Origin of the sequence: unidentified bacterial endosymbiont (assembly GCF_918797525.1) — a bacterium.
In the GTDB taxonomy this organism is placed as follows: domain Bacteria; phylum Pseudomonadota; class Gammaproteobacteria; order Enterobacterales; family Enterobacteriaceae; genus Enterobacter.
Window position 1 is genome coordinate 1,780,166 of record NZ_OU963893.1, and the last position, 115,343, is coordinate 1,895,508.

Here is a 115,343-nt window from a genome sequence, read left to right on the forward strand (position 1 = left end):
GCAACAGGGCACGCCCCTGCAACTGTTGACCCGACCGGAGAACGACTTTGTGCGTCAATTTTTTGGCCGCAGCGAGCTGGGCGTCAGGCTGCTCTCGTTGCGCACTGTCAGCGACTATATGCGCCGACAGGATGCTCAACTGAGCGGTGAGCCGTTACAGGAGCAGATGAGCCTGCGGGATGCGCTGTCTGCGTTTGTCGCGCGCCAGTGCGAAATACTGCCCGTGGTGGATGCCAGTGGGGCGCAGTGCGGTACATTGCACTTTCGCGATCTGCTGGCCGGGGAGGTCACGCGTGAAAGTCATCCGTGATCCGTTGCTCTGGCTGGCAGGGCTTTTTGTTGCCTTACTGCTACTGATGCCGCACAGCGCGGGGCTGTTTAGCGCGCTCTTTCCTGGGCTGCCGCGCCCGGTTTATCAGCAGGAAAGTTTTATCAATCTCGCTCTGGCGCACCTGTGGCTGGTGGCGCTCTCAAGCGTGGTAGCGATTGTGCTGGGCGTGGGGGCGGGTATTGCCGTCACCCGGCCCTGGGGCCGGGAATTTCGTCCGCTGGTCGAAACCATTGCGGCGATAGGCCAGACTTTCCCGCCGGTGGCCGTGCTGGCGATTGCGGTACCGGCGATCGGTTTTGGTCAACAACCGGCGATTATTGCGCTGATTTTATATGGCGTGTTGCCGATCCTGCAGGGCACCCTGGCCGGAATAGCGGCCGTACCGGCGTCGGTATTGAGCGTTGCGCAAGGGGTGGGAATGAGCAGCGTACAGCGGCTACGCAAGATTGAACTGCCATTAGCCGCGCCGGTAATCATCGCCGGGATCCGCACGTCGGTTATCGTTAACATCGGGACAGCGACCATCGCCTCGACGGTAGGGGCGAGTACCCTGGGCACGCCGATCATTATCGGCTTAAGCGGATTTAACACGGCGTATATTATTCAGGGCGCGGTACTGGTGGCGCTGGCAGCGATCGTGATTGACCGCCTGTTTGAACGTCTGTCCCGCTACCTCAGCCGACACCGCCGCGAACAATAAACGAGTACCCTGCCAGCATCACGCCGCCGATACCGCTTACGGCCATCAGGACAAAAAGGGTAATTACAGCCAGTTTGGTTGCCTTCATCATGTGCTCCTGTTGTTAACGGAACAATTATACGGTGAAGCGCAACTGTTAATGAACCATTAAATGCCGTTACGGCTCATTGGGGCCGGGCGGATAAACGCGATACCTGGCAAAAGATGTGATGGCGGGCACGATTTACAGCTTTTCTGAAGCGCTTCAAAGAAAGTTAACCGCCATCAGTGTATGTTACGCGTTTTTAGAATGTGCGGTTTTGGCGTATGTACGAGTTTAATCTGGTGCTATTGCTGCTTCAGCAAATGTGTGTGTTCCTTGTCATCGCCTGGTTGATGAGTAAAACGCGCCTGTTCATCCCGCTGATGCAAGTAACGGTACGTCTGCCGCACAAGCTGCTTTGCTACGTCACGTTCTCGATTTTCTGTATTCTCGGCACCTATTTTGGTCTTCATATTGAGGACTCTATCGCTAACACGCGCGCCATTGGCGCGGTGATGGGCGGGTTGCTGGGTGGCCCCGTTGTGGGCGGGCTTGTCGGGTTAACCGGTGGCCTGCATCGCTATTCGATGGGCGGTATGACGGCGCTAAGCTGCATGATATCGACGATCGTCGAAGGGTTGCTTGGCGGTCTGGTTCACAGCTACATGATCAAGCGTGGCCGCCCTGACAAAGTCTTTAGTCCACTCACCGCAGGGGCTATTACCTGCGTTGCCGAAATGGCCCAGATGGCGATAATCCTGCTCATTGCCCGTCCGTTCGACGATGCGCTGCACCTGGTCAGCAGCATCGCCGCCCCGATGATGGTCACCAACACCGTGGGCGCCGCGCTGTTCATGCGTATTTTGCTCGACAAGCGCGCCATGCTGGAGAAATACACGTCGGCGTTTTCCGCTACGGCGCTGAAGGTCGCCGCCTCAACCGAGGGGATCCTGCGCCAGGGGTTCAATGAAGAAAACAGCATGAAGGTGGCTCAGGTGCTCTATAAAGAGCTGGACATAGGCGCGGTGGCCATTACCGATCGCGAACGGCTGCTGGCGTTTACCGGCACCGGAGACGATCACCATTTGCCGGGTAAACCGATCTCCTCAACCTATACTCTGCGCGCCATCGAAACGGGGGCAGTGGTCTATGCCGACGGTAACGAGCTGCCTTACCGCTGCTCGCTGCATCCGCAGTGCAAGCTTGGCTCAACGCTGGTCATTCCGCTGCGCGGGGAAAATCAGCGGGTGATGGGCACCATCAAGCTATATGAAGCCAAAAACCGTCTTTTCAGCTCCATTAACCGCACGCTGGGGGAGGGGATCGCGCAGTTACTGTCCGCGCAGATCCTGGCGGGGCAATATGAGCGTCAGAAAGCCCTGCTCACGCAGTCGGAGATCAAACTTTTGCATGCCCAGGTGAACCCGCACTTTCTGTTTAATGCTCTTAATACGCTGAAGGCGGTGATCCGCCGCGACAGTGATCAGGCCGCGCAGCTGGTGCAGTTCCTGTCGACCTTTTTTCGCAAGAACCTCAAACGGCCGTCGGAAATTGTCACCCTGGCCGATGAGATAGAGCACGTAAACGCCTATCTGCAGATTGAGCTGGCGCGTTTTCAGTCACGCCTGCAGGTCTCGTTATCCGTACCTGATGACCTGGCGTGTCAGCATCTTCCGGCCTTTACCCTGCAGCCTATTGTAGAAAACGCCATTAAACACGGCACCTCTCAACTGCTGGGGGCGGGAGAGGTGACGATTTCCGCCAGTCGGTTCAACCATCATCTGGTGCTGAACATTGAAGATAACGCCGGGCTATACGTCCCTTCCACCACCGGGGGGCTGGGGATGAGCCTGGTGGATAAACGTCTGCGCGCCCACTTTGGCGATGACTGCGGGATAACCGTTGCCTGTGAGCCAGACCGCTACACCCGTATCACGCTACGACTGCCGCTGGAGGAAAATGCATGCTGAAAGTGCTGATTGTTGACGATGAGCCGCTGGCCCGGGAAAACCTGCGCGTGCTGTTGCAGGAACAACGTGATATCGAGGTGGCAGGCGAATGTGAAAATGCCGTTGAGGCGATTGGCGCGGTGCACAAGCTCCGCCCGGACGTGCTGTTTCTTGATATCCAGATGCCGCGCATCAGTGGGCTGGAGATGGTCGGGATGCTCGACCCGGAACATCGTCCCTGGATCGTTTTTCTGACGGCGTACGACGAATATGCGGTCAAAGCCTTCGAAGAGAACGCCTTTGATTATCTGCTAAAGCCGATTGAAGAGCCGCGGCTGGAAAAGACGCTCGCCCGTTTACGTCAGGAGCGAACGGTACAGGATGTCTCCCGCTTGCCGGAAAACCAGCAGCCGCTGAAATTTATCCCCTGCACCGGTCACAGCCGAATTTATCTTCTGCAAATGGATGATGTGGCTTTTGTCAGTAGCCGCCTGAGCGGGGTATTTGTCACCAGTGCGCAAGGTAACGAAGGCTTTACCGAGCTGACGCTGCGCACGCTGGAGAGCCGCACGCCGCTTGTCCGCTGCCATCGTCAGTATCTGGTGAACATGGCGCACCTGAAAGAGATCCGCCTGGAAGATAATGGCCAGGCCGAGCTGGTGCTGCGTGCCGGACAGACGGTGCCCGTTAGCCGTCGTTATCTGAAGAGTTTGAAAGAGGCGATTGGCCTGTAAAACTGGTACACTGCGCGCCATTGCTTCACCGACATTTGAAGGCTCTATGCTTAGTAATGATATTCTTCGTAGCCTGCGCTACACCCTGAAGGCCAATAACAACGACATGGTGCGCATACTTGCGCTTGCCGATATGGAAGCCACCGCTGCCGGTTTCGACACCTGGATGACGAAAGAAGATGAAGAGGGGTTTGTTCGCTGCCCGGATATCATTCTGTCTGGCTTTCTGAACGGTCTTATCTACGATAAGCGCGGTAAAGATGAGTCTGCGCCGGAGCTGGCGCTTGAGCGCCGGGTGAATAACAACACGGTGTTGAAAAAGCTGCGTATCGCATTTTCGCTGAAAACCGAGGATATCCTGGCAATTATGATCGGGCAGAATTACCGCGTGTCGGTGCCGGAAATCACCGCCATGATGCGTGCGCCGGATCACAAAAACTACCGCGAGTGCGGCGACCAGTTTTTGCGTAATTTCCTGCGCGGGTTGACGCACCGGGTGCATCACCCGAAAGCTTAAAAAAAGCCGGAGAATGTCTCCGGCTTTTTTGTTATTTCACCTGCTGACCCGGCTTCGCGCCTTCATCAGGGCTTAACAGGAAGATATCTTTCCCGCCAGGGCCTGCGGCCATCACCATCCCTTCTGAGATACCGAAGCGCATTTTACGCGGCGCCAGGTTAGCGACCATCACGGTCTGACGACCAATCAGCACCTGCGGGTCCGGGTAGGCAGCACGGATGCCGGAGAAGACGTTGCGTTTCTCACCGCCGAGATCCAGCGTCAGGCGCAGCAGTTTGTCAGAGCCTTCCACCCATTCCGCGTTTTCGATCAGCGCTACGCGCAGATCCACTTTGGCGAAATCATCAAAGGTGATGGTGTCCTGAATCGGATCGTCAGCCAGCGGGCCAGTAACCGGCGCCGCGGCGGCTTTAACTTCTTCTTTCGACGCTTCCACCAGCGCTTCAACCTGTTTCATCTCAATGCGGTTGTACAGGGCTTTAAAGGTGTTCACCTTGTGGCCGAGCAGCGGCTGCGCGATGGCATCCCAGGTCAGCTCGGTATTCAGGAACGCTTCGGCGCGTACGGTAAGCTGCGGCAGAACCGGTTTAAGATACGTCATCAGCACGCGGAACAGGTTAATACCCATGGAGCAGATGGCCTGCAGGTCCGCGTCGCGACCTTCCTGTTTAGCGACAACCCACGGCGCCTGCTCGTCGACATAGCGGTTAGCCAGGTCTGCCAGGGCCATGATTTCACGTACCGCTTTGCCAAACTCACGCGCTTCCCACGCGTCGCCAATGGCGGCTGCCGCGTCGGTGAAGGTTTTGTACAGCGCAGGATCGGCCAGCTCAGCCGCCATCACGCCGTCAAAACGCTTAGCGATAAAGCCCGCGTTACGGGAGGCCAGGTTCACCACTTTGTTGACGATGTCCGCGTTTACGCGCTGGACAAAATCTTCCAGGTTCAGGTCGATATCGTCGATACGCGAAGAGAGCTTCGCCGTGTAGTAGTAGCGCAGGCTGTCGGCGTCGAAGTGGTTCAGCCAGGTGCTGGCTTTGATGAAGGTGCCGCGAGATTTTGACATCTTCGCGCCATTCACCGTCACATAGCCGTGCACAAACAGATTGGTTGGCTTGCGGAAGTTGCTGCCTTCCAGCATCGCTGGCCAGAACAGGCTGTGGAAGTAAACAATATCTTTACCGATGAAATGATACAGCCCGGCGTCGGAATCTTTCTTCCAGTATTCATCGAAGCTAACGGTGTCGCCACGTTTGTCGCACAGGTTCTTGAAAGAGCCCATATAGCCGATTGGCGCGTCCAGCCAGACGTAGAAATATTTGCCCGGCGCGTCAGGGATTTCAAAGCCGAAATACGGCGCGTCGCGGGAGATATCCCACTGCTGCAGCCCGGATTCGAACCACTCCTGCATTTTGTTGGCCACTTGCTCCTGCAGCGCGCCGCTGCGCGTCCACGTCTGCAGCATTTCGCTAAACGACGGCAGGTCAAAGAAGAAGTGCTCAGAGTCACGCATCTCTGGCGTTGCGCCGGAAACCACGGATTTTGGCTCAATAAGCTCGGTCGGGCTGTAGGTCGCGCCGCACACTTCACAGTTATCGCCGTACTGGTCCGGGGATTTACATTTCGGGCAGGTGCCTTTGACGAAACGGTCCGGCAGGAACATGCCTTTTTCCGGATCGTACAACTGAGAGATGGTACGATTTTTAATAAAACCGTTCTCTTTCAGACGACCATAAATCAGCTCGGACAACTGACGGTTCTCTTCGCTGTGGGTCGAGTGATAGTTGTCGTAGCTGATGTCAAAGCCAGCAAAATCGGTCTGATGCTCCTGACTCATTTCGGCAATCATCTGCTCCGGGGAACTCCCCAGTTGCTGAGCTTTCAGCATAATAGGCGTGCCGTGGGCATCGTCCGCACAGATGAAGTTAACCTCGTGGCCGCGCATTCGCTGGTAACGGACCCAGACATCAGCCTGGATATGCTCCAGCATGTGGCCGAGGTGGATTGAGCCGTTGGCGTACGGCAGTGCGCACGTTACCAGAATTTTTTTCGCGACTTGAGTCATAGTAGGCATTACTTCTTTTAACTGTGAAAAGGGCTTTCGATATTACCAAAAGGGGCATTATTAAGTAAGCACAAACCACGGCCTTTCAGGTAAACTTGTTCATCTAAGGTCTTATTCACAAGAACAAAGGAGTCGGGATGAGTTCTCAATCCCAGGCCAAATCGCCGGAAGCCTTACGAGCAATGGTCGCCGGGACGCTGTCTAATTTTCAGCATCCAACCCTGAAGCACAATCTCACCACGCTGAAAGCGTTACACCATGTGGCGTGGCTCGACGATACGCTGCACATTGAACTGCACATGCCGTTTGTGTGGAGCAGCGCATTTGACGAACTGAAAGAGCAAACCAGTTCAGAGCTTCTGCGCATTATCGGCGCAAAAGCCATCGACTGGAAGCTGAGCCACAGCATCGCCACGCTTAAGCGCGTAAAAAACCAGCCGGGCGTTAACGGTGTGAAAAACATCATTGCCGTAAGCTCGGGTAAGGGCGGCGTGGGTAAATCCTCCACGGCGGTTAACCTGGCGCTGGCGCTGGCTGCCGAAGGGGCGAAGGTCGGTATTCTGGATGCGGATATTTACGGCCCGTCCATTCCGAACATGCTGGGGGCGGTAAACGAGCGTCCAACCTCGCCGGATGGTACCCGTATGGCGCCGATTGTGGCGCACGGTCTGGCGACCAACTCGATTGGTTATCTGGTCACCGATGATAACGCCATGGTATGGCGCGGCCCGATGGCCAGCAAGGCGCTGTTGCAGATGCTGCAGGAGACCCTGTGGCCAGAGCTGGATTATCTGGTGCTGGACATGCCGCCGGGCACCGGTGACATTCAGCTGACGCTGGCGCAGAACATCCCGGTTACGGGCGCTGTTGTGGTCACTACGCCGCAGGATATCGCGCTGATCGACGCTAAAAAAGGCATCGTGATGTTCGAGAAAGTGGACGTGCCGGTGCTTGGCATCGTTGAGAACATGAGCATGCACATCTGTAGCAACTGTGGTCACCATGAGCCTGTCTTCGGTACCGGTGGTGCAGAGAAACTGGCCGTGCAGTATCACACCCAACTGCTGGGTCAGATGCCGCTGCACATCTCCTTGCGCGAGGATCTGGATAGCGGTAAACCCACGGTTGTTAGCCGTCCGGAAAGTGAATTTGCCCGACGGTATCGTCAACTGGCGGGGCGCGTCGCAGCGCAACTCTACTGGCAGGGCGACGTCATCCCGAGCGAAATCGCCTTCCGCGCGGTGTAAGTAAGCACGCCGGGCAGGCTATGCGCACTGCCTGGCGTGAATCTCATCAGCCACCCAACAAGTATGACTTCCTTTCGACCCTCTTCCCTTCTTTCGGCATCTCAAATTAAATAGTAAAAGCTTATTACCTTTGGGGGTATTTTTTAGGAATTTTAAAAAATGAAAAAATCTGAAAAATTTACCCCGTGTGTATTTTTAAATTTAGGGTGTGATATGTTTGCTTTTTAAGTGGCAGGCCTGATGATGCAATGTTAATACAGCTTTGCTGTATTGCATTGTATGGCGCTGTTTTTTTGCTACGAGGGGGAAACTATTTACTTAACGTACGTGCTTTGCACCAGGGCAAGGGCCACGTTTTATAATCTACCCAATCGGGAAATATCCGATAACTGTATTTCAATGGAAAATGAAATTAATAAAAACAGCGTTGCTGATTTCAGTATTTTTTTTAACGAGCTGCCAGCTTGCGCCGGGCCAGCATTTATCGGCATCCGGCAAAAATAAGCCCACTGTCCCTGATAGCCAGTTTGATCTCAATAAGATGGTCGATATCTATCCTCTCACACCTTCTGTTATTGAAAATCTGCGTCCGGCCCCGGTGAAGTCTCAGATAAATCCTGGCCTGGACGAGCAGGCAAAACAGTGGGAATACCGCATTGGCCCGGGAGATGTGTTGATGATTACCGTCTGGGATCATCCCGAGTTAACGACGCCAGCGGGACAATATCGTAGCGCCAGTGATACCGGCAACTGGGTTGGTGCAGACGGCACCGTATTTTATCCGTACGTCGGGAAACTACACGTGGCGGGTAAAACGCTGGCCGAGGTGCGTGAGATTATTACCTCGCGACTGGACAAGGTGATTGAAAGCCCTCAGGTGGATGTGAGCATTGCGGCATTCCGTTCGCAAAAAGTTTACGTAACGGGTGAGGTCGCTAAATCAGGTCAGCAACCCATCACTAATATTCCGCTTACGATAATGGATGCAATAAATGCCGCGGGCGGCCTGTCAGCCGATGCTGACTGGCGTAATGTAGTATTAACCCATGACGGTAAAGACACCCGTATATCATTGTATGCATTGATGCAGCACGGGGATTTAATGCAAAACCGTTTACTGCGGCCAGGCGATATTTTATTTATTCCCCGTAACGATGCCCTGAAAGTGTTTGTTATGGGAGAAGTCGTTCAGCAGAATACGCTGAAGATGGACCGCAGCGGTATGACGCTTGCTGAAGCGCTGGTCAACGCCGGTGGGCTGAATCAGAACATGGCTGATGCCAGTGGCATCTTTGTTATTCGTTCCCAGGCCCGCACCAGCAATAAAGACAAAATTGCCTCCGTTTACCAGCTCAACGCGCGGGACGCCTCGGCAATGGTGCTGAGCACTGAATTCCAGCTTGAGCCTTACGATATCGTATATGTCACCACGGCGCCTCTGAGTCGCTGGAACCGTGTAGTGAGCCAACTGGTGCCGACCATTACGGGTGTTCACGATCTCACTGAGACCGTGCGTTATATCAAGACGTGGCCGCAATGATAATCAAATCGATTCTGGTGGTTTGTACCGGCAATATCTGTCGCTCCCCGGTCGGGGAGCGTTTGCTGCAATCCTATTTGCATGGCGTAAACGTTGTGTCTGCCGGTATTCGCGGCCTGGAAGGGTATCCGGCGGATCCCCATGCCCAGACTATTTGTCTAAAGCACGGTATCTCGCTGGAAGGGCATAGCGGCCGTAAATTGACCTCTTCAATGCTTCGCCAGGCCGATCTGATCCTCACCATGGAAAATAATCAGCTTAACCATATTTCGACTATTGCTGCGGAGGTTCGGGGAAAAAGCATGTTGTTCGGACGGTGGCTTAACGTCAAAGAGATACCGGATCCTTATCGTAAAAGCGAGGAGGCGTTTGAATATGTTTTTGGTCTCCTGGACGGGGCGAGTAAGGAGTGGGCCAGACGGCTCAACAGGTAAAGGATGATGTATGTTGTCGAAAAATGATTACGCCCAGAATGATTCAACCGATCCTCAGCAGATCGATCTCTTCCGTATGCTGCTTGAACTTTTTGAATATCGCATGTGCATTCTGCTGGTCACCGTTTGTTTTACGATAGGTGGAGGGATGTACGCTTTCCTGGCGACGCCTGTGTATACTGCCGATGCCCTCGTGCAGATTGAAGATAAGCAGCAAAACAGCCTGCTCAAATCTCTTTCACAGTTCACGCCCAGCTTTACGCCAGACTCAACGGCGGAAATTCAACTGCTGAAATCGCGAATGATCCTCGGGAAAACGGTCCAGGATCTTAATTTGCAGTATGAGATAGTTCAGTCCCGGCTCCCGGTGGTGGGTAAAATCTGGGCGCGGATCAATAATGAATCTCCCGGGGTTCTGAAGCTCGCGTGGCTGCATTTTCCGTCCACCTATGTGGGGGAGCGCAGCCTGACGATTATTACTGAGGATAACGACCGGTTTCGTGTGGAAGGTAAGGGGATTAGCGCAAAGGGTGTACGCGGCCAGCTGCTCACGGCCGCAGGCGTATCGCTGCGCGTCAGCGAACTGGATGCGCCGCCCGGCACGCGCTTCACCGTGACCTTACTCTCCCTGCCGCATGCCATTAACGCCTTACATGCACGGTTCAGCGTGAAAGATATGGGCAAAGAGAGTGGGATCCTGAGCCTGAGTATGACGGGTTTTGATCCCGTACTTCTTACCCGCATCCTGAACAGCATTGCGGAAAATTATCTGCAGCAAAACATTGCGCGTCAGGCCGCTCAGGACTCTCAAAGTCTGGACTTCCTGCAGAGACAATTGCCAAAGGTTCGTTCGGAACTGGACAACGCTGAACAGCGTCTTAATGATTATCGCCGACAACGAGATTCGGTTGATTTAACCCTTGAGGCGAAGTCCGTACTGGAACAAATCGTCAACGTTGATAATCAACTGAATGAAATCACCTTCCGTGAAGCCGAGATTTCTCAGTATTACAAGAAAGAGCACCCCACCTATCGTGCATTGCGTGAGAAACGTCAGACTCTCGAAGATGAGCGTGCCCGGCTGAACAAACGCGTTTCAGGCATGCCTTCTGTGCAACAGGAGATTTTACGCCTGAGCCGCGACGTGGATTCGGGACGCGCTATCTACCAGCAGTTGCTTACCCGGCAACAGGAGCTGAATATCTCGCGTTCCAGTACGATTGGTAACGTGCGTATTATCGATGCCGCACTGACGCAACCCGACCCGGTGCAACCGCGTAAGGCGCTTATCGTATTACTCTCGACGCTGATTGGGTTCATTCTCTCTGCGACGCTGGTCCTGTTAAAAGTGTCACTGAAAAGGGGCATTGATTCACCGGATCAGCTTGAGTCTCAAGGGTTGAACGTTTATGCCACGCTCCCTCGTTCGGTGTGGCTGAATGAGAGAACCCGGCTCTCGAGGGTTAATTTTTTCAGCTCTGCGGAGAAACACAGAACCACGAACGTGCCTTTCTTGCCCGTAGACCGGCCGCTGGATAACTTTGTGGAGGCGGTACGCGGTCTACGGACCAGCCTGCACTTCGCGATGATGGATGCTGAAAATAATATTCTGATGTTCAGTGGGCCGACGCAAAACTGCGGTAAGACCCTGGTCAGTACCACCCTGGCTGCACTGGTTGCGCAGGTAGGGGAGCGGGTACTGCTCATCGATGCCGATATGCGTAAGGGCTATATCCATAATATTTTTTCGCTCTCTAACGATGCAGGACTCTCCGATGTACTCAGCGGAAAAGTGGCATTTTCTGCGGCGGTACAGACTTACAGCGAAGCCAGTTTCGATGTGGTGACGTGCGGCATGGCGCCGCCTAATCCGTCAGAGTTGCTGATGCACGATCGTTTTCGTCAGTTTATGGAGTGGGCAAGCGAGCGCTACGACATGGTGATTATCGATACCCCGCCGATTCTGGCTGTTACCGACGCCGCCGTGATAGGGCATATCGCGGCGTCAACGCTGTTGGTTGCACGACACAACGTGACCAGCGTCAAGGAGATGCTTGTCAGCGTCCGGCGGCTGCAGAAATCGAAGGTGGAAGTTAAGGGGGTAGTGGTGAACGATTTTGTCAATTCGGCCATCGACTATTACAGCAATGGGTATAAGGTCTATGGTTACGGCTACGAGCCTGACCTTCCCAACGCGAAGAAAGCGAGATGAAATCCACAGGTACGCAGGAAAGCGGGCGCTTTCCTGCTACAAACGCATGTGAACTGCCTCAGCGGTGATAGAAGATATCCCCGTTGTAGGCTTTGTAGATCTTGCCATCCGCGTCGCCAATCAGGACGTAGTTTTCACCCATATAGGTCCAGTGCGTACCTGCATCTGGCGCAGGCAGGTTGCGCAGCTGGTACTGTTTGATGGTGTACTCGGGCGTCTGGTACATCGCTGGCGCCGAGTCGCCAATTTTGAACTTTGTGAAATCGGCAATGAACTCTTGTTCTTCATAGGCCTTAATGCCAGAAGGCGCAGACGCCGTTTGTGGGGCGGCAGAGACCGCACCCGCCAGAGACATCGCTACACCCAGAAGCAGCCATTTATGCTTAGCCATTTTTTCTCCAGTTAACCCGTTTACCGTTACTTTTTGCCGTTGCCAACCCACAATACGGCAACGTGTCTATTTTATGTATCAGACTATGGCTTGTTCCAGGAAAAATGTAACAAAACTGAACACAGCTCATGCTGGCAGCGTTTTACAGGAAAGTAGTGAGGAGGCGGGGGCAGCCATCCGCAAAGAGGAAAGGAAGCAGTTGGTACGCGTTTTTCCGTGAGAAGACTCCCTCTCCCGCGCGGGAGAGGGATAAACATTACTTCGCCAGAACTTCCTGTGCGGTACGCTCAACCAGGGACAGCAGGACTTTAACATCCTCCAGGTTCACGGTTGGGTTCAGCAGCGTCAGCTTCAGGCAGGTGATGCCGTTATGCTCGGTTACGCCGACGTTCGCGCGGCCTGACTCCAGCAGCGCGTCGCCAATTTTCTGGTTCAGCAGAGCGATGCCCGCGTCGTCCATCTGCGTTTCAGGGCGGAAGCGGAACAGCACGCTTGCAAGCTGTGGCTGCATTACCAGTTCCAGAGCAGACTGCGCTTTCACGTAGTGCGCAACCTGCTGCGCCAGCGTTACACCGTGATCGATAATCGCCGCGTACTGCTCCTGACCCAGCGCTTCAAGGCTCATCCACAGCTTCAGCGCGTCGAAACGACGGGTGGTCTGCAGAGACTTAGACACCAGGTTTGGCACCCCCGCTTCTTCGTCAAACTCCGAGTTCAGATAGGCCGCCTGATAGCGCATCAGCTCATAGTGACGCGCCTCTTTCAGCAGGAATGCGCCGCAGCTAATGGTCTGGAAGAACTGCTTGTGGAAGTCCAGGGTAATGGAATCCACAAGGTCGATACCGTCGAGGTAATGGCGATACTGCTCAGACATCAGCAGCGCGCCGCCCCAGGCTGCATCAACGTGCACCCAGATATTCTGCTTTGCCGCCAGCTGTGCGATCGCACGCAGCGGATCGATAGCGCCGGCATCAGTGGTACCTGCCGTCGCGACAATCGCCAGGATCTGTTCGCCGTTGGCGTTGCACTGCTCAATTTTCGCGGCCAGATCGGCCAGATCCATGCGGGAGAATTCGTCCGTTTTCACCTGCAGGACGGACTGGTAGCCCAGGCCCATCAGCGCCATATTCTTCTGCACGGAAAAATGCGCATTTTCGGAGCACAACACGCGAATTTTGCGCAGATCGCCAACCAGACCATTCTGCTGCACAGAGTGGCCCTGACGCGCGAAGAAAGCATCGCGAGCCAGCATCAGACCCATCAGGTTGCTCTGGGTGCCGCCGCTGGTGAAAACACCTGCGTCGCCGGCCTGATAACCCACGCGAGTACGCAGCCACTCAATCAGTTTGATCTCGATAATGGTCGCGGACGGGCTTTGGTCCCAGGAGTCCATGCTCTGATTAGTGGCGTTAATCAACACTTCTGCCGCCTGGCTTACCACCAGGCTTGGACAGTGCAGGTGCGCCACACACTGCGGGTGATGAACGGACAAACTGTCTTTCAGGAAGAACTCGACGGCACGTTCAATCGCCGCGTCGTTACCCAGCCCTTTCGGGTTGAAATCAAGCGTAATACGCTCGCGCAGCTCCGCGACCGTTTTGCCCTGGTACATCTCAGGCTGTTTCAGCCACTGCATCACAGCCTGAGTGCTTTGTTCAATCGCCTGCTGGTAAGCTTCAATGCTCTGCGCCGAGGAGAACAAAATTGGGTTTGAATCTGACATCGTAATCAACAACTCCGGTTACGCCGGGCGAACGCCCGCAGCAAGCAGCGCCTGCTCGAATTTATCCAGGAAGATTTTCAGCTCTTCATCGCTTATCAGCAGAGAAGGCAGCAGACGCAGCACAATGCCGTTACGACCGCCACGCTCCAGAATCAGACCGGCTTCGAAGCACTTCTTCTGAATCAGCGCAGACAGCTCACCGTCGCCCGGGAAGCAGCCCATATGGTCAGCCGCTTCGTGCGGCTTAACGATCTCGATGCCGATCATCATGCCCAGACCGCGAACGTGACCAATAACCGGGTAGCGTTTCGCCATCTCGTTCAACTGGCCTTTCAGCCATTCGCCCTGCGTGGCCACTTTGCCCGCGATATTCTGATCTTTCAGGATTTTCAGCGTCGTCAGACCGGTTGCCATCGCCAGTTGGTTGCCGCGGAAAGTGCCGGTGTGGTGACCCGGCGCCCAGGCGTCGAACTGCTTTTTAATACCGAGCACGGCCAGTGGCAGGCCGCCACCGACAGCTTTAGACATCACGATGATGTCTGGCTCAATGCCAGCGTGTTCGAAGGCGAAGAATTTACCGGTACGGGCAAACCCTGCCTGTACTTCGTCAAGGATCAGCAGAATGCCGTGCTCCTGCGTCACCTTACGGATGCGCTGCAGCCACTCGACCGGAGCCGGATTCACGCCGCCTTCGCCCTGAACCGCTTCCAGGATTACCGCAGCCGGTTTGCGCACGCCGCTTTCAACGTCGTTGATCAGGTTGTCGAAGTAGTAGGTCAGCGCTTTCACGCCTGCGTCACCGCCGATACCCAGCGGGCAGCGGTACTGGTGCGGGTAAGGCATGAACTGCACTTCTGGCATCATACCGTCAACCGCTTCTTTTGGAGACAGGTTGCCGGTCACGGACAGCGCGCCGTGGGTCATGCCGTGGTAACCACCCGAGAAGCTGATGATACCGCTACGGCCGGTCACTTTTTTCGCCAGCTTCAGCGCCGCTTCAACGGCGTCTGCACCGGATGGACCGGTGAATTGCAGGCAGTACTCTTTACCCTGACCGGGCAGCAGAGACAGCAGATATTCTGAGAATGCGTCTTTCAACGGCGTTGTCAGATCCAGTGTATGTAACGGCAAGCCGCTGGTAATGACATTTTGGATGCTTTTGAGCACATCAGGATGATTGTGGCCAAGCGCAAGGGTGCCTGCGCCTGCTAAACAGTCAAGGTATTCTTTATTATCTGCATCGGTTATCCACACGCCGTCTGCTTTAGTGATGGCTAAAGGCAGCTTGCGCGGATAGCTCCTGACGTTAGATTCAAACTCGGCCTGACGAGCCAGATAGGTTTCGTTGCTTTTATGGGCATCTACGGTGTCAATACGGACTTTATCCGTCATCATATCACTCCTACAATCGCCGCTTCGTTACGCGCCACGATTGAATAAAAAGTTAAAAAAACAGATGGGGGTGTCTAAAAAACGCCGCCAATATAGAGCCTTTTGCCACAGGGCTCAATGGTTAATTTGTTTACTGTTTTGTGACATGGCGTGCAAGGGGAGTGAATCCTCCCTTTTTCGTGGCTCAAAAGTGAGATCTCATCAGTAAAAACAGGGGTATTGCGAGACTTTTACCCTCACTGTAAAAGTAGCGCGAAGAGTGTTACAAATCGTGCTTTTTGCAGCAGGAAAAGCAGGCTTAATACCTCCTTGTGCGTGTAATTTCTGTGTTACCTGCATAATGCCGTGGTCACGACCCTGGCTTTTATTCCAGGATGCGGCCGTAATACCGCTTTCATAGCAATGTTTCTCTGGGTCATTATTTTAAATGAGATAGAACATGATTCGGTGCTTCGGTGGAAAGCAAATCAAAAATAACTTTAGCTTTGATACCGTAGCCTACTATTTTCATCGTTAACCTGGGCGGCTCATTGTGTTGACTTTGCGATAGTAATCGTGGGGAAGCCAACGGAAAAATCGCCAGGCACTGGCCCGGAAACAGGCCGAACATCCTGTATTTTATCAGCGTGAAGTCGATATCGACCTGAATCCGAAAATTGGCGCGGACTGGACGTCCAAAGGACAACAACAACGCATCGGGATCGGCGGTTATACACCGTGGACTGTAAAGCGTAGGAGGGTGAGGAAGATCGGGACGTGGGTAGGGCGAATTATTTCTCTCATAGGTGAGGTGATTCTTGTGGCTGACGTCTCGCAGATCATCTACAACTCGATCACTGAATACAACACCATTATCCCGAAGTAAGGTTTTCATGGAACCCGTTCAAAAAGCCTGAACCTGTTGATGTTCCAGATTTCACCATTGATATGTTTATTCAGTCAGCAAAAGCCGGAAGATGGTTATACAAATAGGGGGCATTTTGCCCTCTTTGTTTGATGCTATTACAGGAAGTGCCAACAGTGCTGCCCAGTGGGTAACGGATAAAACAGGCTGGAACCCTCAGAGTGTCGGCCCAGCGATCATGAATTGATTGGGCGCAGGTAATCAGCAAGCAGGAACAGCGGCTCATCAATATAGCCTGTCAGGTGAAAACCTCCTTTCCGGAAACGGGTGAGCATTTCCGGATTCTTACACAACCACTGGATCGGTCAACCTGTCCTTAACTGATCGGCATTACGCCCTGTGGTGTGCATAGGTAGCGCAATATACATACAAACGTCGGCACTGCTGATGTTAATGCTGCGGGGGTCGCGAAGGCGTATGTTCGCTGCCTAAAGTACACAATGCTTTCAGAAAGTAATTATCCGGATATGCTTTCACGCAGTTCGCAAAACAACTTCCTCCCTGCTGTATACATGCAAATGCGGGCGTTGCTATAGCAACTGACACAAACGAGAGTACAGATAACAATATTATTTTCTTCCTCATTATGTAACCTCCTCAATTGCGGTTGGGTAGCTTCTGGTGCACTGGCTCTGTCGCATGGCTTCGTCCTGAATTAACTTCATCATACCTGGTCAGTCTCTCTGGTGTGACAAAACCAGCACATGCGATTAGAACTGTAGTACAACGGCTACAACAGTAAATAATTATCTGGGAGTGGTTGATATAGCGTTGATGGAATCGACAGTAAACGTAATCGGGCTATCTGGAATAGACGGAATTACCTTTGGTTAAAAATGCTCAAAGTGGAATTCCGCCCTGGGAGAAAGGATAACCTTAAGGGTAAGCTTCCATCGCCAGGCTACTTCCCCTAAGCTGGTAATTAATAAAGAAATGTAATCACCATGACTCGGGGTGCCCTTCATCAAAGAAGGCTGAGAAATACCCGTACCACCTGATCTGGATAATGCCAGTGTAGATTTGTAATAAAGTCAATAAAACCAATCATTTACACCCTAGAGAGATAAAAGGTGTTAAATGTCCTGTGATAAAAATGTAACTTCAAACGTAAAGCAGAATTATCTTACACCTATCTAAGAGCGGGTGTTTACTATCTCCAGGGGCTTTGTTGAATAAATCGAACTTTTGCTGAGTTAAAGGATCAGATCACGCATCATCCGGCAACACAGGCCGTCCCATGCCAAAGCAGAAGTTTAAAGTCGCCAACTGGCGCAACTACAACAAAGCCCTTATCAACCGGGGCTCCGTCACTTTCTGGCTTGATGACGAGGCTATTCAGGCCTGGTATGAGCCCGCCACACGCACATCGCGGGGACGGCCTCTGCGCTAATCTGAGCTCGCCATCACCACGGTCCTGGTCGTTAAACGTGTATTCCGCCTGACTCTGCGAGCCGCACAGAGCTTTATTGATTCCATTTTTGCCATGATGGATGTTTCTCTTCGCTGTCCGGATTACACCAGTGTCAGCAAGCGGGCAAAGTCGGTTAACGTCAGTTTTAAAATGCCCACCCGGGGTGAAATTGCGCATCTGGTGATTGATTCCACAGGGCTGAAAGTCTTCGGTGAAGGTGAGTGGAAAGTCAAAAAGCACGGCAAAAGCGCTGTCGTATCTGGCGAAAACTGCATCTGGCTGTTGATGCGAGTACGCATGAGGTCATCTGCGCGGACCTGTCGCTGAATAACGTCACGGACGCTGAAGCTTTCCCGGGGCTTATCCGGCAGACCCACCGAAAAATCAGGTCAGCGGCGGCAGACGGTGCTGACGATACGCGGCGATGTCATGACGAACTGCGTCGCAAGAAAATCAGCGCGCTCATTCCTCCCCGAAAGGGCGCAGGTTACTGGCCCGGAGAATATGCAGACCGCAACCGTGCAGTAGCGAATCAGCGACTGACCGGGAGCAATGCGCGATGGAAATGGTCAACAGATTATAACTGTCGGTCGATAGCGGAAACGGCGATGTACAGGGTAAAGCAGTTGTTGGGTGGTTCGCTGACGTTGCGTGACTACGATGGCCAGGTTGCAGAGGCTTTGGCCATGGTGCGTGCGCTGAACAAAATGACGAAGGCAGGCATGCCAGAAAGCGTGGGTATTATCTGACAACTGTATCCGGCTACGAAGATGCTTACCTCAAATCTGATTTATTCAACAAAGCCGAGTGAGAGGACAATTTCTCTTTTTCTTCAATATTTGATTTAACTTTATTGAGTTCTGCGTTTAATTTTTCAATTTGATTTTGAAGATTATCAAATTGTTCAGTATTATTATCTTTTTTAGCTTGTTTTAGTTGTAAGCCAATTTTTCTGATTTCATTAGGTAAGGTGTTAACTGATTCTTGTAGCTTCTTAAATTCTTCATCGTGATAGCTATTGTAGGATGTAGTAAGCTCATAACCGAAATTATCTACTATCTTTAATGAACGATGTTCCATAGCATTTCTAATATCTGCAAATGCTACGGCATTTGGGTCTAACCATTTTGTTACAGTATCTGAGCTACCAACTTTACGAATGTCTTTCAGAATATAGAATAAAGCATGAATGAAATGATTGTCGCTATCCTTCAATTTTTTATGTGGTTTCCATTCATTCTTATTATTACCAGTGAAATCTTTAAATAAATTATCTATGCTGATTTTTTATCATGTTTCAGGTCATTTAAATTGAAGAAGCGACTAATTAAAAATGCGATTTTATCAAAAAGTGAATACACGGCTATGAAAACTGATTTTAATTGAGCTACCTTCAAGTTATTTATTGAGTGTGACATTTCATCAACATGTTGAAATGTCGAATTGAACAAGTGAGAATTTTCATTGGGTATGTCTTTTGAAGAAAAAATTAAATACCGGGCATAGCAATAATCATTTTTTAGCTCATCGTAATTCCCGTGATAAGCTAATTCTTCGTGCATTGCAAGTGAACTATTTAGAGATTGAATAAATGATGGCAATGAGAAAACATCTTGGTAAGCTATTGGATACTCACAAACATCATTCAAATCATTAAGAAAAAGCTTGTTTCTAGCACACCATTCTAAATACTGCTTATGCTTTTTTGATGTGTATTCTTCATTGTATTCTTTGAAGTAGTCAAAAGCTGAAATTTGAAAAGTGCCTTCAAACCATTTTTTAAAATTGAATAGCTTCCCACCTTCTTCAAGTGGGATGCGTTGATCAGGGTATAGTCCATCAATATTCTCTATCCCTTTATTTACGAGTTCATAAGCAATCAAGAAGTGATATTCTGAGTGACCGTTATCACAAAGTGATTGACCTAGGAATAACTCATTGTTAGCTTTGGACATAATTGCTACAGGATTATTATCTAAAGATATTGCTTTATCATAATGCGGAATACAACATAAAGCCCTACCTTGAGATGAAAGGTGATTAGCTAGATTTGTTTCAACCATAGATCTAAGATTATTATATGCTTGACGATTTATTTCGTGTTCTTTCCAATCAGCTTTAGGAATCGCATGTAAGGCTTTCCTATAATAGATTATTGCATTCATTAAATCAGTTGAGTACCACTCTGTACTACGATATTTATAGAGTTCGGAATAACAGTTACCTAAGCAATATAGATAATGTGCTTTATATAAAGGATGGGAAAATTCAAAATCACGCTTAGTAAACTTCTCAACCAATGCAACTAATAGTGTATGGTCGGTATTGATGATATATTTATCTGCTAATTCACTGAATTCATCTAGTTCGTTTTTTGTCATTAACAACATAACTCCTTAGCTGCCTATTTACAGACAAGAGGGGCATTTAAGCCCCCTGATAATATTTCAACTTATCTAGGCTTGTTTCTTCTCATTCCATGAATCAGAATGCAAGATATTCCCGTCTTTATAGAGGTGAGTAATCTTCTCATAAGCTAAAGAAACATCTTCCATATGCCCCGTACCCGTTGCCGTTCTGGTGTCGTGCATCACAGGGCTAAAGTTAACTACTTTCACATTTTCTAATGTAATGGTGTAGTAGATTTCCTCTTGCCCGCTGTAATTGATACGATAGAAATTAAATTCAGCACTTTTAAGAGTTTGCCCCGTTGCAACAGCTTTAAACAGGTAGGGAGATGAGCTATCAATTTCTTTAGTTAAATTGAATGAGCAATGTTGTCGGCTTCCTGTCACTTTACCTGTTAAGTTGTCTGTAGGGATGATCACGCTATGCTGTAAACTACGTAATTCTATACTTCCATCACGCCCATGAACATCACAAGATCCCATGATTTGGGAACCACCATCACCATCATCTTTTAAAATTAAATGTACTGGTACAGCCATTCTTAATGCTCCTTGCTATTAGTCGTATAACCAGCGTTTTGCTTTTGCTGATTCAATTAACATCCCTATAGTAAAATTTGGAACAGGGATAGATTCTTTTTTCTTAAAAGGGTTTAATGATATTGATGTATCAGGGTAATAGGTTCTAATACAGAATCTTCCACGATCAACATGAAATTGTGCAAAGAATTTTTCTATTAATTCTTCTGCTTCATATTCATCAAAATTTAGATCGGCATCAAAATCTGTTTCCGGTGTTAATTTCTTTTGCTTGCTTTTTAAAATATAAACACCATCATGTTTACGTATTAACTCATAAATTCTTGATTCAAGATTATTTACCATAATTTATCATCACCTCTAGCAACGGTGTTATATTCTCGAATTGTGTTATAAGTAATTTGAGATACATCAGACGCTAAAAAAATCCATCCTACAACCGGGATAGCTCGCCCTGTAAATGTTCCAATGTTAGCTACGGCTCTAATTCTTATAGTCGAAGGTGGATAGCCACCAATCACAGAAGGAAGTTTAATCCCAAATGGAAATTTTGCTTTTTTGAATACTTTACGTGACGCTTTAGAAGCGTAAGAGGTTCCCTTTTCTGCTCCTGTAGGTTTTGCCCTTGTTGATAAAGTATTCCGTCCAGATACAATGGCAACTACAGAAGCAAAATCTGCAACACCTAACCCTAATTGCTCTATTACTTTTTCACAAAAAATCATGAAAAACAGTTCAGACGCAGTAACATTAGATTTCCCCGCATAGAAATATGTTCCATTTAACTCTTCAATTGTATCCATCAGTAACCCTATAATTTATATTGGTATGATCGGTAAGCATACAACGTACAACATAAAATGGTAGTAAAAACATCATGTAAAGCTCTTAAAGTAAAATTCATTGAAGCGAGGCTTAAAAGGGATTTAGCATGACTTACTAATTAAATCCGCAAGTTGAGGTTGGCCGATAAAGGGGAAGAGCGTAAGAGAACGATAAAGGAAGAGTATTTATCTACTTTTAAATCTCTTCTAATGCGTGGTTTGTTGTTTCTTTTCTCTATCGGTTCTTTTGATTTTGATTGTTCTTCTAAAAGACTGTTAGTAATAAGACTGTTAATACGTTGTTCTTTCTGAACACCTGAACCTTGTAATTATGCTCTTTCTGTAACCTCGCCTTTCACTATCGGTGCTCTTAGTCTTTTATGTTCGCTCCTGCCTTGCGTGAAGAAGCGATGACCGAGGGCATAGGATTTGCTTGTCAAATCCGTACTTTCCTACGCTCAACTTACACTAAGCGGAATACAAGCGGGTGAGCACATTTCAGGTGCTTCATTACGTGATTAAGCTATTCCAGGTGTGATAACTGCTGTAATAAATCGAAAAATCTTGCACCCTGCCTACGGCCCCGGTTACACTAAACCCCTACAAATTGTTTGTGTGTAAATGATTGTTTTATAAGTATTTTGACTCGGGGTGCCCTTCTTTGTGAAGGCTGAGAAATACCCGTACCACCTGATCTGGATAATGCCAGCGTAGGGGGCCGAAATTCGGCCTACTTATCATTAGTTTACATTTCTTTTTGTCCGTGCGTAATGCACATGAGGTACAAAAAGGGCTTGTCCATGAGGTTAAAATCACTACCGTATACCTTCAAGAGATACGGCAACTACTACATTCAGATCCGCTTATCTGATGGGCGGTCATACAAAAAATCACTTTCTACAGACAGTTATCGCGAAGCATCTGCTTTGATGATTAGCATCATTCCGCACATTCCTTTTCTTAAATCATTAGCTACGCCGATTCCTGTGTTCGAAGCGTTTTTATCAAATCTGATTACGTTAGAACGCAAGGCTGCAAGAAATCCACTTTTAGCCCAACAACAGCAGATAATTGGTAAGCGTACAGCGCGAACCGTCTGGTCATAATCTGATGTATTCGACAAAGTGGTGTCCACCAAATAAGTAGTGGGAACCAAAGTGTCAGATATGCAGAAAAATGTGACCCCCGGCAGGCGTAAGGGCTGCCCTAATTATTCTCCTGAGTTTAAGCAGCAGCTCGTTGCTGCCTCCTGCAAACCCGGAATATCCATTTCAAAACTGGCGCTTGAAAACGGCATCAACGCCAATTTGTTATTTAAATGGCGCCAGCAGTGGCGCGACGGAAAGCTACTGTTACCTTCCTCAGAGAGTCCTCTGCTACTTCCTGTGACTCTCGATGCCACTGCCGTACAGCCAGAATCGCTCGCAGAAGACCCGGGGCTCAGTATCAGCTGTGAGGTAACGTTCCGGCACGGGACGCTTCGCCTCAACGGCACTGTCAGCGAAACGTTCCTGGCTCTGCTGATACAGGAACTGAAGCGATGATCCCGCTACCTTCAGGTACTAAAATCTGGCTGGTTGCCGGTATCACCGACATGCGTAACGGCTTCAACGGCCTGGCCGCAAAGGTGCAGACCGCGCTGAAAGATGACCCGATGTCCGGCCACGTCTTCATCTTCCGGGGACGCAGCGGCAGTCAGGTCAAACTGCTCTGGTCCACCGGTGACGGGCTGTGCCTGCTGACAAAGCGACTGGAACGTGGTCGCTTCGCCTGGCCCTCAGCCCGCGATGGCAAAGTGTTCCTGACGCCGGCGCAGCTGGCGATGCTGATGGAAGGTATCGACTGGCGACAGCCAAAGCGGTTACTGACGTCCCTGACCATGTTGTAGCGCTCTTTATCCTGGTTGTCGCAGAATAAGCCTGGTAAAATACGGGCTTATGAACGACACCTCTTCTGACGACATCCTTCTGCTGAAACAGCGCCTGGCCGAACAGGAAGCGCTGAACCGCGCCCTGCTGGAAAAGCTGGCCGACCGGGAACGCGAAATAGACCATCTGCAGGCGCAACTGGATAAGCTGCGCCGGATGAACTTCGGCAGTCGTTCCGAAAAGGTATCCCGCCGTATCGCGCAGATGGAAGCTGACCTGAACCGGCTGCAGCAGGAAAGCGATACGCTGACCGGTCGGGTTGATGATCCGGCGGTGCAGCGCCCGCTGCGTCAGACCCGCACCCGCAAACCGTTCCCTGAGTCACTCCCCCGTGATGAAAAGCGGTTGTTACCCACAGAGTCCTGTTGCCCGGAGTGCGGTGGTTCGCTGAGCTACCTGGGTGAGGATGCCGCCGAACAGCTGGAGCTGATGCGCAGCGCCTTCCGGGTTATCCGGACAGTACGTGAAAAGCATGCCTGCCGTCGGTGCGATCGCATCGTTCAGGCCCCGGCGCCTTCGCGCCCCATCGAACGGGGTATCGCCGGACCGGGGCTGCTGGCCCGCGTGCTGACCTCAAAGTATGCAGAGCACACACCGCTGTATCGCCAGTCGGAGATCTATGCCCGCCAGGGTGTGGTGTTGAGTCGTTCTGTACTGTCGGGCTGGGTGGATGCGTGTTGTCGTCTGCTGGCACCGCTGGATGAAGCCCTTCAGGACTATGTCCTGACCGACGGCAAACTCCATGCTGACGATACGCCTGTCCCGGTGCTGTTGCCGGGTAATAAGAAGACGAAGACCGGGCGCTTATGGACGTACGTTCGCGACGACCGCAACGCCGGCTCAGCGCTGGCCCCCGCAGTGTGGTTCGCTTACAGCCCGGACAGAAAAGGTATCCACCCTCAGACCCATCTTGCAGGCTTCAGTGGCGTACTGCAGGCTGATGCCTACGCCGGGTTCAACGAGCTCTACCGCGACGGTCATATAAAGGAAGCCGCGTGCTGGGCCCATGCCCGGCGTAAAATCCATGATGTTCACGTTCGCACTCCCTCAGCGCTCACAGATGAAGCGCTGAAACGGATAGGCGAGTTGTATGCCATCGAAGCGGATATCAGGGGAATGCCAGCAGAACAGCGGCTTGCTGAACGCCAGTTAAAAACGAAAGCGCTTCTTAAATCACTGGAAAACTGGCTGCGTGAAAAAGTGAAAACCCTGTCGCGACACTCAGAGCTGGCAAAAGCGTTCACCTATGTACTGAACCAGTGGCAGGCGTTGACATACTACGCAGACGACGGCTGGGCTGAAGCCGATAACAATATCGCTGAAAATGCGCTGCGGACGGTCAGTCTGGGGCGTAAAAACTGGCTGTTCTTCGGCTCAGACCACGGTGGTGAGCGGGGAGCGCTGCTGTACAGTCTGATCGGGACGTGCAAACTGAATGGAGTAGCTCCAGAACGTTACCTTCACCATATCCTTGACGTCATTGCTGACTGGCCGGTAAACCGGGTTGGTGAACTGCTGCCGTGGCGGATCACACTGCCTGCCGAATAACCCATCCTCGTCACGTCAATACGGTTCGCGCTATACGCTTACGATAATTGTTCCTACTGGAATAATGGATTCTCAAGCGCCAGCCGAACCGGAAAAAGTGCTAACCCTTTCTGAAGCGTGGGCTATGTACAAAGCCGAAAAAGGGCGCAACTGGACGAAATCGATCTCAATGGCAAATGAGCGCTACATGGAAGTGCTGCTAACTGTCTTGGGAGGGGAAACTGATATAACGGTAATCACCAAACAGGACATTAAGCAGGTAATGGAAGTCGTTGAAAATCTGCCTAAGCGTGTTGTTCAGCCTTACCGCTCAATGTCCATTCAGCAATTGATAGAATGTGATGACGTGCCACCGGATGAGCTGGTGGGTGTTGAGGCCATCCATAAGCATCTCAAGATCTACAAATCACTGTTCAAAACTTTTCTTACCGAGGGCAAAGACATTCTGCCTAAATCGCCAACTGATGGCGTAGTGGCTGCGCCATCAAAAGCAAGATTTGGCGCATACAGCACGGCGGAGATGAAAAAGTTTGTTGGATGGGCGCTTAAGCAGCCTGATAACTGGCAAAAATGGATCACGTTATTATTGGCATACACGGGGGCGAGAAGAGGCGAGATAGGCAAACTGGAGAAGTCACAAATTAAATTCGACGAAGATAGCCAGCGCTACTATTTCCTGATTGCCGAAGGAGGCCAAGGGAAGACGGAGAATGCTACAAGACAGGTAGTTATTCATCCCAAGCTGATCGAATGGGGATTCATGGAATACGTTGATCGCCAGTGGAAAGAGCGGATCTTCTCAGAAGTGGCGGGTACAAACATGACTAAGATCGGCAAGGTGTTTGCTGACCTACGAGATCAGCTTGGTATCCCGTATCTGGATGATTACGGACAACGGCGGTTACTGCATTCGATCCGCCACAGCGTCTGTTCATCTGCTATGGCTGGTTGGGTGAAAAACATTCTGCACCTACAGCAAACCGTAGGTCACGAGAAAAGCGGAGGGATCACTAAACGCTATTTGCATACGTTTCCCTTATCCTCAGTTTCTTATGTAATTGATGGTATTGATTGGGAGTGAATAAAATAGCCAAGTTTTTCGCTTGGCTATTTATTTTACTTCCGTTAAATGAACGTTGGTAAATAGAAAACTGATAACATCATAAATAGAAAAATAATACCGACGACAGAAAACCGCACTTTTACACGTAACCAATCGGTGTACTGATTAGGAAGTTCTTTAATGAATCGGATTTGCTCATTATCCATTCCTCGCGTATGGAATGAGTTCTCTTTAAAGTATAATGCTTTAATAAAGAATGCATCACGCATAAACGAGAAAAAGAATCCCCCATCCTGATAAATTAAAACTTCTGCTGGTCTTGCTCCAAATTTATCGACAAATAGCGAGCAAAGAGTCATGAATTTTCTCTTGGCTAATTTGTCATGAATCACGTAAGAAACATAATTAATTATTCCGAGAATCAAAAAGATCCCAGCGATTTCAACTCGATGTATCGTCAGAAAATTAATTGCCGAAAACGTCATACAACTGTTCTCCGCCTAATTCCCCAACAGCACTTCCCACTGTGCTACCAGCGTACCCTAACCCAACACCTGCAATAACGGTACAAACAAGCCCGCCAACACCAGCAGTACCAACGCCTATTGCGACACATAATGGTATAGCCCCGCCACCAGCGAGAACACCGCCACCTGTACCCAAAGCAAAACTACCTATCTCAGTATACTTTTTCTTGGTACATTCAGCTTCGCGACCAACAGAACATGCCTCATGGATTTCGTTAAGAGAATGGAGTCCGCTAAAACCAATGCCTAAGTAACCAGTGTAACGCATTGCTTTTACGTATTTAGCTGCCCGTTCGATGTGGGTAGCATAACCTTCAATGTCACTGATCCCCGTTTCATTCCATTTGTGGGTAATAGAACTACTGGACAGGCCGAGTGCATTTTTTATTTTGGTATACTCTCCGAATTTCATAGCCTTATTCAGGAAGTTGACTTTGAGTATGGATTCAAGCTCTTTAAACAACTGGCTGCGTCGTACATAAAATTGTTCACCAATTAATGCACCACGTGTTAAGTAGGTGTTTTTATATGTTTCCTGGATCTCTTTGAGTAATTTTTCGATACTCTCGAAGTATTTTCCAACAGGATCAGCAGCAAGGCCAATTCCTGTATCAGCGTAGCTGGTGAAATTAGCTATGGTAGCGTAGTGTTTGTGCAGTAAGTTAGCTTCCTCATGCGTCAATGGGGCCAATGCTGCATCGACTCGCGCTTTCGAGGCTTTCATGTGGGCAATCTGTTCGTCGTCCTGCTTATCAGGATCAACCAGAAGCATAATCGAACCAGCTTTGTATCTTTCATCCGGGCCGTTCAGCGTAGCGAATAACTCTTTGGCTCCTGCTGGCGGGGGTGCCTGTGAATAACAGACGTTGCCAGGCTTCTGTGGTGCCGCCGTAGGGGATAATGGCAAAACCTGCGTCGATGCCTGTTTTCTTTTTCGCTGTCTGGGCGTGTTGTTCTGGTTCTGGCTCAATTGGGCCAGGCAGAACAGGAAACTCTACCTTGTGATAATTGTCTGTGGTTGTTGTTGACTGGCTCTCAAGTTCATAATCATCCACTAAGTTTGAAGGAACGAATTTCGATTTGCAGGGGCAGGAGCTATAGCTGTGCAGTGTTCCAGCTATTCTTTTTCCATGTATGTCATCGTTATTAAGACCGCCACAAATACGGTAATACCCTGGATGTTTACCACAGGTAACTTTATGGCCTTCACACGCCATGTCTTTATCGAAAAACTGGTGATCGGTAAAACCTTCGAGGATTCTTCCGCCGCAAACAGTCTTATCACCTCTGAACAGAAAGTAACCTTTAACCCCCATTAGTGCTTACTCCCTGGCATGGTCAGGAATCCTTCCGGGAGTGTGTCACCTTCACGGAATACCAATCTGCTGCGGGATTGTGGCGTTGAGATTATTTCGTCGCCGTTATCGAGCATACTGCCAACGAGTGCAGCGGATGCACCCTGCATGATTCGGGCCTTGCCAGCACCGGAAACAATAGTGGCTTCACTGCCATCAGCGTAAACAACTTTATCTCCAACCCTTGCAACCTGAAATCCCCCGGCAGTGCTCCTACCCGATGCTTTTTGAAGAACGCCACCATTGCGGGTAAGGCTCCCGACCGTTGCAATCCTGAAGATTAGTTTGACAGGGCAGGTGGCTAACCGGGTGTTCAGGTTTAAGATTTCTTGCTGCGTGCTTTCGTCAAATGTGGCGATCTCTCCTGGTGTGAATGGTGGTTGAGCGCAACATTTTACAATCTCGGTGGTTAGCTCGTTGGTGTATTGCTGCATAAGTCCCTCTACTTGTTATGAAAATAATCCCATAGGTCATTTTACAAGCAATAACCGCAGGCGCAACAAGTATTAGATCTAAGTGAAACTACGTTTCGTAACAGAAGGTTAGGGGATAGGACGATGCTTTGCGGCATTGCTTGAACTATTAAGCGCGAACTTTGAGGCACTCCCGGTTGTTACCCCGGCAGTCCCCAAATATCAGGGGCTGGTAGGGCGCTGATGGCCCCGTAACGGATGAGACTACGCCGCCAGCACTTTATTGATGGTAGTTCGCGCTGCACCTGTAAGGCGATGAATCTCGCTTTTGGTTTTACCTGCTTCGTGCCATGCGCGAATCTGTTCGTGCAGTTTCTTGTCTACTGGACGGCCCTTGTAAGCGCCCTCAGCTTTCGCCTTGCTGATTCCCTCAGCCTGACGGCGGCGGCGGTCTGTGTAGTCTTTACGGGCTATTGCTGCCAGCATTTCTAACATCATGCCGTTGATAGCTTTCATCATCGACTGCATAAACTCACCCTGTGCGGCTAACACTACGTGGCTGGTAGGCAGGTCGAGAGCTATCACCCGTAAACCTTTACTATCGATCTGAGCTTTAAGTGTCTCCCAATCCTCAGCGTTGAGACGGCTCAGGCGGTCTACTTGTTCGACTAACAGAATGTCTCCGGGCGCGGCTATGTCTATCAGGCGCATAAGCTCCGGGCGCTGTAAGCTGGCTCCGCTTACGTTCTCAATGAAGTATGTGACGTGACCCAAATCATGAGCGGCGGCGAACTCAGCCAATGCTGCTTTGGCGCGTGTAGCATCCTGCTCTTTAGTGGAGGCGCGAAGATAGGCATAAACTCGGCTGGTGGTCATCAGGGTAGTCTTTATGTAGCTTTTGGATTGTAGTATAATTGCGTGTAGCGTTTAAGTAGTCAAGCGATATTTAAGCTACGCCTTTTAGGCCACTTTCATCACGTAGTCTTAATGTATACTCAAATGCTTCGCTTGTGTGATGGCGTGAGGATTCACGCCATTAAGAGATAGAAGAGTACTACTCTTCAAAAAACTGTTGAACTGCCCAGCCACCGTGACCGCCTGGGGTGATGAAGGAAACAAAACCTTTTTCGTCCACGTTCTGGATCTCCACTGTCATGGATTCTTTTAAAAGTCGACATTTACCGGAAGTAATGAGACCAATCATACCTTGCTGGTCTTTGTCCTGAATGTTACTGATCATCTCGTAAAAATCGGTCAGCTTCTTACAGTTAAATGTTCCTTCTTTTAGAGTGGCTCTATCCCCGTGGCTCAACGCGTAAGCGTTAGTCGCCGTCGCAATCAATACTGCCGCCATAAGAATCTTTTTCATAATGTTCCTGGTTTGTGTTCTGTGGAAGGAGCAAATCATACAACATTAGTTTGAAATGTCACGATTAGAGCGTGGCTGATTAGAGGTCTAAACTTGCATCTTTAGCAGATGCAAAAGAATCTAAGAGCCTTGTTTGGACAAAGAGTTAAACAGCTTCGCATTGCTTCTGGTCTTAGCCAGGAAGCATTTGCTGATCGCTGTGGGTTTGCTCGTAGCTACATGAGCAGGATTGAACGAGGGACGTCCAATGCCTCACTTGATGCTATTGAAACACTGGCTCTTGCGCTTGGGGTTGAAGCATGGCAACTCTTTGCTTCTAATCAAACTGAAAATACAGAGATTGTGATTGTTCCGTATGCGAAGGACGGCTCTTGTTTTAATCCGGGGCTTGCGAGTAATCGGGATCGGTCTTATGTCGTTGGCGAGGCTGAAAACCTAAAGAGGTTTCTAATTTTCGAAGAGGCTTTAGACTACCTGCGTAAGATGGAGACTGCGAAATGGAAGCGACCAAATGCAAACGGCAACTGGGGGATAGTTTCTGCGGTTCGCTGGGACTCTCTCGAAAAGTAAAACGCTAAACGAAGGTGTAAACGATGGCGTGATCTTCCAGCTTCCATGGAAAGCGTGAGTTAACTACAAAGTGATTCCACTGGTACGAGATTAGCTCCGGGTCAACCGTCTGGCGCGGTTCTTGCGCTTCTATCACGCTGCGCCCGTCGCGGTACGCTTCCCACTCAAGGCGATGGATGTAGTATCCCGGCAACCACTCGATGATTGGCGTGTTTGGAATAACACGAGGGAAATGGTCTTCCATGTTTTCCGTGCTGCGTTCCTCCGCTTCAAGCTGACGGTGGTGCTGGTGGTCAGCGTTTATAAGCTGGCGCTCAACTTCTTCTATGCGCTGCGCCTTGCGTCCATTCTGAAAAAAGTCTTCGTATACTGCTTTGCTGCGTCGTGCCATTTAATGGCCTCCTGAATAACGGTGATTTATTTTGATGCCCTGGCGGTGCGCTGGCGCTCGCTGGGCGGGAATGTGTGCGACTATCCTCGCCACCCGGATGGGGCGCGAGTACAGACTCGCTGTATGAGTGATTTAAAGTTTTGCTTTTCAATACTTGTTCAGCAGATCGCTACACCATGACAAACGTCACGGCGAGCGGCTGAAATGGGGCGGTTAATGCCTTGCGGGAAACTCTGGTTGGAGTCTACTCTCCCCGTTATAAAAACGGTGAAGTCGATAAAGATCTAAGAATACTTGATAAATAGCCCTGTTAGCCTTGTAGCCCTGATCAGGGCAGTGGCGGCGCGGGTTTCAAAATGCAGGGCTAAAATGATAGCCCTGTAGCCCTGATCATTGGGTCGGGTAATACTTATCAACAAACCAGGAGAGAACGCTCTCCGGGATCTTGCTGCTGCCGTCCTGCGACGCTCGATACCAAACTGATTTTAACCCTGCTCTGGTGTTCACTCTGGCACTCACATAGCCGCTGTCACGTAGCCATTGACTCGCGTCCTGTGGTCGCGGGAACGATGGGCAAGCATCATGGAATGATTTGAATGCAAACGCCGGATTCTCTCCGGTGAAGATCTCCGCTTCGTTCTGCTCTTCGGTGATGCTGGCCTGTTTCATGCGCTCAAGTGCCACGCTGAACGGTGGGCGATACGGATTGAAGGATTCCAACGGGTAAGCCATTAGCCAGGCGTGTACGGCTTCCAGACCGCCCACGGCGAGCCAATCATCAAGGCGGGTGATAAACTCGGCTGTTTCCTCTCTGCCCGCCCGGTGGCGCACGTATTGAGTGCAGTAATGGCGACGGTCATTGGTTTCTACTTCAATCGGACTCTCACTGTTGGAGAAGGTGAAAAACCGGGTGAATGTTGGCACTTTACGGGGTTGTTCGTACTTCCTGTTAATCTCGATCACTGGTTCTGTCTGAATGCTCTTTAGACGGTCTGCCATGCTGCGAGAGGCGGGCGGCGGGTCATCAAACAGAATGAGGATTGTACGCGCCATCGCGTCATTGTGGACGCTGGTCAGGGTGCTGTAGTTACTGTAAAGCGTGGTCTGCTGCATCAGGAGCGGTGACAGGATTTGATTGAACAAAAAACCTTTACCCGTCCCGGTATCACTGGGAATTACGATGTGCCAGCTTGGGCGCTGTTCCGGGTGCTGGAACATGTGCGCCATGTATGCGCTCACTGTGTCGCGGTCTGCCTGGTCAGGGAAGAGCCTCGCCAAATACTCAAGCCAGAGAGTGAGATCTGCCGCTGGTGGCTTGTCGCTGCGCCACGTCCTGAACATGTTCAGTGCTCCATTCTGATCAATGCCGCATGGCTTCGCTGGATTAAAGTCCTGCACCATGATGAAAGGCACTTCGACCAGCAGATCATCTAAATAATGTTGCTGCCATCTGCCACCAGTAGCAAGTTTGAATAACCTGCGGAGAATGTCCGTTCCATGATTGGTGTTAGTGGGGACGTGGTGGAGGAGTATTTTACCTTGGGCGCTGATAAATGCGTATTTTTCTGCCTTTAAATAGTCAATCAGTGTTCTTATTTGTTGCTTTTCTGTCATCAGTGCCCTCGTTCATAGCATTTCGTAAAGTTTTAATAATGAATGTTGGGCGGCTGTCCTCGCCCTTATTTGCATCAATCCAGCTGAGCACGTCGCGTGCGATAATGAGTTTCAACATTATTTGTTATCCTTAGTTTTGAAGATGTAGCCCTCAGTTAATAGCCATTGGTAAAACTCGCCAATAGTGAGGCGGTCTACTTTCTTGCTGAAAAGTTCTTTTCGGGTTTCGAGGGTGATTTCTGATTTCTGCACTTCTTCCTGTCGCTGGTGGTTCCAATAGCTTTTTAACCATGCCAGCGATTTTTCTGCCTCTGTATTCATCGGTAATACTCCAAATGGTTGATTTCATCGAATGGGATTGCGTAGTAGACGGCAAACTGCTTTAGCATGTGCCAGAACTCAGTTTCTTCTAAATAACCGTTGCGGCGTTCGGTCGCTGCCTCGAATAACTCATCGTACAGATCGACGTGATGACCAAAATACACTTCCCACAAACGCGAGGTGAAATCTTCGCGGTCAGCAATGCCCGACAAGATACGATTAAAATCGCCCTCAATAGAGTTTGTGCTCTTGTTCAGGATGAGGCGGCAATGTCGCTTGTCTGGGTTGTGGTCATGGTCAATCACCGGATCTGTCAGTGGTCGCCCTGTGATAAAGTCGATGCCGTTCTGAGCTGCGGTCATCATTTCCCTGTAGGCGCGGGATTGCTTCTGCGCCAGTTTGAGCGGGTTCCGCTTCTGTGCGTATTCTTCAAACATAAGGCCGCCTACTTTGCTGAATCTGAAAGGGCTACACGGAGACGGCTGGCGAATGTCTGGGCCTCGGCTGCTGCGGCGGCTTGCGCGGCTGCTTCTGCACGTTGGCGGCGTTCCTCTTCGGCTACGGCTTGAGCGTAATATTCTTCTGCCTGGGCTGTCAGGGATGCCATTAGCTGGGCTTCTGCCTCTGCGGTGAGAGTGGCACGGTCTGCCTCAATTTCACCTTGCTTGCGGTTTAATACGATGCGAATCGCAGGTTCCCCGGCGTTATAGAACGGCTGGCGGTCAAAATCCGCGACTGTATAGCCGTCGAGAATGGCGGTTTGTAACTTGGTCAGGATCACCGGGTAGAAGTCTGAGATACTGAACACATCAGATAGATGGGCTTCAATGTGTCCTGAAATGTAACTCTCGCGCTGGGCCTTAAATTCTGCTTTTACTTCACGCATTAATGCGGCTGGTAGCTTAGTCACTTTTTTGTTTTTCCTTGATTTCTAATATTTTTTTGATGTTGATACGGTTGCAACGTGGGCAATAAAATGGACTCTTTCCCCCTACGAGGTAAGACGTGACGTAATGAACGCGTCCTTCGTAGTATTCCATTCCGATAAACCCAGATTGCAGCCACTTGTTGATCTCGCGATGGTCGTTGCCATTGCTCCACTCGTTTACGAAATCATCCCAGGTGAAGCAGTGGTTCATCACTTCTTCTGCCCAGTAGATAAATGCCACACGCTGCGGGGTGGTCGGCATTCCGTACTGTCGGAGCCTGTCGCGGTAAACATGGAATTCGAAGCGGGGGAGCCATTCTGCGATGGTTGTTAATGTTTGACTTTTCAAATGTATGAGTTTTCCTTTAGTTCGGGCATAGGAAAACCTCCATGACGGATTGCCCAACTATGCGGAGGCTACCCTTTGGAAATAGCTTCACGGTCGGCATTAGGGAGGTTTTATTCACTTTGCGGAGAGATGGCGCGAACGCCTGGTAATACAGATAAGCTGGCTACTATGGGAGTAGTGCAGGAGAGTAGATTCTACGAGCAGGGACGGAGAAGATCTCCGGGTATGCCCTCGACATTACTCTCTAATACTTATTATACACGTAAAGGCATTTTTTTGTCAATCAATTTTTATTGACTTTTGTATTTTAATGTGATAAGTGGCTTGTGCGATCTGGATCTGCATAGCTGTGATTGGATAGTGGGAATACAGTGAAGTTGTCAGTGAGAACGGCCCGTAGTACTCATTAGCGCGTGGTCATTCGCTCGGGGTTGGTGGCAGGTTTTCGCTGTCCACAACGTCAGATAGCGCCGCTGGTGGTTTTGGGGATAAGTTGCACCAATCTGAAGGGCGACTGCTTACCGTGGGTTGCGCGATGTGCCAGCTTGGGCGCTGTTCTCTCTTCGTCTGCTGCGTTCTGTGCTGCTTTCTCTCAAGGATGGGGGAACGTCAGGGGGACAGGCTGTAATGCGTTCTGGGGCTGCTGGTGGACGTGGGTAAATGAAGATGGTGAACGTGGTCATCATCGGTGAGTAACAGGAAGGAATGATTCAGGATTGAGTTAAATGTTAGTTGGATCTGAGCATGACCTGAGACTATTCCTGCCTACATCAGATAGTAACAAGAACAGATTATTATCAGAGTAGGTTAATGGTTAGTTCAGATCAGAGATAGAGAGCACACCTGAGTAGTGATTGACACACAGTAACAGACATACTCTCTTCTTTCATGACTAACATGAAAGATCACTGTTGTGCAAAGGTAGCTCTATCCCTTCGGGATAACAAACCTCCCTCGTGAACTTCGTGTGTAGGGTAGCACATTTTTACTCTTCTTGTCAAGAGTTATTACCATAAAAACTTAACGATTCCCACATGTTTTTTTAGCTCTCTCATACTCACGCCCTGGGTACTCACGCCCTGGGGTTCGGGGGGAATACCTCGATATTGGATTTCTGGACGGTGCGCTCTGGAAGCGTGATCTCTGTACTGCTCCACAATGTCACATGGTGCCAAGTGTCAGCGTGAAACCACTTAACAAGCCAGTATCGCCAATCAGTTAACTATTAGTAGTAGCGGTAAAAGCAGCACAGGCGGGTGATACCTCAAAGGGGCTTCAGCTCTTTTTTTGTTTCTGGGGTGGGGGTCAAAAAAGGGGGCAGGCGTATTTTTAAGGTGAAGAAGCGATTACCGAGAGGGCGGGCTTGCGCCAGCAAGCAACTTCCCCTAAGCTGGCAAAAAGTAAGAGAAATGTACCAAATGACTCGGGGTGCCCTTCTTTGTGAAGGCTGAGAAATACCCGTACCACCTGATCTGGATAATGCCAGCGTAGGGAAGTCAGATGCCTTCCCGGTCATCGCTTCTTCACGTAAGGCAGGAGCGAAACCATGCAGTCTGACCTGCTCGATCTACACGTTTTACACTTGTTCCGAACCCGTTCCCCGCTCACGCACTGTATGACTAACGACGTCGTCCAGACCTTTACGGCCAACGTCCTGCTCGCCCTTGGTGCCTCCCCGGCGATGGTGGTTGAAGCCGAAGAGGCTGAACAGTTTGCGGCGCTCGCCGATGCGCTGCTGATTAACGTTGGCACGCTTACCGCGCCCCGCGCCCAGGCGATGCGTCGGGCGATTGAGTGCGCGGTGGCGGCAGGCAAACCCTGGACGCTTGATCCGGTGGCCGTTGGCGGCCTGGCGTTCCGCACCCGTTTTTGTCATCAAATTCTGTCCCTCAAACCCGCCGCTATCCGCGGTAATGCTTCGGAAATCCTGGCGCTTGCTGGCATGAGTGCGGGCGGGCGCGGGGTAGACTCGACCGATACCGCCGCCAGTGCGTTACCTGCCGCACAGGCGCTGGCACGCCAGACCCACGCCATAGTTGCGGTTACGGGGGAGGTGGATTACATCACCGACGGACAGCGGACGCTGTCGATATCGGGCGGTCATCCGCTGATGACTCGCGTGGTGGGAACCGGATGCGCGCTCTCGGCGGTGGTGGCGGCAAGCTGTTCGCTACCGGGCGACAGGCTGGATAACGTCTCCGCCGCCTGCGCCTTAATAAAGCGTGCCGGGAGCGCTGCTGTCGCACAGTCTCATGGCCCAGGGAGTTTCACCAGCGCTTTTCTGGATGCGCTCTACACCCTGGAGGCGCAGGTATGAAACGGATCAACGCCCTCACCATTGCAGGTACCGACCCAAGCGGTGGCGCAGGTATTCAGGCCGATCTGAAAACCTTTTCTGCCCTTGGGGCTTACGGCTGCTCCGTCATTACCGCGCTGGTGGCGCAAAATACCCGTGGCGTGCAGTCGGTTTACCGTATCGAGCCGGATTTTGTCGCCGCGCAACTTGATTCCGTGTTCAGCGATGTGCGTATCGATACCACCAAAATCGGGATGCTGGCAGAGACGGATATTGTCGAAGCGGTGGCAGAGCGACTTAAACGTTACCAGATACAAAACGTGGTGCTGGATACGGTGATGCTGGCAAAAAGCGGCGATCCTTTGTTGTCGCTTTCCGCCGTTGAAACTCTGCGCAAAAAACTGCTGCCGCAGGTGGCGTTAATTACCCCCAATCTGCCCGAAGCCGCCGCGCTGCTGAGTGCACCCCATGCGCAATCGGAAGCGGAAATGAAAGAGCAAGGGCGGGCGCTGCTGGCGATGGGATGCGGCGCGGTGTTGATGAAAGGCGGCCATCTGGATGCTGTGGAAAGCCCGGACTGGCTATTCACACCGGACGGCGAGCAACGCTTTACCGCCCCGCGCGTGGAGACTAAAAATACCCATGGCACGGGCTGTACGCTCTCGGCGGCGCTGGCGGCCCCTGCGTCCCCGGCGCCACAGTTGGGCCGAGACGGTACAGGAAGCCAAATCCTGGCTCTCGGACGCGCTGGCAAAAGCCGATACTCTCGATGTTGGTCACGGTATTGGGCCGGTTCATCATTTTCATGCATGGTGGTAAGCCAGTATACTGGAAGGAAACATCACGTCTGAGAAAACAGAGATGGAACAAGCGCATATCCGGTTAATCGCGCAACTGAATGAGCGGATTGCTGCACCGGACCACACCCCGCTGTATCTGAAGTTTGCCGAAACGGTTAAAAACGCGGTACGCAGCGGCGTGCTGGTGCACGGCAATATTCTGCCGGGCGAGCGCGATCTTAGCCAGTTAACCGGCGTGTCTCGCATTACGGTGCGTAAAGCAATGCAGGCGCTGGAAGAGGAGGGCGTAGTGACGCGCGCCCGCGGCTACGGTACGCAAATCGTCAATATTTTCGAGTATTCGCTGAAAGAGGCGCGCGGCTTTTCTCAACAGGTCGAGCTGCGCGGCAAAAAGCCAAATACGCTGTGGGTCAATAAACGGGTGGTGAAGTGCCCGGACGAGGTGGCGAACCATCTGTCTATCGCACCAGGTAGTGAGGTCTTTATACTCAAGCGTATCCGCTACGTGGATGAGGACGCGGTCTCGATTGAAGAGTCCTGGGTGCCGACGGGGTTAATTCCCAATCCTGATGCGATAGGCATCTCGCTATACGATTACTTTCGCAGCCAGAATATTTTCCCCCAGCGCACCCGTTCCCGCGTCAGTGCCCGCATGCCGGACAGCGAATTTCAGGCGCACATCAATATGGACGACAAAATACCGGTGCTGGTGATAAAGCAAGTCGCGCTTGACCAGCAGCACCGGCCCATTGAATACAGCATCAGCTACTGTCGCAGCGATCTATACGTCTTTGTGTGCGAGGAGTAACGCTTCGCGCGTGGGCGCGCAATCGCCGCCGCGCCGGCTGACCACCCAGGCGGCAACCGCATTGCCCAGCTCAACGGCATCCGCCAGCCGCCAGCCCGCCGCCAGCCCGGCAAGCGTTCCGCCTGCGTGGCTGTCACCAGCACCAATGGTATCTACCACTGTGGCGGCACATGCCGGAATGTAACCTGAGGCGTCTGCGTCATACCAGACGGCGCCGTCTTTGTCCTGGCGAATAATCAACGCAGAGCCGAATCGCTGCTGCCACTGTGCGCCCAGCGTTTCAACGTCTATGCCGAGCAATTCAGCAGCCAGCAGAGCTTCCTGGCGGTTAAGTGACACGATCGGTTTACAGGCCATAATCCGCGTCATCAGCGCGTCGGGGATATCCGCGATGCGCGGACCGAAATCGATAAAGAGCGTCACGTTCGGCAACGCTTCCAGCCAGTCGGTTAGCAACTCGCCGCACGGTGATGCCAGTTGATAGCCAGACACATAAACCAGACTGTGTTGCGGCACGTTAAGCGCAGCAAGCCAGGAGGGTTGCCACTGGTTTTCCACCCCACTGAACGACATAAACGTCCGCTCGCCGTCAGGTTCCACCAGTGCCAGGCACCAGCCGTTATCACCGGTTTCAGCTTCGATGGTGCTGTGCAAATCCTGCTTTTCCATCGCGTTGCGAATAATATCCGCCCATACGCCGTGGCCGATGGGCAGGGCGTTTTGCGCGGCGATCCCCAGCCGCTTCAGGGCAATGGCGATGTTGAGCGCGCAGCCGCCGATATTAACACCCTGCTGCTTTAGTTCGATATCACAGCCGCGCCAGGGCAGGGCGTAGGCATCGGCAATAACGTCAACCACCGCCGCGCCCAGTACCGTCACCGGCCGCGTCGCGTGCAATGTTTCCAGGCGTTGGGTTAATGAACTCACAGGCCCTCCCTTTGCTCCCGGTAGTGCAGCAGTTTTTCGCCGTAATAGCCAAAATCGAGCTGATTAACGGCGTCGAGTTGCTCCTTCAGCGCCGCATCAATCGCCTGCACCCCATGCAGCGCCCCGCAAATGGCCGTTGCCATCGCGCCGATGGTATCAGTGTCGCCGCCCAGGTTAGCGCATAAAATGGCGCAGCGGTTCGGGTCAGTTCCCGCCAGTTCGACCATCGCAATTGCCGCCGGAACGGACTCGATGGTGCTGGTGCCCGCGCCGATGAGTTGATACACCCGATCGCACGCAGACTCTGTGCCGTTGGCTTCACGCACGGTTTTCAGCGCCAGCTCAATGCGTGCCGCCAGCGATGCGCTAAAGGTAGTGGCGTTGGCTTCCTGCGCATAGCGGGCGATCCCCGGAAGGGCATCGACGATGTTTTGCCAGCGTTCACCGTCGATAGCGCGGGAAATCGCCCAGGTAATGACTACCGCTCCGGCAATAGCAAGATCGGATTTATGCGTCGGGCTGGAGGCCTGCGCCACCTGGCCGACAAAGTGCTCCAGGCGAGTGGCTGGCAGCAGACAGCCCAGCGTCGAGGCGCGCATTGCCGCGCCATTGGTCACCCCGTTGTTTTCCAGCGCGCTCACCGGTTTCCCGTCGCGGATAGCATTAAGCGCGATTTTAGAGGTGGGGCCGAGCACGTTTTTATTGAACGCATCGAAATCAAGCGCCCAGCGCAGGATATGTTTGCCGATAACGTCGGCATCAATCTGTCCGTCGCACTCGATAATGGCATCCGCCAGACACAGCGCCATTGAGGTATCATCGGTAAATTCTGCACGGTTGAAATAGCAGGCTGCGGAATTCTCTGCCGGGCCGGGCAGGAAACGGTCGATCCAGCCGAAGTGCGCCTTCACACGCTTTCTCGGCCACAGTTCCGATGGCATGCCCATCGCATCTCCTAACGCCTGCCCGTAAAGAGCGCCGAGAATACGTTCTCGTTTCATTTAACTTCCCCTTGTGTCAGCGCGGTATCGCCCTCAACCACCTCAATTGCGGTGATCTCGTTATCCGATTCGCGGAAAAAACAGCATGAACAGCACGGCGATCACAGCAATCATGATCCCTCCGAATGCCCACATTCCGGCCCAGTTGAAGGTCAGCCCATTCACCGGCTCTTTATATGCGAACATTTTTTCCATCATCACGCCGCCCAGACGGTAACCCAGCAGGCTACCAAAGCCCTGACAGCACAGCGTAATCAAGCCTTGTGCGGCGGTACGCATATGTACCGGCGCTTTTTTGTCCACGTAGATATACGCGGTCACGTAATAGAAGTCATAACTCACGCCGTGCAGCAGAATGCCGAGGAACAGCAGAGCATAAGTGAAGTACTGATCTGCGCCGCCGTAAACAAAGAAGGCATAGCGGATGGCGGCGGTAATCAGGCCCAGCAGTAAAACCTTCTTAATACCAAAGCGTTTGGTAAAGAAGGGCAGCGCGAGCATAAAGAAAATTTCAGAGAACTGGCCGAGGGTCATCCAGCCGGTGGCGTTTTTCATCCCCACTTCCGTGAGGTATCCGGTGGCGAAGATGTAGTAAAACGCCAACGGCATTGCGAACAGGAACGAACAGAAGAAGAAGACCAGGAAGTTTTTATCACGCAGCAGGATCAGCGCATCCAGCCCCAGCATCACCCTGAAATCCAGCTTGCCGGTACTCTTTGGTGGGGTATTCGGCAGGAACAGCGCGAACACGCCAAGCAGAAGCGAGCTGGCCGCAGTCATCAGTAGCGGAATGTTGGTATCTGAAATGTCGTTAAAGCCCATCATCTGCGGCAGGAATCCGCAGGCAAGGCCGGAGGCGATCCAGCCGATGGTGCCCATAACCCGGATGCGTGGGAAATCGGCCTCGACGTCATCCACGTTGGCAAAGGCGATACTGTTGGTCAGCGCGATGGTGGGCATGTAGGTCAGGGAGTAGGCCAGCAGCAGCGGGAAGAAGGTGCTGAACTGCGTTTGCTGTGCGGCGAAGTAGATCAAAATAGCCCCAGCGAACATCAGCACCGCCAGCACTTTCTGCGCGGCGAAGAAGCGATCGGTCAGCGAACCGACAAGGATCGGCGAGAGGATCGCCGCAATGGCGGTACAGGCATAAGACCAGCCAATTTCACCGGCCGTAAAACCGCTTTTGCTCAGCCACAGCCACAGTGGGACAAACCAGGCGCCCCAGATAAACCATTCAACAAACATCATGAATGACAGTTGGACTTTCGTTTTCATTTTCTCATCCTGCATGCCAGAGAGTGTACGGTCTTAACATACCATCCAATAATACCTTTTGAATACCTTTGTAGCGATTGTTTGATCGCTGTAACAAAATTGTTGTACACGAAACGCGCCAGCAGAGCATGCTGAAAAAAAAGCCGAGGCTGGAAAATCTGTTAAGTCGGTACCAGGCTTAGTCCTGCTCGCAAAAAGGCGGGCCTGGATAACACACGCCGACATGACGTCGGCAAGACGGGAGCATCACTATGACTGATATTGCACAGTTGCTTGGCAAAGACGCCGACGACCTTTTACAGCATCGTTGTATGACCATTCCAGCCGATCAGCTCTATCTGCCGGGCCACGACTACGTTGACCGGGTGATGATAGACAATAACCGACCGCCAGCGGTGCTGCGTAACATGCAGACGCTTTATAACACCGGGCGGCTGGGCGGAACCGGGTACCTTTCCATACTGCCGGTGGACCAGGGCGTTGAACACTCTGCGGGGGCTTCGTTCGCCGCCAACCCGCTGTACTTTGATCCCAAAAACATTGTTGAGCTGGCCATTGAGGCAGGCTGCAACTGCGTGGCATCCACCTACGGCGTGCTGGCTAGCGTATCTCGCCGCTACGCCCACCGCATTCCGTTCCTGGTTAAGCTCAACCACAACGAAACCCTGAGCTACCCAACCGAATACGACCAGACGCTGTACGCCAGCGTTGAGCAGGCGTTCAACATGGGCGCGGTGGCGGTGGGGGCGACCATCTATTTTGGTTCTGCGCAGTCACGTCGTCAGATTGAAGAAATTTCCGCGGCTTTTGAGCGCGCGCACGAGCTGGGGATGGTGACGGTCCTTTGGGCGTATCTGCGTAACAATGCCTTCAAAAAAGACGGCGTGGATTACCACGTGTCTGCTGATTTGACCGGCCAGGCCAACCATCTGGCGGCGACCATCGGGGCGGATATTGTGAAGCAGAAAATGGCCGAAAATAACGGCGGTTATAAAGCGGTGGACTTTGGCTATACCGATGACCGCGTCTACAGCAAACTGACCAGCGATAACCCAATCGATCTGGTGCGCTACCAGCTGGCGAACTGCTATATGGGGCGCGCGGGGCTAATCAACTCCGGCGGTGCGGCAGGCGGCGAAACCGACCTCACTGACGCGGTGCGTACGGCGGTAATCAATAAGCGCGCGGGCGGCATGGGGCTGATCCTTGGCCGTAAGGCGTTTAAGAAAACCATGGCCGACGGCGTGAAGCTGATCAATGCGGTTCAGGATGTGTATCTGGATAGCAAAGTGACGATCGCTTAAGGCATTACTGTTTACGCCTGCCCCTCATCCATAGGGGGGACGATCCGGGGACATGAAGAACGTTATTGAGCATGTTTACCCATGGTGATCGATTTTTCTTCAGGTCGATCACTGTCTCCGGGCTGCACAAGGGGTGAGGGCCGGATGAGGCGCAAGGAACCTTAAACTTCATTTCATTTGATGCAAACACCCATCCTGATCCACTTCACAGTTCCCCTACCTTTTGTGAAAACTATCACTCCCTGCCGTGCATATGCCCAAAAATTGGCCGACGCTTAGCGGAATTTGTCTAAGGCAGCGGACGAATTTTGCGCTTAAAGTGAGTTTCGAAACAGCTTTTCAAAATACAAGGCCGCTCTGAGTCTTCGTCGTGCTAAGGACTAATAATGAAAATAGAATCTGTAAATGTTACCGTCTTCCAGTACCCGACGCGTCGGGTCTCCGACAGTGCGGGGCACTCGCACCCGGGCCAGGAAAGCATGGCTAAAATGGCAATGCTGACCATCACCGCAGACGATGGCAGCAACGGGTATTCGTTCGCGCCGCCGGAAGTGGTGCGGCCCTTTGTGGTGAATACCTTCTTTCGCAAGGTGTTACTGGGCCAGGATGCGTTCAATCGGGAGCGTATCTGGCAGGATCTGGCGCACTGGCAGCGCGGCAGCGCCCATCAATTGACCGAGCGCGCGCTCTCCTTCGTTGAGCAGGCCCTGTGGGATCTGGCGGGCCGTAAACTCAATATGCCGGTCTGGAAACTGCTCGGCGGCTACCGTGATAAAGTCCCCGCCTATGGCAGCACGATGTGCGGTGATGACCTGCCGGGCGGGCTTTCTACCCCGGATGAGTATGCCAGCTTCGCGCAAAAGCTGGTGGCGCGCGGCTATAAGGCCATCAAGCTGCATACCTGGATGCCGCCGGTCTCCTTCGCTCCCAACCCCAAAATGGATGTTAAAGCCTGTGCCGCCGTGCGCGAAGCGGTGGGGCCAGACATCGACCTGATGATCGACGGCTACCACTGGTACAGCCGCACAGAAGCGCTCTTTATCGGTAAAGAACTGGAAAAGCTCAATTTCGCCTGGTTCGAAGAGCCGATGGAAGAGGAGAGCATGGCCTCCTACGCCTGGCTGGCAGAGAATCTGTCGATCCCGATTATCGGCCCGGAAAGCCTGGGCGGAAAACACCACAGCCGTGCGGACTGGGTTAAGGCGGGCGCCTGCGACATTTTGCGCGCCGGGGCCAACGGCGTGGGCGGCATTGCACCGACACTAAAAGTTGCGCATCTGGCCGAATCCTTTGGCATGGACTGCGAGATCCACGGTAACGGTGCGGCAAGCCTGGCGGTCATCGGCGCGATCAAAAACTGCCGCTGGTACGAGCGCGGCCTGCTGCACCCGTTCCTCGATTACGACGAACCGGCGGCGTACCTTAATAGCCTGGTCGACCCGATGGACGAAAACGGCATGGTCAGCCTGCCGACCGGACCGGGACTGGGCGAAGACATTAATTTTGCATATATCGAAGCCAATACCGTCAGCCACGACTGACAGATAAAAACGTACCCTACAGGCGATATATACATGAAACGATCTCCCAAAGCCGGCGCGTGCTTACTCGCGCTCTCGCTGATGATGGGGAGCGGAGCGGCGTATGCGAAAACGCCGCCCGACCAGCTCATCATCGGTATGAATATGAATAATCTGCTCACCCTCGACCCGGCGGCAATGACTGGTAACGAAGTGGTTGGCATTGTGGTCAATCTTTACGATTCGCTGGTAGAGCTGGATCCCAACCAACTCACCAACGTCAGACCCGCGCTGGCGAAGTCCTGGGATATTGCCCCGGACGGCAAAAGCCTGACCTTTCATCTGCGCGACGACGTAAAATTCCACTCCGGTAATCCACTGACGGCGGAGGATGTGGTCTGGTCGATGCGCCGTCTGCTGCACCTTAACCTCGCGCAGGCGTCGGTGTGGAAATCTTACGGTTTCAGCAAGAAAAACATCGATAAGCAGATTAGCGCCCCGGATGCTTACAGCGTAAAAATCGACTTACCGAAAGCCAATGACCCGCAACTGGTGATCTACTCCCTCGGCGCGCTCGGTAATTTGGGCGTGCTCGACAGCCAAACGGTGCAAAAACATGCGGTAAATAACGATTGGGGCAACCGCTGGCTTACCACTAACGAAGCCGGTTCAGGCCCGTTTATGCTTGAAACCTGGCAGGCGAAAGACGTGCTGCGTATGCAGCGTAACCCGCGCTACTGGCGAGATGAACCGAAGATGAGCCGCGTGGTGCTGCGTCATTTTCAGGAGTCACAAACCCTGCGCCTGATGATTGAAAAAGGCGACCTCGATATTGCCAATAATATGGCGGTAGCAGACATCAATGCCCTGCGTAACGACCCACAGCTCACCGTCGAAGCCGTGCAGAAAGGCACGGTTTACTATGTGGCGATGAGCATGAAGGAGGGCCATTTCGCCAACCCGAAGGTGCGCGAAGCGGTGCGCTATCTGATTGATTATCAGGGGATCAATAAAGCGCTAATGCCGGGGTACGGCGTGCTGCACCAACGCCCGATCAAGGCGGGTATGCCCTCCACGCTGCCGGACCCAGGCTACAGACTCGATATCGCACGGGCGAAAAAGCTGCTGGCGGAGGCGGGTTATCCTGACGGCTTCGATACCACCCTGCGCGTGCTGGCGGATCAACCCTTTCTGAACATTGCCGTCGCCGTACAGTCGACGCTGATGCAGGCGGGGATCAACGCCAAAATCATTACCGGCACCGGGAACCAGATCTACGGCGCAATGCGCGAGCGCAAGTTTGACATGCTGGTCGGGCGGGGCGGAAGCGGGGTTGAGCCGCATCCCCACTCCAGCCTGCGCGCGCTGGTCTATAACCCGGATAATAGCGACGAGGCGCGGTTGACCAACTTTCAGGGCTGGCGCACCAGCTTCTACGACAAACCGCTCAACGAGATGATCGACAACGCCCTGCTGGAGCGCGATCCGAAGAAACAAATCGTCGACTATCAGCAGATCCAGGTGCGTTACGATGCGCTGATCCCGGCGCTGATCCCCCTCTCGCAGATGGTCGATTCGGTCGTAGTGCGTAATGACGTCAAAAACTTCCAGTCGCATCCGTCGGCCACCACCTTCCTGCGCGAGGTCTATAAAACCGGAGGTGAACAATGAGCGTGGCGATCCTCGCGCCCGGCTCCCGTACCCGGCGCTTCTCGAAACGGCTCACTCAGGTGCTGATCACGCTGTTCGGCCTGTTGCTGTTAACCTTTTTCATTGGCCGCGTGATGCCGGTTGACCCGGTGCTGGCCATTGTCGGCCCGGATGCCGACCAAAGCACCTATCAGCAGGTTTATCACCAGTTGGGGTTTGACCAATCGTTATTGACCCAGTTTGGTATCTACCTCGGCAACCTGCTGCACGGTGATCTGGGCAATGCGCTGTTGACCGGAAAACCGGTTACCGATGATATCCTGCGCGTCTTCCCGGCGACGCTTGAACTCGCCACGATGGCGATTATTGTCGGTGCAGGTCTGGGCGTTCCGCTGGGCGTGCTGGCGGCGGCGCGGCGCAACAGTATTTCTGACTACGTGGTGCGTATCATCAGCCTCGCGGGGTACTCCACGCCGATTTTCTGGGTCGGGATGATGGGGCTGTTGCTGTTCTACGCCTGGCTCGGCTGGGTGGGCGGCGCCGGGCGTCTGGATCTGGGGCTGGATGGCTTGGTGCCGCGGCGCACGGGTTTGATGACCCTCGATGCGCTGCTGGCGGGGAACAGCGCGGTCTTCTGGAACGCCATTAATCACCTGGTGCTCCCCGCCTCGCTGCTGGGTTTTCACTCGCTGGCCTACATTAGCCGTATGACCCGCAGCTTTATGCTGGCGCAGCTTTCGCAAGAGTTCATCATCACCGCCCGCGTCAAGGGCTTAACCGAACGCCAGGTTATCTGGAACCATGCTTTTCGCAACATCCTTGTGCAGTTGCTGACGGTGGTGGCGCTGGCCTACGGCTCTCTGCTGGAAGGGGCGGTGCTGATTGAAACCGTCTTCTCCTGGCCGGGTTTTGGTTCGTATCTTACCGGCAGCCTGCTGCTGGGCGATATGAACGCGGTAATGGGCTGCGTGCTGCTGGTGGGGGTGATCTTTGTGATGCTCAACCTGCTCTCCGACATGTTGTATCAATTCTTTGACCCGAGGACGAAATCATGACCGTTTCTCTGGATACGCCGCTGGGGGCTGGGCAGTCTGAAAACCGCCAGCGTATCAAACGGGCCGCGGGCCGCACTGCGGGTTTTATCGGCAAAATGGCGCGTAACCCGCTGACCGCCATTGGCGGGGGCATAATTCTGCTGCTGCTGATTGTGGCCGCCTTTGCCCCGCTGATCGCGCCGTATAACCCGCTGGTGCAAGATCTCAACAACACGCTGGTGGCGCCGAACGCGCAGCACTGGTTTGGCACCGATGAGTTTGGTCGGGATATCTTCAGCCGCCTGGTGTATGGCTCGCGCATTACGCTCTATATCGTGCTGCTGGTCTCGGTTACCGTCGGCCCGCTCGGGCTGCTGCTGGGCGTGACGGCAGGGTATTTTGGCGGCAAGGTGGATGCCGTGCTGATGCGCGTTACCGATATCTTTATCTCCTTCCCCAGCCTGGTGCTGGCGCTGGCATTTGTCGCCGCGCTGGGGCCGGGGCTGGAGCATGTGGTGATCGCTATAACGCTCACCGCCTGGCCGCCGATAGCCCGCCTGGCGCGCGCCGAAACGCTCTCGTTGCGCCAGGCGGATTTTATCTCTGCCGTACGTCTGCAGGGCGCATCTGCGGCGCGCGTGCTCTGGCGTCACGTTGTACCGCTGTGCCTGCCGTCGGTCATTATTCGCATCACCATGAACATGGCGGGGATCATCCTGACCGCCGCCGGGCTGGGCTTCCTCGGCCTCGGCGCACAGCCGCCGGACCCGGAATGGGGGGCGATGATTTCCAGCGGTCGCACCTACATGATGGAGTGCTGGTGGGTAGTGACTATCCCGGGGCTGGCGATCCTGATTAACAGCCTGGCGTTCAACTTTTTAGGAGATGGCTTACGTGACATCCTCGATCCTCGCAGCGAATAACCCTTTGCTCGACGTGCGCGATCTCCACGTCGATTTTATCAACGGCGGCGCCGTAACCCACGCGGTGCGCGGCGTCTCCTTCCAGCTTGGTCGTGAAAAGCTGGCGATTGTCGGTGAATCCGGTTCCGGGAAATCCACCGTCGGACGGGCGCTGCTGCGCCTGCACCCGGCGAAAGCCCAAATCCGCGCCATGCGGATGCAGTTTGGCGAGGTGGATTTACGTCGCGTCAGCGAGGCGCAGATGCGCGGCATTCGCGGTAAGCGTATTTCGATGATCATGCAGGATCCGAAATACTCGCTCAACCCGGTCGTTTGCGTCGGGAACCAGATTGCCGAGGCCTGGCTGACCCATCACCCGGGGCGCAAGGCAGAGGCGAAAGCCAAAGTGCTGGAGATGCTCGACGTGGTTCGCATTCGCCAGCCGGAGCGGGTTTATCATCTATATCCGCATGAGATCTCTGGCGGACAGGGGCAACGCATCATGATTGCGATGATGCTAATAACCGACCCGGAGTTGGTGATTGCGGATGAACCGACTTCTGCGCTGGATGTGTCGGTGCGTTTGCAGGTGCTCGGCCTGCTGGACGATTTAGTGCAGTCCCGCGGTCTGGGGCTTATTTTCATCAGCCACGATATCAACCTGGTGCGCAGCTTCTGCGACCGGGTGCTGGTGATGTACGCCGGGCGGGTCGTGGAGTCCATCGCGGCGAAAGATCTGCACAATGCGAAGCACCCCTACACCCAGGGGCTTATCAGCGCGCTGCCGGAAATCAACCACCGTCGTCCGACGCTGCCGGTACTGCAGCGCCAGGCCAGCTGGCTTAGTGAATAAGGAGCAGAAATGATTGAGATTAAACACCTCAACCTGGCGTTTGGCGAGGGCGAGAAGCGTAATCAGGTGCTGGATGACGTCAATATCAGCGTGCAAGAGGGGGAAATTTACGGCCTGGTGGGCGAGTCCGGATCCGGCAAAACCACGGTATTAAAGTGCCTGGCCGGGCTATTCACCCACTGGGACGGCGAGCTGGCGATTGGCGGGAAAGCGCTGGAAAAATGCATCAGCCAGGAGCGTTGTCGTCGGGTGCAAATGGTGTTTCAGGATCCCTACGGTTCGCTCCATCCGCGCCACACCATCGGCGATATTCTGGAGGAGCCGCTGCAAATTCACGGTATAAAAGAGCGGGATCGGCGTATTCATACCCTGCTGGATAAAGTGGGGTTGAATCGGGCGTTTCGCGACCGCTATCCCCATCAGCTCTCCGGCGGGCAGAGGCAGCGCGTGGCCATTGCCCGGGCGCTTATCCTTGAGCCGAAGGTACTGTTGCTGGATGAACCGACCTCAGCGCTTGACGTCTCCGTGCAGGCCGAGATCCTCAACCTGCTGGCAGAACTGCAGCGTGAATCCACTCTAACTTATCTGATGGTAACGCACGATTTGGGCGTGATTGCGCATTTGTGCCGGAAGGTGGCGGTGATGCAGTACGGTAAAATTCTCGAAAGCCTGACCGTCGACGAGCTGGTTGCCGGGCAGGCTAAAACCGTTTATACCCGGATGCTAATTAACGCCAGCCAGCACTACAGCCGCGAGATGGCGCGCGAGGTAGCGGTGTATTAGCGAAGCAGTACGCAGTCCGGGGGTAAACGGCACTGCAGCGCGCCCGGTACAACCTCGATGCGGAACGTCTCACCGCTTAATGGTTCCCCGTCGAGGTTAAACGTCATCCCGTGCGGCGCATTGATTTCAAACCACGCGGATTGCCCGTCGATAATATTAGGACTTGCCTGCGGCTGGGTAAGGGTCGTGAACAGCGCAGGCAGCAGCCCGTCGCCGGTGAAAATCCTCAGTTCTAATAAGCCGTCATTGATCAGCGCCTCCGGGCAAAGCTGCTGACCGCCGCCCGCCTGACGGCCGTTGCCGATGCCGATCACCAGCGCATCACCCTGCCAGTGAAAATTTTCGCCGTGAATTTCACACCTGTCAGGCTTGAGGGTATCCATGCGCATCAGCCCGTGGATCAAATAAGAAACGCCGCCCAGGGCAGCTTTCAACCTCTCCGGCGTTTCGCTGGTAATGCGGGTACCGAAACCGCCCGTCGCCATATTGATAAAGCAGGTTTTATCATTCACCTGAGCAATATCTACAGCGGTTGATTTGCCGATAATGGCAAGCTGAAGGGCTTTTTCCAGCTCGTCGGGAATGCCCGCGCTGGTGGCAAAATCGTTCGCCGTACCGAGGGGTAAAATGCCCATAGCCGGGCGTTCGTCGGCATTTCGCTGGACCAGGGCGCTGGCTATCTCATTGATGGTCCCGTCTCCCCCGCCGGAAATGAGGGTCTTGACGCCCAACCGGATACCTTCATCGATATACCGTGCCGCATCGCCTTTCTCCCACGTGACACGCACGTGAATGCGCGCCCCGTCTTCCCGCAGACCGACAATCGCCTGACGCAGGATGTCATTACCGGCGCTCTTGCCGTTAAGAATGAGTAAACTGTCTGGATAGGTTGCCATCCGCGCTGCTCCATTTTTTAGCTTAACAAGAGTGTACAGCAGAGAGAAAAAAAGCGGGTAAGAACAGGATGAAAGGGACAAAAATCCCCAGCGGTTGTTTACCCTTTATGCGTCTGTGCTCTGGCCCGCGTGCTGACCTCAAAGTATGCAGAGCACACACCGCTGTATCGCCAGTCTGAAATATACAGCCACCAGGGCGTGGAACTGAGTCGCTCACTGCTGTCGGGTTGGGTGGATGCATGTTGCTGGCTGCTGTCGTGGCGGGTCACACTGCCAACTGAATAATGCATCCCCGTCAATACGGCTCTCGCTGTACGCTTACGAAAAAGTCAGGCCTCTTCCGGTACGAAGCGCGTATGTTTAAACTTGTTGAAAACAAGCACATTAAAGGCACATATTTTTACAAGTCATACCGTCTTGAGGTTTTAGTCAGGGAAGCTGACTGGACTATCATGCATTTTCAGTACATGCCGTGAAGGGGGAGTAATAATAGATATCACCAGCGGTGACAGGCATCTGAAATTAACGCCTTAGGAAAGAGTGGGTGAGCCAGAGATTTCAGCCTATAGCCGCATTATGGTATGGGTTGAGTTCTCAATTGCTGCTTTAAAAACCGAGTTTCCATCAGGCCTTAAAGAATGGAGTGAAATTTAAGAATATTCATTTAACCTCAGCATTGGAGCAGGTTGGGTTTAATTTTCACCAGGCGCATTTTGCCGGAGATGTTGGCGTCATAATGGAGCTAACACCTGAAAACCACGCTGAAAGTATTACGCTTGCGGGTTCTCTCGATATTGATGAAAGTTATTTTCCCGACCTGCTCTCAGGTCTGGACGACATCATATCATGGCAAAACTGATACATTCATTCAGCCATAAGACCGGCACTCAGAATGTCGGTTTTTTTATGCCATTTATCCGCGATTTTCCCGTTTTTAAGCGGCGCATGCATCAGGTGCATGAATTTGCATTCGTTTTTGATTCCAGTTTTTGCCAACCAGCGCCAGCGCGGTGGCGTGTCGTTGCTCTGAGAATCGATGTGGTCAATGAGTGGGCATTGTTAGAATTAAATTCATTTATTTCATTTGGTTACATCAAAAAAATAAGCCCGCGTAAGGGAGATTACGCGGGCTAAGGAGGTGGTTCCTGGTAAAACTAGCATTTATGAGTTATGTTTTTCAGCGGGGGGATAATACCCGTAATGAACGAAGCGGTATGTGATCCGATTCTAAGAATTATCCCAGCGCAAAAAATTATCCTCGCTACCTATTTACCGTGCGGATTACGGGTGCTTTCACCTGCAAAATTGCGCATCAGCAGCGCAAACTCCAGCTCCACTCCTTCCGGCACCGGCAGCCAGACGACATGCCCGTCGCCGGGGGCAACCTCTATCGCGGCGCCTTTGCCGTTTTCCAGATGCTCCAGACGGAAGTTCATGTTGCCCTGCGGGGTCATTAACTCCAGGCTGTCGCCTTTGGTAAATTTGTTCTTCACGGCCACCGCCGCCAGCGAGCCTTTACGCTCGCCGGTGAAATCGCCAACAAACTGCTGGCGTTCCGAAATGGAGTAGCCATGCTCATAGTTCTGGTAGTCGTCGTGGGTGTGGCGACGCAGAAAGCCTTCGGTATACCCGCGATGCGCCAGCCCTTCCAGGGTTTCCAGCAGGGTGGTGTCGAACGGTTTACCGGCAGCGGCGTCGTCAATGGCTTTGCGGTACACCTGCGCGGTACGGGCGCAGTAGTAGTAGGACTTGGTGCGGCCTTCAATCTTCAGCGAGTGCACGCCCATCTGGGTCAGACGCTCGACGTGGGCAATGGCGCGCAGGTCTTTAGAGTTCATGATGTAAGTGCCATGCTCGTCTTCAAAGGCGGTCATGTACTCGCCCGGACGTTTGGCTTCTTCAATCATAAACACGCTGTCGGTTGGCGCACCGACGCCAGGCGTAGGCTCGACGTTGGTGACCGGGATCGGCTCGTGTTTATGCACAATGTTGCCGATGTCATCCTCTTTGCCTTCCTGAACGTTATATTCCCAGCGGCAGGCGTTGGTGCAGGTGCCCTGGTTCGGGTCACGCTTGTTGATATAACCAGAGAGCAGGCAGCGGCCGGAGTAGGCCATGCACAGCGCGCCGTGAACGAAAATTTCGATTTCCATCTCCGGCACCTGAGTGCGGATCTCTTCGATCTCTTCCAGAGACAGCTCGCGAGACAGAATGACGCGGGTCAGCCCCATCTGCTTCCAGAATTTCACCGTTGCCCAGTTGACGGCGTTGGCCTGCACGGAGAGATGAATGTCCATTTCCGGGAAATGCTCCCGAACCAGCATGATTAAACCCGGATCCGACATGATCAGCGCGTCCGGCCCCATACCCACGACCGGTTTCAGATCACGAATAAACGTTTTCAGCTTGGCATTGTGCGGCGCGATATTCACGACCACGTAGAATTTCTTGCCCAGAGCATGTGCTTCATTGATGCCGAGCTGCAGGTTCTCGTGGTTGAATTCGTTGTTGCGCACCCGCAGCGAGTAGCGCGGCTGGCCCGCGTACACCGCGTCGGCGCCATAAGCGAAAGCGTAACGCATATTTTGCAGCGTTCCCGCCGGGGAAAGGAGTTCCGGTTTAAACATGATTGTTCTCATTCTGATGACAGGTCAGATCCGCATACACCTGGTGCAGCGGTAAGGGGAGATCCCCCACTTTAAGGGCGGGCATTGTAGCGCTGCGGGGCGGGAAGGTAAAGGCTTAGCCCCACCCCCAGAGGGGAGGGCGAGAGGGGGAAAGTAATAAATCAGGTAATCCTGCACGCATCCGCTTCCCACCGATACCCCACGCCGTACACCGCGCGAATAAACGACTGGTCGGCGTCGAGGGCTTCCAGCTTGCGGCGCAGGTTTTTGATGTGGCTGTCGATGGTGCGGTCGGTAACCACGCGGTAATCGTCATACAGATGGTTTAACAACTGTTCACGGGAAAAGACTTTTCCCGGCTCGTGGGAGAGCGTTTTCAGCAGGCGGAACTCGGCAGGCGTGAGGTCCAGAAGCTTACTGCGCCAGCTCGCCTGAAAGCGGCTTTCGTCAACAATTAGCGGGCTTTCGGCGTCCAGTACCTGCAGTTCACGCTGCGGTTTGCAGCGGCGAAGAATGGTCTTTACGCGAGCAACCACTTCGCGCGGGCTGTAGGGCTTGCAAATATAATCGTCCGCGCCGATTTCGAGGCCCAACAGGCGGTCGATCTCTTCGATTTTAGCGGTCACCATCACGATCGGCACGTCGGAAAAACGACGGATCTCACGGCACAGGGTCAGGCCGTCGGTGCCTGGCAGCATTAAATCCAGCAGGATCAGGTCCGGCGGCGTCTGGCGCACGTAGGCGAGTACTCGATCGCCGTGGCTGATAAGCGTGGGGGCATAGCTGGCCGCACGTAAATAGTCGATCAATAACTGCCCAAGCTTAGGCTCATCTTCCACTATCAAAATACGTGGCGTGTTTTCGTCAATCGGTAACTCGGTCATGCTTCTCTCGATAAATCCCGTTCCAGAGGTAACTCTACTGTAATGCTAACCCCGCCAAAAGGCGAATGGGCAGCGCGGATCGTGCCATTGTGCGCCTCGACAATGTTGACGCATATCGCCAGGCCCAGTCCTGAACCGCCGCTGGCGCGGTTGCGTGAACCCTCGGTGCGATAAAAGCGCTCGAACAGTTTTTCCAGTTGTTCATCCTGTACGCCGGGGGCGGAATCGGCAAAGGTGAGAGCAAAGCGCCCGTTAAGCTGTTTGCCAGAGATATGCAGCCCGCCGCCGCTGTCGGTGTAGCGCAGGCTGTTTTCCAGCAGGTTGTTGAAAAGCTGCATCAGGCGGTCTCTGTCGCCAAACACCACGGCGCTGTCCGGCAGCGAAAGCTCAATGCTTAAATGACGGCTGGCGAAGCGTTCACGAAAGGCGCCGCTGATCACTTCCAGAATGTTGATCAGGTCTACCGGCGCTTTCTGGTAAGCCAGCGCCCCTTCGTCGGACATTGACAGCTGATGCAGGTCCTCCACCAGCTTGGTCAGGGTGCCAACTTCCGCCTGCAAAGAGGCCACGGATTCGGGGGTGAACTGGCGTAAGCCGTCCTGAATCGCCTCCAGCTCGCCGCGTAGCACCGCCAGTGGGGTACGTAACTCGTGGGAAATATCGGCCATAAAGTCCCGGCGCATCTGCTGGTTTTTCTCAAGGGTGCTGGCAAGCTGGTTGAAATCCTGCGCCAGCTTGCCCAGCTCATCCTGGCTGCGGGTGTCTACGCGGGTGGTGAAATCCCCTGCCGCCAGTTTATGCGTGCCTTCGACTAACCGTTTCACCGGCGCGAGCAGGCCCCGCGCCAATGGGAAGGTGGCAAGGGCGGCGAGCAGGGTTGAGAGGGCCACAATCAGCCAGCTGGTCTGACGCTGCTGACGGTCAAAATTGATATCGGTGTTGCGCGTCAGGCGTTCTACCGGAGAGGCAATCACCCAGCCGACGGTAGCGTTGTTCACCGTAATGGCGCGCGATGTGCCGTCCGGGGGAAGGGGAGCGCGCGGGCCAACCAGCACGTGCCGTTTCTGGTCAATCACCCAAAATTGGGTGCGCCAGCCGTGCGGCGGCATACCGGGACCCGGACGATCGTCGTCGGTATCGTGTTCAAGTGAGCGCAGGATCTGGAATATAAAGCGGTCGTTATTACGCAGAAAACGCCAGTTGCCGTGCAGGGCATACTGGTCGGCAAGCGCATCGCTCAGGCCTTGCAGCCGCTGCTCGTTGCCGTGCTTGATATAGTCAATAAAGCCGCGTTCAAAGCTGACCCGCACCGCCCAGTGCATGGTGATCAGCAGGACAATACAGGTGGCGAAAATCGCCACGAAGAGTTTGCCGGTAATGCCCGGACGCCAGAATTTCATGATGAACTCCTTTTACCGCGTCGGATAACGACGTTCTTCGTGGTGTCATTCGGGACGCGGGCGAAAATGACGGCGGGGAGGGCGATAACCACCGCCATGCTGATATAAGTGTATAAAAACACCTGATGGGCGACGGGTGTGTCGACGCTGATATGATGCTGCCCGTACATGCCGAGCAGTAACCCGGCGAGGGTCACCCCTATACTCATGGAGAGCTGCATAATCATCGACAGCAGACTGTTGCCGCTGTTCGCCAGCGCGTCCGGGAGATCTTTCAGCGTCAAGGTGTTCATCGACGAGAAGCGCACCGCGTTGATAATGCCCTGGCAAAACAGTACCAGCGGCAGGGCGTAGTACCAGCCCATGAGCGCCACGGCCATAAACAGCAGGCTGAACAGCGCTTTTTCGTTGCCTCTGGCGTGCCACAGATACCAGAAGATGGCGGGGATACCGACGGCCACCAGCATGCCCAGCCCTTTTTGACCGTCGAGCGCCAGCGTGAGCGTCGCCATTCCGACGGCCAGCAGAACAAAACCAAAAAAATCAAAGCGCCGCGTCTGCATTTTGTCGTTCGGCATCAGGGCCAGCGTGGCAATCGCGCCGATGATGCCCACCGGCAGGTTGATTAAGAAAATCCAGTGCCATGAGGCGTACTCAACCAGAACCCAGCCCAGCGTCGGGCCAAGCAGCGGGCTCTCCCCAAGGCTTTTTGCCATTGAGGGGAGGGCGGTATTGACGATGGAGGTATCCAGCGACTGCATAAAGAAGCCAAAGGCGACAATCCATTGCTGCCAGCGAACGTTACCAGGGAGGTCGGACATTTACTCCGTCACCGTGATTCTGTTTTTACGGGAAAAACGCAGCCGCAGGCGGTCGAAGAACAGATAAACTACTGGCGTGGTGTAGAGCGTTAACAGTTGGCTCATCACCAGCCCGCCGACAATGGTGATCCCCAGCGGCTGGCGTAGCTCGGCACCGTCACCCCCGGACACCACCAGCGGCAGGGCGCCAAACAGCGCCGCCAGGGTGGTCATCATTATCGGGCGGAATCGCAGCAGGCAGGCCTGGAAGATCGCCTCTTCCGGCGTCAGGTTGCCGTTGCGCTGGGCATCCAGCGCAAAGTCGACCATCATGATGGCGTTTTTCTTCACGATGCCGATGAGCAGCATGATCCCGATTAACGCAATCAGGCTGAACGGGGCACCAAATAGCTCAAGCGCCAGCAGTGCCCCGACGCCCGCCGACGGCAGGGTCGAAAGAATGGTCAGCGGATGGACGTAGCTTTCATACAGTACCCCAAGCACAATATACACAGTCGCAATCGCCGCCAGAATCAAAATCACCTGCGAGTTCATGGTGTCCTGGAAGACCTGCGCAGTCCCGGCAAAGCTGCCGCGCACGGTGGAGGGCACGCCAAGCTGGATCATCGTGCGGTTGATCGCATCGCTGGCTTCGGAGAGCGACGAACCGGTTGGCAGGTTGAACGAGATGGTCGAGGCCGCCGACAGCCCCTGATGGTTCACCGACAGCGGCGCGTTGGCTGGCTGCCAGCTGGCGAAGTAAGAGAGCGGGATCGCTTTGCCGTCATCGTTAATCACAAACATTTTGTTCAGCGCGCTGATGTCCTGGGTGTAACGCGGATCCACCTCCATCACCACCTTGTACTGGTTCATCGGCTGATAGATGGTGGACACCTCGCGCTGGCCGAAGGCGTTATTCAGCAGGCTGTTGGCGGCCTCAACGTTAATACCGAGACGTGACATGGTTTCACGATCGTAGGTCAGGGCCATCTCTGCGCCGTTGTTCTGGCTGTCGGAGTTGACGTCCGCCAGCTGTGGCAACGCGGCCAGCGCCTTGCGGATCTTCGGCTCCCACTCGCGCAGGGCGGCTAAATCGTCTGAAAGCAGCGTGTACTGGTAGCTGGCATTCGACTGACGTCCACCTACGCGGATATCCTGAACGGCCATCAAAAACAGGTTAGCGCCCGGCTCTCTGGCGAGCTTCACGCGCAGTCGGTCGATGACCTGTTGCGCCGTTTCATTGCGCGCGTCGCGTGATTTAAGGGTGATAAACATCATCCCGCTGTTTACGCGTGAACCGCCGGTAAACCCGGTGACGTTATCGACCACCGGATCTTCACGAATGATCTTCATGAAGTCCTGCAGCTTACCGCGCATCGCCTGGAACGAAATGCTCTGGTCAGCCTGAATGCCGCCCATCAGCACCCCGGTGTCCTGTTCCGGGAAGAAGGTTTTCGGAATGGTGATGTACATCCAGACGTTGAGCACGATGGTGCCGATGAGCACCAGCCCGACAAGGCGGGTGTGGTTCAGCACCCACTTCAGGGATTTGCCGTAACCCTCCTGCATCGCCACCAGCAAACGGCCAAAGCCCTTGCGACGCGGCTGTGAGTGCGGTTTGCTGCGCTTTAACATCCAGCCGCACATCATCGGCGTTAGCGTGAGGGAAATCACCAGCGAAATTCCGATAGCCACCGACAGCGTGACGGCAAACTCTCGCAGTAGCCGCCCCGGTAGCCCACCCATCAGCAGCAGCGGCAGGAACACCGCCACCAGAGAGAGGCTCATGGACAGCACCGTAAAGCCCACTTCACGCGTTCCCTGAAGCGCCGCCTGTAGCGGCTTCATCCCTGCCTCAAGATGGCGGGAAATGTTTTCCAGCACCACGATGGCGTCATCCACCACAAAGCCGGTGGCGATGGTCAGCGCCATCAGCGACAGGTTGTTAAGGCTAAAGCCGCACAGATACATGGCGGCAAAGGTGCCAATCAGCGATACCGGTACTGCGACAGCCGGAATAAGCGTCGCGCGCCCGGCGCGCAGAAATAAGAACACCACCAGGATAACCAGCGCCACGGAGATAATTAACGTCTGCTCCACCTCTTCGAGCGAAGCGCGAATGGTCGGAGAACGGTCCTGGGCAATTTGCAGATCAATCGCCGCCGGAATGGTTTCCTGTAATTCCGGCAGGCGCTCGCGAATGCTGTTCACCGTCTGGATGATGTTGGCTTCCGGCAGCTTGCGGATCATCAGCAGGATGGCTGGTTTGGCGTTGGTCATCCCGGCATTACGCACGTCCTGCACCGAGTCCGTAACGCGAGCGACATCGCGCAGACGGACCGCCGCGCCGTTGTTGTAGTGAATAATCAGCGGCTGATATTCGGCGGCGGTTTTCAGCTCGTCGTTAGTCTGGATCTGCCAGCGGCGGCTGTGGTCCTCGATGGCCCCCTGCGGCCTGCGCACGTTGGCGCTGCTGATAGCGGTACGCACATCGTCCAGCGACACGCCCTGGTTAAACAGCGCCTGGGGGTTTAAGCCCACCCGCACGGCGGGCAGGGAGCTGCCGCCGACGTCAACGTCACCCACGCCGTCGATCTGGGCGAGGGTCTGCGCCAGTTGTGTGGAGGCAAAGTCGTACAGTTGCCCCTGAGAATAGGTGTCCGAGGTCAGGGTCAGGATCATGATGGGCGCATCGGACGGGTTGGCTTTGCGGTAGGTCGGACGGCTCGGCATCCCGCTCGGCAACAGGTTTTGCGCAGCGTTAATGGCCGCCTGCACGTCACGCGCTGCGCCGTTAATATCCCGGTCGAAATTGAATTCCAGAATGATGCGCGTGCTGCCAAGCGAGCTGCTGGAGGTCATTTCATTAACCCCGGCAATGCGCCCGAGCGATCGTTCAAGCGGGGTGGCGACCGATGATGCCATGGTTTCCGGCGACGCACCCGGCAGCGAGGCGCTGATCATGATCACCGGGAAATCCACCTGCGGCAGCGGGGCCACCGGAAGCAGCCGGAAACCCAACACGCCGCAGAGGGTGATGGCGATTGAAAGCAAAATCGTCGCCACCGGGCGGTGAATGAAGAGCGCGAAAAACGTCACTTACGCCTCCTCTTCACGTTTCGGCAAGCGGCTTCTTGTCCAGAGCGCCAGACGGTCAAACAGGAGGTAAATGACCGGCGTCGTAAATAGCGTCAGCACCTGGCTTACCAGCAGCCCCCCCCACCATGCCAATCCCCAGCGGACGGCGGAGTTCTGCCCCGACGCCGGTACTGAGCATCAGCGGCAATGCGCCTAACAGCGCGGCCAGCGTGGTCATCAGGATCGGACGAAAACGCAGCAGGCAGGCCTGGAAAATAGCATCCCGTGGCGACATGCCCTGTTCGCGTTCGGCGGCAAGGGCAAAGTCGATCATCATGATGGCGTTTTTCTTGACGATCCCGATAAGCAAAATGATGCCGATTATCGCAATCACGTCCAGCTCGCTGCCTGCCAGCATCAGTGCCAGCAGCGCCCCCACGCCCGCCGTCGGCAGGGTAGAGAGGATGGTGATTGGATGGATGAAGCTTTCATACAGCACGCCGAGCACGATATACATCGCCACCACGGCCGCTACGACCAGCCAGACGGTATTGCCCAGCGCAGCCTGGAACGCCAGCGTGCTGCCCTGGAACTGGGTCTGAATGTCGGACGGGAAGCTCAGCTCTTTTTCGGCACCCTGAATGGCCTCAACCGCTTCGCCCAGTGAGTATCCGTCCGGCACGTTGAACGAAATGGTGGTGGACGGGAACTGATCCAGATGGTTTATCGACAGCGGGGTAAAGCGCTCCTCCACGCTGGCAATCGCGCTTAATGGCACAATGCCTCCGTCTTTACTGGTCAGGCGTACTGCGTCCAGCGCCGCCAGCCCGGGGGTAGTGTCGGTATCATGTTCCAGAACCACGCGATACTGGTTCGCCTGGGTGTAAATGGTTGAAATCAAACGTTGACCAAAGGCGTTGTACAGCGCGTTATCGACGTCGGACATGGTGATGCCCAGACGGCTGGCGGTATCACGATTGACGTTCACGTATGCCGCCAGCCCTTTGTCCTCCCAGTCACTGCTAACGTCCGAAAGCTGCGGCAGCGTTTTGAGTTTATCCACCAGTTGCGGCACCCAGGTGCTAAGCGCCTCGAGCGTGGTCGCCTGCAGGGTGAACTGGTACTGCGTGCGGCTGAGCTGGGTATCAATAGTGAGATCCTGAACCGGCTGCAGGTAAAGCTCGATGCCCGGCACGCGATTGACGGAATTCTGTAGACGTTCAATGACCGCATGCACCCGATCGTCGCGCGCAGCCAGCGGTTTAAGGTTGATTTGCAGACGGGCGCTGTTCAGCGACGGGTTGGTACCATCGACGCCTACGTAGGAGGTCAGGCTTTCGACCGCCGGATCTTTCATGATGATTTCAGAAACCTGCTGCTGGCGTTGGGCCATGTTGGCGAAAGAGACCGACTGGGGCGCCTGAAGCGTGCCCTGAATAATGCCGTTGTCCTGAATCGGGAAGAAACCTTTCGGTATAATGATCCACAGCATCACGCTCAGCGCCAGGGTCCCAAGCGCCACGCCGAGGGTCGCCCACGGGTGGTTGAGCACTTTTGCCAGCACATGACCATAGGCGGCGATGATGCGTTCGAACATACGCTCAGAGGCGCGGGAGAAACGATTCTGTTTGCGCAGGGATTCATAACTCAGCATGCGGGCGCACATCATTGGCGTCAGCGTCAGCGAAACCACCGCAGAGATCAAAATCGCCACGGCCAGCGTCACGGCAAACTCCCGGAACAGACGTCCGACGATATCCCCCATAAACAGCAGTGGGATCAGCACCGCAATCAGCGAGAAGGTGAGGGAGATAATGGTAAACCCGATCTCGCCGGCGCCTTTCAGCGCGGCGGTCAGCGGTTTTTCCCCTTTCTCGATATAGCGCGAGATGTTCTCAATAACCACGATGGCGTCATCCACCACGAAACCGGTGGCGATGGTGAGCGCCATCAGCGTCAGGTTGTTGATGGAGAAATCGAGGAACACCATCACCGCAAACGTGCCCACCAGCGAGAGCGGAACGGCTACGGCGGGAATAATGGTTGCGGGCACGTTGCGCAGGAACAGGTAGATGATCATCACCACCAGCGCGATTGCCAGCATCAGCTCAAACTGGGTGTCGGTAACCGACGCGCGAATGTTGGTGGTGCGGTCAGAAAGCACTTTCACGCTCACCGACTTCGGCAGGCTCTCAATCAACTGGGGCAGCATGGCGCGGATGCTGTCGGCAGTATCAATGATATTGGCACCCGGCTGGCGCTGGACGTTCATCACGATCGCCTGCTGGGTATTAGCCCAGGCGCCGAGCCAGCTGTTTTCAGCGCCCTGTACCACGGTGGCGACATCGCCCAGCCGTACCGGCGCGCCGTTCTGGTAAGCGATGATCAGCTGACGGTACTCATCGGCGGACTGCATTTGGTCGTTGGCCGACAGCGTGATGGCCCGGGTCGGCCCATCCAGCGAGCCTTTGGCCGAGTTAACGTTGGCAGTGCTGATGGCGGTACGGATGGTTTCACTGGTTAACCCCAGCGCAGCAATCGCCTGCGCATTGAGCTTCACGCGGACAGCCGGACGCTGCCCGCCCGCCAGCGTCACCAGGCCCACGCCGGACACCTGCGAAATCTTCTGCGCCACGCGGGTTTCGACCATATCTTCAACCTGGGTCATCGGCATGGCGGATGACGTCACGGCGAGCGTCATGATTGGCGGATCCGCCGGGTTGACTTTGCTGTACACCGGCGGATTAGGCAGGTCGGACGGCAGCAGGTTGGTGGCGGCGTTAATCGCGGCCTGTACCTCCTGCTCGGCCACATCCAGCGCCAGCGCCAGCTGGAACTGCAGCGTGACCACCGATGCGCCCCCCGAACTCTGGGACGACATCTGTTTCAGGCCAGACATTTGACCAAACTGGCGCTCCAGTGGGGCGGTAATGGCAGAGGTCACCACATCCGGGCTGGCGCCTGGATAAAGGGTAATGACCTGGATCGTCGGGTAATCCACTTCCGGCAGAGCGGAAACGGGCAGGAAGCGATAGCCGATAATCCCGGCCAGCAGGATTGCCACCATCAGCAGCGTGGTGGCGACAGGACGCATAATAAACAGGCGTGACGGCCCACCTGTAGAGCATGGCGGCATGACCTGCATCAGGCTTTTGCTCCCGGTTTCGCCGGTTCGACCACTTCCACTTTAGCCCCTTCGGTCAGGCGGTCTATCCCGTCGGTGACCACGCGCTCGCCCGCGGAAAGGCCTGCGCTAATCACAACCGTCTGGCTGTCCTGGATCCCGGTTTTCACCAGATGTTTGCTGACCTGGTTTTCGCTGTTAAGCACCCAGACGAAATTGCCTTCGTTACCCATCTGCAGCGCTGCCGTCGGGATCACTACCGCGTTTTCTTCGGTGGCAACCAGCATCCGCGCATTCACAAACTGGTTCGGGAACAGGGCGTCATCCGGGTTGTTAAATCTGGCTTTCAGCTTGATGGTGCCGGTCGTGGTGTCGATCTGGTTATCCAGACTGAGCAGCGTCCCTTCGCTGAGTTTTTGCTTATTGGCGCGATCCCAGGCTTCTACAATCAGACCGTTACCTGCCTTTTGTGCCTGAACGACGGTGGCGATATCACTTTCCGGCAGGGTAAACACCAGATCGATAGGGTGGGTTTGGGTAATGACCACGATCCCGGTGGTATCGCCGCTGGAGATTTGGTTACCAATATCCACCTGTTTCAGGCCAACCCGACCGTCAATCGGCGCGGTGATACGGCTCCAGTCGAGCTGCAGTTGCGCGCTGGCGACGGCGGCCTCATCTGCTTTGATCGTGCCTCTGGACTCGCTCACCAGCGACTGCTGAGTATCAAGCTCCTGACGCGAAACCAAATTGGTTTTCACCAGGTGTTGATAACGCGCTAAATCGCGCTGGGCGTTGGCGAGCGTGGCTTTATCTTTCGCCAGCTGCCCCTGAGCCTGAGCGAGGGCCACTTTAAACTGACTGGGGTCAATCTCTGCCAGTAAATCCCCGGCTTTCACCTGCTGGCCTTCCTGGAAGTGGATCGCCAGAAGTTGACCGTCAACGCGGCTACGTACCGTCGCGGTATTCGCCGCGGTGATGGTGCCCAGCCCGGAGAGATATTGTGGCACCGCTTTATTCGCCGCGGTCGCAGCCTGAACTGGCGCCAGCGCCGCGCCGCGCATACCGTGACGCCCTCTGGCCGTTGGGCGCTGCGGCTGGCTGTTGGCCCCTGCCGGTGTTGCCGGGCTGTGCCAGTACCAGGCGGCGGCAACGACCACCACAATGATGCCAACGGCGATTGCCCAGCGGGATTTATGACTGCCTTTCATCGTTATACGTTCTCATCCTGAAACACTGAGGGGAATGATACTAGTTTAGTCAGGCAAGGCGGCAGAAAAATGGAGGAAATATGGAACACCGTCTGGAATTGTCTGAGTGTTGAGCCGGGCGGCGCTTCGCTTACCCGGCTCGCGCCCGTGTTAGCTAAACACCACCTGCGCCCAGCGCGCCAGGCCCGCCGTGACGGAACCAAAATCATCGCCTCCGGCAATTGGAATGCCCGGAAGCTGTTCCGCCAGCGCTTTTTTGATGAGCGGCGAACGGGCGCTTCCCCCGGTCAGGTAAATGACATCCGGCTTCTCTTTAGCGTTTTCCAGCGCCAGGTGAACCTGCTCCAGAATGCGTTGCAACGGCTGGGTCAGTGCCGTTTCCAGCCCTTCCTGAGAAATGGCGGTCGCCAGATCGTCGCGAATAAACGGCAACGTGACCGTGTGCTCAGGGCTGCCGGAGAGGGCAATTTTGCTCTCTTCTGCGCTACGCACCACGCGGTAGCTCAGGCGCTGACGCCACACTTTATGCAGCAGGGCGACGTTGTCCGCGTCCTGGGCATCACGCACCAGGTCGTTCAGGAAACGGCCATTAGCGCTGCTGTAAAAATCGCTCTGCGCGGGAACATCGTTGATGGCGATAGCGTTCCACCATGGTAGGATCGGCAGGGCGATGCCTTTTTCGGTTTGCCCGCCCATGCCAAGCAGGGGCATCAGGCTCTTAAATGCCAGGGCGATGTCCAGATCGTTACCGCCGACGCGGCAGCCACTGTGTCCCAGCAGGCTATTTTCACGATCGCGACGCGCGCGCCATTGCGGCCCCATTAGCAGCAGGGAGCAGTCGGTCGTTCCCCCGCCAATATCCACCACCAGCACGCGCTTCTCTTCGCTCAGCGTGGCTTCAAAATCCAGCCCTGCCGCAACAGGTTCATACTGGAATACCACGTCGCGGAAACCTGCACGGTGAGCCGCGCGTTCAAGGATACCCTGCGCCTGCTGGTTTGCCTCATTGCCACCCAGTCCCTGGAAGTTGATCGGGCGGCCGATGACCGCCTGGGTGATTGTCTCTGCGACCTGGGTCTGGGCCTGATTGCGGATGTGCAGCATCATGGCGCATACCAGATCCTCAAACATCGCCACCTGTTGCGGCTTCAGGCCGCTGGCCCCAAGGAAGGATTTCGGTGATTTAACGAAGTAGACCTCTTCCGGATCGTCAATGTATTGCCCGAGCGAGGAGAGGCCGAACTGCACGCTGCCCGGCGTAACGTCAATGTCTTCTTCGCGGTTAAAACTCACCGCGCGGCGCAGCAGGGACTGGGATTCTGCCGCCGTGGCCGGAACCTGATGATGACGGAACAGCCATTCGCTCACCGCTTCGCGCGTCGGGGCGCAGAGCATTGATGGCAATAGCGTGCTCTCTTTTTCCATTTTCAGGAGCTGTGGTTGCCCGTTTTGCATAATCGCAACCGAGCAGTTTGCCGTACCGTAGTCAAATCCAATAAACACGCGGGGATCCCCATGCCAGTGAAGAAGGGGCGAGACTTTAGCGAAATGTCTGCCTGGCGACAACTGGAATGTGTAAGCAAGGCGCAACAGGATCTTTCGGTTTATGCTGAGGGAAACAAAAAGGAGCAATGATGTATACCCTGACCTGGCTTCCCCCTTATGACTGGCAGTGGATGTTCGGCTTTCTTGGCGCCCGTGCGGTGACGGGCGTCGAAACCGTTACCGATGGATATTATGAGCGCAGTTTTGCCTGTGAGGGGCATCAGGGCGTTATTCGCGTCACGCCGGACCCTGAAAGGCACACGCTGGCGGTGACGATAAGCCCGGGGTTAATCCCGGTTTCTCACCTTTGCCTTGAACGCATTGCGCGCCTGTTCGATCTCGCCTGCGATCCCCAGGTGATTGCGGATGCGCTGGGCGATCTCGGCGCCGCCCGGCCCGGCCTGCGGTTGCCGGGCGCGATGGATGCCTATGAGCAGGGCGTGCGGGCGATTCTGGGGCAACTGGTGAGCGTGGCGATGGCGGCAAAACTGGCATCACGCGTGACGGCGCTGTGCGGTGAACCAGTGAAGGATGCGCCGGCGTATCTCTGTTTTCCGACACCTCAGGCGCTGGCCGCCGCCAATCCGTTAGCGTTAAAAGCGCTCGGCATGCCGGTCAAACGGGCGGAGTCATTGATTCACCTGGCGCAGTCTGTGGTCGACGGGACGTTTCCGCTCTTCCCGCCTGCAGATAGTGAGGCCGGGATGAAGGCGCTACAACAAAGGCCGGGTATAGGGCGCTGGACGGCAAACTATTTCGCCCTGCGCGGATGGCAGGCAAAAGACGTTTTCCTGGTGGATGATTATCTGATTAAACAACGTTTTGCCGGAATGACGCCTGCGCAAATCCGTCGGTACGCCCAGCGCTGGCAGCCGTGGCGGTCTTACGCGCTACTGCACATCTGGTATACCGACGGCTGGTTGCCATCAGTTGATGGCGAAATAACTGGTATTGAGCAGTAGCTCCAGCGGCTGTGGCTCGGCGAGGGTGTCACCGTAGATAAAGTCGATGCCAATTCCCGAGAGCGCGTCCCTCAACACCGGCTGATTGCACGGTCCGGCGATGGTCTGTATCCCCAGACGCTGCGCATGGCCCTGGATAAGGGTTACCGTCATCTCATCCATCAGGTTGCCATGCACGTTAGTGACCATCTCTTCGTCCAGCATCATATAGTCGATCATGCTGGCGCTCAGGTGGCTGAAGATATTCATGTCGCGGCCTACTTTGTTCAATATCACACGGCAGCCGGCACGGCGGAGTTTTTGCAGGCCCTGCTGCACATGCTCATCCGGGTTGAGCGCCACCTCGGCTGCAACGATCAGATGCAGCAGACGGCCGGGTAACACGCCGCGATCCAGATGGTCGAGCAACCCGGCGACCAGGGTAACGCTGGCTAATCCGGCTTCAGAGAGCGGCAGCGCGATCCCCATCCCTTTGCTCGACACCTGGGCGGCGTAAATACGGAAGAATTCGCTAAAGATACGTCTGTCGAGGGCGTGTAACAGCTCAGGCTCCGCCAGACCAGAACGGAAGGCATGCTCCTCCTGCATTTCGCCCTGGCTGGTCCACAGGCGTAACGTTATCAACCAGAAGCTACAGCTTTCCGGAATGCGCGGGGAGGCGACACTGCGGGCAATCATCAGCAGATGATTATCTTTGATCATATGCCACTGCTCATCCAGCGACATCATGCTGCGCGTGCTGTGGATCCGCTTATGTTGCGGCGCGTAAACCGTCACCACGCCACGCCCGTTATTTTTCGAGGCATAACAGGCGATATCTGCCTGCGACATCACTTCCGAGGCCTGATGGTTATTTTCATCGATAAGCGTAATACCGGCGCTGGCGCCAATGCGGTGCAGACGACCTTCCCACATAAAATGATAGTCATTGATGGTATGCAGCAGACGCTCCGTAATATAGCGTGCGCTTTCGATAGTGCAGTCCGGCAGCAGCAGCCCGAATTCGTCGCCGCCAAGTCGCGCCAGGATATCGCTGGCGCGCAGCAGTGTCAGCATTAACGAGGAGAGTTCGCAAAGCAGGGCATCCCCCGCCGCATGGCCTGCCGTGTCGTTGACGGCTTTGAAGCGATCGAGATCGATAAACACCAACGCATGGCGCTGGCGCGTCTCCTGTACGGTGTGCAACAGCCGTTTAAGATGATTTTCAAAGCTGACGCGGTTCGCCAGATGGGTGAGCGCATCGTGCGACGCGCTGTAGCTTAGCTGGCGCAGCATCTTACGCGACTCGGTAACGTCCTGAATAACCAGCACCGAGCCGATATTTTTCCCCTCCAGGGTGCTGAGCGCGGTGATGCTGTAGTGGATATCGAAATTGCCGCCGTTGCGGCAGTAAAGCACCATATCCTGCTCTATATCGGAGCGGGACATATCGCCGCTGTGGATATTCTCCATCAGCGGGCCTTTTTCACCGAACGTAATGTGTAGCACGTTGAGGATCGGCTGCCCGATAGCCTCGGTTTGCAACCAGCCGCTCATCTTCTCGGCGACCGGGTTCATAAAGGTGATGTTCATGTCGATGTCAGTGCACACTACTGCTTCACCGATGGAGTCGAGCGTGATATGCAGGCGCTCTTTTTCCTGGAACAAAGCTTCATTGAGCTGTTTTACTTCGGTCATGTCCATATTGATGCCGAGCAGGCGTTCAACTTCACCCTGCTTATTCAGCACCCGGTTGGCCAGCGATCGAATATGGCGCACGCCTTCTTTGACGCGGATCCGGAACTCAAGCTTGAACGGCAGTCTGGCTATCAGTGAATCCCGCAGGACCTGTTCAGCATGTTCACGATCTTCAGGTAAAATGGATTCATGCCAGAGCTGCCAGGTTGGTCTGATGTGCGCTGGAATTTCGTACAGTTCAAACATCCGCTTATCCCAGCTGATGACGTCCGGCTCCAGATCCCACTCCCAAATCCCGATCCCGCCGGCTTCGTTGGCAAGGGTAATGCGCTCCATCAGGCGCTTATTGACCCATTCGGTCTGCTTGAGATCATTTATGTCCTCAATCTGGGCGATAAAATAGAGCGGAGTGCCGTCGGCATGGCGCACCACCGAAACCGCAAGCAGGGCCCAGACCACTTCGCCATCACGGGTGTAGTAGCGCTTCTCCAGGCTATAGGTATTGATGTCACCGTTTATCAGCTGTTCGAGCTGTTCCAGATCGGCGTGCAAATCCTCCGGCCAGGTAAGCTGCTGAAAGGTGAGCGCCTGCAGCTCCGCCTGGCTGTAGCCCAGAAAGGTACACAGCGCTTTATTCGCCTGTAACCATTGCCCCTCAATGCCGACCAGCGCCATGCCTATCGCGGAATACTCCATGGCGTTACGAAAACGCGCTTCGCTTTCGGTAATGTGCTTACGCTCGGCGCGAAAGGCATACATCACCATGGTCATAACGTTAGCGGGCAACAGCAGCATCAGGAACGGCAGCCAGGGAGCATTCATCAGCGCGTTGCTGTTCTGGGTAGCCAGCGACGAGGGATCCCGGGCAATCATCAGCGAAACGACCATCACGGTGACTAAAAACACCATAAAAGCTTCCATGCGCGGCAACCGCACGGCGCTCCACATCAGCAGCACGATAACGCAGGTAAACGGCCACGGCAGCCAGGTGATCGCCGCCCAGCAGAGGAACAGCGTCACGGCCATGGTCACCAGCGTTTCGACCAGTAATTTAGGATCGCGATGGCGCAGCAGGTAATGCGGCTTGAACAGCAATCCTAACGGCACCAGCGCCAGCGCGCCGATGGATTCTGACAACACCCAGACCATAAAATTATGCAGCGGCTCAGGGCCCGGCAGCAGAAAATGGACCAGTATTCCCCCCAACAACGGCGGGATCAGGGCGCTGCCGATGGCCAGACGGATCCAGTCGTTCAGGTTCTGCAGCGGGTTGTACCAGGGAAGCAATTTGCGCAGCAGCAGCGCGCCAGTACAGGCTTCCACCACGTTGACGAACGTATAGATGAGACTGATAGACTCCCACGAGAAGAGCATCCATGAGGCCAGAATATTCCCCAGCGAGCAGGCCAGCGCGATGCCTGGCCACAGCTTCCCGGCGTGGCGGTAAAACGCCACCATCATGATCGACGTCGGAAACCACAGCGGCGCCAGCAGCGTCCCGAAGCGGGTAAGCTCCAGCGAGAATAGGGTGAATATGAAGGTGACCAGGCCCAGAGAGACAAGGCGCAGTATAGGATGAGGGGTGGTAACCAAAACCCGCTGGTATTGTGTATTCATTACCGCATTATCCAAAGACGCCATGCCGCCAGGAGGAAGGTCCGACGAGTGAAATAAGATTTTGGTTTATGCTAGTACAAACAATTTACAATTCATATGGCGGCTGCTCATAATTTGACATCATAGGGTTATTAAATAGTTACCCGGTAAAAAATGGCGGCTAAGCGCTGAAAAAACGTTCGTATAAATTTTATTAAGGGAACGGTAAGCCACTTTTCAGCCAGTCTCGTATATCCTGCGCATTCGACTGGTATCACGACCACGAAATCCCTATAATTGCCGCGTTTGACGCTCCGGCGTCGTCCTTCCTTATCATCCAGGTTAATCAGGTCGCTAAATTTATGACTGATAAGTCTCATCATTGCGTCATTGTAGGCATCGCCGGCGCATCGGCTTCAGGTAAAAGTCTTATTGCCAGTACGCTTTACCGCGAACTGCGTGAACAAGTTGGTGATGAGCACATCGGCGTCATTCCCGAAGATAGCTACTACAAAGACCAATCCCATATTTCGATGGAAGAGCGCGTAAAAACCAACTACGACCACCCGAATGCCATGGATCACAGCCTGCTGTTTCAGCATTTAGAAGCGCTCAAGAGCGGTCAGGCGATCGAGTTGCCCGTTTACAGTTACGTCGAACACACCCGCACGAAAGAGACGATTCGCATTGAGCCTAAGAAGGTTATTATCCTCGAAGGCATTCTGCTTCTGACCGATGCACGCCTGCGCGAATCTATGAACTTCTCGATTTTCGTCGATACCCCGCTGGATATTTGCCTGATGCGTCGCATCAAGCGTGACGTCAACGAACGTGGCCGTTCCATGGACTCGGTGATGGCGCAGTACCAGAAAACCGTTCGCCCAATGTTCCTGCAATTTATTGAACCGTCCAAACAATACGCTGATATCATCGTGCCGCGCGGGGGCAAAAACCGCATAGCGATTGATATCTTAAAAGCGAAAATCAGCCAGTTTTTTGAATAAGCCGCGCAAATTGTGTACCGTTCAGAGATAACCTGGTTTAGCCCTGCGTATTTACGCGTTCAGGGCAGGATGCACGAAAGGAGAAAGTGCCATGCGTCTTTGTGATCGCGATATAGAAGCCTGGCTGGATGAAGGCCGCCTGTCTATCGTCCCGCGCCCGCCGGTCGAGCGTATCAACGGGGTGACCGTTGATGTGCGCCTGGGGAATAGATTCCGCACCTTTAGCGGCCATACCGCACCTTTTATCGACCTCAGCGGAGCGAAGGACGAAGTTAGCGCGGCGCTGGATCGCGTAATGAGTGATGAAATCGTCCTCGAAGGAGGTGACGCCTTTTATCTGCATCCGGGTGAGCTGGCCCTGGCGGTAACCTTTGAATCCGTCACGCTGCCGGCCGACCTGGTTGGCTGGCTGGATGGACGTTCTTCTCTGGCCCGTCTTGGATTAATGGTGCACGTAACGGCGCACCGTATCGATCCCGGCTGGTCGGGGCATATCGTGCTGGAGTTCTTTAACGCCGGTAAACTGCCTCTGGCTCTGCGCCCGGGAATGATGATTGGGGCGTTGAGCTTCGAACCGCTGACCGGCCCGGCGGACCGTCCTTATAATCGTCGGCAGGACGCGAAATATCGCGATCAGCAGGGTGCGGTTGCCAGCCGTATTGATAAAGACTGAACGTTAATCCATTGAGGATGCCATGAGAAGAGTACTGACTACGCTGATGATTTTGCTGGTGGTGCTGGTCGCTGGCCTTTCGGCGTTGGTTCTGCTGGTTAACCCGAACGATTTCCGTGCGTATATGGTGCGCCAGGTTGAAGTCCGCAGCGGTTATCAACTGCAACTCGACGGGCCGCTGCGCTGGCACGTCTGGCCGCAGCTTAGCATTCTTTCCGGACGCATGTCGTTGACCGCCCCGGGTGCCTCTCAGGCGCTGGTGTCGGCCGATAACATGCGTCTTGACGTGGCGCTGATCCCGCTCTTCTCGCACCAGCTGCAGGTCAATCAGGTGATGCTGAAGGGCGCGGTTATCCAGTTGACTCCGCAAACCGAAGCCGTGCGTAGTGTCGATGCGCCGGTTGCGCCGCGCGAGAACACCTTACCTGATGAACCCTCAGACACCGGCTGGTCGTTTGATATCGGCAAACTAAAAGTTGCCGACAGCGTGCTGGTGTTTCAGCATGAAGATGACGAGCAAATCACCGTGCGTAATATCAACCTGACGATGGCGCAGGATGCGAACCACCTCGCTACCGTGGCGTTCAGCGGGCAGGTTAACCGCGATCAGCGCGATTTGACCCTGTCGTTCAATGCCAACGTCAATGCATCTGAGTACCCTCACCAGCTCACGGCGGATATTCAGCAGCTACAGTGGCAACTGACGGGCGCGGATCTCCCCGCTCAGGGGATTGCCGGGCAGGGGACGTTGCAGGGCGTATGGCGTGAAGAGCAAAAACAGCTGGAGCTGGATAACCTCAACCTGCAGGCGAATGACAGTAGCATGAAAGGACAGGCAAGCGTCTCGCTTGAAGAGAAGCCAAAATGGGTACTGAACATGCAGTTTGACACCCTCAACCTGGAAAACCTGTTAGCTGCCCCGATAGCCGCAGCCTCAGATAACGGCGCCGTACAGTCGGGACAAAGCCAGGTGAAACAGGCCCGTCCGGTTATCTCCTCGAATGTAGATCTGCCCAACTATAACGGCCTGCGTGGCTTCACGGCGGACGTCCTGTTAAAGGCCAATAAGGTGCGCTGGCGCGGTATCGACTTTACTGACGTAAGCAGCAAGATGTTTAACCATAACGGTTTGCTGGTGATTTCCGAACTGAGCGGCAAAATGGGGGCTGGACATCTTTCCCTGCCGGGTACGCTGGACGGGCGTAACGAGAACGCTACCGTCGCGTTCCAGCCGCGTCTCGACAAGGTGGAGATCGGCACCATCCTCAAGGCTTTTAATTACCCTATCTCCCTGACAGGGCATATGTCGCTGGCGGGTGATTTCTCGGGAACCCGGATCGATGCCGACGCCTTTCGCCGCGACTGGAAAGGGCAAGCCCACGTGCGGCTGCAAGATACCCGTATGGAAGGGTTAAACTTTCAGCAACTGGTGCAACAGGCAGTGGTACGCAGCAGTAACGTCAAAGCGCAGGATAACTATGATAGCGCAACGCGCCTCGACAGCTTGACCACCGACCTGTCCCTGAGCAACGGCCAGCTATCTCTAAACAACATGCAGGGCTCCTCGTCGGTGCTGTCGCTGACGGGGGAAGGGGCGTTGGATCTGGTGAAAGAGACGGCTCAGACGCGCTTTAACGTTCGGGTGCTCTCCGGCTGGCAGGGCGAAAGTAAGCTGATTGATTTCCTGAAAGAGACCCCGGTGCCGCTTAGCGTCTACGGTAAATGGCAGGCGCTGAATTACAGCTTGCAGGTCGATCAGATCCTGCGTAAGCATCTGCAGGATGATGCTAAACGTCGGTTGAGCGACTGGGCGGAGCGCAATCAGGATTCGCAGTCAGGCAAGGATGTGAAGAAGCTGCTGGATGAGCTCTGATGCAGGCAATGGCGGGTGGCGATAACGCCACCCGCCATTGTCCCAGATAGCGGGTCGTGTCTACACCTCAAGACCCAGCGCGTGTTCATCCTGTAACGGTATGAGCTGAACTTTCTGTACGCGGTGGCTTTCAACCTGCAAGGTTTTCACCCGGTAATTTCCTACCTGAACTTCTTCTCCCGGCTGCGGAATTCGCTGCAATACTTCCATCAACAGGCCAGCAATAGTGTGGTACTCGCGTTTATCATCCAGCGGGAGAGGAACATACTGCACCAGATCTTCCAGTGGCATATGGCCGTTGGCGGTCCATGAGCCGTCCGCATTCTTCTGGATATCATGGCGTGCATCAATTTCGTCCACCTCATTAGGCAGATTACCGGCGATGGTTTCCATAACGTCGCTGAGCGTCACCAGCCCTTCGACAGAACCAAATTCATCCACCACAAAGGCAAAGTGGGTTCGCGCGTTGCGGAACTGCTCAAGGGCAGTGAGCAGCGGTAGGGTTTCCGGGAACACCAGCGGCTGGCGAACAAGCGCGCGCAGATTGAGCGCGTCACCGTGTAACTGCTGCTGCAGCAGGTCGATAACATGTACGACGCCCAGCAACTCCTCTTCCTCTTCTCCCCCCGTCACCACCACCCGGGTATGCTGATTTTTGTCGAGCAATGCGCGAATTTGCTCTTCCGGGGCCGTCAGGTCGATGTGTTCAATATCATGACGCGAGGTCATGATGCTGCTAACCGAGCGCTGGTTCAGATTAAGCACTCGCTCAATCATCCGCCGCTCCTGCGGGTTAAAAATTTGCCCCTCATGATGATCGGCCAGCAGCGCGGAGGATTGAGCATCCAGCTCGGCATCCTCTTTCTTGCCGCTGAGCAGGCGCATCACGGTATCGGCAGTGCGTTGACGCAGCGTCTGGTTAGCAGACAGAAAACGCCGACGGTTGAAGATGGCGAGCTGGTTCAGGCACTCAATGATTACCGAGAAGCCGATGGCGGCGTACAGGTAACCTTTAGGAATAGAGAATCCAAAACCGTCGGCTACCAGGCTAAAGCCAATCATCAGCAGGAAGCTCAGGCAGAGAATGACGATGGTCGGGTGGCTGTTTACGAAGCGCGTGAGCGCTTTACTGGCCATCACCATCAGTGTAATGGCAATGATCACCGCAGCCATCATCACGGCCAGGTGGTCAACCATTCCGACCGCGGTTATGACCGAGTCCAGCGAGAAGACGGCGTCCAGCACCACAATTTGCGCCACCACGGGCCAGAATTTTGCCCCCCGGCGTTGGGTGGGGCTGTCGCTGTCTTTTCCCTCCAGCCGTTCATTCAGCTCTACCGTCGCTTTGAACAACAGGAATAACCCGCCAAAAAGCATGATCAGGTCACGGGCGCTAAAGCTCAGGCCATAGAGGGTAAAAAGCGGTTTGGTAAGCGTGACCAGCCAGGAGATCGAAGCCAGCAGCAATAGCCGCATCACCATGGCCAGCAGCAGCCCCGTGACGCGAGCGTGGTCGCGCTGTGACGGGGGGAGCTTATCGGCGAGGATGGCGATAAAGACCAGATTATCAATCCCGAGCACGAGTTCGATGACGATAAGCGTTACCAGCCCGGCCCAGATTGAGGGATCGGCAATCCATTCCATAGTGATCACAATACCTTCTGTTATATGACTAATATCACAGTGCGATGATGGATAAAGCCCGAAGAAAATGCAATGCCATGCTGGGATTTCTCTTAATACGCCAGCGATAATGAATCGAGGTTGAAGTGGCTGTAAATAAGTTAAAGGACTGAGTTTAATTATCAGGGATGCTATTTAGGAGTTATCGCAACGAGTGGTTTTAATGGGTGAAATGTCAATATAAAGAAAATCCTAAAACATTAAAACTTTGCTCTTAATATTAATCTTAAAAACAGATATCCGGACGGTTGTCTTCTTGCCTGCTATTAGGTTAACTGCAACAATTCCCTCAGCATCAAATGTTAAATTTCCTTGTTGCTATTTTTGTTTCGGTCTTTAGTGATGGTTATCCATTATCCGCTGGCCCTTTCAGGCAGATGATATATTTTCAAAAAGGCCTTATCCAGGAGTGTCTATCTATAACACATTGTTTACTCAGTGGATTGGTAACTGAAAGCCAAGGGCGGTAGCGTGCCTGAAAGCGTGTAAATCAGCCTCGATTATTCTGTCAATAGCCAATCGATGAATAAGATTTTTTTAGGACTGATGCCAGTTATATTTCTATTTGATTAACTGCATGCTGAAGGCCAAATCGACACGGCTTATTTAATTTGTACAGGATAATTACTCTGCCAAAGTGATAAATAATCAATGATGAAATCCAAAATGAAATTGATGCCATTATTGGTGTCTGTGACCTTGATGAGTGGTTGTACGGTCTTTCCCGGCAGCAATATGTCAACAATGGGCAAGGATGTGATTAAACAACAGGATGCTGATTTTGATCTCGACAAAATGGTGAATGTTTATCCGCTCACCCCCCGTCTGGTCGAACAGTTACGTCCGCGTCCAAATGTTGCCCAGCCGAATATGTCGCTGGACCAGGAAATCGCCTCGTACCAGTATCGCGTAGGGCCGGGTGATGTTATCAACGTCACCGTCTGGGATCACCCGGAACTGACCACCCCTGCGGGCCAGTACCGTAGCTCCAGCGATACCGGCAACTGGGTGCAATCTGACGGCACCATGTTCTATCCCTATATCGGTAAAGTGCATGTGGTGGGCAAAACCCTTGCCGAAATTCGTAGTGATATTACCGGCCGCTTAGCGCAGTACATTGCTGACCCGCAGGTGGACGTTAATATCGCCGCATTCCGCTCGCAAAAGGCCTATATCTCCGGCCAGGTCAACAAATCTGGTCAGCAGGCCATTACCAACGTACCGCTGACTGTTCTGGATGCCATTAACGCCGCCGGTGGCTTAACCGACGGTGCCGACTGGCGCAACGTGGTGCTAACCCACGAAGGCAAGGAGCAGCGTATTTCCCTGCAGGCGTTGATGCAAAACGGCGACCTGACCCAAAACCGCCTGCTCTATCCGGGGGACATTCTCTACGTGCCGCGTAACGACGATCTGAAAGTCTTCGTGATGGGTGAAGTGAAAAAACAGAGCACCCTCAAAATGGACTTCAGCGGCATGACCCTGACCGAAGCGCTGGGCAATGCTGAAGGTATCGATCTGACCTCGTCCAACGCCAGCGGCATTTTCGTTATCCGTCCGCTGAAAGGCGAGGGTAGCGCGAAAGGCAAGATTGCCAACATCTATCAGCTGGATATGTCCGATGCGACCTCGCTGGTGATGGCAACGGAATTCCGCCTCCAGCCATACGATGTGGTGTATGTCACCACCGCGCCAGTTGCCCGCTGGAACCGCCTGATCAACCAGTTGCTGCCAACCATCAGTGGCGTTCGCTACATGACGGATACGGCGAGCGACATTCACAACTGGTAACCGCGATGTTTAACAAAATACTGGTGGTATGCGTGGGGAACATTTGCCGTTCCCCGACGGCGGAACGGCTGCTGAAACAGTATCAGCCCGACCTCACCGTTGATTCCGCGGGGCTGGGTGCGCTGGTCGGTAAAGGTGCCGATGAGCGCGCGAAGAGCGTTGCCAGCGATCATGCACTCTCCCTCGACGGGCATTGCGCCCGTCAGATTTCCGCCCGCATGTGCCGGGAATATGACCTGATCCTGACCATGGAAAAACGCCATATTCACGCGCTGTGCGAGATAGCGCCGGAAATGCGCGGCAAGGTGATGCTGTTTGGTCACTGGGATAATGAACGCGAAATTCCCGATCCGTATCGCAAAAGCCGTGAGGCTTTTGAAGCGGTATACACCTTACTTGACCAGTCTGCCCGTCAGTGGGCGCAGGCACTGAAAGCTCAGCAGGGATAACAATGACAGAAAAAACAAAACCTTCTGCCGCCCCGTCTTCGGGCAGTGATGAAATCGATATTGGTCGCCTGGTCGGCACCGTTGTCGAGGCGAAGTGGTGGGTTATAGGGATTACCGCCGTGTTCGCCGCTGCGGCGGTGGTCTATACGCTGTTCGCGACGCCTATCTACAGCGCCGATGCGCTGGTGCAAATCGAGCAGAATACCGGCAACTCTCTGGTTCAGGATATCGGCTCTGCGCTGGCGAACAAACCGCCCGCCTCCGATGCCGAAATTCAACTGATCCAGTCACGCCTGGTGCTGGGGAAGACGGTTCACGACCTGGGTCTTGATATTTCGGTGACCAAAAACACCTTCCCGCTGTTCGGTGCGGGCTGGGATCGCCTGATGGGCCGTAGCGATGATACGGTAAACGTGACGGATTTCGTGCTGCCTAAAGGCGGCACTGAGCAGACCTTCACCCTCACGGTGCTCGGGCCGAAACAGTATCAACTGACCAGCGATGCCGGCTTTAGCGCCCGCGCAGAAGTGGGGCAGATGCTGACGAAAGACGGCGTCAGCATGCGGGTAAGCGGCATTCATGCTCAGGAAGGCGGTGAATTTACGGTCACCAAATTCTCCACCCTTGGGATGATCAACACTCTGCAAAACAACCTGACCGTAACGGAAAATGGCAAGGATACTGGCGTCCTGAGCATGACCTTCACCGGTGAAGATAAAGAGATGATCCGCGACATTCTCAACAGCATCACCCGCAACTATCTTGAGCAAAACGTTGAGCGTAAGTCGGCGGAAGCGGCCAAAAGTCTGGCCTTCCTGGCCAAACAGCTGCCGGAGGTGCGTGCCCGTCTGGATGGCGCCGAGAACAAACTCAACGCGTACCGTCAGGATAAAGACTCTGTCGACCTTCCGCTGGAAGCGAAATCGGTGCTGGATTCGATGGTTAATATTGATGCCCAGCTCAACGAGTTGACCTTTAAAGAGGCGGAGATTTCTAAGCTTTATACCAAACGCCATCCGGCTTACCGCACGCTGCTGGAAAAACGTCAAACCCTCGAAGACGAGAAAGCGAAGCTGAACAACCGCGTCACCGCGATGCCGAAGACGCAGCAGGAGATTGTGCGTCTGACCCGCGACGTGGAGTCCGGCCAGCAGGTATATATGCAACTGCTCAACAAACAGCAGGAGCTGAAAATCACCGAAGCCAGTACCGTCGGCGATGTGCGTATCGTTGATCCGGCCATTACGCAGCCTGGCGTACTGAAGCCGAAGAAGGCGCTGATCATCCTCGGCAGCATTATTCTTGGCCTGATGCTCTCCATCGTCGGCGTGCTGTTGCGATCTCTGTTCAACCGGGGTATCGAAAGCGCGCAGGTGCTGGAAGAGAACGGTATCAGCGTCTATGCGAGTATCCCACTCTCCGAATGGCAAAAGTCGCGTGACAGCGTTAAAACCGTTAACGGCGTGAAGCGTTACAAACAGAGCCAACTGCTGGCGGTGGGTAACCCTACCGATCTGGCGATTGAAGCGGTGCGCAGCCTGCGAACCAGCCTCCACTTCGCCATGATGCAGGCCAAAAACAACGTCCTGATGATGACCGGCGTAAGCCCGTCGATTGGCAAAACCTTTGTCTGCGCCAACCTGGCGGCAGTGGTGAGCCAGACCAACAAGCGCGTGCTGTTGATCGACTGCGATATGCGTAAGGGCTACACCCACGAACTGTTAGGTACCAACAACGTTAACGGCCTGTCGGAAATTCTGCTCGGCCAGGGCGACATTAGCCAGAGTGCGAAGCCGACCACCATCCCGAAATTTGATCTTATCCCGCGTGGGCAGGTGCCGCCGAACCCTTCCGAACTGTTAATGAGCGAACGTTTCACGCAACTGGTGGAGTGGGCGAGCAAAAACTACGACCTGGTGCTGATCGATACACCGCCAATTCTGGCCGTGACCGATGCTGCCGTGGTTGGCCGCCTTGCGGGAACCAAGCTGATGGTGGCCCGCTATGCGGTGAATACCCTTAAGGAAGTGCAAACCAGCCTGAGCCGCTTCGAGCAAAACGGGATTGAGGTGAAAGGGGTGATCCTGAACTCCATCTTCCGTCGCGCGACCGGGTATCAGGATTACGGTTATTACGAGTACGAATATAAGTCTGACAGTAAATAACAACACACTCCCCCCTCACCCCTGAAGGGAGAGGGAACTGTTTGGTGCCGCCTTTCTCCCTCTTCCCTTTGGGGAGTGGGCCGGGGGGAGTAGGGGATTACTATGACCACACAACGCCCTTTGATATCTATCTATATGCCGACATGGAATCGTCAGCAACTGGCGATCCGCGCCATTAAATCGGTGCTGCGACAGGATTACGACAACTGGGAGCTGATCATTGTGGATGACTGCTCATCTTCGTATGAACAACTGCAAAAATTTGTCGCTGACCTCCATGACTCGCGCGTGGTCTATACCCATAACCCGATCAATTCCGGGGCATGTGCAGTGCGTAATCAGGCGATCAGGCAGGCGAAAGGGCAGTATTTGACCGGCATTGACGATGATGACGAATGGACGCCAAACCGACTGTCTGTCTTTTTGTCGCATAAGCACCAACTGGTTACGCACGCGTTCCTGTATGCCAATGACTACGTTTGCCAGGGAGAGGTTTACTCTCAGCCCGCCAGCCTGCCGTTGTACCCGAAATCACCCTATTCCCGTCGCCTGTTTTACAAGCGCAATATAATTGGTAATCAGGTCTTTACCTGGGCGTGGCGCTTTAAAGCGTGTCTGTTCGATACCGATCTCAAAGCCGCACAGGATTACGACATTTTCCTGCGCATGGTCGTGGAATATGGCGAGCCGTGGAAAGTGGAAGAGGCCACGCAAATCCTGCACATCAACCATGGTGAGATGCAAATTACCTCTTCGCCGAAGAAATTTTCGGGCTATTTCCACTTTTACCGTAAGCACAAGGACAAGTTTGACCGTGCCAGCCGTAAATATCAGCTCTTTACCCTCTATCAGATCCGCAACAAGCGGATGAACTGGCGCACCCTGCTAACGCTGCTTTCCGTGCGTAACGGCAAGCGTCTGGCTGATGGACTTCGGGGGAAATAATGTTTCTGGAAGATTGTCGCGCAAACAGCTGGAGCCTGCGTCCGTGCTGCATGGTTCTGGCGTATCGCATTGCACATTTTTGCTCGGTGTGGCGCAAGAAGAACGTGCTGAACAATATTTGGGCCGCGCCGGTTCTGGTGCTATACCGCATCATCACCGAGTGTCTCTTCGGCTATGAAATACAGGCCGCCGCGACCATCGGCCGCCGCTTTACCATTCACCACGGCTACGCGGTGGTGATCAATAAGTTTGTGGTTGCGGGGGATGATTTCACTATTCGTCACGCGGTCACCCTCGGTAACCGTGGGCCAGCCAGCCTGGCCTGCCCGGTGATTGGTAATAACGTCGAGCTGGGCGCCAACGTAGTGGTGATTGGCGATATCACTGTCGGTAACAACGTGACGATTGGCGCAGGCAGCGTGGTGCTGGACAGCATTCCTGATAATGCGCTGGTGACAGGGGAAAAAGCCCGCGTGAAGGTAATCAAATGAACATTCTGCAATTCAACGTCCGCCTCGCAGAGGGCGGGGCGGCGGGCGTAGCGCTGGATCTGCACCAGCGCGCGTTGCAAAAGGGGCTTCAGTCTCGTTTTGTCTACGGCTATGGCAAAGGCGGCAAGAAAAGCGTCAGCCACGATAACTATCCGCAGGTGATAAAGCAGACGCCGCGTCTGACCTCTATCGCCAATATTGCCCTGTTTCGACTGTTCAACCGCGATCTGTTTGGCAATCTTAATAGCCTTTCTCGCACGGTGACGCGCACCCCCGGGCCTGTGGTGCTGCATTTTCACGTTCTGCACAGCTACTGGCTGAACCTGGCCGGGGTGGTGGCATTTTGTGAAAACGTTCAGGCGCACAAACCAGATACCCGCTTCGTCTGGACGTTGCATGACCACTGGAGCGTAACCGGACGCTGCGCCTTCACCGATGGCTGCGAAGGCTGGAAGAGCCAGTGCCAGAAATGTCCAACGCTCAGCAACTATCCGCCGGTTAAAGTCGATCGCGCGCATCAGCTGGTGTCAGGCAAACGTCAGCTGTTCCGCGACATGCTTTCGCTGGGATGTACTTTTATCTCCCCCAGCCAGCACGTGGCGGATGCATTCAATAGCCTGTATGGGGCAGGGCGCTGCAAGATAATCAACAACGGGATTGACGTGGCGACGGAAGCGATCCTCGCCGAGCTGACACCCGTTGCCCCAACATCCGGCAAACCGAAAATCGCTATCGTTGCCCATGACCTGCGTTATGACGGCAAAACCAATCAGCAACTGGTACGCGAGATGATGGCGCTGAGTGACAACATCGAACTGCACACCTTCGGCAAGTTTTCGCCGTTTGAAGGGCCGAACGTGGTCAATCACGGCTTTGAAACCGATAAACGTAGGCTGATGAGTGCCCTGAACGCCATGGACGCGCTGGTGTTTAGCTCCCGCGTGGATAACTATCCACTGATCCTCTGCGAGGCCCTCTCCATCGGGGTGCCGGTGATTGCCACCCACAGCGACGCCGCGCGCGAAGTGCTGGAAAAATCGGGCGGCAGAACGTTTGCTGAACATGAGGTGCTGCCGCTGGTGCAGTTGCCAAAGGCCGATATTGCGCAGGCTGTTTTTGGCACTGACCTGGAATCATTCCGCAACCGCAGCCGTAAGGCTTACAGTGGTCAACAGATGCTGGAGGAGTATGTCTCGTTCTATCAGGATCTGTAGTTATCTGCTGCTGCCGCTGATCTATTTGCTGGTCAACGTTAAAATCGCCCAGCTCGGCGAAAGCTTCCCGATCACTATCGTTACCTTCCTGCCGGTTCTGCTTCTGTTGTATGTCGATAAAATCAACCTCAGGAAGCTGATGATTGCCTTAGGGCTGGGCGTCGGGCTAACGGCATTTAACTACATTTTTGGTCAGTCGCTGGATGCCAGCAAATATGTCACGTCGACGATGCTGTTTGTGTATATCGTTATTATTATCGGCATGGTCTGGAGTATCCGCTTTAAAACAATTTCACCGCACAATTATCGGAAAATCCTTAGGTTCTTTTATATTGCCGTTGCGCTAATTGTTATGCTTGCTGCACTGGAGATGGCGCAAATTATTTTGACCGGCGGTAGTAGCCTGATGGAGATGATTTCGAAATATCTTATTTACAGTAACAGCTATGTGCTGAACTTCATTAAGTTTGGTGGTAAGCGTACTACGGCGCTCTATTTTGAACCGGCGTTTTTTGCTCTGGCATTAATCTCAATTTGGCTCAGCATCAAACAGTTTGGTATCAAAACCCCCAAAACCGATGCTATGATTCTTGCAGGAATCGTTCTGTCTGGGTCGTTTTCCGGGGTAATGACGTTTATTCTGTTTTACCTGTTGGAGTGGGCGTTCCAGTATCTGAACAAAGATGCGGTAAAGAAAAAATTGCCGCTGGCGATTATCTCTCTGACGGTATTCTTAGTCGGTATAATATTTGCTTTTCCGTACATTTCTACCCGACTGGGAGATTTGGGAACGGAAGGTTCGTCGTCCTATTATCGCATTATCGGACCACTGGTTATGGTGGGTTATTCCTTAACCCATATTGATGGTGTAGTAAGATTTGGCTCACTTTACGAATATGTCGCATCATTCGGAATCTTTAACGGTGCGGATGTCGGTAAAACCATAGACAATGGCCTGTATCTGTTGATTATTTATTTTTCGTGGTTTGCCGTGCTGTTGACGCTCTGGTATCTGTTTAAAGTATTCAAAATGATGATCAACGCGTTTGGCGATAACCAAAACTTTCGTGTGCAGTTGTATCTTTTTACGCCAGTATCGCTGTTTTTTACCGGGTCAATATTTAGCCCGGAATATGCTTTCTTGATTGTCTGTCCGTTTATTTTGCGTAAAGCGCTCAATATTACGAACGTATGACGAAATGAGGTGATTTATGTTTCTTAGCGTGGTGACCGTCGCCTTTCGTAACTACGAAGGGGTGGCAAAAACCTGGCGCTCGCTGCGCAATCTGGCACGCGATCCGAGCCTGACCTTTGAGTGGATTGTCGTGGATGGCGGCTCCAATGACGGTACGGCGGAGTTTCTGGAAAAACTCAACGGAGAGTTCAACTTACGCTACATCAGCGAGAAAGATAAAGGCATCTATGATGCCATGAATAAGGGCATTGAGATGGCGCAGGGTCGCTATGCCATCTTCCTGAATTCCGGCGATGTGTTCCATGAAGATGTCGCACGCTTTGCCCGCCAGCTGGCGCGCCAGAAAGAAGACGCGATGTATATTGGCGATGCGCTGCTCGATTTTGGCGACGGTAATAAAATGTGCCGCAACGCGAAACCAGGCTGGTATATCTATCACAGCTTACCGGCCAGCCATCAGGCTATTTTCTTCCCGGTAAAAGGCCTTAAAAAACAGCCCTACGATTTACAGTATAAAGTGTCATCTGATTATGCCCTGGCGGCCAGCCTGTACAAATCGGGTTATCCGTTCCGTCGTATAAAAGGCCTGGTATCTGAATTTTCAATGGGTGGCGTGTCAACGTCTAATAATCTTGAACTGTGCCAGGATGCAAAAAACGTCCAGCGTAAAATATTACGCGTGCCGGGGCTGTGGGCAGAATTGTCTTATTTTATGCGCCTAAAAACCACGGGTAAAACAAAAGCCTTATATAACAAAGTCTGAAATATAAGGAAACCTAATGCAGGATCTGAAAGGATTTACGGTGCCGAAAGGCTTTCGCGGTGCTGGGGGTATTAAGGTGCAATTATGGTGGGCCGTTCAGGCAACCTTATTTGCCTGGTCACCGCAAATACTCTACCGCTGGCGCGTATTTTTATTACGTCTGTTTGGTGCGAAAATCGGAAAAAACGTAGTGATTAGACCGTCTGTCAAAATTACCTATCCCTGGAAATTAACGTTAGGGGATTACGCCTGGGTAGGCGATGACGCGGTGCTCTATACCCTGGGTGATATCACTATTGGCGCCAATTCAGTAGTTTCACAGAAATGTTATTTGTGTACCGGCAGCCACGATTTTATGCGCCAGCATTTTGATATTACCGCCAGCCCCGTTGTGATTGGCGAGAAATGCTGGCTGGCAACCGATGTATTTGTGGCACCGGGCGTCTCTATTGGCGATGGCACGGTGGTTGGCGCCCGTAGCAGCGTTTTTAAATCGCTTGCGGCAAATAAAATTTGCCGTGGCAACCCCGCAGTGGTGATACGCGAACGCGTTGAAACTGATTAAATTCATAAGTAGAGGAATATAAACATGTCTAAAGTCGCTCTCATCACCGGCGTTACCGGGCAGGATGGTTCTTACCTGGCAGAATTGCTGCTGGAAAAAGGGTATGAAGTTCATGGAATTAAGCGTCGTGCTTCTTCGTTCAACACCGAGCGCGTGGATCATATTTACCAGGATCCGCACTCGGCGAACCCGAAATTCCATCTGCACTATGGCGATCTGACCGATTCCTCCAACCTGACCCGCATCCTGCAGGAAGTGCAGCCGGATGAAGTCTACAACCTGGGGGCGATGAGCCACGTTGCGGTTTCTTTCGAATCGCCGGAATACACCGCCGACGTTGATGCCATGGGTACGCTGCGTCTGCTGGAAGCTATTCGCTTCCTCGGCCTTGAAAAGAAAACCCGTTTCTATCAGGCATCCACCTCTGAGCTGTACGGCCTGGTACAGGAAATTCCCCAGAAAGAGACCACGCCGTTCTACCCGCGTTCGCCGTATGCGGTAGCAAAACTGTATGCCTACTGGATCACCGTGAACTACCGTGAATCCTACGGTATGTACGCCTGTAACGGCATTCTGTTCAACCATGAATCCCCCCGTCGCGGTGAAACGTTCGTCACCCGCAAAATCACCCGTGCGATCGCCAACATCGCTCAGGGACTGGAGTCCTGCCTGCACCTCGGCAACATGGATTCCCTGCGTGACTGGGGTCATGCCAAAGACTACGTGAAAATGCAGTGGATGATGCTGCAGCAGGACAAACCGGAAGACTTCGTGATTGCGACCGGTGTGCAGTACTCCGTGCGCCAGTTCGTGGAAATGGCGGCGGCACAGTTGGGCATCAAACTGCGCTTTGAAGGTACCGGCGTTGAAGAGAAAGGTATCGTCGTTTCGGTGACTGGTCACGACTCACCGGGCGTGAAACCAGGCGACGTAATTGTGCAGGTTGACCCGCGTTACTTCCGTCCTGCTGAAGTTGAAACCCTGCTGGGCGACCCAACCAAAGCGCACGAAACCCTGGGCTGGAAACCAGAAACCACGCTGCAGGAGATGGTCTCTGAGATGGTAGCCAACGATCTTGAAGCAGCGAAAAAAACACTCTCTGCTTAAGTCGCATGGCTACGAGGTTGCGATCGCGCTGGAGTCCTGATGATGACAAAACAACGTATTTTTGTCGCCGGTCATCGCGGAATGGTCGGTTCCGCGATTAAACGCCAGCTGGAGCAGCGCGGCGACGTGGATGTCATCGTACGCACCCGTGATGAGCTTAACCTGCTCGACGGCGCGGCGGTACAGGACTTCTTTGCCAGTCAACGTATTGACCAGGTGTATCTGGCGGCGGCAAAAGTGGGCGGTATTGTCGCCAACAACACCTATCCGGCGGATTTCATCTACGAAAACATGATGATTGAGAGCAACATCATTCACGCGGCGCACCTGCACAACGTGAACAAGCTGTTGTTCCTCGGCTCATCCTGTATTTACCCGAAAATGGCCAGCCAGCCGATCGCCGAAAGCGAACTGCTGCAGGGCACGCTTGAAGCGACCAACGAGCCCTACGCCATTGCCAAGATTGCCGGGATTAAGCTGTGTGAATCTTACAACCGTCAGTATGACCGCGATTATCGTTCGGTGATGCCGACCAACCTGTACGGCCCGCACGACAACTTCCACCCGAGCAACTCGCACGTGATCCCGGCGCTGCTGCGTCGCTTCCACGAGGCCACGGCAGAGAACGCCCCGGACGTGGTGGTGTGGGGCAGCGGGACGCCGATGCGTGAGTTTTTGCACGTGGGTGATATGGCGGCTGCCAGCATTCACGTGATGGAGCTGGATCGCGAAGTGTGGCAGGAGAATACCGAGCCGATGCTGTCGCACATCAACGTCGGTACCGGAGTGGACTGCACCATTCGCGAGCTGGCGCAGACCATCGCCCAGGTGGTGGGCTACAAAGGCCGCGTGGTATTTGACGCCACAAAACCGGACGGCACGCCACGCAAACTGCTGGACGTGACCCGTCTGCATCAACTGGGCTGGTATCACGAGGTGTCACTGGAGCAGGGGCTGGCAAGCACCTACCAGTGGTTCCTGGAAAACCAGCACCGCTTCCGGGGGTAATGATGTTTTTAAGTCAGGAAGATTTTGCCACGATCGTTCGTTCCACTCCGCTCATCTCAATTGATTTGATTGTGGAGAACGAACGCGGCGAGTTCTTGCTGGGGAAACGAACCAACCGTCCTGCACAGGGCTTCTGGTTCGTGCCCGGCGGGCGCGTGCAGAAGGATGAAACGCTGGCTAATGCCTTTGCGCGCCTCACTCTGGCGGAACTGGGCCTGCGGTTGCCGATGGCAGCGGGCCAGTTTTACGGGGTCTGGCAGCACTTCTATGACGATAATTTTTCAGGCACCGGGTTCACCACCCACTACGTGGTGCTCGGTTTTCGCCTGAAGGTGAGTGAGGCAGACCTGCATCTGCCTGATTCTCAGCATGACGACTACCGGTGGCAAGCGCCAGAGGCGTTGCTTGCCAGCGAAAACGTGCATGACAACAGCCGTGCCTATTTCCTGACCGCTCGTCAGGCCCGGGTGCCAGGACTATGAAGATCCTTGTCTATGGAATTAACTACTCGCCGGAGCTGACCGGTATCGGGAAGTACACCGGCGAGATGGTCGAGTGGATGGCGAGCCAGGGCCATGACGTGCGGGTCATCACCGCGCCGCCGTACTACCCGGAGTGGAAGGTGGGCGAACGGTATTCCAGCTGGCGCTACCGCCGCGAGGAGGGGGCCGCGACCGTCTGGCGTTGCCCGCTGTATGTACCGAAGCAGCCGTCCACGCTGAAACGTTTATTGCATCTCGGCAGCTTTGCCCTGAGCAGTTTCTTCCCGCTGATGGCGCAGCGCCGCTGGAAGCCGGATCGCATCATCGGCGTAGTGCCGACGCTGTTTTGCACGCCGGGTATGCGTCTGCTGGGAAAACTCTCCGGCGCGCGCACGCTGCTGCACATCCAGGATTACGAGGTGGACGCGATGCTCGGCCTGGGAATGGCAGGCAAGGGTAGGGGCGGCAAAGTGGCGAAACTGGCCAGCGCCTTTGAGCGAAGCGGGCTGCATAACGTTGATTATGTCTCCACTATTTCGCGCTCGATGATGAATAAAGCCCGTGAGAAGGGCGTGGCGGCTAAAAAAGTGATCTTCTTCCCGAACTGGTCCGAAGTGGCGCGTTTTCGCGACGTAACCGACGGTGATGCTCAGGCGTTACGCAGTCAGCTCGGTTTGCCTGATGACCAAAAAATCATTCTTTACTCGGGCAATATCGGTGAAAAGCAGGGGCTGGAGAGCGTAATTGAAGCCGCAGCCCAGCTTAGCAAACATTCATGGATGTTTGTGATTGTCGGGCAGGGCGGTGGGAAAGGGCGGCTGGAGAAAATGGCCGGCGAGCGCGGCCTGACAAACGTGAAATTTTTCCCGCTTCAGTCTTACGAGGCGCTGCCTGCGTTGCTGAAGATGGGGGACTGCCATCTGGTGGTGCAAAAACGCGGCGCGGCGGATGCGGTGCTGCCGTCCAAGCTGACCAATATTCTGGCGGTCGGCGGCAACGCGGTGATCACAGCAGAAGCTGAAACCGAATTAGGCCAGCTCTGCGAAAGCCATCCGGGAATTGCCGTTTGCGTGGCGCCGGAATCGGTCGCTGCGCTGGTATCCGGCATTGAACAGGCGCTTGCCATGCCAAAAGAGAACACGGTGGCACGTGAATATGCCGAACGCACCCTCGAGAAAGAGAACGTGCTGAGCCAATTTATTGCAGATATACGGGGATAAATCATGAGTCAAACCACGTTGTATCCGGTCGTGATGGCAGGTGGCTCTGGTAGCCGGTTGTGGCCGCTGTCCCGCGTGCTCTATCCAAAACAATTCCTCTGTCTGAAAGGGGAACTCACCATGCTGCAAACGACGGTCAACCGTCTGCAGGGCGTTGAGTGTGAAAGCCCGGTGGTGATCTGTAACGAACAACACCGCTTTATCGTGGCTGAGCAGTTGCGCCAGCTGAACAAGCTCACGGAAAATATCATTCTGGAGCCTGCCGGGCGTAACACCGCGCCCGCCATCGCCCTGGCGGCGCTGGCGGCAAAGCGCAGTAGCCCGGATTGCGACCCGCTGATGTTGGTGCTGGCCGCAGACCATGTCATACAGCAGGAAGACGCTTTCCGCGAGGCGATTCGTGCCGCTATTCCTTATGCCGATAGCGGTAAGCTGGTGACGTTTGGCATCGTGCCGGACCTGCCGGAAACGGGCTATGGCTACATTCGTCGTGGCAACGTGACGCCGGGCGAAGGCGATTGCGTGGCGTTTGACGTGGCGCAGTTTGTCGAAAAACCGAATCTCGAAACCGCGCAGGCCTATGTCGGCAGCGGCGAATATTACTGGAACAGCGGGATGTTCCTGTTCCGCGCAGGGCGCTATCTGGAAGAGCTGGAAAAATATCGTCCGGATATTCTGCGCGCCTGCGAAAAAGCGATGGCGGTGGTTGATCCGGATCTCGACTTCATCCGCGTGGATGAGCAAGCCTTCCTCGCCTGTCCGGAAGAGTCCATTGACTATGCGGTGATGGAGCGCACGGCCCACGCGGTGGTCGTGCCGATGGATGCGGGCTGGAGCGATGTTGGCTCCTGGTCATCCTTGTGGGAGATCAGTGCGCATACCCCGGAGGGTAACGTCCATCACGGTGATGTGATTAGCCACAAAACGGAAAACAGCTACGTCTACGCTGAATCTGGCCTGGTGACGACGGTAGGGGTGAAAGATCTGGTGGTGGTGCAGACCAAAGATGCGGTGCTGATCGCCGACCGTAACGCCGTGCAGGACGTTAAAAAAGTGGTCGAGCAGATCAAGGCCGATGGTCGTCATGAGCACCATATTCACCGCGAAGTCTACCGCCCGTGGGGGAAATATGACTCCATCGATTCGGGCGATCGTTACCAGGTAAAACGCATCACCGTGAAGCCGGGTGAAGGCCTGTCGGTCCAGATGCATCATCACCGTGCCGAGCACTGGGTGGTGGTGGCCGGTACCGCCAAAGTCACCATCGACGGTGAGATAAAACTGCTGGGTGAAAACGAGTCTATCTATATTCCGCTCGGGGCGACGCACTGCCTGGAAAACCCGGGGAAAATTCCTCTCGACTTAATTGAAGTGCGTTCCGGCTCGTATCTGGAAGATGACGACATTGTTCGTTTCCAGGATCGATACGGACGGGTGTAGCACTTTCGCATTACGCCCGGTGGCGCAGCGCTTACCGGGCCTACGAATAACAAAAAATGAATTTGGCTGTTTAGAGGCCAGGGCTAACTGTTGCCTGAAGAAGGGGTCATAATGGAAAAATTAACCTGTTTTAAAGCCTACGACATTCGCGGCAAGCTGGGTGCAGAGCTGAACGAAGACATTGCCTGGCGCATTGGCCGCGCGTATGGCGAATATTTAAAGCCGCAGACCATCGTGCTGGGCGGTGACGTGCGTTTGACCAGCGAGTCCCTGAAGCTGGCGCTGGCAAAAGGGCTGCAGGACGCGGGCGTGGATGTGCTGGATATCGGCCTGTCGGGCACCGAAGAGATCTATTTTGCCACTTTCCATCTTGACGTGGACGGCGGTATTGAAGTCACAGCCAGCCATAACCCGATGGATTACAACGGGATGAAGCTGGTGCGCAAAGGCGCGCGACCTATCAGCGGTGACACCGGTTTGCGCGACGTGCAGCGTCTGGCGGTGGCCAACGACTTCCCGCCGGTGAACGAGGCGAAGCGCGGCAGCTACCGACACATTACCCTGCAAAAAGAGTATATCGACCACCTGCTGGGCTACATCAACGTGGCGAATCTTAAGCCGCTCACGCTTGTGATCAACTCCGGTAACGGGGCGGCTGGCCCGGTGATTGATGCGCTGGAGTTCCGTTTTAAGGCCCTGAATGTGCCGGTGACGTTCATTAAGGTCCATAACACGCCGGACGGCAATTTCCCCAACGGTATCCCCAACCCGCTGTTGCCGGAGTGCCGGGACGACACCCGTAACGCGGTGATTGAGCACGGCGCTGACATGGGCATCGCCTTTGACGGCGACTTTGACCGCTGCTTCCTGTTTGATGAGAAAGGCCAGTTTATCGAGGGCTACTATATTGTCGGCCTGCTGGCAGAAGCTTTCCTGGAGAAAAACCCGGGGGCGAAGATCATTCACGATCCGCGTCTTTCCTGGAACACCGTCGACGTGGTCACGGCGGCAGGCGGCCTGCCGGTGATGTCCAAAACCGGTCACGCCTTTATCAAAGAGCGGATGCGCGAAGAAAATGCCATCTACGGCGGCGAGATGAGCGCTCACCATTACTTCCGTGACTTTGCCTACTGCGACAGCGGGATGATCCCGTGGCTGCTGGTAACCGAACTGCTGTGCCTGAAAGGGCAGACCCTGGGCGAACTGGTACGTGACCGCATGGCGGCATTCCCGGCCAGCGGAGAGATTAACAGCACGCTGGCACAGCCCGCCGAGGCGATTGCCCGTGTGGAGCAGCACTTTGCGATCCACGCGCTGGAAATTGACCGTACCGACGGTATCAGCATGGCATTCCCGCAGTGGCGCTTTAATTTGCGCTCTTCAAATACCGAGCCGGTAGTGCGCCTGAACGTGGAGTCCCGTGCTGACACGGCGCTGATGGACGCGCGAACGAAAGACATTCTGGCGCTGTTGAATCAGTAAAATTTCTCCCCTCCCGCCGGGAGGGGGACCCGAATACAGGAACAACGATGACGAATCTCAAAAAACGCGAACGAGCGAGAACGAATGCATCGTTAATCTCTATGGTGCAGCGTTTTTCTGATATCACCATCATGGTCGGCGGATTGTGGGTGGTATGTTGGCTTAGCGGACAACACTTCTTCTACATGCACCTGCTGATGGCGCTGATCGCACTGGTTGTCTTTCAGATGATCGGCGGGATGACCGATTTTTACCGCTCGTGGCGCGGCGTTAAAATGACGACCGAGCTGATGCTGTTGCTGCAAAACTGGACCTTAAGCCTGATTTTCAGCGCCGGCCTGGTGGCGTTTAGCCATGATTTCGATAATCGCCTGATGACCTACCTGGGCTGGTACATGCTTACCAGCGTCGGCATGGTGGTATGCCGCTCTTTGATTCGCTTTGCTGCCGGCTGGTTGCGCAACCGGGGCTATAACACGCGTTATGTGGCCGTAGCCGGGGATTTGCCGGTGGGACAGGTACTGCTGGACAGCTTCCGTAAAGAGCCGTGGCTCGGTCTGGACGTGGTGGGGATTTATCACGACGCTAAGCCTGGCGGCGTCTCCTCTGACTGGGCAGGCAACTTCGCCCAGCTCCTCGAGGATGCCAAAGCGGGCAAAATTCATAACGTCTACATTGCCATGCAAATGCGTGATGAAGCCTGCATTAAACACCTGGTGCGTGAGCTGGCCGACACCACCTGCTCGGTTATTCTGATCCCTGACGTCTTTACCTTCAATATCCTTCATTCACGCGTTGAAGAGGTGAATGGCGTACCGGTAGTCCCGCTATACGACACACCGCTTTCGGGTATCAACCGGGTGCTGAAACGCCTGGAAGATATTGTGCTCTCGTCGTTGATTTTATTGCTGATTTCTCCGGTGCTGTGCTGCATTGCGCTGGCGGTCAAGCTCAGCTCGCCTGGCCCGGTCATTTTCCGTCAGCGGCGTTACGGCATGGACGGCAAGCCCATCATGGTATGGAAATTCCGCTCGATGAAGGTGATGGAAAACGACAAGGTGGTGACGCAGGCGACGCAGAACGATCCGCGCGTAACGCGGGTGGGTAACTTCCTGCGCCGTACCTCGCTGGATGAACTGCCGCAGTTTATTAATGTGTTCACCGGCGGCATGTCGATCGTCGGGCCGCGTCCGCACGCTGTTGCGCATAATGAGCAGTATCGTTCACTGATTGAAGGCTACATGCTGCGCCACAAGGTGAAGCCTGGCATAACCGGCTGGGCGCAGATTAACGGCTGGCGCGGCGAGACCGATACGCTGGAAAAAATGGAAAAACGTATTGAATTCGATCTGGAGTACATCCGTGAATGGAGCCTCTGGTTCGATATCAAAATCGTCTTTCTGACTATCTTTAAAGGTTTTGTGAACAAAGCGGCGTACTAAGATGAGCTTACGTGAAAAAACCATCAGCGGCGCAAAATGGTCAGCGATGGCGACCGTTATCATCATCGGCCTGGGGCTGGTCCAGATGACGGTGCTGGCGCGCATTATTGATAATCATCAGTTCGGTTTGTTGACCGTCGCGCTGGTGATTATCGCCCTGGCCGATACGCTGTCTGACTTTGGTATCGCCAACTCGATTATCCAGCGCAAAGTGATAAGCCAGCTGGAGCTGACCACGCTCTACTGGCTGAACGTGGGGCTCGGGATCGTCGTTTTTGTGCTGGTGTTTCTGCTCAGCGATACCCTTGCCCGCGTGCTGCATAACCCGGACCTGGCGCCGCTGATGCGCACGCTGTCGTTGGCCTTTGTGGTGATCCCCCACGGGCAGCAGTTCCGCGCCCTGATGCAAAAAGAGCTGGAATTCAACAAGATTGGCATGATTGAAACCAGCGCCGTCCTCGCGGGATTTACCTTCACCGTGGTCAGCGCCCATTTCTGGCCGCTGGCGATGACGGCGATCCTCGGCTATCTGGTGAACTCCGCCGTACGCACGCTGCTGTTCGGCTACTTTGGCCGCAAGATTTATCGCCCGGGCCTGCATTTCTCACTGGCGTCTGTGTCGTCTAACCTGCGCTTTGGCGCATGGCTGACTGCCGACAGCATCATCAACTACGTCAATACCAACCTCTCCACGCTGGTGCTGGCGCGCATTCTCGGGGCCAGCGTGGCGGGAGGCTATAACCTGGCCTATAACGTCGCGGTGGTGCCGCCGATGAAGCTCAACCCGATTATCACCCGCGTGCTGTTTCCGGCGTTCGCCAAAATTCAGGACGACAGCGAAAAACTACGGGTTAATTTCTACAAGCTGCTTTCGGTGGTGGGGATTATCAACTTCCCGGTGCTGCTGGGGCTGATGGTCGTTTCCAGTCATTTCGTGCCGCTGGTATTTGGCGAGAAATGGAACAGCATCGTGCCTGTTCTGCAACTGCTGTGCGTGGTGGGGCTGCTGCGCTCCGTGGGTAACCCGATTGGTTCGTTGCTGATGGCGAAAGCGCGTGTCGATATCAGCTTTAAATTCAACGTATTCAAAACGTTCCTGTTTATTCCGGCGATTCTGCTGGGCGGGCACATAGCGGGCGCCATCGGCGTTACGCTTGGGTTCCTGCTGGTGCAAATCATCAATACCGTGCTGAGCTATTTCGTGATGATCAAGCCGGTGCTGGGTTCCAGCTATCGCCAGTACATCCTCAGCCTGTGGCTGCCGTTTTACCTCTCATTGCCCACCCTGGTTGTGAGCTATGGCCTGGGCGTGGTGCTCAACGGTCATCTGCCTTTAGCGGCGCTGCTGGCGGTGCAGGTTGGCGCCGGGGCGCTGGCGTTCGCCGTCATGATCGTGCTGTCCCGCAATGCGCTGGTGGTAGAAATAAAACGTCAGTTTTGCCGTAACGAAAAAATGAAAACGCTGCTTCGCGCAGGCTAATTCTTTAAGAGGCCATTATGAAATTACTTATCCTTGGCAACCATACCTGCGGCAACCGTGGCGACAGCGCCATTCTGCGCGGGTTATTGGATGCCATTAACACTCTTGAGCCTGAGACCGAAGTGGATGTGATGAGCCGTTATCCGGTCAGCTCATCCTGGTTACTGAACCGCCCGGTGATGGGCGACCCGCTTTACAGCCAAATGAAACAGCATAACAACGCGGCGGGCGTAATGGGACGCGTAAAAAAAGTGTTGCGCCGTCGCTATCAGCACCAGGTTTTGCTCTCCCGAGTGACCGACACCGGCAAGCTGCGTAATATCGCCATTGCCCAGGGATTTACCGATTTTGTCCGGCTGCTGTCGGGCTATGACGCCATTATCCAGGTTGGCGGCTCGTTCTTTGTCGATCTCTACGGCGTGCCGCAGTTTGAGCACGCGCTGTGTACCTTTATGGCGAAAAAACCGCTGTTTATGGTGGGCCACAGCGTGGGGCCGTTCCAGGATCCGCAGTTCAACCAGCTGGCCAACTACGTATTTGGCCACTGCGATGCGCTGATCCTGCGTGAATCCGTCAGCCTTGATCTGATGAAGCGTAGCGATATTGATACCTCGAAGGTTGAACACGGGGTAGACACCGCCTGGCTGGTGGATCACCAGGAGCATAGCTTCCAGCCGAGCTACGCCGTGCAGCACTGGCTGGACGTCGCAGCGCAACAGAAAACGGTCGCCATTACGTTACGCGAGCTGGCGCCTTTCGATAAACGTCTGGGGACAACCCAGGCGGCGTATGAAAAGGCGTTTGCCGACGTCGTTAACCGCGTGCTGGACAGCGGTTATCAGGTGCTGGCGCTGTCCACCTGTACCGGTATTGACAGCTATAACAAAGATGACCGCATGGTGGCGCTGAACCTGAGCCACCTGGTGAATGACCCGTCTCGTTATCATGTGGTGATGGATGAACTGAACGACCTCGAAATGGGCAAGCTGCTTTCTGTCTGCGATCTGACGGTAGGTACCCGTCTGCATTCAGCGATCATCTCAATGAACTTTGGCACGCCAGCCATTGCGATTAACTATGAACACAAGTCCGCCGGGATAATGCAGCAGCTCGGCATGCCGGAAATGGCCGTCGATATTCGCCATCTGCTGGATGGTTCACTCGGCTCGACGGTGGGCGATACGCTGGGACAACTGCCTGCCATTAATCAACGCCTGGCCGTGGCGGTGAAAGCCGAGCGCGAGAAAGGCATCGGAATGGTGAAGTCCGTGCTCGACCGCGTAGGGGAGGGGAAATGAAGGTTGGTTTCTTCTTACTGAAATTTCCACTGTCGTCAGAAACCTTTGTGCTTAACCAAATCACTGCGTTTATCGATATGGGATACGACGTAGAGATTATCGCCCTGCAAAAGGGCGACACCCAAAATACCCATGCCGCATATACCCAGTATGGGCTGGAGGCGAGAACCCGCTGGCTGCAGGATGAACCTTCCGCCAGGCTGGATAAACTGCGCCATCGGGCCAGCCGGACCCTGCGCGGCCTCTACCGCGCATCGACGTGGCGTGCGCTTAATGTGTCCCGCTACGGGGCGGAATCCCGCAACCTCATTCTGTCATCTATCTGCGGTCAAACCTCACGGCCTTATCGGGCCGATGTGTTTATCGCCCACTTTGGCCCGGCGGGGGTAACCGCCGCTAAGCTGCGCGAGCTGGGGGTGATTGAGGGCAAAATTGCGACCATCTTTCACGGGGTTGATATCTCCAGTCACGAGGTGTTGAACCACTACACGCAAGAGTATCAGCAGCTTTTTCATCGCGGTGACATGATGCTGCCCATCAGCGACCTGTGGGCCGGACGACTAAAAAACATGGGCTGTCCGGGAGAGAAAATTACCGTATCCCGAATGGGCGTCGATTTAGCGCGCTTCACCCTGCGCCCGGTGAAAGTGCCGGGTAAAACGCTGCAGATTATCTCTGTGGCGCGTCTGACCGAAAAGAAAGGGCTGCACGTCGCCATTGAGGCCTGTCGGCAGTTGCGCGCGCGCGGGGTGAATTTCCACTATCGCATTCTGGGGATTGGGCCGTGGGAGCGTCGGCTACGCACCCTTATTGAACAGTATCAACTGGAAGGCTACGTAGAAATGCCAGGCTTCAAACCGAGCCACGAGGTGAAGGCCATGCTGGATGAAGCCGATGTGTTCCTGCTGCCCTCGGTAACCGGCACCGATGGTGATATGGAGGGGATCCCGGTGGCGCTAATGGAGGCCATGGCTGTGGGTATTCCAGTGGTTTCGACGCTGCATAGCGGGATCCCGGAACTTATTCGGTCTGACTATTCCGGCTGGCTGGTGCCAGAAAACAATGCGCTGGCCCTGGCCGATCGGTTGGCCGCTTTCAGCGATATCGACCAGCAGGCACTGGCGCCCGTACTGCACAATGCCCGGCAAAAAGTCGAGGCCGATTTCAACCAGCAGGTGATTAATCGCCAGTTAGCGAGCCTGCTGCAAACGCTGTAATGCTGAGGTTGTATGCTGAAAAAGATTACCCGACGCCGCTTTGTTTCTGGTTTGTCAGCCCTGGCGGCCGCGCCGCTGTTATCGTCCCGCGTTGCGCGGGCGGCAAACGGGAAGACGGTTTCTGTCAATCAGTATAACAATAATGACTGGATTGCCGCTTTTAAGCAGGCGTTTAACGAGGGCGATATTGTTGTTGTCCCGGCCGATGTCATATGCAAAAACATCAATACGGGCATCTTCATTCCTGACGGCAAAACCCTGTTGATCCGCGGTGGCCTGAAAGGCAACGGGCGCGGGCGTTTCGTGCTGCAGGAAGGCTGTAAAGTGATAGGCGAAGGCGAAGGGCGCACGCACAACATTACCCTGGATGTACGCGGTTCCAATTGCGTGATCAAAGGGCTGGCGATGAGTGGCTTTGGCCCGGTCACCCAGATTTACATTGGCGGCAAAAAGCGCCGGGTGATGCGTAATCTGCTTATCGACAACATTACGGTGAGCCAGGCTAACTACGCGATTTTGCGCCAGGGGTTCCACAACCAGGTGGACGGAGCGCGAATTACCAACGGGATCTTCAGCCACCTGCAGGGGGATGCGATTGAGTGGAACGTCGCGATCAACGATCGCAATATCCTTATCTCTGACCATACCATCGACAACATCAACTGCACCAACGGGAAGATCAACTGGGGCATCGGTATTGGTCTTGCGGGCAGCACCTACGACAACGACTACCCTGAAAAACAGACCGTGAAAAACTTCGTCGTGGCGAATATCACCGGCAGCAACTGTCGCCAGCTGGTGCATGTCGAAAACGGTAAACACTTTATTATCCGTAATATAAAAGCCAAAAACATTACTCCGGACTTTAGTAAAAAGGCGGGAATAGACAATGCCACGGTTGCCATTTACGGCTGTGATAATTTCGTTATTGATAATGTCGATATGGTCAATAGTGCCGGGATGTTAATAGGCTACGGTGTAATAAAAGGCGACTATCTGTCTATTCCGCAGAACTTCAAGCTGAATGATATTCGCCTGGACAACCGCCAGCTTGCTTATAAATTGCGCGGAATACAGATATCATCCGGCAATGCCACCTCGTTCGTCGCTATCACCAACGTTGACATGCAGCGCGCAACGCTTGAGCTGCATAATAAGCCTCAGCACCTCTTCTTACGCAATATCAGCGTGATGCAAGAGGCCGCCGTGGGGCCCGCGTTGAAAATGAACTTCGACTTACGTAAGGATGTCCGGGGCAAGTTTATGGCCAAAGATGAAACGTTGCTGTCGCTGGCAAACATTAAAGCTGTGAATGAAAAAGGGCAGAGTTCAGTGGATATCGACCGGGTGGATCAAGACGTCGTGAATACCGAGCGGCTAAATTTTGCGCTGCCGCACCGATGACCGTGAGTGGCTGGTTTTACGATTATGCCTGGGACATACACATCAAATATTCAGATTACCACTACTGTATTTTGTGATGTTTAGACGTAACATTGTACCAGAATTATGGCAAATCATGCTGGCGAAACCATGTTTAGGAGCTATAATTCGTCAACCATTTTAAGGTGGAAGAAATAATGATTAATTTGAAAGCAGTCATTCCGGTAGCAGGCTTGGGCATGCATATGCTGCCAGCCACTAAAGCCATTCCAAAAGAGATGCTGCCGATCGTCGACAAGCCGATGATTCAGTACATCGTTGACGAGATTGTTGCTGCAGGGATCAAAGAAATCGTCCTGGTTACTCACTCTTCCAAAAACGCGGTAGAGAACCACTTCGACACCTCTTACGAACTCGAAGCGCTGCTTGAACAGCGCGTGAAACGCCAGCTGCTTGCAGAAGTTCAGTCTATTTGTCCTCCTGGCGTGACCATCATGAACGTGCGCCAGGCACAGCCGCTGGGTTTGGGGCACTCCATTCTTTGCGCGCGCCCGGTCGTGGGTGATAATCCCTTCATCGTGGTTCTGCCAGACATTATTATTGATACCGCGTCAGCCGATCCGCTGCGCTACAACCTGGCGGCGATGGTGGCGCGGTTCAATGAAACCGGCCGCAGCCAGGTGCTGGTGAAACGTATGGAAGGCGATCTCTCCGAGTACTCGGTTATTCAGACAAAAGAAGCGCTGGAGGCGCCAGGGCAGGTGAGCCGTATCGTTGAATTTATTGAGAAACCGGATCAGCCGCAGACCCTGGATTCAGACCTGATGGCAGTTGGCCGTTACGTGCTGAACGCCGACATCTGGGCCGAACTGGAAAAAACTGAACCGGGCGCCTGGGACCGTATCCAGCTCACCGATGCGATTGCCGAACTGGCGAAAAAACAGTCCGTTGACGCCATGCTGATGACCGGCGATAGCTATGACTGCGGTAAAAAACTGGGGTATATGCAGGCGTTTGTGACCTATGGGCTGCGTAACCTGAAAGAAGGGCAGAAGTTTAAAAGCCGGATTGAGACGTTGTTGACGAAAAACTGATACCACTCTCTCAATCTGTATAAGCGGTAATCTTTACTCTGGCGAGATCTGAAAAACCAGAATGAAGATTGCCGTTTTTTGCTATTTATCGCTGTAATATCAGGGAATTATCTGATTGTGATCTGGTCGGTTTTGTTACGATTTGTGCTTGTTTCTGATGTCATTTAAGAAGACAATTAAACCAGTTTGAGTTTGTCTTTATGACCACAGAACTTCAATTTATCAAACTTCACTCAGTGCACTGGTAGCTGTTAAGCCAGGGGCGGTAGCGTGCGTAATTACTGGAATCGCTGTTATTTAGCCAGGTTTCAAAGTGCCAATGTCTCGACATAGCCAATAGACGGAATAGACAACGTGAAAATTCTTGTGACGGGCGGGGCTGGTTTTATCGGCTCTGCGGTAGTACGACATATTATTAAACATACCCAGGATGAAGTCGTCAATGTGGATAAACTGACCTATGCCGGAAACCTGGAGTCACTGACCGAAGCTAATGATAGCAATCGGTATGTTTTTGAACATGCTGATATCTGCGACAAAGCGGCAATGGAGCGTATCTTCGCCGAACATACACCTGATGCGGTTATGCACCTGGCGGCAGAAAGTCATGTTGATCGTTCTATTACGGGTCCGGCTGCGTTCATAGAGACTAACATCGTGGGAACTTATGTGCTGCTTGAGGCTGCGCGTGCGTACTGGTCTACTCTGGATGATACGGCTAAAACAGCCTTCCGTTTCCATCACATTTCTACTGATGAAGTTTACGGTGACTTGCCTCATCCTGATGAGCATTCGGCTGCAACTGATTTGCCGCTCTTTACAGAGACCACGGCTTACGCACCAAGCAGCCCATATTCCGCCTCTAAGGCGTCCAGCGATCACCTGGTTCGCGCCTGGCTGCGCACCTATGGTTTCCCAACAATTGTTACTAATTGCTCGAATAACTATGGTCCGTACCACTTCCCGGAAAAACTGATCCCACTGGTTATCCTTAATGCGCTCGATGGGAAAGCGCTGCCAATTTATGGCAAAGGCGATCAGATCCGTGACTGGCTGTATGTCGAAGACCATGCCCGCGCGTTGTACACCGTGGTGACCAAGGGGAAACCGGGTGAGACCTATAATATCGGTGGTCATAACGAGAAACAGAATCTGGACGTGGTACATACCATCTGCGATCTGCTGGATGACATTGTGCCAAAAGAGGGCTCATACCGCGATCAAATCACGTACGTTGCCGATCGTCCAGGCCATGACCGCCGCTATGCAATTGACGCGCACAAAATCAGCGCTGAGCTGGGCTGGAACCCTGAAGAGACGTTCGAAAGCGGTATTCGTAAGACCGTTGAGTGGTATTTGAGCAACCAGGATTGGGTTAACAATGTCAAAAGTGGGGCCTATAAGACCTGGATCGAACAGAACTACGGAGAACGTAAATAATGAATATTCTTCTGTTTGGTAAAACAGGGCAGGTGGGCTGGGAACTCCAGCGTGCTCTGGCTCCGTTAGGCAATCTCACTGCGCTGGATGTGCACTCTAAAGAGCACTGCGGCGATTTTAGCAATCCGGAAGGGATCGCTGAGACGGTGCGGGCGATTAAACCAGATGTTATCGTCAATGCCGCAGCACACACAGCGGTTGATAAAGCGGAATCAGAGCCGGAATTCGCTCAGTTACTGAATGCGACAAGCGTTGAGTCTATTGCTAAAGAAGCGGCAAAATTAGGCGCCTGGGTGGTTCATTACTCTACTGACTATGTTTTCCCAGGAGAAGGTGAAACGCCATGGTGTGAGACGGATGCGACTGCACCGCTAAATGTTTATGGTCAGACGAAACTGGATGGCGAAAAAGCCTTGCAAGAGTATTGTCCTAAGCATTTGATTTTCCGCACCAGTTGGGTTTATGCGGGGAAAGGCAATAACTTTGCTAAAACGATGCTGCGCCTGGCGAAAGAGCGCAATGAATTGTCGGTTATAAACGATCAATTTGGTGCACCGACGGGAGCTGAATTACTTGCTGATTGTACTGCGCATGCCCTCCGCGTTGCGGTTGTCAAACCCGACGTCGCCGGGATTTATCATCTTGTCGCAGCGGGTACAACAACCTGGCACGATTATGCAGCATTCGTGTTTGATGAAGCGCGAGCAGCGGGCATTGAGCTGCAGCTGTCCCGGCTGAATGCGGTCGCAACCAGCGCCTATCCTACACCTGCACGTAGACCAAACAATTCACGGCTTAACACGGCAAAATTTGAGCAAAATTTTGACCTGCAACTACCACAGTGGGAGCAGGGTGTTAAACGTATGTTGACTGAGCTCTTTACGACCGTAACTATCTAAAATTTACGGCGAAGTGAGCCTCTGGTATTAAAAGAGATAATGAAATGAAAACGCGTAAAGGAATAATTCTTGCTGGTGGTTCCGGAACCCGCTTGTATCCGGTAACGATGGCGGTGAGTAAACAACTTCTGCCTATTTTCGATAAGCCTATGATCTATTATCCGCTGACAACGCTGATGCTGGCAGGTATAAAAGATATTTTGATTATTAGCACCCCACAAGATACCCCGAGATTTGAACAATTGCTGGGGGATGGGAGTCAATGGGGTCTCAATCTTCAGTATCAGGTGCAGCCAAGCCCTGATGGGCTCGCTCAGGCCTTCATTCTCGGGGAACGATTCATTGGTAATGATGATTGCGCGTTAGTGTTAGGCGACAATATTTTCTATGGGCATGACCTTCCAAAGCAACTCGAAGCCGCAGTGAATAAAGAAAATGGGGCGACCGTTTTTGCATACCATGTCAATGATCCAGAACGCTATGGCGTGGTTGAATTTGATAAGGCTGGTACAGCTATTACCCTTGAAGAGAAACCCGTTGAACCGAAAAGCAATTATGCAGTAACGGGGCTTTACTTCTACGACAATGACGTAGTGGCAATGGCTAAAGAATTAAAACCATCGGCGCGAGGCGAGCTGGAAATTACCGATATCAACTGTATCTATCTGGAACAAGGACGTTTGTCTGTCGCCATGATGGGGCGGGGTTATGCATGGCTCGATACCGGAACCCACCAGAGCTTAATCGAAGCAAGTAATTTCATTGCGACAATTGAGGAGCGTCAGGGACTCAAAGTCGCCTGTCCAGAAGAGATTGCTTATCGGAAAGGTTTTATTACGGCTGATCAGGTTAAAAAATTAGCGGAACCCTTGGCGAAGAATGCCTATGGACAGTATCTGCTAAAAATCGTCAAAGGATATTAACTGTGAATGTAATAAAAACAGCCATTCCCGAGGTGTTGATTTTAGAACCCCGGGTGTTTGGTGATGAGCGTGGTTTCTTTATGGAAAGCTTCAATCAACACGCTTTCGAAACTGCCGTTGGATACGGGGTTCAGTTCGTACAAGACAACCACTCTAAGTCATCGAAGGGGGTTTTACGCGGTTTGCACTTCCAGTTGGCGCCTCACGCCCAGGGAAAATTAGTTCGCTGCGTAACGGGTGAAGTCTTTGATGTTGCAGTCGACATCCGCAAAAGCTCAGCGACCTTTGGAAAATGGGTAGGTGTTAATCTCTCCGGGCAGAATAAGCGACAGTTATGGATTCCCGAAGGTTTTGCACACGGCTTCCTGGTTCTTAGCGAGACCGCTGAATTTTTATATAAAACGACTAACTATTATGCCCCTGAATTTGATCGTGGAATCAAATGGGATGACCCTTCAATAGGCATTGAATGGCCTGGTCAGGGTAATTATAATCTTTCAGCCAAAGATCAGATACAACCGCTCTGGGATGACGTTGATTTTTTTGAATAGATCTATTGTCAGCAATTTTTCTGGATTAATTAATAGAGTACAATATTATGTTTAATGACAAAGTAATTCTTGTTACCGGTGGTACTGGTTCTTTTGGCAATAAATTTGTTCGCATGACGCTTGAGAAATATAATCCTAAAAAGATTATCATTTATTCCCGTGATGAAATGAAACAGTGGGAAATGGCTAAGCATTTCAAAGATGAAAGTCGTATTCGTTTTTTCATCGGTGACGTGCGCGATAAAGACCGTCTGTACCGTGCGCTGGATGGCGTGGATTTCGTCGTGCATGCAGCAGCAACGAAAATCGTTCCAACCGCAGAATATAACCCTTTCGAATGTGTAAAAACCAACATCAATGGCGCAATGAACGTTATTGACGCCTGTATCGATAAAGGCATCGAGCGTGTAGTTGCTCTGTCTACCGACAAAGCGAGTAGCCCTGCAAACCTGTATGGTGCGACTAAACTGGCTTCTGACAAACTTTTCGTTGCTGGTAACTCTTATTCTGGCGCAACGAAAACTCGCTTTGCCGTTGTACGTTACGGTAACGTCATGGGTTCGCGCGGTTCTGTTATTCCTTTCTTCCTGTCCATTAAAGACAAGGGCGAGTTGCCCATTACCGACGACCGCATGACTCGCTTTATGATCACTCTGGAACAGGGTGTTGAGCTGGTCTGGCACGCTTTCAATGACATGGTTGGCGGCGAGATTTACGTGAAGAAGATCCCTTCAATGAAAGTGACTGACGTTGCAACTGCTGTTGCTCCAGAAGCTTCTCAAAAAGTGATCGGTATTCGTCCAGGCGAAAAACTGCATGAGCAGATGATCAGTGCTGAAGATGCTCACTACACCTACGAGTATCCGGAACACTTTAAAATCCTGCCTGCTATCCATAACTGGTGTGACTCGCCAGAGCGTATTAAAGATGGTAAGCGAGTTCCAGAAGGTTTCGTTTACGAGAGCGACAGCAATGCAGAATGGATGAGCATTGAAGAGCTGAGCCAATGGATTGAAGATAACCGCGAAAAAGTAGGCAATATCTGATGAAATTCATCCCCTACGGACGGCAGGATATCTCTGAAGAAGATATCAATGCAGTGGTGGGCGTACTGAAGTCTGATTTCTTGACTCAGGGGCCATATGTTCCACAGTTTGAGCAGGCTATCGCTGGCTATGTTGGCGTAAAACACGCTGTTGCGGTAAACAGCGCTACGTCTGCACTTCATATTGCTTGCCTGGCTCTGGGACTTAAAAAAGGCGACTGGCTCTGGACCTCGCCAAATACTTTTGTGGCCTCAGCTAACTGTGCTCTCTATTGCGATGCAAATGTAAGCTTTGTTGATATCGATCCAAAGACTTACAACATGAGCGTGAGTGCTCTGAAAAGCAAACTTGAGGTGGCGAAAGCAGAAAATAAACTGCCTAAAGTCGTTGTGCCAGTTGCATTTGCCGGTCAGTCTTGTGATATGGAAGCTATCCACGCGCTTTCAAAAGAGTATGGTTTCGCCATTATTGAAGATGCTTCGCATGCTATCGGTGGTAATTATCAGGATTGCAAAATAGGCAACTCGCGTTTCGCTGACATTACCATTCTGAGTTTCCACCCGGTGAAGATCATCACTACGGCGGAGGGCGGTATGGCGCTGACGAATAATGATGCGCTGGCTGAGAGCATGCAGCTTTTCCGCAGCCACGGGATCACGCGTGACAGCAATAAAATGACTAAAGCTGCTGAAGGTGGTTGGTATTACCAGCAAGTTGATCTTGGCCTGAATTACCGTATGACTGAACTGCAGGCTGCGCTGGGTGTAAGCCAGCTGAAACGCATTGACGCTTTTGTGGTGCGTCGCCATGAGTTGGCAAAGCGATATCACACAGCCTTTGATGGCGTACCAGTGACAATACCTCTGCAGTCAGAGGATGGCTATAGTGCGCTGCATCTCTACCCGTTGACGGTAAAGGATCCAGCTCTGCGTAAACCGCTATTTGATTATTTACGCGATAAAGGCATTGGTGTTAACGTTCACTATATTCCTGTTCATACACAGCCGTATTATGAGCAGCTCGGCCATAAGGTCGGAGATTACCCGGCTGCGGAAGACTATTACTCTCGCGCTATCAGTATCCCTATGTACTCTACTTTGTCTGATGAAGAGCAGGACTACGTAATACAGTGCATTCGGGAGTTCTTTTAAATGAACGTGGCAATCATTCCTGCGCGCGGTGGCAGCAAGCGCATACCACGCAAAAATATTAAAGCGTTTTGTGGGAAACCAATGATTGCCTGGTCTATAGACGCCGCTCAGCAGAGCGGCGTCTTTGACCGAATCATTGTCTCTACCGATGATGAAGAGATAGCGGAGGTCGCGCGTAAATATGGTGCGGAAGTCCCTTTTATGCGTCCTGATGCGTTGTCGAATGATTTTGCAGGAACCATCCCTGTCATTCGTCATGCTACTGAGTGGCTTATCAACAGCGGTTGTACCTTAGATTTTGTCTGTTGTATTTACGCGACTGCGCCCTTTATTCGCGCGGAGGATATTGTCCATGGTCTAACGACACTCCGTGAACAGCAAGGTGATTATGCATTCACTGTTACCAGGTTCCCTTATCCGATTCAACGGGCACTCAAAGTCAGCAGCGAACAGCGTATAAGTATGTTCTCACCTGATATGTTCCATGCGCGCTCCCAGGATCTTGAAGAGTCCTGGCACGATGCTGGACAATTTTATTGGGGTAAATCATTAGCATGGATGCTTGAGAAGCCAATTTTTAGCGCAGATTCCTATTCGATTGAGCTTCCGCGTGAACGTGTACAGGATATTGATACTCCAGAAGATTGGCGAGTTGCAGAGTGGTTGTTTAAGGCCATGGAGTTTAAAAATGAACGTGTTTCTGCGGACTGATTCATCCCTTTCAATTGGTTCCGGCCATATTATCCGATGTCTTAATCTTGCGAAGGCGTTAAAAAAAACAGGTGCGCAATGCCTGTTTATATCTAAAGATCATCGCGGAAACATTTTAGAAAAAATTAGAGAAGAAAACTTTCCTCTTAAAGTTATTACCGTTCCTGAGACCTCAAACCATTATATCAGGGATGAAAAGTCCTGGCTTAACGGCAGCCAGACAGATGATGCCGAACAATTTATAGCCTTAGTCACTGAAAGTAGTATTGCTCCCGATATAGTCATAGTAGATCATTACTCGCTTGACCATGAATGGGAAGCAAGGGTCAAAGCACGTTTTCCCGCTGCGCATTTAGTCATTATTGACGATCTTTGTAACCGACCGCATTGTAGCGATCTGCTTATAGATCAAACATTTCAGCGCAGCGCAGATGAATATGCTTTATTAAATAATAATAATGGCAAAATACTGGCCGGTACAAAATATGCTTTAATTAACCCTGATTTTTCAAAATTGAGAAATCAATCTATTGCACGTAAAGATCGTTTGATCCTGCCGAAAAAACTCATGCTAACAATGGGTGGAGTTGATGCTCATAACGTTACGGGAAAAATACTGGGATTTCTTGAGCAGTTGGATTTTAAAAACATTGAAAAAATCACTGCCATTTTAGGTGCTGCCTGTCCCCATAGTGCTGAAATTAAACGCCTTGCAGAACAATCGAAATATGAAATTGAAGTTTTCATGAATGTATCAAATATGGCAGAACTTATGCTAGAGCATGATTTTGCTATAGGCGCTATGGGAGGAACGACATGGGAACGTTGTGTAATGGGGTTACCAGCGGTTAACGTCGCAATCGCGGACAATCAAAATACAATTGCAAAAAATCTGGCCGAGGCTGGGGCAGTTGTATTAAGTGCTGATAAGCTCGATTGTTCTCTCATGAATAATGCACTTAATCATTTGATCAGCCATTATCATGACCAGCGTATACTGGCTATGAGTATTTGTGATGGGCAAGGGCTTTCAAGGAATATTCAGGAGATAGTGATAATACCCGCTAAAGATGGCACCAATGTAACGCTTCGTCAGGCAACAATCGACGATATTGATTTTGTGTTTCAGCTCCAGTGTGAACCAAAAACACGTCAGTTTGCTCGCAACCCGGACGTACCTGCATATGAAGGTCACGTTGAATGGATGCTGCGTAGATTGAAAGCGGTTGATTCATTTTTTTATATTATTGAGCACAATGATTCATGTGGCGTAATACGTCTGGATCCGCTAGAACACAGCCTTGCTCAATATGAAATATCAATTTTCCTTACTTCTGCATGTCATGGTCAAGGTATAGCCAGCGCAGCGATTAAACGCACGTTAATGCTGCATAAAAATGCAACTATTCTGGCAACGGTATTGCCAGAAAATAATGCATCACAACAATTATTTAAGCGCCTCGGATTTCTAAAATTATCTCCCAGCGAATATATCAGCGAGAAAAAATAATGAACGAATTTATCACAATTGATGGTCGTAAAATTGGGAAAGACTATCCTCCATATATTATTGCTGAGCTTTCGGCGAACCATAATGGCGACATTAATCGCGCATTCAAAATTATGGAAGAAGCAAAAGCTGCTGGCGCAGATGCAGTCAAGTTACAGACTTACCGTGCAGACACTATCACCATAGATTGTGATTCTGAAGATTTCCAAATCCATGGCGGTTTATGGGATGGGCAAACATTATTCAATTTGTATAAAGGCGCACAAATGCCGTGGGAATGGCACAAGCCATTGTTTGAAAAGGCTAAAGAGCTCGGCATCACTATCTTTAGTAGCCCATTCGATTTTACTGCAGTCGATTTGCTGGAAGAGCTAAATGCTCCTGCATATAAAATCGCGTCATTTGAAGCCATCGATCTACCACTGATCAAACATGTCGCCAAAACAGGCAAGCCGATGATTATTTCAACCGGTATGGCTGACGAGCACGAGATCCAGGAAGCGATCGCTGCGGCCAGAGAGGGAGGCTGTAAAGAGTTGGTCGTGTTGCATTGTGTCAGTGGGTATCCCGCGCCAGCCGAAGACTACAACCTTGCAACCATTCCAGATATGGCTGAACGTTTTGGTGTGATCACGGGATTATCTGACCATACTATCGATAACACTACTGCGGTTGCATCAGTTGTGCTTGGGGCGAACGTAATAGAAAAACATGTCACCCTTGATCGTAACGGCGGTGGCCCGGATGACAGTTTTTCCCTTGAACCCGCAGAGTTAGTTGCGCTTTGCCGCGACGCTAAGACGGCCTGGCAAGCCTTAGGTAGCGTAAACTATGCTCGCAAAGAGAGCGAAAAAGGCAATGTTAAGTTCCGACGTTCGCTATATGTGGTGAAGGATATCAAGGCTGGGGAAGTATTTACTGCAGAGAACATTAAAAGTATCCGTCCTGGCTTTGGTGTTGCGCCTAAATACTATGATGAATTTATTGGTAAAACTTCAAGTTGTGACCTGAAGTTTGGTGATCCACTTAGTTTCGATCATATTAAATAGCAGTACGGGAGCAATACATTGAATATCAGTGATGTATACGAGTATGTTGAAAAAAGAAATTTAAAAGACATGAAATTTAAGAATAATGTTGCGCGGTTATATAAAAACAACGCCAAATGGGTTATTCCGTTTTATGATTTAATTTCATCTACTATATTTTTCTGGCTAAAACCGAGAGAAGAAAAAAAATACTTGTTTCTTGGAAGTAGATTTACTCATTTGATCGCAGCATTGCCGAAAAATGAAGTATGCATCATTGGTGGTCCACGCCAACTCTTTTATTGTATAAAAAATAATATCAGTTATATACCTAATGGTAATTTCTGGAAGTTATTGAGTCTGGGGTTCGAACAAAATATCAGGAGTGAACTTCTAAAAGAATGTTCTACAATGAGTTCAAATCTGACGAAGATGGTTAAAAAAAGAACGCCAGCTTTAATAATTCTTGAAAATGATTCTCTTCCACTACAAAGAGCTTTTTGCAATATTGCCATAGAGTCAGGAATTAAAACTGTTTGCATTCAACATGGTTTGTTTCAGTCAAAAACCGATCCTGAGACTATTGATGGTTGGAAGTGCGATTATTTCATTTGCTACGATGCTAATCAACGGAATGTGATATCTGGATTAGGGGTTTCATCTGAGAAAATACTAATTGGTGGTTTCTATCAACCTATTGAAAGAAATTCCAATATCAGTAATCCTGGTCAGTTAAAAATTTGTTTTCTTGGTCAGCCATGGTTTAAATATGGTGATGAATATAAAAATATTTATTTAAATATCCTGGAGCGAACTGCATCGCAACTCTCTAAATATGAAATCAAGTTTAATTTTAAACCACACCCCTGGGAAATGGATGCCCTCTACCTTTCAGATATGGAAAATGTATTCCGTGGGGATATGACGGAAGCAATTAGTCAACATGATGTGTTTTTATCCCTCACTTCTACGGCACTTCTCGAAGTGACTATGGCAGGGAAAGTAGCTATTCAAATTTATGATCAACAGTTTGCCTGTGATAATTTTGAGAAGTTAGGGTACGCATATACAATCCGAAGTGAGAATATTGAGAGCTCACTACTTGAGACCGCTCATAACTCTCCTTTTACATTTGAAATGCCTGATTTCAATAATCTCGTATATCAGCTTGAAAAGCTTGCAAAGGTGAATGTGTGAGAGCGTCTCTTTGGGGCCTCATGTGTCCATGGATCATATTATTATTTTCTTTGATGGCGGTGATCACCGTAGCCGTTAGCCCTGAAATGTATGTAATTTGTGGTGCGGTTAGCTTAAGTCTGTTTATTTTATTTTGTAAGTATTTATACCAAAGTAAGCAATACTTCTTCTTTTTATTAATGCCGTTTATCTTCCCTCATTTTACAGCCATAGTTTCAAACTTCTCCCTGGAAACGGGAGCGTTTATTGAAGAACTCCAGGTTAGTTCATTTGCGACCGGCGGAGTAACTCGATTAATATTTTACATACTTTCATTTTTTGTTGTTGCAATGTTATCGTTCAGTTTCTTGAACAAATACAGAATTAATAGATTTAGTTTAACATTGAAAGGCGATTATTCTCGCCTTGAGAATCAATTGATTATACTTTTTTCTGCTGGAATATTTTTTGTCCTTGGCGTAAGTGCTGTAATATGGGGAAGCCCTTTGCTAAAAGGGGTGCAGCGATTCGACTATTGGGCTTCACATCCTTATCCTGGGATTCGAAACTTTTTATATCAAGGATACCTGCTTTCGTTCATACTTGGTGTATATATAACAAGGCTCAATTTAAACTACTATGGAAATAAAAAACAATATATTTATATTGTTGCTCTATTCTGTTTCTTTAATATTTTATATGGAGAAAAGTTTACGGGCGTATTTCTGACTTTACTATATTTCTTTGTAGGTTTGTTCGGTTCATTGGTTCTTTATAAAAAAATTAAGCTCATAACTCTTAAATCAGTTTTTTTTGTGTCTATATTAATGCTGATTTTATATGGCCTAATTTATTATCAGTATAAGTTTATTCATCAGTTGCCAGGAAGTATTTTTTCTTTCATCGAGAGTCGAGTTCTTAATTTGCAGGGTGAGGTATGGTGGGCAATTGATGAAATGAGCCCATCTGGTAACGGGTTATCATATTTATACTCATATGATCAAAATTGCAGAGTGACGGGGGGGCTATATTCACTAATGTATCAAATAGCTCCTGCTAGTCTGGTCGATTCTTATTGTGAACGGGGCATTACATTCACGATGGGTTATCCCGCAATATTGATTTCATCGGTTGGATATCTTGTAGGGTATTTATTTAATCTTTTATTTGCTGTTTTGGTAGGTGTCACGTTATTTCTTGTAAAGAAAGCTATCGAATATCCTAATATAATTTCTTTATTTCTTTCGGCAAAAGTACTACTTATAGAAACTCATGCGTTCAATATGGGTAATATTTATAATGTCGTAGATGCCAAATTCTTAATCTATTTCTTATTGTTATTGTTTTTTTCTGAGCTAAGGTTGAAAAATGCACAAGTTAGTAGCCATGTATCTACCTCAATTTCATCCAGTAAAACGAAATAATGAATGGTGGGGGGAGGGATTCACTGAATGGCGTAATGTAGTTAAGGCAAAACCTCGTTTTCCGGGTCATCACCAGCCACAACTTCCTGCAGACCTTGGATACTACGATTTACGACTTGCCGAGACACGTAAGCAACAAGCTGAAATGGCCAAAGAATATGGTATCCATGGTTTCTGCTATTACCATTATTGGTTTAACGGCGAGCTGTTATTAGAAAAACCAGTTGAAGAAATGTTAATTACCACAGAACCTGACTTTCCATTCTGCTTGTGCTGGGCTAACGAGAACTGGACACGTGCCTGGGATGGTATGGAAAGGGAAGTGTTAATTAAGCAGGATTACACTGATGCTGATGCAGCATCACATATGAAATATCTTGCGCCGTACTTTTTGGATCCTCGTCATATAACGGTTGATGAAAAGCCAGTTTTTTTGATTTACCGGGTAGATAATATTCCAGAGCCTAAAGCCTATATTCAGCGCATCAGACAGTATGCTGCTGAAAATGGAGTGCCAGGCCTTCACCTCGTTGCGGTAAAAAACGGATTTGTTGAGTTAGCTGATAAAGAAATATTATCGCTCGGCTTTGACGCTATCATGGATTTTCAGCCTAACCGTAATGATTTCCCTAAAGAGCAGAAGTCTTCTTCGCAATTACTTGTGGATACTGCACGCAAAATTCTGCCTTCGTCAGTATATCAAGCGCTGAAAGGAAGCGTTTCGGCAGTTAATCGTATTGATTATAAGCAACTTGTCATTGAGAAAACATCGCAAGCATGGCCTACTGAATACGTTAAATATCCAGCGGTATTCCCCTCCTGGGATAATACAGCACGGAGGAAGACACCTACTGTCATTCAAAATAACGATCCTGAAGACTATCGAAAGTGGCTCGAATATGCAGTGAAAGCTACTTCTACCTATGAATCAGAGAAACAGTTTGTTTTCATCAATGCCTGGAATGAATGGGCTGAGGGATGTCATCTTGAGCCGGATGAAGTTATGGGAAAAAAATTCCTTGAAGTCACTCGCGCGGTTATAAATTTAAAAAAATAATTGTGAAAATTTATAATTTACTTATACGCGGCGCAACGCTTGCAAGTCGCTTCGTTCTGGTGATTTTCATTGCCAGGTTCCTCTCTACTGAGGAACTTGGTGCTTATTCATTGTTTGCGGCGTCCATTACTTACGCCCTTTTTTTTGTGGGAATGGATTTTTATACCTTTTCTTCACGGGAAATACTTTCAGTAGATAAGTCTCTATGGTACGGGATTATAAAGAATCAGTATGTATTCTATATCATATTCTACTTTATAGGCTTTCCAGTAATCTATAGTTTCTTTTACTTCGGTTTTCTCCCCAAGCACTTTATAGTCTGGTTTTATGTGATGCTTGTCGCTGAGCATTTAGCGCAAGAATCAATGCGACTGCTTGTGGTTTTGAACAGGGCATTTTTAGCTAATGTTGCGCTATTTATTAGATCGGGTATTTGGGTATATGCCGCTGTTATCATAATGTTTTTTAATGATGACATGCGAGATGTATCAATGATACTGGCGTTATGGCTAGTTGGTGCCAGTATTTCGGTCTTGCTGGCAATACCTGAACTTTGGCGAATACGTAATATTTCAGCAGATACCAGTAAGATTAGTTACGCATGGATGTGGAAAGGGTTAAAAATTGCTGCACCCTTGTTGGTAGGTACTCTTGCGCTTCGGTCAATATATTTGGTAGACCGATACTCATTAAATTACTTTAGTAATCTATCTGCCGTCGGTATCTATTCATTTTATTCAAGTTTTGCCAGTGCACTACTCGCTTTTGTTGATGCTGTCGTGGTGATGCAAATCTATCCAAAAATAGTCAGTTCGGTTAAAAATAATGACTTTGATGGATTAGCATATTATAAGAAAAAATTTATAAAATCAGTTTCAATTCTCAGTGTCATACTGGTCATTCTGCTCCCTATTGGCGTCTATATACTCTTGCTTTGGATGAATAAAGGAGAATACATCGACTATATTCCTTTGTTGGGTATCCTAATGCTAAGCAGTATAGTTTATAGTTTTGCATTACTTCCTCATTACGAATTGTATGCCCATAATGAAGATAAAAAAATCATTATATCATCCCTATGGGCTGCATTAGTTGGGGTGATAGTTATGCCAGCTGGAGCGTATTATTTCGGGGTGTATGGTGTAGCTGTAGGGCAGGTCATCGCCGTCATATTTCTTTATATTAATAAAATACTACTTTTAAAAAAGAGTAAGCTTTATGCATAAGAACATCTGCGTAGTAGTTCCGACCTGCAATGGTGGTAAGATATGGGAAAAAGCTGCATTACAACTCTCATATTTAAAAAATGATTCATTATCTATTGTAACTATCGATTCGGAATCAACTGACTCAACAAGAATAACCTCTAATAAATATGGTTTCACCGTTTTAGATGTTAAACGTTCGGAATTCAATCACGGTGGCACGAGAAATATAGCTGCTCGCTACTGTATTGAGCAGTTACGCGCAGAAATCATCGTCTTTATGACGCAGGACGCTATCTTGCAGTCACCAGAAACTGCCGCGGAAATAATTTTGGATAAATTTTCTGCTAATCCAGAACTTTCCGCAATTTATGGAAAGCAGTTACCCCATGACGATGCTAATCTCATTGCACAGCATGCTCGTTTTTATAATTATAAAAATGAACCGTATACAGCAACAAAAGATAACTATCGAGAAATGGGTTTGAAAGCAGTATTTTTATCTAACTCTTTTTCTGCATATAATGCAAAGATTTTTACCTCTCTTGGCGGTTTCCCTGAGAATACTATTCTCTGTGAAGATATGTTCTTTGCTGCGCGTTCTATTCAGAATAACTATGCAATTAGTTATTGTCCAGAGATAGCAGCTAAACATTCTCATAATTATAGGCCATTAGACGAGTTTAAACGATATTTCGATATTGGTGTTTTTCATACCTGTGAAAGCTGGATCGGCGAAATGTTTGGCGGGGCTGGGGGCGAAGGTAAAAAATTCCTGTTATCAGAATTTAGATTCCTGATTAATCGGAACCCTCTCTGTATATTCCCGGCTGCCTTAAATAATTTCATGAAAATAGTTGGTTATAAGCTTGGCAAAAATTACCAGAAAATGCCTCTTGATAAATGCAAAGCATTTAGCATGCATAAAGCTTATTGGAAATCGGAGATTAAGTGAACAGGAATATGACGTCATCACGTACTTTCTTTTACACCAAGTGTACTGTAGCTCTGGTTGATTTTGTAACGTTGATATTACCCTTCTTTTTGGCATTAGGCTTGCTGGATTTTTTCACCGGAAATTTGCCACGTTTTATTCCGCAAAGTGAGTTTGATGACCGTGTAATCACCCATGTTTCTTTAGCTGTAATATGTGTTGGCTGGTTTTGGATTAGGCTAAGGCATTACTCCTACAGAAAACCTTACTGGTTTGAACTCAAAGAATTATTACGCACACTGATCATTTTCGCGATAATCGAATTATCAGTGATTGCATTCTCAAAGTGGCAATCTTCGCGTTATCTCTGGGTCTCAACCTGGATGTTTGCGATGATAATGGTTCCTGTTGGTCGCGCCTTGTCGCGAAGAGTTCTTGACCGCCTCGGTTGTTGGAAAAAAACTACCGTCATCATTGGCTCGGGAAAAAATGCAGTAGATGCTTGCCTTGCGCTTCGTAGCGAAGAAAGCATGGGGTTCGATGTGAGATATATGTTCGATGCATCTTCCCGGTCGGCAGACAAAACAGAGGGTATCACTTACCTTAACGATGAGTCCTGGTTGCTAAATTCATTTAAAGATAAAGTTGTCCAGTTTGTTATCGCGGTTGAATCTGATGAGTCAGAAGTGAGGGATTACTGGCTCAAGACGTTATCAAAGCATGGTTTTCGTCATGTATCGGTAATCCCTACTACGCGTGGATTACCGTTATATGGGACTGATATGGCGTTCTTATTCAGCCATGAGGTGATGATTTTCAGGGTAAATAATAATCTTGCCAAACGAACGTCGCGGTTTGTTAAGCGCACATTTGATATTATCTGTTCGTCTTTGATTATCCTTATAAGTTCGCCGCTGCTGGCTTATTTATATTATAAAGTTACGCGAGATGGCGGTCCTGCTATTTATGGACATATGCGCGTGGGCCGTCACGGTAAGTTGTTTCCATGCTATAAATTTCGTTCAATGGTTCTTAATTCTCAGGAAGTGCTTGACGAATTACTGGCCTGCGACCCGGCAGCTCGTGAAGAATGGGATCGTGATTTCAAGCTTAAAAATGATCCGCGAATCACGTCAGTCGGACGATTCATTCGTAAAACCAGCCTGGACGAATTGCCTCAGCTTTTTAATGTCCTTAAAGGACAAATGAGTCTGGTGGGGCCGCGCCCAATTATATCCGAAGAGTTGGCACGTTATGATGACAATGTTGATTATTATCTGATGGCTAAACCAGGTATGACGGGTTTGTGGCAGGTGAGTGGTCGTAACGATGTGGATTACGATACGCGTGTTTACTTCGACTCATGGTATGTCAAAAATTGGTCACTTTGGAATGACATCGCTATTTTATTCAAAACCGTGAAAGTCGTTCTTCACCGTGATGGCGCATATTAATGCACCAGCAGTCCGGTTATTTGCATAAACTTAATTCTTAGAAGACATCTATTGCTACCTTCTGGCCTCTAACCTGAGTTAACATGTTATTCACTTTACCCGCCGCTTCCGTTACGGCGGGGTATCCACACCTGACAGGAGTATGTAATGTCCAAGCAACAGATCGGCGTTGTCGGTATGGCAGTGATGGGGCGCAACCTGGCGCTCAACATCGAAAGCCGTGGTTATACCGTCTCCGTTTTCAACCGCTCCCGTGAAAAAACAGAAGAAGTGATTGCCGAGAATCCTGGCAAGAAACTTGTTCCGTTTTATACGGTTAAAGAGTTTGTTGAGTCTCTGGAAACCCCTCGTCGAATCCTGTTAATGGTGAAAGCAGGTGCAGGAACAGATGCAGCTATTGACTCTCTGAAACCTTATCTGGATAAAGGCGATATCATCATTGATGGTGGTAACACCTTCTTCCAGGACACCATCCGTCGTAACCGTGAACTCTCTGCCGAGGGCTTCAACTTCATTGGTACCGGCGTTTCCGGTGGTGAAGAGGGCGCGCTGAAAGGGCCATCCATCATGCCTGGCGGCCAGAAAGAAGCGTATGAGCTGGTAGCGCCTATCCTGACTAAAATTGCAGCCGTTGCAGAAGATGGTGAGCCGTGCGTGACTTACATTGGTGCGGATGGTGCGGGTCACTATGTGAAGA

Annotated in this window: 97 protein-coding genes, 11 pseudogenes and 2 riboswitches (2 of these 110 running past the window's edge); of the genes and pseudogenes, 73 read left to right on the forward strand and 35 right to left on the reverse strand. The window is 52.3% G+C overall.

All coding sequences use genetic code 11. The features are described from left to right. Window positions 1-310, forward strand: the 3' end of a protein-coding gene (locus NL510_RS08480) for an ABC transporter ATP-binding protein (protein WP_253383647.1). 641 nt of this gene lie to the left of the window's left edge; 310 of the gene's 951 nt are visible here — the last part of the coding sequence; its start codon lies off the left edge, out of view; its stop codon occupies window positions 308-310. Next, window positions 294-1,031, forward strand: coding sequence for an ABC transporter permease (locus NL510_RS08485; RefSeq protein WP_253383649.1), 738 nt, complete (start codon window positions 294-296; stop codon window positions 1,029-1,031). The genes NL510_RS08480 and NL510_RS08485 overlap by 17 nt, the downstream gene beginning before the upstream one ends. Here NL510_RS08485 and NL510_RS08490 read toward each other — a convergent pair. Then, window positions 1,006-1,119, reverse strand: coding sequence for a protein YohO (locus NL510_RS08490; protein ID WP_010433613.1), 114 nt, complete (start codon window positions 1,117-1,119; stop codon window positions 1,006-1,008). The genes NL510_RS08485 and NL510_RS08490 overlap by 26 nt on opposite strands. A 218-nt stretch (window positions 1,120-1,337) precedes the next feature. On the opposite strand from NL510_RS08490, the gene NL510_RS08495 reads away from it, so the two are divergent. Genes NL510_RS08495 through NL510_RS08505 form a run of 3 tightly spaced genes read left to right on the forward strand, consistent with a single transcriptional unit; the run spans window position 1,338 to window position 4,253 of the window. Further along, complete coding sequence (locus NL510_RS08495) at window positions 1,338-3,023, forward strand: sensor histidine kinase (protein ID WP_253383657.1); 1,686 nt, start codon at window positions 1,338-1,340, stop codon at window positions 3,021-3,023. Beyond that, window positions 3,017-3,736, forward strand: a complete 720-nt coding sequence (gene btsR, locus NL510_RS08500; protein WP_253383659.1) for a two-component system response regulator BtsR — start codon at window positions 3,017-3,019, stop codon at window positions 3,734-3,736. The genes NL510_RS08495 and btsR overlap by 7 nt, the downstream gene beginning before the upstream one ends. A gap of 46 nt (window positions 3,737-3,782) precedes the next feature. Continuing rightward, window positions 3,783-4,253, forward strand: a complete 471-nt coding sequence (locus tag NL510_RS08505) for a YehS family protein (RefSeq protein WP_253383661.1) — start codon at window positions 3,783-3,785, stop codon at window positions 4,251-4,253. A gap of 31 nt (window positions 4,254-4,284) precedes the next feature. On the opposite strand, the gene metG is transcribed toward NL510_RS08505, so the two are convergent. After that, on the reverse strand, window positions 4,285-6,318 hold the full coding sequence (metG, locus tag NL510_RS08510; RefSeq protein WP_253383664.1) for a methionine--tRNA ligase: 2,034 nt from the start codon (window positions 6,316-6,318) through the stop codon (window positions 4,285-4,287). A gap of 137 nt (window positions 6,319-6,455) precedes the next feature. On the opposite strand from metG, the gene apbC reads away from it, so the two are divergent. The 4 genes from apbC (at window position 6,456) to NL510_RS08530 (ending at window position 11,751) form a co-directional block, all read left to right on the forward strand. Continuing rightward, window positions 6,456-7,565, forward strand: a complete 1,110-nt coding sequence (gene apbC, locus NL510_RS08515; protein ID WP_253383667.1) for an iron-sulfur cluster carrier protein ApbC — start codon at window positions 6,456-6,458, stop codon at window positions 7,563-7,565. Between the two features lie 406 nt (window positions 7,566-7,971). Continuing rightward, the gene (locus NL510_RS08520) at window positions 7,972-9,105 is read left to right on the forward strand and encodes a polysaccharide export protein (protein ID WP_253383669.1); all 1,134 of its coding nucleotides are present in this window, start codon (window positions 7,972-7,974) and stop codon (window positions 9,103-9,105) included. Then, window positions 9,093-9,539: an arsenate reductase/protein-tyrosine-phosphatase family protein gene (locus NL510_RS08525; protein ID WP_436299112.1), complete on the forward strand. Its 447-nt coding sequence runs from the start codon at window positions 9,093-9,095 to the stop codon at window positions 9,537-9,539. The genes NL510_RS08520 and NL510_RS08525 overlap by 13 nt, the downstream gene beginning before the upstream one ends. A gap of 10 nt (window positions 9,540-9,549) precedes the next feature. Beyond that, window positions 9,550-11,751: a polysaccharide biosynthesis tyrosine autokinase gene (locus tag NL510_RS08530; protein WP_253383673.1), complete on the forward strand. Its 2,202-nt coding sequence runs from the start codon at window positions 9,550-9,552 to the stop codon at window positions 11,749-11,751. A 58-nt stretch (window positions 11,752-11,809) separates the two neighbouring features. Here NL510_RS08530 and NL510_RS08535 read toward each other — a convergent pair whose 3' ends face one another. The 3 genes from NL510_RS08535 to NL510_RS08545 form a co-directional block, all read right to left on the reverse strand. After that, entirely contained in the window at window positions 11,810-12,142 is a 333-nt protein-coding gene (locus NL510_RS08535; protein ID WP_253383675.1) for an RcnB family protein, read from the reverse strand. Between the two features lie 256 nt (window positions 12,143-12,398). Next, window positions 12,399-13,865 carry a pyridoxal phosphate-dependent decarboxylase family protein gene (locus NL510_RS08540; protein WP_253383677.1) on the reverse strand — a complete coding sequence of 489 codons (1,467 nt, stop codon included), beginning with the start codon at window positions 13,863-13,865 and terminating at the stop codon, window positions 12,399-12,401. Between the two features lie 18 nt (window positions 13,866-13,883). Further along, on the reverse strand, window positions 13,884-15,260 hold the full coding sequence (locus NL510_RS08545) for a diaminobutyrate--2-oxoglutarate transaminase (protein ID WP_253383679.1): 1,377 nt from the start codon (window positions 15,258-15,260) through the stop codon (window positions 13,884-13,886). A 598-nt stretch (window positions 15,261-15,858) separates the two neighbouring features. Between NL510_RS08545 and NL510_RS08555 the strand changes: the two are divergent. The 4 pseudogenes from NL510_RS08555 to NL510_RS08565 form a co-directional block, all read left to right on the forward strand. Continuing rightward, window positions 15,859-15,954: pseudogene (locus NL510_RS08555) on the forward strand (hypothetical protein); the annotation flags it as partial. A 3-nt stretch (window positions 15,955-15,957) separates the two neighbouring features. Next, window positions 15,958-16,122: pseudogene (locus tag NL510_RS22875) on the forward strand (STM2901 family protein); the annotation flags it as partial. After that, a pseudogene (locus NL510_RS08560) lies at window positions 16,110-16,229 on the forward strand (DUF1493 family protein); the annotation flags it as partial. The pseudogenes NL510_RS22875 and NL510_RS08560, both read left to right, overlap by 13 nt. A 1,169-nt stretch (window positions 16,230-17,398) precedes the next feature. Next, window positions 17,399-18,321: pseudogene (locus tag NL510_RS08565) on the forward strand (IS5 family transposase). A 25-nt stretch (window positions 18,322-18,346) separates the two neighbouring features. Here NL510_RS08565 and NL510_RS08570 read toward each other — a convergent pair. The 5 genes from NL510_RS08570 to NL510_RS08590 form a co-directional block, all read right to left on the reverse strand. After that, a complete protein-coding gene (locus NL510_RS08570) occupies window positions 18,347-18,787 on the reverse strand; it encodes an LA2681 family HEPN domain-containing protein (RefSeq protein ID WP_253383681.1) in 441 nt (146 codons plus the stop codon). Between the two features lie 59 nt (window positions 18,788-18,846). Beyond that, entirely contained in the window at window positions 18,847-19,953 is a 1,107-nt protein-coding gene (locus NL510_RS08575) for an LA2681 family HEPN domain-containing protein (RefSeq protein ID WP_253383683.1), read from the reverse strand. A gap of 75 nt (window positions 19,954-20,028) precedes the next feature. Then, window positions 20,029-20,520, reverse strand: a complete 492-nt coding sequence (locus tag NL510_RS08580) for an Hcp family type VI secretion system effector (protein ID WP_253383685.1) — start codon at window positions 20,518-20,520, stop codon at window positions 20,029-20,031. 18 nt (window positions 20,521-20,538) lie between these two features. After that, window positions 20,539-20,865: a DUF1493 family protein gene (locus tag NL510_RS08585; RefSeq protein WP_253383687.1), complete on the reverse strand. Its 327-nt coding sequence runs from the start codon at window positions 20,863-20,865 to the stop codon at window positions 20,539-20,541. Further along, window positions 20,859-21,323, reverse strand: coding sequence for an STM2901 family protein (locus NL510_RS08590; protein ID WP_253383688.1), 465 nt, complete (start codon window positions 21,321-21,323; stop codon window positions 20,859-20,861). The genes NL510_RS08585 and NL510_RS08590 overlap by 7 nt, the downstream gene beginning before the upstream one ends. 658 nt (window positions 21,324-21,981) lie before the next feature. Continuing rightward, a riboswitch (TPP riboswitch) is annotated at window positions 21,982-22,077 on the forward strand. Window positions 22,078-22,144: 67 nt separating this feature from the next. Here NL510_RS08590 and NL510_RS08595 point away from each other — a divergent pair. From NL510_RS08595 to NL510_RS08615, 5 genes and pseudogenes are all read left to right on the forward strand, one after another. After that, a pseudogene (locus NL510_RS08595) lies at window positions 22,145-22,417 on the forward strand (integrase); the annotation flags it as partial. 93 nt (window positions 22,418-22,510) lie between these two features. Continuing rightward, window positions 22,511-22,888: an IS66-like element accessory protein TnpA gene (tnpA, locus tag NL510_RS08600; protein WP_253380548.1), complete on the forward strand. Its 378-nt coding sequence runs from the start codon at window positions 22,511-22,513 to the stop codon at window positions 22,886-22,888. Further along, window positions 22,885-23,232 carry an IS66 family insertion sequence element accessory protein TnpB gene (tnpB, locus tag NL510_RS08605; RefSeq protein WP_052908738.1) on the forward strand — a complete coding sequence of 116 codons (348 nt, stop codon included), beginning with the start codon at window positions 22,885-22,887 and terminating at the stop codon, window positions 23,230-23,232. The genes tnpA and tnpB overlap by 4 nt, the downstream gene beginning before the upstream one ends. 49 nt (window positions 23,233-23,281) lie before the next feature. Continuing rightward, window positions 23,282-24,820 (forward strand): IS66 family transposase, encoded by a 1,539-nt coding sequence (gene tnpC / locus NL510_RS08610; protein WP_253377880.1) that lies wholly within the window; start codon window positions 23,282-23,284, stop codon window positions 24,818-24,820. 64 nt (window positions 24,821-24,884) lie between these two features. Next, window positions 24,885-25,901 carry a tyrosine-type recombinase/integrase gene (locus NL510_RS08615; protein ID WP_253383690.1) on the forward strand — a complete coding sequence of 339 codons (1,017 nt, stop codon included), beginning with the start codon at window positions 24,885-24,887 and terminating at the stop codon, window positions 25,899-25,901. Between the two features lie 44 nt (window positions 25,902-25,945). Here NL510_RS08615 and NL510_RS08620 read toward each other — a convergent pair whose 3' ends face one another. From NL510_RS08620 to NL510_RS08645, 5 genes and pseudogenes are all read right to left on the reverse strand, one after another. After that, entirely contained in the window at window positions 25,946-26,368 is a 423-nt protein-coding gene (locus tag NL510_RS08620) for a hypothetical protein (RefSeq protein ID WP_253383700.1), read from the reverse strand. Then, a pseudogene (locus NL510_RS22880) lies at window positions 26,349-27,726 on the reverse strand (PAAR domain-containing protein). The gene NL510_RS08620 and the pseudogene NL510_RS22880 overlap by 20 nt, the downstream one beginning before the upstream one ends. After that, entirely contained in the window at window positions 27,726-28,199 is a 474-nt protein-coding gene (locus NL510_RS08635; RefSeq protein ID WP_253383706.1) for a PAAR domain-containing protein, read from the reverse strand. Before NL510_RS08635 ends, NL510_RS22880 begins: the two are co-directional and overlap by 1 nt. A gap of 243 nt (window positions 28,200-28,442) precedes the next feature. Further along, the gene (locus tag NL510_RS08640) at window positions 28,443-29,054 is read right to left on the reverse strand and encodes a recombinase family protein (RefSeq protein ID WP_253383708.1); all 612 of its coding nucleotides are present in this window, start codon (window positions 29,052-29,054) and stop codon (window positions 28,443-28,445) included. Window positions 29,055-29,232: 178 nt separating this feature from the next. Then, complete coding sequence (locus NL510_RS08645; RefSeq protein WP_015386387.1) at window positions 29,233-29,547, reverse strand: hypothetical protein; 315 nt, start codon at window positions 29,545-29,547, stop codon at window positions 29,233-29,235. A gap of 108 nt (window positions 29,548-29,655) precedes the next feature. On the opposite strand from NL510_RS08645, the gene NL510_RS08650 reads away from it, so the two are divergent. Continuing rightward, window positions 29,656-30,117, forward strand: a complete 462-nt coding sequence (locus NL510_RS08650; protein WP_253383715.1) for a helix-turn-helix domain-containing protein — start codon at window positions 29,656-29,658, stop codon at window positions 30,115-30,117. Window positions 30,118-30,121: 4 nt separating this feature from the next. Here the strand turns inward: NL510_RS08650 and NL510_RS08655 are convergent, their stop codons facing one another. The 6 genes from NL510_RS08655 to NL510_RS08680 all read right to left on the reverse strand — a co-directional run bounded on the left by NL510_RS08655 (window position 30,122) and on the right by NL510_RS08680 (window position 33,720). Continuing rightward, window positions 30,122-30,508 (reverse strand): hypothetical protein, encoded by a 387-nt coding sequence (locus tag NL510_RS08655; protein ID WP_253383717.1) that lies wholly within the window; start codon window positions 30,506-30,508, stop codon window positions 30,122-30,124. 390 nt (window positions 30,509-30,898) lie between these two features. Continuing rightward, window positions 30,899-32,122, reverse strand: a complete 1,224-nt coding sequence (locus NL510_RS08660; protein WP_253383719.1) for a primase-helicase family protein — start codon at window positions 32,120-32,122, stop codon at window positions 30,899-30,901. A gap of 117 nt (window positions 32,123-32,239) precedes the next feature. After that, the gene (locus NL510_RS08665) at window positions 32,240-32,443 is read right to left on the reverse strand and encodes a hypothetical protein (RefSeq protein ID WP_253383721.1); all 204 of its coding nucleotides are present in this window, start codon (window positions 32,441-32,443) and stop codon (window positions 32,240-32,242) included. Further along, a complete protein-coding gene (locus tag NL510_RS08670; RefSeq protein ID WP_253383723.1) occupies window positions 32,440-32,880 on the reverse strand; it encodes a hypothetical protein in 441 nt (146 codons plus the stop codon). The genes NL510_RS08665 and NL510_RS08670 overlap by 4 nt, the downstream gene beginning before the upstream one ends. Before the next feature lie 8 nt (window positions 32,881-32,888). Next, the gene (locus NL510_RS08675; RefSeq protein ID WP_253383725.1) at window positions 32,889-33,353 is read right to left on the reverse strand and encodes a hypothetical protein; all 465 of its coding nucleotides are present in this window, start codon (window positions 33,351-33,353) and stop codon (window positions 32,889-32,891) included. Beyond that, on the reverse strand, window positions 33,346-33,720 hold the full coding sequence (locus tag NL510_RS08680; protein WP_214600277.1) for a hypothetical protein: 375 nt from the start codon (window positions 33,718-33,720) through the stop codon (window positions 33,346-33,348). The genes NL510_RS08675 and NL510_RS08680 overlap by 8 nt, the downstream gene beginning before the upstream one ends. A gap of 1,414 nt (window positions 33,721-35,134) precedes the next feature. Next, window positions 35,135-35,231: riboswitch (TPP riboswitch) on the forward strand. Between the two features lie 35 nt (window positions 35,232-35,266). On the opposite strand from NL510_RS08680, the gene thiM reads away from it, so the two are divergent. The 3 genes and pseudogenes from thiM (at window position 35,267) to NL510_RS08695 (ending at window position 37,624) form a co-directional block, all read left to right on the forward strand. After that, entirely contained in the window at window positions 35,267-36,037 is a 771-nt protein-coding gene (gene thiM / locus NL510_RS08685; RefSeq protein WP_253383727.1) for a hydroxyethylthiazole kinase, read from the forward strand. Next, window positions 36,034-36,835: pseudogene (gene thiD / locus NL510_RS08690) on the forward strand (bifunctional hydroxymethylpyrimidine kinase/phosphomethylpyrimidine kinase). The gene thiM and the pseudogene thiD overlap by 4 nt, the downstream one beginning before the upstream one ends. Window positions 36,836-36,877: 42 nt before the next feature. Then, entirely contained in the window at window positions 36,878-37,624 is a 747-nt protein-coding gene (locus tag NL510_RS08695; protein WP_253383729.1) for a GntR family transcriptional regulator, read from the forward strand. Here NL510_RS08695 and NL510_RS08700 read toward each other — a convergent pair. The 3 genes and pseudogenes from NL510_RS08700 to NL510_RS08710 all read right to left on the reverse strand — a co-directional run bounded on the left by NL510_RS08700 (window position 37,598) and on the right by NL510_RS08710 (window position 40,827). Continuing rightward, on the reverse strand, window positions 37,598-38,551 hold the full coding sequence (locus NL510_RS08700; RefSeq protein ID WP_253383737.1) for a PfkB family carbohydrate kinase: 954 nt from the start codon (window positions 38,549-38,551) through the stop codon (window positions 37,598-37,600). The two genes, NL510_RS08695 and NL510_RS08700, sit on opposite strands and share 27 nt — an antisense overlap. Continuing rightward, on the reverse strand, window positions 38,548-39,552 hold the full coding sequence (locus tag NL510_RS08705; RefSeq protein ID WP_253383739.1) for an ADP-ribosylglycohydrolase family protein: 1,005 nt from the start codon (window positions 39,550-39,552) through the stop codon (window positions 38,548-38,550). The genes NL510_RS08700 and NL510_RS08705 overlap by 4 nt, the downstream gene beginning before the upstream one ends. Beyond that, a pseudogene (locus tag NL510_RS08710) lies at window positions 39,549-40,827 on the reverse strand (nucleoside permease). Before NL510_RS08710 ends, NL510_RS08705 begins: the two are co-directional and overlap by 4 nt. A 251-nt stretch (window positions 40,828-41,078) precedes the next feature. On the opposite strand from NL510_RS08710, the gene fbaB reads away from it, so the two are divergent. From fbaB to NL510_RS08745, 7 genes are all read left to right on the forward strand, one after another. After that, window positions 41,079-42,131 (forward strand): class I fructose-bisphosphate aldolase, encoded by a 1,053-nt coding sequence (fbaB, locus tag NL510_RS08715; protein WP_253383741.1) that lies wholly within the window; start codon window positions 41,079-41,081, stop codon window positions 42,129-42,131. 386 nt (window positions 42,132-42,517) lie between these two features. After that, window positions 42,518-43,672 (forward strand): mandelate racemase family protein, encoded by a 1,155-nt coding sequence (locus NL510_RS08720; protein ID WP_253383743.1) that lies wholly within the window; start codon window positions 42,518-42,520, stop codon window positions 43,670-43,672. A gap of 33 nt (window positions 43,673-43,705) precedes the next feature. Beyond that, complete coding sequence (locus tag NL510_RS08725) at window positions 43,706-45,322, forward strand: ABC transporter substrate-binding protein (RefSeq protein WP_253383751.1); 1,617 nt, start codon at window positions 43,706-43,708, stop codon at window positions 45,320-45,322. Continuing rightward, window positions 45,319-46,356 (forward strand): ABC transporter permease, encoded by a 1,038-nt coding sequence (locus tag NL510_RS08730; RefSeq protein WP_253383753.1) that lies wholly within the window; start codon window positions 45,319-45,321, stop codon window positions 46,354-46,356. Before NL510_RS08725 ends, NL510_RS08730 begins: the two co-directional genes overlap by 4 nt. Next, complete coding sequence (locus NL510_RS08735; protein ID WP_253383760.1) at window positions 46,353-47,258, forward strand: ABC transporter permease; 906 nt, start codon at window positions 46,353-46,355, stop codon at window positions 47,256-47,258. Before NL510_RS08730 ends, NL510_RS08735 begins: the two co-directional genes overlap by 4 nt. Next, the gene (locus NL510_RS08740) at window positions 47,230-48,090 is read left to right on the forward strand and encodes an ABC transporter ATP-binding protein (RefSeq protein WP_253383762.1); all 861 of its coding nucleotides are present in this window, start codon (window positions 47,230-47,232) and stop codon (window positions 48,088-48,090) included. Before NL510_RS08735 ends, NL510_RS08740 begins: the two co-directional genes overlap by 29 nt. 9 nt (window positions 48,091-48,099) lie before the next feature. Further along, the gene (locus NL510_RS08745) at window positions 48,100-48,873 is read left to right on the forward strand and encodes an ABC transporter ATP-binding protein (protein ID WP_253383764.1); all 774 of its coding nucleotides are present in this window, start codon (window positions 48,100-48,102) and stop codon (window positions 48,871-48,873) included. Here the strand turns inward: NL510_RS08745 and yegS are convergent. Beyond that, the gene (gene yegS, locus NL510_RS08750) at window positions 48,870-49,769 is read right to left on the reverse strand and encodes a lipid kinase YegS (protein WP_253383766.1); all 900 of its coding nucleotides are present in this window, start codon (window positions 49,767-49,769) and stop codon (window positions 48,870-48,872) included. The two genes, NL510_RS08745 and yegS, sit on opposite strands and share 4 nt — an antisense overlap. Before the next feature lie 120 nt (window positions 49,770-49,889). Here yegS and NL510_RS08755 point away from each other — a divergent pair. From NL510_RS08755 to NL510_RS08765, 3 genes and pseudogenes are all read left to right on the forward strand, one after another. Continuing rightward, window positions 49,890-50,027: pseudogene (locus tag NL510_RS08755) on the forward strand (IS66 family transposase); the annotation flags it as partial. Window positions 50,028-50,412: 385 nt separating this feature from the next. Further along, window positions 50,413-50,628 (forward strand): hypothetical protein, encoded by a 216-nt coding sequence (locus NL510_RS08760; protein ID WP_253383768.1) that lies wholly within the window; start codon window positions 50,413-50,415, stop codon window positions 50,626-50,628. Beyond that, complete coding sequence (locus tag NL510_RS08765; protein WP_253383770.1) at window positions 50,616-50,903, forward strand: hypothetical protein; 288 nt, start codon at window positions 50,616-50,618, stop codon at window positions 50,901-50,903. Before NL510_RS08760 ends, NL510_RS08765 begins: the two co-directional genes overlap by 13 nt. Before the next feature lie 131 nt (window positions 50,904-51,034). On the opposite strand, the gene trhP is transcribed toward NL510_RS08765, so the two are convergent. From trhP to yegD, 8 genes and pseudogenes are all read right to left on the reverse strand, one after another. Continuing rightward, window positions 51,035-52,396 carry a prephenate-dependent tRNA uridine(34) hydroxylase TrhP gene (trhP, locus tag NL510_RS08770; protein WP_253383772.1) on the reverse strand — a complete coding sequence of 454 codons (1,362 nt, stop codon included), beginning with the start codon at window positions 52,394-52,396 and terminating at the stop codon, window positions 51,035-51,037. Between the two features lie 161 nt (window positions 52,397-52,557). Continuing rightward, window positions 52,558-53,280 carry an envelope stress response regulator BaeR gene (baeR, locus tag NL510_RS08775; RefSeq protein ID WP_253383774.1) on the reverse strand — a complete coding sequence of 241 codons (723 nt, stop codon included), beginning with the start codon at window positions 53,278-53,280 and terminating at the stop codon, window positions 52,558-52,560. Next, window positions 53,277-54,680 carry an envelope stress sensor histidine kinase BaeS gene (gene baeS / locus NL510_RS08780; protein WP_253383776.1) on the reverse strand — a complete coding sequence of 468 codons (1,404 nt, stop codon included), beginning with the start codon at window positions 54,678-54,680 and terminating at the stop codon, window positions 53,277-53,279. Before baeS ends, baeR begins: the two co-directional genes overlap by 4 nt. Further along, the gene (locus NL510_RS08785) at window positions 54,677-55,501 is read right to left on the reverse strand and encodes an MFS transporter (RefSeq protein WP_253383778.1); all 825 of its coding nucleotides are present in this window, start codon (window positions 55,499-55,501) and stop codon (window positions 54,677-54,679) included. The genes baeS and NL510_RS08785 overlap by 4 nt, the downstream gene beginning before the upstream one ends. Continuing rightward, window positions 55,502-58,579: a multidrug efflux RND transporter permease subunit MdtC gene (gene mdtC / locus NL510_RS08790; RefSeq protein ID WP_253383780.1), complete on the reverse strand. Its 3,078-nt coding sequence runs from the start codon at window positions 58,577-58,579 to the stop codon at window positions 55,502-55,504. Continuing rightward, window positions 58,580-61,703 (reverse strand): annotated as a pseudogene (locus NL510_RS08795) (MdtB/MuxB family multidrug efflux RND transporter permease subunit). Continuing rightward, a complete protein-coding gene (locus tag NL510_RS08800) occupies window positions 61,703-62,893 on the reverse strand; it encodes an MdtA/MuxA family multidrug efflux RND transporter periplasmic adaptor subunit (RefSeq protein WP_253383782.1) in 1,191 nt (396 codons plus the stop codon). The pseudogene NL510_RS08795 and the gene NL510_RS08800 overlap by 1 nt, the downstream one beginning before the upstream one ends. 150 nt (window positions 62,894-63,043) lie before the next feature. After that, window positions 63,044-64,396 (reverse strand): molecular chaperone, encoded by a 1,353-nt coding sequence (gene yegD, locus NL510_RS08805; RefSeq protein WP_253383791.1) that lies wholly within the window; start codon window positions 64,394-64,396, stop codon window positions 63,044-63,046. A gap of 131 nt (window positions 64,397-64,527) precedes the next feature. Here yegD and alkA point away from each other — a divergent pair, with 131 nt between their 5' ends. Then, window positions 64,528-65,400 carry a DNA-3-methyladenine glycosylase 2 gene (gene alkA, locus NL510_RS08810; protein WP_253384816.1) on the forward strand — a complete coding sequence of 291 codons (873 nt, stop codon included), beginning with the start codon at window positions 64,528-64,530 and terminating at the stop codon, window positions 65,398-65,400. Here alkA and NL510_RS08815 read toward each other — a convergent pair. Then, window positions 65,365-68,694 carry a diguanylate cyclase gene (locus NL510_RS08815; RefSeq protein ID WP_253383793.1) on the reverse strand — a complete coding sequence of 1,110 codons (3,330 nt, stop codon included), beginning with the start codon at window positions 68,692-68,694 and terminating at the stop codon, window positions 65,365-65,367. The two genes, alkA and NL510_RS08815, sit on opposite strands and share 36 nt — an antisense overlap. A 341-nt stretch (window positions 68,695-69,035) precedes the next feature. On the opposite strand from NL510_RS08815, the gene udk reads away from it, so the two are divergent. From udk to asmA, 3 genes are all read left to right on the forward strand, one after another. After that, entirely contained in the window at window positions 69,036-69,677 is a 642-nt protein-coding gene (gene udk / locus NL510_RS08820; RefSeq protein WP_253383795.1) for a uridine kinase, read from the forward strand. A 91-nt stretch (window positions 69,678-69,768) separates the two neighbouring features. Then, window positions 69,769-70,350 carry a dCTP deaminase gene (gene dcd / locus NL510_RS08825; RefSeq protein WP_253383797.1) on the forward strand — a complete coding sequence of 194 codons (582 nt, stop codon included), beginning with the start codon at window positions 69,769-69,771 and terminating at the stop codon, window positions 70,348-70,350. A gap of 22 nt (window positions 70,351-70,372) precedes the next feature. Next, a complete protein-coding gene (asmA, locus tag NL510_RS08830) occupies window positions 70,373-72,223 on the forward strand; it encodes an outer membrane assembly protein AsmA (RefSeq protein WP_253383799.1) in 1,851 nt (616 codons plus the stop codon). A 60-nt stretch (window positions 72,224-72,283) separates the two neighbouring features. Here the strand turns inward: asmA and NL510_RS08835 are convergent, their stop codons facing one another. Continuing rightward, window positions 72,284-73,867, reverse strand: a complete 1,584-nt coding sequence (locus NL510_RS08835) for a TerC family protein (protein ID WP_253384818.1) — start codon at window positions 73,865-73,867, stop codon at window positions 72,284-72,286. Between the two features lie 690 nt (window positions 73,868-74,557). Here NL510_RS08835 and NL510_RS08840 point away from each other — a divergent pair. From NL510_RS08840 to gnd, 37 genes and pseudogenes are all read left to right on the forward strand, one after another. Beyond that, a complete protein-coding gene (locus NL510_RS08840; RefSeq protein ID WP_253383801.1) occupies window positions 74,558-75,697 on the forward strand; it encodes a polysaccharide export protein in 1,140 nt (379 codons plus the stop codon). Window positions 75,698-75,702: 5 nt separating this feature from the next. Then, entirely contained in the window at window positions 75,703-76,146 is a 444-nt protein-coding gene (gene wzb, locus NL510_RS08845; protein ID WP_253383803.1) for a low molecular weight protein-tyrosine-phosphatase Wzb, read from the forward strand. 2 nt (window positions 76,147-76,148) lie between these two features. After that, window positions 76,149-78,311 (forward strand): tyrosine-protein kinase Wzc, encoded by a 2,163-nt coding sequence (wzc, locus tag NL510_RS08850; RefSeq protein ID WP_253383805.1) that lies wholly within the window; start codon window positions 76,149-76,151, stop codon window positions 78,309-78,311. A gap of 102 nt (window positions 78,312-78,413) precedes the next feature. After that, window positions 78,414-79,256 (forward strand): colanic acid biosynthesis glycosyltransferase WcaA, encoded by an 843-nt coding sequence (wcaA, locus tag NL510_RS08855; RefSeq protein WP_253383808.1) that lies wholly within the window; start codon window positions 78,414-78,416, stop codon window positions 79,254-79,256. Further along, window positions 79,256-79,747 (forward strand): colanic acid biosynthesis acetyltransferase WcaB, encoded by a 492-nt coding sequence (gene wcaB, locus NL510_RS08860; RefSeq protein ID WP_253383810.1) that lies wholly within the window; start codon window positions 79,256-79,258, stop codon window positions 79,745-79,747. The genes wcaA and wcaB overlap by 1 nt, the downstream gene beginning before the upstream one ends. Beyond that, window positions 79,744-80,961, forward strand: a complete 1,218-nt coding sequence (gene wcaC / locus NL510_RS08865; protein WP_253383812.1) for a colanic acid biosynthesis glycosyltransferase WcaC — start codon at window positions 79,744-79,746, stop codon at window positions 80,959-80,961. The genes wcaB and wcaC overlap by 4 nt, the downstream gene beginning before the upstream one ends. Beyond that, window positions 80,936-82,156: a colanic acid polymerase WcaD gene (wcaD, locus tag NL510_RS08870; RefSeq protein WP_253383814.1), complete on the forward strand. Its 1,221-nt coding sequence runs from the start codon at window positions 80,936-80,938 to the stop codon at window positions 82,154-82,156. The genes wcaC and wcaD overlap by 26 nt, the downstream gene beginning before the upstream one ends. A gap of 16 nt (window positions 82,157-82,172) precedes the next feature. After that, complete coding sequence (gene wcaE, locus NL510_RS08875) at window positions 82,173-82,919, forward strand: colanic acid biosynthesis glycosyltransferase WcaE (protein WP_253383816.1); 747 nt, start codon at window positions 82,173-82,175, stop codon at window positions 82,917-82,919. 16 nt (window positions 82,920-82,935) lie between these two features. Then, on the forward strand, window positions 82,936-83,484 hold the full coding sequence (wcaF, locus tag NL510_RS08880; protein WP_253383818.1) for a colanic acid biosynthesis acetyltransferase WcaF: 549 nt from the start codon (window positions 82,936-82,938) through the stop codon (window positions 83,482-83,484). Window positions 83,485-83,508: 24 nt separating this feature from the next. Further along, window positions 83,509-84,631, forward strand: a pseudogene (gene gmd, locus NL510_RS08885) (GDP-mannose 4,6-dehydratase). 2 nt (window positions 84,632-84,633) lie between these two features. Continuing rightward, entirely contained in the window at window positions 84,634-85,599 is a 966-nt protein-coding gene (fcl, locus tag NL510_RS08890) for a GDP-L-fucose synthase (protein WP_253384820.1), read from the forward strand. Window positions 85,600-85,601: 2 nt separating this feature from the next. Then, window positions 85,602-86,081, forward strand: coding sequence for a GDP-mannose mannosyl hydrolase (locus NL510_RS08895; RefSeq protein WP_253384822.1), 480 nt, complete (start codon window positions 85,602-85,604; stop codon window positions 86,079-86,081). Next, window positions 86,078-87,301 (forward strand): colanic acid biosynthesis fucosyltransferase WcaI, encoded by a 1,224-nt coding sequence (gene wcaI, locus NL510_RS08900; protein WP_253383829.1) that lies wholly within the window; start codon window positions 86,078-86,080, stop codon window positions 87,299-87,301. Before NL510_RS08895 ends, wcaI begins: the two co-directional genes overlap by 4 nt. A 3-nt stretch (window positions 87,302-87,304) precedes the next feature. Next, on the forward strand, window positions 87,305-88,741 hold the full coding sequence (gene cpsB, locus NL510_RS08905) for a mannose-1-phosphate guanyltransferase (RefSeq protein ID WP_253383831.1): 1,437 nt from the start codon (window positions 87,305-87,307) through the stop codon (window positions 88,739-88,741). Between the two features lie 111 nt (window positions 88,742-88,852). Continuing rightward, window positions 88,853-90,223, forward strand: coding sequence for a colanic acid biosynthesis phosphomannomutase CpsG (gene cpsG / locus NL510_RS08910; RefSeq protein WP_253383833.1), 1,371 nt, complete (start codon window positions 88,853-88,855; stop codon window positions 90,221-90,223). Between the two features lie 47 nt (window positions 90,224-90,270). After that, the gene (gene wcaJ, locus NL510_RS08915; RefSeq protein ID WP_253383835.1) at window positions 90,271-91,665 is read left to right on the forward strand and encodes an undecaprenyl-phosphate glucose phosphotransferase; all 1,395 of its coding nucleotides are present in this window, start codon (window positions 90,271-90,273) and stop codon (window positions 91,663-91,665) included. Window position 91,666: 1 nt separating this feature from the next. Further along, window positions 91,667-93,145 (forward strand): colanic acid undecaprenyl disphosphate flippase WzxC, encoded by a 1,479-nt coding sequence (gene wzxC / locus NL510_RS08920; RefSeq protein ID WP_253383837.1) that lies wholly within the window; start codon window positions 91,667-91,669, stop codon window positions 93,143-93,145. A 17-nt stretch (window positions 93,146-93,162) separates the two neighbouring features. Continuing rightward, a complete protein-coding gene (gene wcaK / locus NL510_RS08925) occupies window positions 93,163-94,443 on the forward strand; it encodes a colanic acid biosynthesis pyruvyl transferase WcaK (RefSeq protein ID WP_253383845.1) in 1,281 nt (426 codons plus the stop codon). Next, window positions 94,440-95,660: a colanic acid biosynthesis glycosyltransferase WcaL gene (gene wcaL / locus NL510_RS08930; protein ID WP_253383847.1), complete on the forward strand. Its 1,221-nt coding sequence runs from the start codon at window positions 94,440-94,442 to the stop codon at window positions 95,658-95,660. The genes wcaK and wcaL overlap by 4 nt, the downstream gene beginning before the upstream one ends. Before the next feature lie 12 nt (window positions 95,661-95,672). Beyond that, window positions 95,673-97,064, forward strand: a complete 1,392-nt coding sequence (wcaM, locus tag NL510_RS08935) for a colanic acid biosynthesis protein WcaM (protein ID WP_253383849.1) — start codon at window positions 95,673-95,675, stop codon at window positions 97,062-97,064. A 176-nt stretch (window positions 97,065-97,240) separates the two neighbouring features. After that, complete coding sequence (gene galF, locus NL510_RS08940) at window positions 97,241-98,137, forward strand: UTP--glucose-1-phosphate uridylyltransferase GalF (protein ID WP_253383851.1); 897 nt, start codon at window positions 97,241-97,243, stop codon at window positions 98,135-98,137. Between the two features lie 354 nt (window positions 98,138-98,491). Next, window positions 98,492-99,577 (forward strand): dTDP-glucose 4,6-dehydratase, encoded by a 1,086-nt coding sequence (rfbB, locus tag NL510_RS08945; RefSeq protein WP_253383853.1) that lies wholly within the window; start codon window positions 98,492-98,494, stop codon window positions 99,575-99,577. Continuing rightward, window positions 99,577-100,476: a dTDP-4-dehydrorhamnose reductase gene (gene rfbD / locus NL510_RS08950; RefSeq protein ID WP_253383855.1), complete on the forward strand. Its 900-nt coding sequence runs from the start codon at window positions 99,577-99,579 to the stop codon at window positions 100,474-100,476. Before rfbB ends, rfbD begins: the two co-directional genes overlap by 1 nt. Before the next feature lie 44 nt (window positions 100,477-100,520). Beyond that, window positions 100,521-101,399 carry a glucose-1-phosphate thymidylyltransferase RfbA gene (gene rfbA / locus NL510_RS08955; RefSeq protein ID WP_253383863.1) on the forward strand — a complete coding sequence of 293 codons (879 nt, stop codon included), beginning with the start codon at window positions 100,521-100,523 and terminating at the stop codon, window positions 101,397-101,399. A gap of 2 nt (window positions 101,400-101,401) precedes the next feature. Continuing rightward, complete coding sequence (gene rfbC, locus NL510_RS08960) at window positions 101,402-101,950, forward strand: dTDP-4-dehydrorhamnose 3,5-epimerase (RefSeq protein ID WP_253383865.1); 549 nt, start codon at window positions 101,402-101,404, stop codon at window positions 101,948-101,950. Window positions 101,951-101,997: 47 nt separating this feature from the next. Beyond that, the gene (gene pseB, locus NL510_RS08965; protein ID WP_253383868.1) at window positions 101,998-102,996 is read left to right on the forward strand and encodes a UDP-N-acetylglucosamine 4,6-dehydratase (inverting); all 999 of its coding nucleotides are present in this window, start codon (window positions 101,998-102,000) and stop codon (window positions 102,994-102,996) included. Further along, entirely contained in the window at window positions 102,996-104,147 is a 1,152-nt protein-coding gene (pseC, locus tag NL510_RS08970) for a UDP-4-amino-4,6-dideoxy-N-acetyl-beta-L-altrosamine transaminase (RefSeq protein WP_253383870.1), read from the forward strand. Before pseB ends, pseC begins: the two co-directional genes overlap by 1 nt. Beyond that, window positions 104,148-104,858, forward strand: a complete 711-nt coding sequence (gene pseF / locus NL510_RS08975) for a pseudaminic acid cytidylyltransferase (protein ID WP_253383879.1) — start codon at window positions 104,148-104,150, stop codon at window positions 104,856-104,858. It abuts the gene before it with no gap. After that, window positions 104,836-106,368: a UDP-2,4-diacetamido-2,4,6-trideoxy-beta-L-altropyranose hydrolase gene (pseG, locus tag NL510_RS08980; protein WP_253383889.1), complete on the forward strand. Its 1,533-nt coding sequence runs from the start codon at window positions 104,836-104,838 to the stop codon at window positions 106,366-106,368. The genes pseF and pseG overlap by 23 nt, the downstream gene beginning before the upstream one ends. Further along, on the forward strand, window positions 106,368-107,417 hold the full coding sequence (gene pseI, locus NL510_RS08985) for a pseudaminic acid synthase (RefSeq protein ID WP_253383897.1): 1,050 nt from the start codon (window positions 106,368-106,370) through the stop codon (window positions 107,415-107,417). Before pseG ends, pseI begins: the two co-directional genes overlap by 1 nt. Window positions 107,418-107,435: 18 nt before the next feature. Then, window positions 107,436-108,593, forward strand: a complete 1,158-nt coding sequence (locus NL510_RS08990) for a hypothetical protein (RefSeq protein ID WP_253383899.1) — start codon at window positions 107,436-107,438, stop codon at window positions 108,591-108,593. Then, the gene (locus NL510_RS08995; protein ID WP_253383907.1) at window positions 108,590-109,996 is read left to right on the forward strand and encodes a DUF6418 domain-containing protein; all 1,407 of its coding nucleotides are present in this window, start codon (window positions 108,590-108,592) and stop codon (window positions 109,994-109,996) included. The genes NL510_RS08990 and NL510_RS08995 overlap by 4 nt, the downstream gene beginning before the upstream one ends. Beyond that, window positions 109,941-111,053, forward strand: coding sequence for a glycosyltransferase WbsX family protein (locus NL510_RS09000; RefSeq protein ID WP_253383915.1), 1,113 nt, complete (start codon window positions 109,941-109,943; stop codon window positions 111,051-111,053). The genes NL510_RS08995 and NL510_RS09000 overlap by 56 nt, the downstream gene beginning before the upstream one ends. 2 nt (window positions 111,054-111,055) lie before the next feature. Continuing rightward, window positions 111,056-112,279, forward strand: coding sequence for a lipopolysaccharide biosynthesis protein (locus NL510_RS09005; protein WP_253383917.1), 1,224 nt, complete (start codon window positions 111,056-111,058; stop codon window positions 112,277-112,279). Beyond that, window positions 112,272-113,213, forward strand: coding sequence for a glycosyltransferase family 2 protein (locus NL510_RS09010; protein ID WP_253383919.1), 942 nt, complete (start codon window positions 112,272-112,274; stop codon window positions 113,211-113,213). The genes NL510_RS09005 and NL510_RS09010 overlap by 8 nt, the downstream gene beginning before the upstream one ends. Before the next feature lie 8 nt (window positions 113,214-113,221). Further along, on the forward strand, window positions 113,222-114,646 hold the full coding sequence (wbaP, locus tag NL510_RS09015) for an undecaprenyl-phosphate galactose phosphotransferase WbaP (RefSeq protein ID WP_253383925.1): 1,425 nt from the start codon (window positions 113,222-113,224) through the stop codon (window positions 114,644-114,646). A 147-nt stretch (window positions 114,647-114,793) separates the two neighbouring features. Then, window positions 114,794-115,343: the start of an NADP-dependent phosphogluconate dehydrogenase gene (gene gnd, locus NL510_RS09020; RefSeq protein ID WP_253383926.1), read on the forward strand. It continues 857 nt past the right edge of the window; only the first 550 of its 1,407 coding nucleotides appear in the window; its start codon is at window positions 114,794-114,796; its stop codon lies off the right edge, out of view.

Excerpts from the sequence above, each read along its gene's own strand:
- NL510_RS08490 (WP_010433613.1), bottom strand. The coding sequence starts at position 1,119 with ATGAAGGCAACCAAACTGGCTGTAATTACCCTTTTTGTCCTGATGGCC.
- NL510_RS08495 (WP_253383657.1), top strand. The coding sequence starts at position 1,338 with ATGTACGAGTTTAATCTGGTGCTATTGCTGCTTCAGCAAATGTGTGTG.
- btsR (WP_253383659.1), top strand. The coding sequence starts at position 3,017 with ATGCTGAAAGTGCTGATTGTTGACGATGAGCCGCTGGCCCGGGAAAAC.
- NL510_RS08505 (WP_253383661.1), top strand. The coding sequence starts at position 3,783 with ATGCTTAGTAATGATATTCTTCGTAGCCTGCGCTACACCCTGAAGGCC.
- metG (WP_253383664.1), bottom strand. The coding sequence starts at position 6,318 with ATGACTCAAGTCGCGAAAAAAATTCTGGTAACGTGCGCACTGCCGTAC.
- apbC (WP_253383667.1), top strand. The coding sequence starts at position 6,456 with ATGAGTTCTCAATCCCAGGCCAAATCGCCGGAAGCCTTACGAGCAATG.
- NL510_RS08520 (WP_253383669.1), top strand. The coding sequence starts at position 7,972 with ATGAAATTAATAAAAACAGCGTTGCTGATTTCAGTATTTTTTTTAACG.
- NL510_RS08530 (WP_253383673.1), top strand. The coding sequence starts at position 9,550 with ATGTTGTCGAAAAATGATTACGCCCAGAATGATTCAACCGATCCTCAG.
- NL510_RS08535 (WP_253383675.1), bottom strand. The coding sequence starts at position 12,142 with ATGGCTAAGCATAAATGGCTGCTTCTGGGTGTAGCGATGTCTCTGGCG.
- NL510_RS08540 (WP_253383677.1), bottom strand. The coding sequence starts at position 13,865 with ATGTCAGATTCAAACCCAATTTTGTTCTCCTCGGCGCAGAGCATTGAA.
- NL510_RS08545 (WP_253383679.1), bottom strand. The coding sequence starts at position 15,260 with ATGATGACGGATAAAGTCCGTATTGACACCGTAGATGCCCATAAAAGC.
- NL510_RS08575 (WP_253383683.1), bottom strand. The coding sequence starts at position 19,953 with ATGACAAAAAACGAACTAGATGAATTCAGTGAATTAGCAGATAAATAT.
- NL510_RS08580 (WP_253383685.1), bottom strand. The coding sequence starts at position 20,520 with ATGGCTGTACCAGTACATTTAATTTTAAAAGATGATGGTGATGGTGGT.
- NL510_RS08585 (WP_253383687.1), bottom strand. The coding sequence starts at position 20,865 with ATGGTAAATAATCTTGAATCAAGAATTTATGAGTTAATACGTAAACAT.
- NL510_RS08590 (WP_253383688.1), bottom strand. The coding sequence starts at position 21,323 with ATGGATACAATTGAAGAGTTAAATGGAACATATTTCTATGCGGGGAAA.
- tnpA (WP_253380548.1), top strand. The coding sequence starts at position 22,511 with ATGCAGAAAAATGTGACCCCCGGCAGGCGTAAGGGCTGCCCTAATTAT.
- tnpB (WP_052908738.1), top strand. The coding sequence starts at position 22,885 with ATGATCCCGCTACCTTCAGGTACTAAAATCTGGCTGGTTGCCGGTATC.
- tnpC (WP_253377880.1), top strand. The coding sequence starts at position 23,282 with ATGAACGACACCTCTTCTGACGACATCCTTCTGCTGAAACAGCGCCTG.
- NL510_RS08615 (WP_253383690.1), top strand. The coding sequence starts at position 24,885 with ATGGATTCTCAAGCGCCAGCCGAACCGGAAAAAGTGCTAACCCTTTCT.
- NL510_RS08620 (WP_253383700.1), bottom strand. The coding sequence starts at position 26,368 with ATGACGTTTTCGGCAATTAATTTTCTGACGATACATCGAGTTGAAATC.
- NL510_RS08635 (WP_253383706.1), bottom strand. The coding sequence starts at position 28,199 with ATGCAGCAATACACCAACGAGCTAACCACCGAGATTGTAAAATGTTGC.
- NL510_RS08640 (WP_253383708.1), bottom strand. The coding sequence starts at position 29,054 with ATGACCACCAGCCGAGTTTATGCCTATCTTCGCGCCTCCACTAAAGAG.
- NL510_RS08645 (WP_015386387.1), bottom strand. The coding sequence starts at position 29,547 with ATGAAAAAGATTCTTATGGCGGCAGTATTGATTGCGACGGCGACTAAC.
- NL510_RS08650 (WP_253383715.1), top strand. The coding sequence starts at position 29,656 with ATGCAAAAGAATCTAAGAGCCTTGTTTGGACAAAGAGTTAAACAGCTT.
- NL510_RS08655 (WP_253383717.1), bottom strand. The coding sequence starts at position 30,508 with ATGGCACGACGCAGCAAAGCAGTATACGAAGACTTTTTTCAGAATGGA.
- NL510_RS08660 (WP_253383719.1), bottom strand. The coding sequence starts at position 32,122 with ATGACAGAAAAGCAACAAATAAGAACACTGATTGACTATTTAAAGGCA.
- NL510_RS08665 (WP_253383721.1), bottom strand. The coding sequence starts at position 32,443 with ATGAATACAGAGGCAGAAAAATCGCTGGCATGGTTAAAAAGCTATTGG.
- NL510_RS08670 (WP_253383723.1), bottom strand. The coding sequence starts at position 32,880 with ATGTTTGAAGAATACGCACAGAAGCGGAACCCGCTCAAACTGGCGCAG.
- thiM (WP_253383727.1), top strand. The coding sequence starts at position 35,267 with ATGCAGTCTGACCTGCTCGATCTACACGTTTTACACTTGTTCCGAACC.
- NL510_RS08695 (WP_253383729.1), top strand. The coding sequence starts at position 36,878 with ATGGAACAAGCGCATATCCGGTTAATCGCGCAACTGAATGAGCGGATT.
- NL510_RS08705 (WP_253383739.1), bottom strand. The coding sequence starts at position 39,552 with ATGAAACGAGAACGTATTCTCGGCGCTCTTTACGGGCAGGCGTTAGGA.
- fbaB (WP_253383741.1), top strand. The coding sequence starts at position 41,079 with ATGACTGATATTGCACAGTTGCTTGGCAAAGACGCCGACGACCTTTTA.
- NL510_RS08720 (WP_253383743.1), top strand. The coding sequence starts at position 42,518 with ATGAAAATAGAATCTGTAAATGTTACCGTCTTCCAGTACCCGACGCGT.
- NL510_RS08725 (WP_253383751.1), top strand. The coding sequence starts at position 43,706 with ATGAAACGATCTCCCAAAGCCGGCGCGTGCTTACTCGCGCTCTCGCTG.
- NL510_RS08730 (WP_253383753.1), top strand. The coding sequence starts at position 45,319 with ATGAGCGTGGCGATCCTCGCGCCCGGCTCCCGTACCCGGCGCTTCTCG.
- NL510_RS08735 (WP_253383760.1), top strand. The coding sequence starts at position 46,353 with ATGACCGTTTCTCTGGATACGCCGCTGGGGGCTGGGCAGTCTGAAAAC.
- NL510_RS08745 (WP_253383764.1), top strand. The coding sequence starts at position 48,100 with ATGATTGAGATTAAACACCTCAACCTGGCGTTTGGCGAGGGCGAGAAG.
- yegS (WP_253383766.1), bottom strand. The coding sequence starts at position 49,769 with ATGGCAACCTATCCAGACAGTTTACTCATTCTTAACGGCAAGAGCGCC.
- NL510_RS08765 (WP_253383770.1), top strand. The coding sequence starts at position 50,616 with ATGGCAAAACTGATACATTCATTCAGCCATAAGACCGGCACTCAGAAT.
- trhP (WP_253383772.1), bottom strand. The coding sequence starts at position 52,396 with ATGTTTAAACCGGAACTCCTTTCCCCGGCGGGAACGCTGCAAAATATG.
- baeR (WP_253383774.1), bottom strand. The coding sequence starts at position 53,280 with ATGACCGAGTTACCGATTGACGAAAACACGCCACGTATTTTGATAGTG.
- baeS (WP_253383776.1), bottom strand. The coding sequence starts at position 54,680 with ATGAAATTCTGGCGTCCGGGCATTACCGGCAAACTCTTCGTGGCGATT.
- NL510_RS08785 (WP_253383778.1), bottom strand. The coding sequence starts at position 55,501 with ATGTCCGACCTCCCTGGTAACGTTCGCTGGCAGCAATGGATTGTCGCC.
- NL510_RS08800 (WP_253383782.1), bottom strand. The coding sequence starts at position 62,893 with ATGAAAGGCAGTCATAAATCCCGCTGGGCAATCGCCGTTGGCATCATT.
- alkA (WP_253384816.1), top strand. The coding sequence starts at position 64,528 with ATGTATACCCTGACCTGGCTTCCCCCTTATGACTGGCAGTGGATGTTC.
- NL510_RS08815 (WP_253383793.1), bottom strand. The coding sequence starts at position 68,694 with ATGAATACACAATACCAGCGGGTTTTGGTTACCACCCCTCATCCTATA.
- udk (WP_253383795.1), top strand. The coding sequence starts at position 69,036 with ATGACTGATAAGTCTCATCATTGCGTCATTGTAGGCATCGCCGGCGCA.
- dcd (WP_253383797.1), top strand. The coding sequence starts at position 69,769 with ATGCGTCTTTGTGATCGCGATATAGAAGCCTGGCTGGATGAAGGCCGC.
- asmA (WP_253383799.1), top strand. The coding sequence starts at position 70,373 with ATGAGAAGAGTACTGACTACGCTGATGATTTTGCTGGTGGTGCTGGTC.
- NL510_RS08835 (WP_253384818.1), bottom strand. The coding sequence starts at position 73,867 with ATGGAATGGATTGCCGATCCCTCAATCTGGGCCGGGCTGGTAACGCTT.
- NL510_RS08840 (WP_253383801.1), top strand. The coding sequence starts at position 74,558 with ATGATGAAATCCAAAATGAAATTGATGCCATTATTGGTGTCTGTGACC.
- wzb (WP_253383803.1), top strand. The coding sequence starts at position 75,703 with ATGTTTAACAAAATACTGGTGGTATGCGTGGGGAACATTTGCCGTTCC.
- wzc (WP_253383805.1), top strand. The coding sequence starts at position 76,149 with ATGACAGAAAAAACAAAACCTTCTGCCGCCCCGTCTTCGGGCAGTGAT.
- wcaA (WP_253383808.1), top strand. The coding sequence starts at position 78,414 with ATGACCACACAACGCCCTTTGATATCTATCTATATGCCGACATGGAAT.
- wcaB (WP_253383810.1), top strand. The coding sequence starts at position 79,256 with ATGTTTCTGGAAGATTGTCGCGCAAACAGCTGGAGCCTGCGTCCGTGC.
- wcaC (WP_253383812.1), top strand. The coding sequence starts at position 79,744 with ATGAACATTCTGCAATTCAACGTCCGCCTCGCAGAGGGCGGGGCGGCG.
- wcaD (WP_253383814.1), top strand. The coding sequence starts at position 80,936 with ATGTCTCGTTCTATCAGGATCTGTAGTTATCTGCTGCTGCCGCTGATC.
- wcaE (WP_253383816.1), top strand. The coding sequence starts at position 82,173 with ATGTTTCTTAGCGTGGTGACCGTCGCCTTTCGTAACTACGAAGGGGTG.
- wcaF (WP_253383818.1), top strand. The coding sequence starts at position 82,936 with ATGCAGGATCTGAAAGGATTTACGGTGCCGAAAGGCTTTCGCGGTGCT.
- fcl (WP_253384820.1), top strand. The coding sequence starts at position 84,634 with ATGACAAAACAACGTATTTTTGTCGCCGGTCATCGCGGAATGGTCGGT.
- NL510_RS08895 (WP_253384822.1), top strand. The coding sequence starts at position 85,602 with ATGTTTTTAAGTCAGGAAGATTTTGCCACGATCGTTCGTTCCACTCCG.
- wcaI (WP_253383829.1), top strand. The coding sequence starts at position 86,078 with ATGAAGATCCTTGTCTATGGAATTAACTACTCGCCGGAGCTGACCGGT.
- cpsB (WP_253383831.1), top strand. The coding sequence starts at position 87,305 with ATGAGTCAAACCACGTTGTATCCGGTCGTGATGGCAGGTGGCTCTGGT.
- cpsG (WP_253383833.1), top strand. The coding sequence starts at position 88,853 with ATGGAAAAATTAACCTGTTTTAAAGCCTACGACATTCGCGGCAAGCTG.
- wcaJ (WP_253383835.1), top strand. The coding sequence starts at position 90,271 with ATGACGAATCTCAAAAAACGCGAACGAGCGAGAACGAATGCATCGTTA.
- wzxC (WP_253383837.1), top strand. The coding sequence starts at position 91,667 with ATGAGCTTACGTGAAAAAACCATCAGCGGCGCAAAATGGTCAGCGATG.
- wcaK (WP_253383845.1), top strand. The coding sequence starts at position 93,163 with ATGAAATTACTTATCCTTGGCAACCATACCTGCGGCAACCGTGGCGAC.
- wcaL (WP_253383847.1), top strand. The coding sequence starts at position 94,440 with ATGAAGGTTGGTTTCTTCTTACTGAAATTTCCACTGTCGTCAGAAACC.
- wcaM (WP_253383849.1), top strand. The coding sequence starts at position 95,673 with ATGCTGAAAAAGATTACCCGACGCCGCTTTGTTTCTGGTTTGTCAGCC.
- galF (WP_253383851.1), top strand. The coding sequence starts at position 97,241 with ATGATTAATTTGAAAGCAGTCATTCCGGTAGCAGGCTTGGGCATGCAT.
- rfbD (WP_253383855.1), top strand. The coding sequence starts at position 99,577 with ATGAATATTCTTCTGTTTGGTAAAACAGGGCAGGTGGGCTGGGAACTC.
- rfbA (WP_253383863.1), top strand. The coding sequence starts at position 100,521 with ATGAAAACGCGTAAAGGAATAATTCTTGCTGGTGGTTCCGGAACCCGC.
- pseB (WP_253383868.1), top strand. The coding sequence starts at position 101,998 with ATGTTTAATGACAAAGTAATTCTTGTTACCGGTGGTACTGGTTCTTTT.
- pseC (WP_253383870.1), top strand. The coding sequence starts at position 102,996 with ATGAAATTCATCCCCTACGGACGGCAGGATATCTCTGAAGAAGATATC.
- pseF (WP_253383879.1), top strand. The coding sequence starts at position 104,148 with ATGAACGTGGCAATCATTCCTGCGCGCGGTGGCAGCAAGCGCATACCA.
- pseG (WP_253383889.1), top strand. The coding sequence starts at position 104,836 with ATGAACGTGTTTCTGCGGACTGATTCATCCCTTTCAATTGGTTCCGGC.
- pseI (WP_253383897.1), top strand. The coding sequence starts at position 106,368 with ATGAACGAATTTATCACAATTGATGGTCGTAAAATTGGGAAAGACTAT.
- NL510_RS09000 (WP_253383915.1), top strand. The coding sequence starts at position 109,941 with ATGCACAAGTTAGTAGCCATGTATCTACCTCAATTTCATCCAGTAAAA.
- NL510_RS09010 (WP_253383919.1), top strand. The coding sequence starts at position 112,272 with ATGCATAAGAACATCTGCGTAGTAGTTCCGACCTGCAATGGTGGTAAG.
- wbaP (WP_253383925.1), top strand. The coding sequence starts at position 113,222 with ATGACGTCATCACGTACTTTCTTTTACACCAAGTGTACTGTAGCTCTG.